Source organism: Rhodococcus sp. 14-2470-1b (assembly GCF_002259415.1).
Taxonomy (GTDB): Bacteria; Actinomycetota; Actinomycetes; order Mycobacteriales; family Mycobacteriaceae; genus Rhodococcoides.
This window is the reverse complement of sequence record NZ_NPFY01000001.1, coordinates 57,672-173,014: the sequence shown is the minus strand read 5'-3', so window position 1 is coordinate 173,014 and position 115,343 is coordinate 57,672. Positions and strand designations below refer to the sequence as shown.

Annotated in this window: 104 protein-coding genes (2 of these 104 cut by a window edge); 59 read left to right on the top strand and 45 right to left on the bottom strand. The window is 65.4% G+C overall.

Annotated elements, in window-relative coordinates; all coding sequences use genetic code 11:
* Positions 1-860: the 5' portion of an acyl-CoA dehydrogenase family protein gene (locus CH293_RS00820; RefSeq protein ID WP_094719078.1), read on the bottom strand. Its footprint begins 172 nt before the window's first position; the window shows 860 of its 1,032 coding nt (coding positions 1-860); the start codon lies at positions 858-860; the stop codon falls past the left edge of the window.
* A 76-nt stretch (positions 861-936) separates the two neighbouring features.
* Between CH293_RS00820 and CH293_RS00815 the strand changes: the two genes are divergently transcribed.
* The gene (locus CH293_RS00815) at positions 937-1,374 is read left to right on the top strand and encodes an Lrp/AsnC family transcriptional regulator (protein WP_037111212.1); all 438 of its coding nucleotides are present in this window, start codon (positions 937-939) and stop codon (positions 1,372-1,374) included.
* Positions 1,371-2,459, top strand: a complete 1,089-nt coding sequence (locus CH293_RS00810) for a lysylphosphatidylglycerol synthase domain-containing protein (protein ID WP_037111211.1) — start codon at positions 1,371-1,373, stop codon at positions 2,457-2,459. Before CH293_RS00815 ends, CH293_RS00810 begins: the two co-directional genes overlap by 4 nt.
* Here the strand turns inward: CH293_RS00810 and CH293_RS00805 are convergent.
* Both CH293_RS00805 and CH293_RS00800 read right to left on the bottom strand, forming a co-directional pair.
* Positions 2,408-5,113: a molybdopterin cofactor-binding domain-containing protein gene (locus CH293_RS00805; protein WP_094719077.1), complete on the bottom strand. Its 2,706-nt coding sequence runs from the start codon at positions 5,111-5,113 to the stop codon at positions 2,408-2,410. The genes CH293_RS00810 and CH293_RS00805 overlap by 52 nt on opposite strands.
* Positions 5,107-5,922 (bottom strand): FAD binding domain-containing protein, encoded by an 816-nt coding sequence (locus tag CH293_RS00800; protein WP_094719076.1) that lies wholly within the window; start codon positions 5,920-5,922, stop codon positions 5,107-5,109. Before CH293_RS00800 ends, CH293_RS00805 begins: the two co-directional genes overlap by 7 nt.
* A gap of 169 nt (positions 5,923-6,091) precedes the next feature.
* Between CH293_RS00800 and CH293_RS00795 the strand changes: the two genes are divergently transcribed.
* Both CH293_RS00795 and CH293_RS00790 read left to right on the top strand, forming a co-directional pair.
* A complete protein-coding gene (locus CH293_RS00795) occupies positions 6,092-7,642 on the top strand; it encodes a PucR family transcriptional regulator (RefSeq protein WP_255122640.1) in 1,551 nt (516 codons plus the stop codon).
* 10 nt (positions 7,643-7,652) lie between these two features.
* The gene (locus CH293_RS00790; RefSeq protein ID WP_094719075.1) at positions 7,653-8,282 is read left to right on the top strand and encodes a DUF2461 domain-containing protein; all 630 of its coding nucleotides are present in this window, start codon (positions 7,653-7,655) and stop codon (positions 8,280-8,282) included.
* A gap of 10 nt (positions 8,283-8,292) precedes the next feature.
* Here CH293_RS00790 and pucL read toward each other — a convergent pair whose 3' ends face one another.
* From pucL to CH293_RS00770, 4 genes are read right to left on the bottom strand one after another with little or no spacing between them, the layout of a single operon-like run.
* Positions 8,293-9,213: a factor-independent urate hydroxylase gene (gene pucL, locus CH293_RS00785; RefSeq protein ID WP_037111204.1), complete on the bottom strand. Its 921-nt coding sequence runs from the start codon at positions 9,211-9,213 to the stop codon at positions 8,293-8,295.
* Position 9,214: 1 nt separating this feature from the next.
* On the bottom strand, positions 9,215-9,541 hold the full coding sequence (gene uraH / locus CH293_RS00780) for a hydroxyisourate hydrolase (protein ID WP_037111203.1): 327 nt from the start codon (positions 9,539-9,541) through the stop codon (positions 9,215-9,217).
* Positions 9,538-10,041: a 2-oxo-4-hydroxy-4-carboxy-5-ureidoimidazoline decarboxylase gene (gene uraD / locus CH293_RS00775; RefSeq protein ID WP_019666165.1), complete on the bottom strand. Its 504-nt coding sequence runs from the start codon at positions 10,039-10,041 to the stop codon at positions 9,538-9,540. Before uraD ends, uraH begins: the two co-directional genes overlap by 4 nt.
* Positions 10,042-10,050: 9 nt before the next feature.
* Positions 10,051-11,955: a solute carrier family 23 protein gene (locus tag CH293_RS00770; protein ID WP_094719074.1), complete on the bottom strand. Its 1,905-nt coding sequence runs from the start codon at positions 11,953-11,955 to the stop codon at positions 10,051-10,053.
* Between the two features lie 164 nt (positions 11,956-12,119).
* Between CH293_RS00770 and CH293_RS00765 the strand changes: the two genes are divergently transcribed.
* Positions 12,120-12,653, top strand: coding sequence for an NTP transferase domain-containing protein (locus CH293_RS00765; protein ID WP_037111201.1), 534 nt, complete (start codon positions 12,120-12,122; stop codon positions 12,651-12,653).
* Positions 12,654-12,725: 72 nt separating this feature from the next.
* On the opposite strand, the gene nhaA is transcribed toward CH293_RS00765, so the two are convergent.
* The 10 genes from nhaA to CH293_RS00715 form a co-directional block, all read right to left on the bottom strand.
* A complete protein-coding gene (nhaA, locus tag CH293_RS00760) occupies positions 12,726-14,036 on the bottom strand; it encodes a Na+/H+ antiporter NhaA (protein WP_094719106.1) in 1,311 nt (436 codons plus the stop codon).
* Between the two features lie 148 nt (positions 14,037-14,184).
* Entirely contained in the window at positions 14,185-14,877 is a 693-nt protein-coding gene (locus CH293_RS00755; protein WP_094719073.1) for a haloacid dehalogenase type II, read from the bottom strand.
* Positions 14,874-15,305, bottom strand: a complete 432-nt coding sequence (locus CH293_RS00750) for a DUF1707 domain-containing protein (RefSeq protein WP_037111197.1) — start codon at positions 15,303-15,305, stop codon at positions 14,874-14,876. Before CH293_RS00750 ends, CH293_RS00755 begins: the two co-directional genes overlap by 4 nt.
* A gap of 37 nt (positions 15,306-15,342) precedes the next feature.
* On the bottom strand, positions 15,343-17,136 hold the full coding sequence (locus CH293_RS00745) for an acetyl/propionyl/methylcrotonyl-CoA carboxylase subunit alpha (RefSeq protein WP_094719072.1): 1,794 nt from the start codon (positions 17,134-17,136) through the stop codon (positions 15,343-15,345).
* Positions 17,137-17,282: 146 nt separating this feature from the next.
* Positions 17,283-18,758, bottom strand: a complete 1,476-nt coding sequence (locus CH293_RS00740) for a condensation domain-containing protein (protein WP_094719071.1) — start codon at positions 18,756-18,758, stop codon at positions 17,283-17,285.
* Between the two features lie 90 nt (positions 18,759-18,848).
* Positions 18,849-19,253, bottom strand: a complete 405-nt coding sequence (locus CH293_RS00735) for a SufE family protein (RefSeq protein ID WP_037111193.1) — start codon at positions 19,251-19,253, stop codon at positions 18,849-18,851.
* 22 nt (positions 19,254-19,275) lie between these two features.
* Positions 19,276-20,172 (bottom strand): sulfurtransferase, encoded by an 897-nt coding sequence (locus CH293_RS00730; protein ID WP_094719070.1) that lies wholly within the window; start codon positions 20,170-20,172, stop codon positions 19,276-19,278.
* A 74-nt stretch (positions 20,173-20,246) separates the two neighbouring features.
* Positions 20,247-21,635 carry a condensation domain-containing protein gene (locus tag CH293_RS00725; protein ID WP_094719069.1) on the bottom strand — a complete coding sequence of 463 codons (1,389 nt, stop codon included), beginning with the start codon at positions 21,633-21,635 and terminating at the stop codon, positions 20,247-20,249.
* A gap of 9 nt (positions 21,636-21,644) precedes the next feature.
* The gene (locus tag CH293_RS00720; RefSeq protein WP_094719068.1) at positions 21,645-23,075 is read right to left on the bottom strand and encodes a condensation domain-containing protein; all 1,431 of its coding nucleotides are present in this window, start codon (positions 23,073-23,075) and stop codon (positions 21,645-21,647) included.
* Positions 23,076-23,092: 17 nt separating this feature from the next.
* Positions 23,093-24,532 (bottom strand): condensation domain-containing protein, encoded by a 1,440-nt coding sequence (locus CH293_RS00715; protein ID WP_037111185.1) that lies wholly within the window; start codon positions 24,530-24,532, stop codon positions 23,093-23,095.
* Between the two features lie 769 nt (positions 24,533-25,301).
* Here CH293_RS00715 and CH293_RS00710 point away from each other — a divergent pair.
* The gene (locus CH293_RS00710) at positions 25,302-26,468 is read left to right on the top strand and encodes a hypothetical protein (protein ID WP_255122639.1); all 1,167 of its coding nucleotides are present in this window, start codon (positions 25,302-25,304) and stop codon (positions 26,466-26,468) included.
* Here the strand turns inward: CH293_RS00710 and CH293_RS00705 are convergent.
* Complete coding sequence (locus CH293_RS00705; protein WP_094719067.1) at positions 26,453-27,751, bottom strand: glycosyltransferase; 1,299 nt, start codon at positions 27,749-27,751, stop codon at positions 26,453-26,455. The genes CH293_RS00710 and CH293_RS00705 overlap by 16 nt on opposite strands.
* 143 nt (positions 27,752-27,894) lie before the next feature.
* Here CH293_RS00705 and CH293_RS00700 point away from each other — a divergent pair, with 143 nt between their 5' ends.
* On the top strand, positions 27,895-29,271 hold the full coding sequence (locus CH293_RS00700) for a hypothetical protein (RefSeq protein WP_094719066.1): 1,377 nt from the start codon (positions 27,895-27,897) through the stop codon (positions 29,269-29,271).
* Positions 29,272-29,336: 65 nt separating this feature from the next.
* On the top strand, positions 29,337-29,783 hold the full coding sequence (locus CH293_RS00695) for a flavodoxin domain-containing protein (protein WP_020112133.1): 447 nt from the start codon (positions 29,337-29,339) through the stop codon (positions 29,781-29,783).
* Here CH293_RS00695 and CH293_RS00690 read toward each other — a convergent pair.
* From CH293_RS00690 to CH293_RS00680, 3 genes are read right to left on the bottom strand one after another with little or no spacing between them, the layout of a single operon-like run.
* Positions 29,769-30,461, bottom strand: coding sequence for a nucleoside triphosphate pyrophosphatase (locus tag CH293_RS00690; RefSeq protein ID WP_094719065.1), 693 nt, complete (start codon positions 30,459-30,461; stop codon positions 29,769-29,771). The two genes, CH293_RS00695 and CH293_RS00690, sit on opposite strands and share 15 nt — an antisense overlap.
* Positions 30,462-30,489: 28 nt before the next feature.
* The gene (locus CH293_RS00685; protein WP_037111176.1) at positions 30,490-30,780 is read right to left on the bottom strand and encodes an acyl-CoA carboxylase subunit epsilon; all 291 of its coding nucleotides are present in this window, start codon (positions 30,778-30,780) and stop codon (positions 30,490-30,492) included.
* 38 nt (positions 30,781-30,818) lie between these two features.
* Entirely contained in the window at positions 30,819-32,459 is a 1,641-nt protein-coding gene (locus CH293_RS00680) for an acyl-CoA carboxylase subunit beta (protein ID WP_037111174.1), read from the bottom strand.
* A 116-nt stretch (positions 32,460-32,575) separates the two neighbouring features.
* On the opposite strand from CH293_RS00680, the gene CH293_RS00675 reads away from it, so the two are divergent.
* The 4 genes from CH293_RS00675 (at position 32,576) to CH293_RS00660 (ending at position 36,265) form a co-directional block, all read left to right on the top strand.
* The gene (locus tag CH293_RS00675; RefSeq protein WP_094719064.1) at positions 32,576-33,409 is read left to right on the top strand and encodes a biotin--[acetyl-CoA-carboxylase] ligase; all 834 of its coding nucleotides are present in this window, start codon (positions 32,576-32,578) and stop codon (positions 33,407-33,409) included.
* A gap of 86 nt (positions 33,410-33,495) precedes the next feature.
* On the top strand, positions 33,496-34,146 hold the full coding sequence (locus CH293_RS00670) for a PH domain-containing protein (protein WP_094719063.1): 651 nt from the start codon (positions 33,496-33,498) through the stop codon (positions 34,144-34,146).
* Between the two features lie 91 nt (positions 34,147-34,237).
* Positions 34,238-34,918, top strand: a complete 681-nt coding sequence (locus CH293_RS00665; RefSeq protein WP_019666142.1) for a response regulator transcription factor — start codon at positions 34,238-34,240, stop codon at positions 34,916-34,918.
* A 24-nt stretch (positions 34,919-34,942) separates the two neighbouring features.
* Entirely contained in the window at positions 34,943-36,265 is a 1,323-nt protein-coding gene (locus CH293_RS00660; RefSeq protein WP_037111167.1) for a HAMP domain-containing sensor histidine kinase, read from the top strand.
* Positions 36,266-36,276: 11 nt separating this feature from the next.
* Here CH293_RS00660 and CH293_RS00655 read toward each other — a convergent pair whose 3' ends face one another.
* The gene (locus CH293_RS00655) at positions 36,277-36,840 is read right to left on the bottom strand and encodes a GtrA family protein (protein ID WP_037111164.1); all 564 of its coding nucleotides are present in this window, start codon (positions 36,838-36,840) and stop codon (positions 36,277-36,279) included.
* 185 nt (positions 36,841-37,025) lie between these two features.
* Here CH293_RS00655 and CH293_RS00650 point away from each other — a divergent pair, with 185 nt between their 5' ends.
* The 3 genes from CH293_RS00650 (at position 37,026) to CH293_RS00640 (ending at position 39,123) form a co-directional block, all read left to right on the top strand.
* Positions 37,026-38,225 carry a 5-(carboxyamino)imidazole ribonucleotide synthase gene (locus CH293_RS00650; RefSeq protein ID WP_255122643.1) on the top strand — a complete coding sequence of 400 codons (1,200 nt, stop codon included), beginning with the start codon at positions 37,026-37,028 and terminating at the stop codon, positions 38,223-38,225.
* Positions 38,222-38,734: a 5-(carboxyamino)imidazole ribonucleotide mutase gene (purE, locus tag CH293_RS00645; RefSeq protein ID WP_026347956.1), complete on the top strand. Its 513-nt coding sequence runs from the start codon at positions 38,222-38,224 to the stop codon at positions 38,732-38,734. Before CH293_RS00650 ends, purE begins: the two co-directional genes overlap by 4 nt.
* A 62-nt stretch (positions 38,735-38,796) precedes the next feature.
* The gene (locus CH293_RS00640) at positions 38,797-39,123 is read left to right on the top strand and encodes a hypothetical protein (protein ID WP_037111160.1); all 327 of its coding nucleotides are present in this window, start codon (positions 38,797-38,799) and stop codon (positions 39,121-39,123) included.
* Between the two features lie 13 nt (positions 39,124-39,136).
* On the opposite strand, the gene CH293_RS00635 is transcribed toward CH293_RS00640, so the two are convergent.
* Both CH293_RS00635 and CH293_RS00630 read right to left on the bottom strand, forming a co-directional pair.
* Positions 39,137-39,841, bottom strand: a complete 705-nt coding sequence (locus CH293_RS00635; RefSeq protein ID WP_037111158.1) for a TIGR03089 family protein — start codon at positions 39,839-39,841, stop codon at positions 39,137-39,139.
* An 18-nt stretch (positions 39,842-39,859) separates the two neighbouring features.
* Positions 39,860-41,320: an LCP family protein gene (locus CH293_RS00630; RefSeq protein ID WP_037111156.1), complete on the bottom strand. Its 1,461-nt coding sequence runs from the start codon at positions 41,318-41,320 to the stop codon at positions 39,860-39,862.
* Positions 41,321-41,717: 397 nt separating this feature from the next.
* On the opposite strand from CH293_RS00630, the gene rfbD reads away from it, so the two are divergent.
* From rfbD to CH293_RS00615, 3 genes are read left to right on the top strand one after another with little or no spacing between them, the layout of a single operon-like run.
* Complete coding sequence (gene rfbD / locus CH293_RS00625; protein WP_094719061.1) at positions 41,718-42,578, top strand: dTDP-4-dehydrorhamnose reductase; 861 nt, start codon at positions 41,718-41,720, stop codon at positions 42,576-42,578.
* A 10-nt stretch (positions 42,579-42,588) separates the two neighbouring features.
* Positions 42,589-43,500: a glycosyltransferase family 2 protein gene (locus CH293_RS00620; RefSeq protein WP_037111153.1), complete on the top strand. Its 912-nt coding sequence runs from the start codon at positions 42,589-42,591 to the stop codon at positions 43,498-43,500.
* A complete protein-coding gene (locus CH293_RS00615) occupies positions 43,490-44,575 on the top strand; it encodes a sugar phosphate nucleotidyltransferase (RefSeq protein ID WP_094719060.1) in 1,086 nt (361 codons plus the stop codon). The genes CH293_RS00620 and CH293_RS00615 overlap by 11 nt, the downstream gene beginning before the upstream one ends.
* 44 nt (positions 44,576-44,619) lie before the next feature.
* On the opposite strand, the gene CH293_RS00610 is transcribed toward CH293_RS00615, so the two are convergent.
* Genes CH293_RS00610 through cofD form a run of 3 tightly spaced genes read right to left on the bottom strand, consistent with a single transcriptional unit; the run spans position 44,620 to position 47,502 of the window.
* Positions 44,620-45,168, bottom strand: a complete 549-nt coding sequence (locus CH293_RS00610) for an NUDIX hydrolase (RefSeq protein WP_176459859.1) — start codon at positions 45,166-45,168, stop codon at positions 44,620-44,622.
* A 1-nt stretch (position 45,169) separates the two neighbouring features.
* Positions 45,170-46,537, bottom strand: a complete 1,368-nt coding sequence (locus CH293_RS00605) for a coenzyme F420-0:L-glutamate ligase (RefSeq protein ID WP_094719059.1) — start codon at positions 46,535-46,537, stop codon at positions 45,170-45,172.
* Positions 46,534-47,502 carry a 2-phospho-L-lactate transferase gene (cofD, locus tag CH293_RS00600; RefSeq protein ID WP_094719058.1) on the bottom strand — a complete coding sequence of 323 codons (969 nt, stop codon included), beginning with the start codon at positions 47,500-47,502 and terminating at the stop codon, positions 46,534-46,536. The genes CH293_RS00605 and cofD overlap by 4 nt, the downstream gene beginning before the upstream one ends.
* A 751-nt stretch (positions 47,503-48,253) precedes the next feature.
* Between cofD and CH293_RS00595 the strand changes: the two genes are divergently transcribed.
* Positions 48,254-48,487: a WhiB family transcriptional regulator gene (locus CH293_RS00595; RefSeq protein ID WP_027498876.1), complete on the top strand. Its 234-nt coding sequence runs from the start codon at positions 48,254-48,256 to the stop codon at positions 48,485-48,487.
* A 69-nt stretch (positions 48,488-48,556) separates the two neighbouring features.
* Here CH293_RS00595 and CH293_RS00590 read toward each other — a convergent pair whose 3' ends face one another.
* Entirely contained in the window at positions 48,557-49,042 is a 486-nt protein-coding gene (locus CH293_RS00590; protein ID WP_019666127.1) for a metallopeptidase family protein, read from the bottom strand.
* Between the two features lie 75 nt (positions 49,043-49,117).
* Between CH293_RS00590 and CH293_RS00585 the strand changes: the two genes are divergently transcribed.
* The 14 genes from CH293_RS00585 to secA all read left to right on the top strand — a co-directional run bounded on the left by CH293_RS00585 (position 49,118) and on the right by secA (position 67,976).
* Positions 49,118-49,531, top strand: a complete 414-nt coding sequence (locus tag CH293_RS00585; protein ID WP_206539368.1) for a DUF3499 domain-containing protein — start codon at positions 49,118-49,120, stop codon at positions 49,529-49,531.
* A gap of 186 nt (positions 49,532-49,717) precedes the next feature.
* A complete protein-coding gene (locus tag CH293_RS00580; RefSeq protein ID WP_037111142.1) occupies positions 49,718-51,085 on the top strand; it encodes a phosphomannomutase/phosphoglucomutase in 1,368 nt (455 codons plus the stop codon).
* A gap of 111 nt (positions 51,086-51,196) precedes the next feature.
* Positions 51,197-52,345, top strand: a complete 1,149-nt coding sequence (locus CH293_RS00575; RefSeq protein WP_094719103.1) for a tobH protein — start codon at positions 51,197-51,199, stop codon at positions 52,343-52,345.
* On the top strand, positions 52,345-53,580 hold the full coding sequence (manA, locus tag CH293_RS00570; protein WP_094653288.1) for a mannose-6-phosphate isomerase, class I: 1,236 nt from the start codon (positions 52,345-52,347) through the stop codon (positions 53,578-53,580). Before CH293_RS00575 ends, manA begins: the two co-directional genes overlap by 1 nt.
* A 111-nt stretch (positions 53,581-53,691) precedes the next feature.
* A complete protein-coding gene (locus tag CH293_RS00565) occupies positions 53,692-55,197 on the top strand; it encodes an amino acid permease (protein ID WP_176459864.1) in 1,506 nt (501 codons plus the stop codon).
* 89 nt (positions 55,198-55,286) lie between these two features.
* Positions 55,287-56,630, top strand: coding sequence for an alkane 1-monooxygenase (locus tag CH293_RS00560; RefSeq protein WP_094719056.1), 1,344 nt, complete (start codon positions 55,287-55,289; stop codon positions 56,628-56,630).
* Positions 56,631-56,723: 93 nt separating this feature from the next.
* Positions 56,724-58,226 carry an adenosylhomocysteinase gene (ahcY, locus tag CH293_RS00555; protein ID WP_037111137.1) on the top strand — a complete coding sequence of 501 codons (1,503 nt, stop codon included), beginning with the start codon at positions 56,724-56,726 and terminating at the stop codon, positions 58,224-58,226.
* 8 nt (positions 58,227-58,234) lie between these two features.
* Positions 58,235-58,900, top strand: coding sequence for a dTMP kinase (locus CH293_RS00550; protein WP_037111136.1), 666 nt, complete (start codon positions 58,235-58,237; stop codon positions 58,898-58,900).
* Between the two features lie 4 nt (positions 58,901-58,904).
* Entirely contained in the window at positions 58,905-59,582 is a 678-nt protein-coding gene (gene mtrA, locus CH293_RS00545; RefSeq protein WP_008717777.1) for an MtrAB system response regulator MtrA, read from the top strand.
* On the top strand, positions 59,579-61,321 hold the full coding sequence (gene mtrB, locus CH293_RS00540) for an MtrAB system histidine kinase MtrB (RefSeq protein ID WP_037111134.1): 1,743 nt from the start codon (positions 59,579-59,581) through the stop codon (positions 61,319-61,321). Before mtrA ends, mtrB begins: the two co-directional genes overlap by 4 nt.
* Positions 61,318-63,117 carry an MtrAB system accessory lipoprotein LpqB gene (lpqB, locus tag CH293_RS00535; RefSeq protein WP_094719055.1) on the top strand — a complete coding sequence of 600 codons (1,800 nt, stop codon included), beginning with the start codon at positions 61,318-61,320 and terminating at the stop codon, positions 63,115-63,117. Before mtrB ends, lpqB begins: the two co-directional genes overlap by 4 nt.
* A gap of 41 nt (positions 63,118-63,158) precedes the next feature.
* Positions 63,159-63,851 carry a ComF family protein gene (locus CH293_RS00530; protein ID WP_094719054.1) on the top strand — a complete coding sequence of 231 codons (693 nt, stop codon included), beginning with the start codon at positions 63,159-63,161 and terminating at the stop codon, positions 63,849-63,851.
* Between the two features lie 282 nt (positions 63,852-64,133).
* On the top strand, positions 64,134-64,802 hold the full coding sequence (raiA, locus tag CH293_RS00525; RefSeq protein WP_019666115.1) for a ribosome-associated translation inhibitor RaiA: 669 nt from the start codon (positions 64,134-64,136) through the stop codon (positions 64,800-64,802).
* Between the two features lie 234 nt (positions 64,803-65,036).
* Positions 65,037-67,976: a preprotein translocase subunit SecA gene (gene secA / locus CH293_RS00520; protein ID WP_094719053.1), complete on the top strand. Its 2,940-nt coding sequence runs from the start codon at positions 65,037-65,039 to the stop codon at positions 67,974-67,976.
* Positions 67,977-68,018: 42 nt separating this feature from the next.
* On the opposite strand, the gene CH293_RS00515 is transcribed toward secA, so the two are convergent.
* The gene (locus tag CH293_RS00515; protein WP_241483817.1) at positions 68,019-68,609 is read right to left on the bottom strand and encodes an Rv3235 family protein; all 591 of its coding nucleotides are present in this window, start codon (positions 68,607-68,609) and stop codon (positions 68,019-68,021) included.
* A gap of 188 nt (positions 68,610-68,797) precedes the next feature.
* On the opposite strand from CH293_RS00515, the gene CH293_RS00510 reads away from it, so the two are divergent.
* The 5 genes from CH293_RS00510 (at position 68,798) to CH293_RS00490 (ending at position 74,798) form a co-directional block, all read left to right on the top strand.
* On the top strand, positions 68,798-70,249 hold the full coding sequence (locus CH293_RS00510) for a wax ester/triacylglycerol synthase family O-acyltransferase (protein WP_037111520.1): 1,452 nt from the start codon (positions 68,798-68,800) through the stop codon (positions 70,247-70,249).
* A 7-nt stretch (positions 70,250-70,256) separates the two neighbouring features.
* A complete protein-coding gene (locus CH293_RS00505; RefSeq protein ID WP_037111128.1) occupies positions 70,257-70,778 on the top strand; it encodes a hypothetical protein in 522 nt (173 codons plus the stop codon).
* A 115-nt stretch (positions 70,779-70,893) separates the two neighbouring features.
* Positions 70,894-72,009, top strand: coding sequence for a ferredoxin reductase (locus CH293_RS00500; RefSeq protein WP_037111519.1), 1,116 nt, complete (start codon positions 70,894-70,896; stop codon positions 72,007-72,009).
* Positions 72,010-72,138: 129 nt separating this feature from the next.
* Positions 72,139-73,461, top strand: a complete 1,323-nt coding sequence (locus tag CH293_RS00495) for a fatty acid desaturase (protein ID WP_037111127.1) — start codon at positions 72,139-72,141, stop codon at positions 73,459-73,461.
* A gap of 83 nt (positions 73,462-73,544) precedes the next feature.
* Positions 73,545-74,798, top strand: coding sequence for a fatty acid desaturase (locus tag CH293_RS00490; protein ID WP_094719052.1), 1,254 nt, complete (start codon positions 73,545-73,547; stop codon positions 74,796-74,798).
* 52 nt (positions 74,799-74,850) lie between these two features.
* On the opposite strand, the gene rsgA is transcribed toward CH293_RS00490, so the two are convergent.
* From rsgA to ybaK, 3 genes are read right to left on the bottom strand one after another with little or no spacing between them, the layout of a single operon-like run.
* Positions 74,851-75,837, bottom strand: coding sequence for a ribosome small subunit-dependent GTPase A (gene rsgA / locus CH293_RS00485; RefSeq protein WP_170945125.1), 987 nt, complete (start codon positions 75,835-75,837; stop codon positions 74,851-74,853).
* Complete coding sequence (gene aroA / locus CH293_RS00480; protein WP_176459858.1) at positions 75,834-77,177, bottom strand: 3-phosphoshikimate 1-carboxyvinyltransferase; 1,344 nt, start codon at positions 77,175-77,177, stop codon at positions 75,834-75,836. The genes rsgA and aroA overlap by 4 nt, the downstream gene beginning before the upstream one ends.
* A 6-nt stretch (positions 77,178-77,183) precedes the next feature.
* Complete coding sequence (ybaK, locus tag CH293_RS00475) at positions 77,184-77,693, bottom strand: Cys-tRNA(Pro) deacylase (RefSeq protein WP_094719050.1); 510 nt, start codon at positions 77,691-77,693, stop codon at positions 77,184-77,186.
* A 194-nt stretch (positions 77,694-77,887) separates the two neighbouring features.
* Here ybaK and CH293_RS00470 point away from each other — a divergent pair, with 194 nt between their 5' ends.
* From CH293_RS00470 to CH293_RS00455, 4 genes are all read left to right on the top strand, one after another.
* A complete protein-coding gene (locus tag CH293_RS00470; protein WP_019666103.1) occupies positions 77,888-78,559 on the top strand; it encodes a sigma-70 family RNA polymerase sigma factor in 672 nt (223 codons plus the stop codon).
* Complete coding sequence (gene rsrA, locus CH293_RS00465; protein ID WP_020112110.1) at positions 78,556-78,858, top strand: mycothiol system anti-sigma-R factor; 303 nt, start codon at positions 78,556-78,558, stop codon at positions 78,856-78,858. The genes CH293_RS00470 and rsrA overlap by 4 nt, the downstream gene beginning before the upstream one ends.
* A 269-nt stretch (positions 78,859-79,127) precedes the next feature.
* Positions 79,128-79,343, top strand: a complete 216-nt coding sequence (locus CH293_RS00460) for a biotin/lipoyl-binding carrier protein (RefSeq protein ID WP_019666101.1) — start codon at positions 79,128-79,130, stop codon at positions 79,341-79,343.
* Between the two features lie 47 nt (positions 79,344-79,390).
* On the top strand, positions 79,391-80,866 hold the full coding sequence (locus CH293_RS00455; RefSeq protein ID WP_037111121.1) for a sensor histidine kinase: 1,476 nt from the start codon (positions 79,391-79,393) through the stop codon (positions 80,864-80,866).
* 157 nt (positions 80,867-81,023) lie between these two features.
* Here the strand turns inward: CH293_RS00455 and CH293_RS00450 are convergent, their stop codons facing one another.
* Complete coding sequence (locus tag CH293_RS00450; RefSeq protein ID WP_026347946.1) at positions 81,024-81,278, bottom strand: WhiB family transcriptional regulator; 255 nt, start codon at positions 81,276-81,278, stop codon at positions 81,024-81,026.
* Between the two features lie 332 nt (positions 81,279-81,610).
* A complete protein-coding gene (locus CH293_RS00445) occupies positions 81,611-82,567 on the bottom strand; it encodes a diacylglycerol kinase family protein (protein ID WP_037111120.1) in 957 nt (318 codons plus the stop codon).
* 120 nt (positions 82,568-82,687) lie between these two features.
* Between CH293_RS00445 and CH293_RS00440 the strand changes: the two genes are divergently transcribed.
* Complete coding sequence (locus CH293_RS00440; RefSeq protein ID WP_037111119.1) at positions 82,688-83,113, top strand: hypothetical protein; 426 nt, start codon at positions 82,688-82,690, stop codon at positions 83,111-83,113.
* On the opposite strand, the gene CH293_RS00435 is transcribed toward CH293_RS00440, so the two are convergent.
* Both CH293_RS00435 and CH293_RS00430 read right to left on the bottom strand, forming a co-directional pair.
* On the bottom strand, positions 83,110-83,595 hold the full coding sequence (locus CH293_RS00435) for a GNAT family N-acetyltransferase (RefSeq protein ID WP_094719049.1): 486 nt from the start codon (positions 83,593-83,595) through the stop codon (positions 83,110-83,112). The two genes, CH293_RS00440 and CH293_RS00435, sit on opposite strands and share 4 nt — an antisense overlap.
* Entirely contained in the window at positions 83,592-84,266 is a 675-nt protein-coding gene (locus CH293_RS00430) for an acid phosphatase (protein WP_255122638.1), read from the bottom strand. Before CH293_RS00430 ends, CH293_RS00435 begins: the two co-directional genes overlap by 4 nt.
* 267 nt (positions 84,267-84,533) lie before the next feature.
* Here CH293_RS00430 and CH293_RS00425 point away from each other — a divergent pair, with 267 nt between their 5' ends.
* Entirely contained in the window at positions 84,534-86,012 is a 1,479-nt protein-coding gene (locus CH293_RS00425) for a DHA2 family efflux MFS transporter permease subunit (protein WP_037111118.1), read from the top strand.
* A 107-nt stretch (positions 86,013-86,119) separates the two neighbouring features.
* On the top strand, positions 86,120-86,914 hold the full coding sequence (locus tag CH293_RS00420) for a ParA family protein (protein ID WP_094719047.1): 795 nt from the start codon (positions 86,120-86,122) through the stop codon (positions 86,912-86,914).
* Here the strand turns inward: CH293_RS00420 and CH293_RS00415 are convergent.
* Complete coding sequence (locus tag CH293_RS00415) at positions 86,896-88,164, bottom strand: PQQ-binding-like beta-propeller repeat protein (RefSeq protein ID WP_094719046.1); 1,269 nt, start codon at positions 88,162-88,164, stop codon at positions 86,896-86,898. The two genes, CH293_RS00420 and CH293_RS00415, sit on opposite strands and share 19 nt — an antisense overlap.
* Before the next feature lie 9 nt (positions 88,165-88,173).
* The gene (locus CH293_RS00410; RefSeq protein WP_217900732.1) at positions 88,174-89,877 is read right to left on the bottom strand and encodes a DEAD/DEAH box helicase; all 1,704 of its coding nucleotides are present in this window, start codon (positions 89,875-89,877) and stop codon (positions 88,174-88,176) included.
* Positions 89,878-90,217: 340 nt separating this feature from the next.
* Between CH293_RS00410 and CH293_RS00405 the strand changes: the two genes are divergently transcribed.
* On the top strand, positions 90,218-90,961 hold the full coding sequence (locus CH293_RS00405; protein ID WP_255122637.1) for a ferritin-like fold-containing protein: 744 nt from the start codon (positions 90,218-90,220) through the stop codon (positions 90,959-90,961).
* A gap of 109 nt (positions 90,962-91,070) precedes the next feature.
* Entirely contained in the window at positions 91,071-91,298 is a 228-nt protein-coding gene (locus CH293_RS00400; RefSeq protein ID WP_170945117.1) for a DUF3107 domain-containing protein, read from the top strand.
* Positions 91,299-91,360: 62 nt separating this feature from the next.
* On the opposite strand, the gene CH293_RS00395 is transcribed toward CH293_RS00400, so the two are convergent.
* The gene (locus tag CH293_RS00395; protein ID WP_037111517.1) at positions 91,361-92,014 is read right to left on the bottom strand and encodes a TetR/AcrR family transcriptional regulator; all 654 of its coding nucleotides are present in this window, start codon (positions 92,012-92,014) and stop codon (positions 91,361-91,363) included.
* A 244-nt stretch (positions 92,015-92,258) separates the two neighbouring features.
* On the opposite strand from CH293_RS00395, the gene CH293_RS00390 reads away from it, so the two are divergent.
* The 3 genes from CH293_RS00390 to CH293_RS00380 all read left to right on the top strand — a co-directional run bounded on the left by CH293_RS00390 (position 92,259) and on the right by CH293_RS00380 (position 95,554).
* A complete protein-coding gene (locus tag CH293_RS00390; protein WP_094719044.1) occupies positions 92,259-93,395 on the top strand; it encodes a DUF3152 domain-containing protein in 1,137 nt (378 codons plus the stop codon).
* Between the two features lie 82 nt (positions 93,396-93,477).
* Positions 93,478-94,653, top strand: a complete 1,176-nt coding sequence (gene moeZ / locus CH293_RS00385; RefSeq protein ID WP_037111112.1) for an adenylyltransferase/sulfurtransferase MoeZ — start codon at positions 93,478-93,480, stop codon at positions 94,651-94,653.
* A gap of 46 nt (positions 94,654-94,699) precedes the next feature.
* Entirely contained in the window at positions 94,700-95,554 is an 855-nt protein-coding gene (locus CH293_RS00380) for a TIGR02569 family protein (protein WP_037111516.1), read from the top strand.
* A gap of 18 nt (positions 95,555-95,572) precedes the next feature.
* Here the strand turns inward: CH293_RS00380 and CH293_RS00375 are convergent, their stop codons facing one another.
* Positions 95,573-96,238, bottom strand: a complete 666-nt coding sequence (locus tag CH293_RS00375) for a FadR/GntR family transcriptional regulator (protein ID WP_037160916.1) — start codon at positions 96,236-96,238, stop codon at positions 95,573-95,575.
* Between the two features lie 100 nt (positions 96,239-96,338).
* Between CH293_RS00375 and CH293_RS00370 the strand changes: the two genes are divergently transcribed.
* The 6 genes from CH293_RS00370 to CH293_RS00345 all read left to right on the top strand — a co-directional run bounded on the left by CH293_RS00370 (position 96,339) and on the right by CH293_RS00345 (position 104,288).
* Positions 96,339-97,586 carry an MFS transporter gene (locus CH293_RS00370; protein WP_037111515.1) on the top strand — a complete coding sequence of 416 codons (1,248 nt, stop codon included), beginning with the start codon at positions 96,339-96,341 and terminating at the stop codon, positions 97,584-97,586.
* A gap of 224 nt (positions 97,587-97,810) precedes the next feature.
* The gene (locus CH293_RS00365) at positions 97,811-99,235 is read left to right on the top strand and encodes a NarK/NasA family nitrate transporter (protein WP_094719043.1); all 1,425 of its coding nucleotides are present in this window, start codon (positions 97,811-97,813) and stop codon (positions 99,233-99,235) included.
* A gap of 50 nt (positions 99,236-99,285) precedes the next feature.
* Entirely contained in the window at positions 99,286-101,793 is a 2,508-nt protein-coding gene (gene nirB / locus CH293_RS00360; protein WP_094719042.1) for a nitrite reductase large subunit NirB, read from the top strand.
* Between the two features lie 113 nt (positions 101,794-101,906).
* Positions 101,907-102,299: a nitrite reductase small subunit NirD gene (nirD, locus tag CH293_RS00355; protein WP_037111104.1), complete on the top strand. Its 393-nt coding sequence runs from the start codon at positions 101,907-101,909 to the stop codon at positions 102,297-102,299.
* Positions 102,296-103,549: a uroporphyrinogen-III synthase gene (locus CH293_RS00350; RefSeq protein ID WP_094719041.1), complete on the top strand. Its 1,254-nt coding sequence runs from the start codon at positions 102,296-102,298 to the stop codon at positions 103,547-103,549. Before nirD ends, CH293_RS00350 begins: the two co-directional genes overlap by 4 nt.
* Position 103,550: 1 nt before the next feature.
* Positions 103,551-104,288, top strand: a complete 738-nt coding sequence (locus tag CH293_RS00345; RefSeq protein ID WP_094719040.1) for a sirohydrochlorin chelatase — start codon at positions 103,551-103,553, stop codon at positions 104,286-104,288.
* A 1-nt stretch (position 104,289) separates the two neighbouring features.
* On the opposite strand, the gene CH293_RS00340 is transcribed toward CH293_RS00345, so the two are convergent.
* Genes CH293_RS00340 through CH293_RS00325 form a run of 4 tightly spaced genes read right to left on the bottom strand, consistent with a single transcriptional unit; the run spans position 104,290 to position 107,569 of the window.
* Positions 104,290-106,044 (bottom strand): NTP transferase domain-containing protein, encoded by a 1,755-nt coding sequence (locus CH293_RS00340; RefSeq protein ID WP_094719039.1) that lies wholly within the window; start codon positions 106,042-106,044, stop codon positions 104,290-104,292.
* Positions 106,041-106,475, bottom strand: coding sequence for a PaaI family thioesterase (locus tag CH293_RS00335; RefSeq protein WP_094719038.1), 435 nt, complete (start codon positions 106,473-106,475; stop codon positions 106,041-106,043). The genes CH293_RS00340 and CH293_RS00335 overlap by 4 nt, the downstream gene beginning before the upstream one ends.
* 11 nt (positions 106,476-106,486) lie before the next feature.
* Positions 106,487-106,792 (bottom strand): MGMT family protein, encoded by a 306-nt coding sequence (locus CH293_RS00330; RefSeq protein WP_037111096.1) that lies wholly within the window; start codon positions 106,790-106,792, stop codon positions 106,487-106,489.
* On the bottom strand, positions 106,793-107,569 hold the full coding sequence (locus CH293_RS00325; protein ID WP_094719037.1) for an alpha/beta fold hydrolase: 777 nt from the start codon (positions 107,567-107,569) through the stop codon (positions 106,793-106,795).
* A gap of 90 nt (positions 107,570-107,659) precedes the next feature.
* Between CH293_RS00325 and CH293_RS00320 the strand changes: the two genes are divergently transcribed.
* Both CH293_RS00320 and CH293_RS00315 read left to right on the top strand, forming a co-directional pair.
* A complete protein-coding gene (locus tag CH293_RS00320) occupies positions 107,660-111,022 on the top strand; it encodes an ATP-dependent DNA helicase (RefSeq protein WP_094719036.1) in 3,363 nt (1,120 codons plus the stop codon).
* A complete protein-coding gene (locus CH293_RS00315) occupies positions 111,019-114,573 on the top strand; it encodes an ATP-dependent DNA helicase (RefSeq protein WP_094719102.1) in 3,555 nt (1,184 codons plus the stop codon). Before CH293_RS00320 ends, CH293_RS00315 begins: the two co-directional genes overlap by 4 nt.
* 3 nt (positions 114,574-114,576) lie before the next feature.
* On the opposite strand, the gene CH293_RS00310 is transcribed toward CH293_RS00315, so the two are convergent.
* Positions 114,577-114,960: a membrane protein gene (locus tag CH293_RS00310; RefSeq protein ID WP_037111091.1), complete on the bottom strand. Its 384-nt coding sequence runs from the start codon at positions 114,958-114,960 to the stop codon at positions 114,577-114,579.
* A gap of 148 nt (positions 114,961-115,108) precedes the next feature.
* On the opposite strand from CH293_RS00310, the gene CH293_RS00305 reads away from it, so the two are divergent.
* A protein-coding gene (locus CH293_RS00305) for a TrkA family potassium uptake protein (RefSeq protein WP_026347941.1) crosses the window boundary here: on the top strand, positions 115,109-115,343 show its 5' portion. The gene runs 833 nt beyond the window's last position; only the first 235 of its 1,068 coding nucleotides appear in the window; the start codon lies at positions 115,109-115,111; the stop codon falls past the right edge of the window.

The window sequence follows — 115,343 nt, the reverse complement described above, 5'->3', positions numbered from 1 at the left end:
GCCCGCATCGCCAGTTCCGACGCTTCCGCCCGCGCCGCGAACATGTCGTACCTGCCGGCGAGGGCGTCGTCGAACGCAGCGCGGCGCCGGGAATGGGACAGACGAAACGACGAGGTATCGGTTCCGATGTCGTCCATCTGAGTGATGGCGCGCCGAGCAACACCCATTGCCATGCACCCGTTGAGGTACGACCCGTAAATCTGTCCGGACTGAAATTCCTCGTCCGTCACGACGGACACGACCTGAGAATCGTGCACCTCGACGCCGTCGAACAGCAACCGGACCGTGTTGCTCGCGTCGACGGCGATCAGCGTCAGGCGTTCGACCTCGATACCGGCCGCATCCGTGGCGGGGATGACGAGGTGCACGATGGAATCGTCGAACTCGTCGCGCGCGGAGACCTGAAGGATGTCGACTATGCCCCATCCCGTGACGAACGGCGCGTGTCCGTCCAGCACGTAGCCGGTGTCGGTTCGGCGCGCATACAGCTTGGGCGGCCGAGGTGTCGCGCCTGCGAAGGCAACACCCGCCTTGATGGATCCATCGATCACGCCGTCGAGATACCGCGTGCGCAACGACGTGTTGCTCGTGTGCGAGAGCGACATGACGACGCCGTTGTGCTGCATCCAGGTGAAGGTGGTTGCCAGGCAACCGGCGCAGAGGGTTTCGACGACGAGCGGCAATTCGTCCGGCCCCAGCGGTTCACCGCGGTCGGATGCGAGCCCGTAGAAGCCCTCCGCCGCCAAGATGTCGAAATGGCTGGAGGGGATCTCACCGTCGACGTCGACGGAGTCGGCGGCAGGGAACAGTACCGAATCGGCGAGTTCTCGAGCACGTTCCGGCCAGGACGACACGGACACATCCTAGCTCGCTCCCGGTGCGGATTTCCTGTAGTCCACTCCGCCGAAACCGGGCGTTCTGGGCTACATTGCGCAGGTGAGTGAAAACCTCGACCGGATCGACCGGTTGATCATCGACGAACTCGTCGCAGACGGCCGCGCGACCCTTGCGACTCTGGCCGAGAAGGCAAGCCTGTCGGTGTCGGCGGTGCAATCGCGTGTGCGCCGTCTGGAATCGAGACGAGTCATTCGTGGCTACACCGCACAGGTCGACTCGGAAGCGTTGGGGCGACCGCTGTCTGCGTTCGTTGCGATCACCCCCATCGATCCGGCGCAGCCCGACGACGCGCCTGCCCGCCTCCGGCACATCACCGCCATCGAGTCGTGTCACTCGGTCGCCGGTGAGGAAAGCTACGTCCTGTTGGTGCGAACCTCGTCACCGCGTGCACTCGAACATCTGCTTCAGGACATTCGAGCGACCGCGAACGTTCGTACCCGCAGCACCATAATTCTGCAGACGTTCTACGACCGATGACGCGGTCGGGAGTGCGCAAGGTTGTCTCCGCCGTCCTGTCGTACGGAGTGGTCGGACTGGTGATGTGGCTCCTCTACCGGACCGTCGGTAACTCCGGTGCAGTGTCCGACGCCATCGGATCCATCTCCCTCACCCACGTTCTCGTCGTCTCCGGTCTCGGTCTCGTCTACCTCGCATCGATGTTCAAGCCCATGACCTACACTCTCCCGGGGCTCGACCTGCCGCGTGCCGGGGTAGCGCGAACCGCGTCGTCGGCGCTCGCCAACACTGTCCCCGAAGGTGGCACCGTCGCAACGGGATTGACGTTTGCGATGTATCGATCGTGGGGGTTCACGCTCGCCGCGAGCACTACCTCGATTCTCGCCGTGGGGTTGTGGACCAACCTTTCGCGCTACGGAGTCATGGCGATCGCGCTCGTCGTACTCGTCGTGTTCGGCTCGGTGTCCGGGTCGGTGGTGTGGATTGCCGTCGGCGCGTGCGTGGTCGTGACGGCCATCTGCGCATCGATCGGATGCATCCTGACGAGCGATCGATTTGCTCGTGCCCTCGGCCGGCTGCTCACACGGATGCGCGGTGCCATAGCCAAGCGCATCACCAGAATCCAGGCTCGGGACATGGAGGAGCAGATCGCGCACTTCCGCGCCGACCTACTCGCCGAAGTTCGGACGTCCTGGAGGTCGCTGACGGCCACGATGGTACTGACGCAGGTGCTCGGCGCGACAGTGCTCGGTGTGTCGGTTCGGATGGCCGGTCTAGAGCACGACGACATCGGGTGGGACAGAATCTTCGTGGCGTTCGGGGCGATGTCGCTCGCAGCGTTCGTTGCCCCGACGCCGGGTGGCCTCGGCGTCGCCGAGGCCGCGTTGATCGCCGTGCTCGGGGTCGGGTTGTCCACCGGTCAGCAGGCGGAACTCGTTGCGGCCGTGTTGGTGTTCCGATTCGCGACGTGGTTCCTTCCCATTCCCATCGGCCTTGTCTCCTACCTCTACTGGCGGCTGACGACGAACTGGAAGGTCTTCCAGACGCCCCGTTCTCAGCCGTCGAGTGAGCGCCAGACCCGATCCGAGGAGAGCGGAAGGGCATGAAGCCGTGATCCGATCGCATCCTTGATTGCATTCGCCAGCGCCGGGGCGACCGGGTTGTACGGTGATTCGCTCATCGACTTGGCGCCGAACGGGCCGAGCTGGTCGTACGTGTCGGCGAAGTACACCTCGGTCGGAGGGATGTCGGCGAATTGCGGGACGTGGTAGCTGCGAATGGAATCGGTGACGACCGTGCCCGCCCCGTCGGTCTGGATCTCCTCGTACAACGCCGAACCGATGCCCTGAGCCACGCCGCCTTCGACCTGGCCACGGCACTGTTGGGGATTCATGACGGTGCCTGCGTCGGCGCTCTGGATCGATTGCAGGATGCGGACGGTGCCGGTGCTCTCCTCGACTGCGACGCGGAAGGCGTGGACGTTGAACGCCAACGAGCGGGGGACGCCGCCACTGTCACCCGACGCCGTCAGTGTCCCGCCCGCTGCGGCGAGGACACCGGACAAGGACATGAAGCGATCCGCGCAGTGCACACCCTCCGGCCCGAGGATGCATGTCTTCGGCGCGACGCCGAACGCCGACGCAGCAACGTCGCTGATGCGTTCGGAGAGGAGCCTGACCGCTGCCAGGAGCGCTTTGCCCGCCACGACGGTCCCGGCCGATCCGAAGGCACCCGTGTCGTATGTCGCGGAATCGGTGTCGGACTGCCGGACGACGATCCGGTCGGGAGACGTGGCGAGTTCCGTCGCGGCGATCTGCGTGTGCACCGTAGTCGTCCCATTGCCGAACTCTGCTGTGCCGATGCCGATCTCGTAAGTTCCGTCGTGACCGAGCGATACGGTGACCTCCGCGAAGTGTCCACGCGGCGGGATTGTTGCGATCATCGCGATCGCCATTCCCTCGCCGACCTTCCATCCCGGTGGAGCTCCGACACCGTTGCCCTCCCTCAACGCGCGCTCGGCGAGGTCGAGACACTGGTCCAGGCCGTAGCTTCCGAACATCAGATCGTCTCCCTCGACATGCGCGGCCACGAGGGGATCACCCGGCACCACGACGTTGCGGCGTCGGAACTCGAAGGGATCGATGTCCAGCTCGCGTGCCAGATCGTCGATGGCGGACTCGACCGCGAAGATCACCTGGCCCAGCCCGTACCCACGAAACGCGCCGGACGGAATGTTGTTGGTGTACACGGACTTCGCGTCGACACGCTTGTTGGCGCATCGATAGACGGCGACCGATTCTCCGCACCCGTGGAACATGACGCCGGGGGAGTGGTTTCCGTAGGCCCCTGCGTCGGTCATCACGTCGACCGCCAGCGCGGTCAGGACGCCGTCGGCCGTGCCTGCCACCGTGACGTCGACCTGGAACGGGTGACGGCACGGTGAGACGGTGAACTCGTCGCCGCGGGTGAACTCGAACTGGACGGGCGAGCCCGTTCTCAACACTGCGAGTGCAACGATGTCCTCGGTCAGCAATTCCTGCTTCCCGCCGAATCCACCGCCGACGCGGGCGGTGAACACCCGGACGCGGTCGGGGCGAAGACCGAAGATCTCGCAGATTTCGTTGCGCACCAGGAACGGGACCTGCGTGCTCGTCCGCAATGTCAGGCGCCCGGCGTCGTCGATCCATCCGATCGTGCCGTGCGTCTCGAGATGAACGTGCTGGATTCGTTGTGTGGTGAATCGGCCGGTGACGACGGCATCGGCATCGGCGACGGCAGCGTCGACGTCGCCGATTCCACCGTGCAGTTCGGCAACGAGATTGCGCGACGGGTCCGCGATCCTCGACTCCTGCCCCTTGTCCGCATGCACGAGCGGCGCCCCGGGTAGCGAGGCTTCCTCAGGATCGAACACCGCTGGCAGGACCTCGTACTCCACCTCGAGCGCTCGGCACCCTGCCTCGGCATCGGCCAGGGTCTCTCCGACGACCACGGCGACGCGTTGCCCCTTGAAACGCATCACCGTGTCGATCACACGAGTGTCGTCCGGGTCGTCCGTCCGCTGCTCGTGACGGGCGGTGGAGAACAGCCGGTCCGGGCTGTCCGCGGAGGTCAAAACCAGTCTGACTCCGGGTAGCGCCTCGGCCGCCGACGTGTCGATCGATACCACTCGGGCGTGCGGATGTGGGCTGCCCAGAACACTGGCGTGCAGAAGCCCGGTCGGCGTGATGTCGAGTGTGTATTCCTCGGTTCCGGTGACGATTCGCGTCGCTGCAGGAGCAGACAGTGACCGACCCGACGACGGACCGTCGGTGACCTTCTCGGTGTTCACGACGCCGTGCACCGCGTCGGCGATGCTGCGATACCCGGTGCAGCGGCACAGGTTGCCCTTGAGCTTCTGCGCGAGATCGTCGCGGGGCAGATCCACTCCTTCGTCGAGCGTCGACGCCGTGACCACCATGCCCGCTGTGCAGAAACCGCATTGGAAGCCGCCCGCATCGACGAATCGTCGCTGGACAGGATGCAGGTCCTCGGGAGTGCCCAGCCCCGCGACGGTGGTCACTTGTCGATCGGCGGCACGAAACGCCGGGAAGATACAGGAATGCACCGGCACTCCGTCGACAAGCACCGAACAGGCGCCGCAATCCCCGGCGTCGCACCCCTTCTTGACCTCGAAATGCGCGTGATCACGCAACATGGTGCGCAGGCATTGTCCTGGGCGAGGGGAACATTCGGTGGGTGTTCCGTTGATGCCGACTAGCACGTCAGTTCCTCCAGAATCTCCGCAGCCGAGCCGATCGTGATGTGTCGACGCCAATCCGGCGCTCCGTGGGGGTCGTCGTACCAGGCAGTGTCGGGAATACTCGCGGCGAGAGTTCCTCTCAACTCGTCCTGGCTCGGCAGCCCGGGAAAGCGAAGTACGTACGGGCGTCTCGTCGCGGCCGTCACGCTGATGACGAACTGTTCGTCGGCATCGCGACGCCCGATGACCACCGTCGCGGAGCGTCCGAGCGGGGAGAGGGCGACTTTCCGGAAAGCGGTTGTCGCGGAAAGCGACTCGGCGGTGAAGCGAACGCTGCGCAGCACGTCGCCCACCCGCAGGGCGTTCTCGTGGGGCCCGGTCACCATGTCGACCACCGGGACGGTGTACTCGGAACCGTCGTCCGCCCAGACCGTCGCGACGCCGTCCAGAGCCGTCGCGAGTGAGATCATCGCACCCGCGGGCAGAGAGAGACAGATGTTGCCTCCGACGGTGGCGACCTTCCAGATCTTGAACGACGCCAGCAATGCTGTCGCACACTGGGCGAACAACCCGGTCGCCGGCCAGTCCCGCTCGACGCTCGCCGACGCAAGTGTCTCGATCGTGCAGGTCGCCGCGACGGTCAATCCGGCGTCGTTCACCACGAGCGGCGGCCAACCCAGACCGGTGATGTCGACCAGACGCGTCAGATGGTCCTGTTTCTCCGACATCAACCAGGTTCCACCGGCAATGACCGCAGTGTCGTCGCGGCCGGGAGGAACATCGGACCGCATGCGTGGAATCACCACGTCGGCAATCGTTCCCAGGTCCATCCGTCACCGCCTTCCTGTGCCGCAGGAGCGGAGCCTGCGTGACCTGATGCGAACTCTAGTGAACATCTGTTACGACGGCGGCGTACTGATGCGATACGACCGAAACGCGACCGAAACACTCCGCGGATATTGTCCGTTCCTACAAAGCCGGGGAACATCGGAGGTGAACATGCAGGTCAAAGACCTGCTCGCGGTTCCGGAGTTCGGCATCCGCATGCTGACCACGGACACGGCGGCGTACGAGCGAACCGTCAAATGGACGTTCACGACCGATCTACCGGACCCGTCTCGCTACATCGCGGGCGGCGAGTTGGTCATCACCGGACTCGTGTGGCGCCGAGCGCCCGAGGATTCGGACGCGTTCGTTCGGGCAGTGTTCGACTCGGGCGCTGTGGCATTGGCCGCCGGCGAGGGGTTGCTCGGCCACGTTCCGGTCGACCTCGTCGACGCGTGCGAGCGGCACGGACTTCCACTGCTCGCCGTACCGGCATCGGTGTCGTTCGGCGATCTGACGGAGTTCCTCGTCGACCGGGTGTCGGGCGACAGGATTGCCGCGTTGAACACCTCGCTCATGCGACAACGGCAGCTCCTGACGGCTGTCGCCGACGGCCGTGCCCTCGACGAGCTGGCCGTCCACACCACACGCGAGACCGGAATGCAGTGCTCGATCTTCACCGCGACCGGGCGTCGACTCGTCGTCGAAGCGACCCCCTTCTCCGACGAGGACGTCGATGCGCTGACCCGCTGCGCCCTGTCCGCCGACAGCCTGCCCGCGACGGTCACCCTCGCAGGAGGCCGCGTCCACAGCATCTTCGGTGTCGGTGCGGCGCTGTCCACCAGAGCAATGCGCTGGTTTCTCGCCGTCTCCGGTGACTACCGGACCTTCGGGCCGGCGATCTCCGACGCCTTCGGCCAGCTCGCGTCGATCGCCGCTCTCGATCGCGCTCGCAGGGAGGAAGGCCGCCTCGTGCGACGCGAAATCGCCGACCAGGCCGTGCGATTGCTGGAAGAGGACTGGTCCACATCCGAGACGCTCGTACGGCTTCGCCAAGCCGGCGTCGATCCCGAACAACCACTCGTCGTGATCAGTGCGGTCTTCGTCGGTCGAGGTGACATGCACGAACTGCTCAGGACCGTTCTGTCGGACACTCTGACGTCCTTCGGCGGTGGATGCGTCGGTGGCGGCAGCCGCGGTGACATCGTCGGGATCGTGACAACCAAAGCCGTCGACATCGTGCCCGTTCTGCGGACGAGACTGCGCAGGCTGGCTGCGGGGATCGGGAGGAGCAGGCTCGTGGTCGGCGTCAGTTCCGAGGTGACGGGCTCGGCACTCGAAGGAGCGATTCATTCCGCTCGTCACGCGTCGGACGTGGCGAGGGCGAGTGAGAAACAGGTCGCTGTCGTCGCCGCGGGCGATCTGGACTCGGCGGTGTCGCTGGTGTCGATTCTTCCCGACCGTGTCCGACGCGAGTACGCCGAGCGTGTCCTCGGTCCGGTGCTGCGCTACGACGGCGACTCGGGACTTCTCGACACCCTGCGCGAATTCCTGGCCCAGGGCGGGTCGTGGAACAAGACAGCCGATGTGCTTCACGTCCATCTCAACACCGTCCGCTACCGGATCAAGCGTGTAGAAGAACTGCTCGGCCGCGATATGGGGTCCACGGTGGACCGCGTCGACGTCTACCTGGCACTGCAATCGGTGGCACCGCCGCACACCTAGAATCGTCCCCATGGCTTTCACGGGGATTCCTTTCGCCGCTCTCGACTTCTACGAGGACCTGGAAGCGGACAACAGCAAAGTGTGGTGGAACGCCCACAAGGACGTCTACCAGCGCTCGGTGAAAGAACCGATGACGGCGCTACTTGCCGAACTCGAGTCCGAGTTCGGTCCTGCGAAGATGTTCAGGCCGTACCGCGACGTCCGATTCTCGAAGGACAAGACTCCCTACAAAGCGCACCAGGGTGCGTTCGTCGCGCGGGGCTCGGCCCTGGGGTATTACGTCCAGATCGACCCGGCCGGGCTCTTCGTCGCGGGCGGCTTCTACCACGCGGACGCCGACGGAATCGCCCGGTTCCGCGGCGCCGTCGACACCGAGGTGCGCGGGACCGAACTCGAGAGCATCGTCGCCGCGATGCAGAAAGCAGGCTTCGAGATCGGCGGCGATCAGCTCAAGACCAAACCCAGAGGGTACGACGCCGACCACCCGCGGATCGATCTGCTCCGCCACAAGACCCTGACCGTCAGCAGGCATTTCGGTTCGCCGGCCTGGCTCGAAACACCGAAAGCCGCTGCACGGGTCCGTGAGTCGTGGCGGAAGATGGCCCCTCTCGTCGAGTGGGCCGAGCAGGTTCTGCAGTAGCTACCGGTGCTCAGCCGACCACCGAATAGGTGCGCCACGCACTGCCGGCGTCCGGGGCGTCCTCGCGCTCGACGGTCGCCTGGATCAAACCGTAGGGTCGATCGTCGGCGTTGAACACCTCGTTGTCGTTGGGGACACCGAAACGTGCTGTGTCGTACAGGAAATGATGCTTGTTCGGTGCCGACATCCGAATCTCTGCGATGAACGGATACTTCTGCAGTACCGCCTCACCCATCGCGTACAACGTCTGCTGCAGTGCAAGCGACTGCAGATTGGCGAAACGCTCGATCATCGCAGCCTTCACGCCCGCGTGGACTCCGTCCCAGTCCACGTCGGTGCGAGTGTAGCGCCACTGTGCGGTGAGAGACGTCGCCATCACCCGGTCGTGGGTCGGTTCGAGCACGGTCAGCTCGTCCTCCAGGAAGCCCGCGAACTCCGACCCGGTGGACTTGAGGATGATCAGTTCCTTGAAACCGCTGACGACCCAGGTCTTCTGGTGTTCGCCCTTGCCTTCGACGGTCACCGCGGACGTGCGGATCTCCTCACCCTTGCGTGTCCACGTGTGGTTGTGCTCGGCTCCGTCGACGACCACCCGCTGCCAGGCGTACTCCTCGAGCTCGATGCGGGCGCCCTCTACCGGCTCGACATCGTCGACGTAATGCCGGGCGAGGTCGAGCCCGTAACTTTCGATGTGCAACAGGCCCTTGGCCTTGGCGTACGTGTACGCCGTCTGCTTCTGCGTGTCCGTCGGTAGAACGTTCGACTGATCGCCGACGAGGTGAGCGGGTGAGAAGTCGCCGCGCAGCGCACTCGAAACGTTGATGTCGTGGATCTCGTGTCGCGGAGTGTCGCGGTAGATCCGTACGACTCGGTTCTCGGCTTTACCGTATTGGTTGGCCCCGAGGACGATCTTGCCGTTCAGGTCGGTCATCTCAGCTCCCGCGATAGGTGGAATAGGCGAACGGGGACAACAACAATGGAACGTGGTGGTGCGCATCCGGGTCGGTCACAGCGAACGAGATCGACACCTCCGGATAGAACGTCGCCGTGCCGTGGACGTCGAAGTAGCTGCCGGTGTCGAAAGACAGACGGTAGGTGCCGGCATCGAGCGGTCCGGGCACCAGTTCCGGCACCCGTCCGTCGGCGTCGGTGGCGGCTGTCGCGATCTGTCCGTCCACCGGATGGAACAGCGCGACTCGTATCCCGACTGCGGGAGTCCCGGCGACCGCGTCGAGAACGTGCGTGCTGATCCCGCTCACTGCTGCGGCCCCAGTACACGATTGAGCCGAATTCTGTTGATCTTGGCCAGTTCCACGCGCAGCACCCGTCGCTCGGTTTCGGGGTCGTTCCCCAATCTCTCTTCGAGGATAGCGAGCAACTCCGTCGCCGACCGTCCGGTGGCGCACACCAGGTACACGTGCCCGAACTGCGCCTCGTACTTGCGATTGGCCTCGGCGAGCTCGGCCAGTACATCCGATCCTGCACTCTGCACAGCCGCCTGTTCGCGCTGAGAGGAGCTGTTGTCCGCCCGCCCGCCGATCCTGGGGTGGCCGTCGAGCGCCTGGTCGATCTCCGCTTCCGGGAGCTCGGCGAGCACTCGATCGGCACGGTCCAGCAGTTGATCTCGGGACGAGAACGGCCGAGACCCGGCGACCCGTCGAGCCCAGATCGACGACGAGCAGCACTCGAACAGAGCGTGCATCGCCTGTCGGTCCGACAGTTCGTTGAACCCGTCCAGACCTATCCATTCGTGTAACAACGCATCTCGCTATCTGTGCTCGGTCAGCCGACCGAAGCGGGCGGCGGCGATGGGGTTGGCGTCGGCGACCAGGTCGTCGAAGCGATAGTTCGCGATCTTGGCGATCTCGATCATCGCGAACGATCGCTCGGCCGCGACTGCATTCTCCATGCGCGACCACCCGTTGGCGAGAACTCTGTCGTAGCGTTCGGTCTCCCTGGCGCAGATCACGAGCGGAAATCCGAAGTGTTGCCGGTACTCCGCCGCAAGTTGGACGATGCTGTCGTGCTCGTCTTCCTCCAGATTGGACAGTCCGACGTGATCTGCCGCGTGCAGCGTTCCCGTCGCATCCTCGCTGCCGAGGTCGGGGTAACTGTTGATCAGCTCCACCTGCTCCTCCGTCGTCCCGGCCAGCAAGGATTCCTGGAACGCCTCCCGCAGGCTGTGCGCGTCGGCGAACGGTGCCTGCTGGTACGCGCGCTCGACCACCCACGGGGTGCCCTGGACCAAACCGCCGAACGTCGAGGCGAATTCGTCGGGAGTCATCGCGTTGACCTTGTCCAGGGTGATTCCCTTGCCCGGTCCACCTGCCACGGCCTGGCCGCGACTGCCGAGATGGAAGAACAACACGTTCAACACGATCGCCGTGACGGCTCCGAGGACGATACCGCTGCCGAAGAGCATCTCGAGCCATGCAGGCACGCCCTGGGACACCGTCGGTTGGATCGTCACCAACATCGCGAGGCCCAGGCTGGTTGCCACGATGATCAAATTGCGATGGTCGGTGAAATCGACCTTGGACAGCGTCTGGATTCCCACGACGGCAACCGTCGCGAACAGAGCCAGCGCCGCACCGCCGAGCACGGGCGGCGGGATCGACGCGACGACCGCGGCGGTTTTCGGCAGTAGCCCCAGCAGAATCATGATTGCGCCCGCCGCCGCCACGACCCACCGGCTCCGAACTCCGGTGAGACGCACCAGTCCGACGTTCTCCGAGAACGCGGTGTAGGGGAACGAGTTGAACGTCCCGCCGATCACCGTCGCCACGCCGTCCGCGCGCAGGGTTGCCGCTATGTCGTCCTTTTTGATCCGCTTCCCGACGATTTCGCCGGTGGCATAGACACTTCCGGTGGTTTTGACGGCAATGATCAGCATGACGACGATCATCGAGATGATCGCGATGACGCTGAACTTCGGAGCGCCGAACAGGAACGGCTGCGTGAAGCCCACCCACGATGCGTCACCGGTGCCGTCGAAGCTCATGTCTCCCAGAACGAACGCGACGGCGCTTCCGATCACCAAACCGAGCAACACCGCGATGGTCGCCATGAATCCTTTGAAGAAGCGCTGGATCAGCACGATGATCAACAGGGTGCCGATGGCGTACGCCATCCATCGTCCGTTCGTCGGATCCTGCTCGTGCGTGGCGGGATTGGTCACCGCGTCGTTGACGGCGACGGGGAGCAGTGCGACGCCGATGATGGTGATCACCGTCCCGGTCACGACGGGCGGGAAGAACCTCAGAAGCTTGCTGAAGTACGGCGCCATGAAGAACGTGACGAGCCCCGCGACGATGACGGCTCCGTAGACGTACAGCAACCCCTCGGTGCCGCCGCCGTTCGCCATCGCTATCGCGATCACCGGTGACACTCCGGCGAACGTCACGCCCTGCAGAAGTGGGAGGCGCACGCCGATCTTCCAGAACCCCACGGACTGGATGATCGACGCGATTCCGCACGTGAACAGGTCGGCGTTGATCAGGTGAATCAACTGTTCGTTGGTCAGTCCGATCGCGCTGCCGATGATGATCGGCACCAGCACGGCGCCCGCATAGAACGCGACCACATGCTGGAAGCCGTACGCGGCGAGTTTGGGGACGGGCAACACTTCGTCGACAGGATGAACACGGCGACGCTTGATCGGTAGAACGGACATGTGGGCACCTCGCGGTAGCGAACAGATATCGAAGTCCTGCCACGCTGCAGGAGAAGTGATAACAGAATCCGCCATCGCAGGAGATGCCGCGAGTCGAGCGGGCACAATAATGATCGGCCGTCCGGCCGCAGTCGTTGTGCGAATGTCCAAACGGAGGGTGCGCGGTGGTTCCAGATGCAGTCGGGGTGCTGCTGGCCGCAGGTGCAGGACACCGATACGGCTCGCCCAAGGTCCTCGCCCACGACGGCGACTGGCTGGCCGCGGCCGTACAGGCATTGATGGACGGAGGTTGTGCCGACGTGGTGGTCGTTCTCGGTGCCGCCGACGCCGACGTCCCCGCACCCGCTCGCGCCGTGTTCGCAGCCGACTGGCAGGAAGGCATGAGCGCGTCACTGAAGGCCGGTCTCGCCGCCGCAGGCGACGCAGAATTCGCCGTCGTCCACGTGGTGGACACCCCCGACGTCGGCGCGGAGGTGGTGCGCGCCGTCCTGGCAGCAGCAGACGCCACCGGACTCGCACGGGCAGTGTTCGACGGATCTCCCGGTCACCCGGTGGTGTTCGGACGCGAGCACTGGGCCGCAGTCGCCGCCGGCGCAACGGGGGACAAGGGAGCCCGAGAATTTCTCCGCAACCGCGACGACGTCATCGCCGTCGAATGCTCGCGCTGGGCAACCGGTGTGGATCACGACTATCGATGACTTCGTACCGGGTTGTCAACGAGAACACGAGGTCCGCGTGTGGACGTCGGGACGACTGAAGGAAGTCGCTTCTCAGGGGTTTCGCTGCTGATAAACGTCAGGAATCCCGTCCTGGTCGTCATCTCGCGTCTCGTCCTCGTGAATCTTCCGGTACACCGTGTTGCGCGCTCGAAGGAGGGCCGAGGCCAGCAGGGCCGCCATGATCGATCCTGCGAGCACACCGATCTTGACGTGGTCGTCGCGTTCGGTGCCTGGTCCGAAGGCGAGGTCGCCGATCAGCAGCGACACGGTGAATCCGATGCCGGCAAGCATGGAGATTCCCACGACGTCCACCCACCTGACGGTGCTGTCCAGCGATGCTCTGGTGAGTTTCGAGAGCAGGAAGGTGACGCCGAAAATCCCGACGGTCTTGCCGATCACCAGGCCTGCAATGATTCCGAGTGCGACGGGGTCGGTGATCGCGCTGGTCAGTCCGCTGAAACCGCCGACAGTCACGCCTGCCGCGCAGAAAGCGAACACAGGAACAGCGACGCCGGCGGAGAGAGGGCGAATGCGGTGTTCGAAGTGTTCGGCCAGTCCGGGGCCGGCATCGGGTCCGCCTGCCGCACGGCTTCGAACCACGGGGACCGCGAACCCCAGTAGTACTCCTGCGACGGTGGCGTGGATGCCCGACTCGTGTACCAACACCCACGTGACGACTGCGAGCGGGATGAGGATCCACCACGATCGTATTCGTTTCTGAACGGCGATCGTGAACAGACCGAGAGGGATCACAGCGAGAGCGAGCGCTACGAAGTTCACCTCGTCCGTGTAGAAGATCGCGATGACGGTGATCGCGAGTAAGTCGTCGACAACGGCGAGAGTAAGAAGGAACGTCCTCAGTGCAGTGGGTAGATGGGTCCCGATCACGGCGAGAATGGCCACAGCAAATGCGATGTCGGTCGCTGTGGGAATGGCCCATCCCTGCAGCGCGCCGTCACCGGTGTTGCGGTTGACGAGCACGAAAATCAGTGCGGGAACTATCATTCCGCCGACCGCGGCCGCGATGGGAAGCGCTGCGCGCTTCGGATCGCGGAGGTCGCCCGCGACGAACTCGCGTTTGAGTTCGAGGCCGACGACGAAGAAGAAGATCGCGAGCAGTCCGTCGGCTGCCCACGTCGAGACGGTGAGATTCAGATGAACCGAGGACGGCCCGATCGTGAAGTTCATCAAGGTTCGGTAACTGTCGGACAACGGCGAGTTCGCCCAGACGAGTGCCGCGACGGCAGCGACGAGTAGTAGAACTCCGCCTACCGTTTCTTTGCGGAGTACTGCGGCGATACGACTGGCTTCGGACCACGAACCGCGGGAGAACAGTGTTCGCGGTGTCGGAGATGTCGGCATGATGGCCTTTCGCAACGTCGTCACCCACAGCAGCGGGGCAACGACTTTCGGGCATGGTCAATTCATGCCGACCAGACTTCCCGGCGCACCGAGGGACAACTCTAGCGGGGTTGGTTGCAGACGTGTAATCGAGCGATTCTCGATCTGTTCAGCATCCCAGCGCCGAAGCCAGTTCGACGATCGACGAAACGCTATGAGTCCAGTCCGACTCCGCCGTCAGATCCGTCGACTGAGAAGGTCCGTGCTCGGTGGGGCGGGCGATGAAGGCGGTCTGGAATCCGCATGCACGCGCCGCGTCGAGGTCACTGTTGTGCGCGGCGACCATCATGCAGTGCTCCGGTGGGACACCGAGGAGGTCGGCTGTGCGGAGGTATGCCTCGGGGCTCGGCTTGTAGGCGCGCACCGGCTCGGCGCCGAGAATCGCGTCCCACGGCAATCCGGCGTTCTTCGCCATGTCCAACAGCAGCGAGATGTTGCCGTTGGAGAGGGGAGCGATGACGAACTGCGACTTCAACCGCTCGAGTCCGGAGACCGAGTCCGGCCACGGTGTCAGTCGATGCCATGCACTGTTCAACTCCGCAACGGCCTCGGCGGGCAAACGCACGCCGAACTCGTCGAGCACCGTCCGCAGGCTTTCGAGGTGAAGCACGTCGAGACGGACGAACTCCCGTGCACCGGACCGGACTTCCTCCATCGACGGTTGGTAGAGACTGCGCCAACGGTCGGCGAACGCGTAGGAGTCGACGCCCTTGGGCACTGCGTGCGCACACTGAGCCGCAACGCTGGTTCTCCAATCGACGACCGTGCCGAAGACGTCGAAGAGAAGTACTTTCGCCGTCACCGATCGCGCCGCCTGGAGCGATCGCCACCGAACAGCAGGGCACCGGTCAGAGGAATGAGTAGGAAGAACAACCAGCTGTTGGACACCGGCACCACGAAGAACAGGATCAGCGCGACTATCGGTGCGGCTGCCAGGGTGGCTTTGCGCCAGTCCCAACCATCCACCACCGCCGGGGCTGCCGGTTCTACGGCGGGTTCCGCCGACTTCGAGATATCCAGTGGCCGAGACGCCGTCGGTGCCAGCGAGGGGGTGGGGAGATCGGTGAAAACAGAATCCAACTCGCCACGCGTTGTCGCCGCCGTCACCACTGCGCTGCGCTCGTCGAACTCGGGGAGAGTGAGGCGCCCGTCGCTCAGGTGCTGACTCAGGTTGGAGAGCGCCTGCTCGCGTTCGGCGGTACCAATGCGAACGTCCGGGTTGTCGGCCATGACAGACAGACTAACCCGGACGTCGCTTTCTTTCGTACTACTTCAGTTCCGCGAGGACGGTGCCCTGGGTGATGGCCGATCCTGGTTGGACGGCGAGCCCGGTCACTGTGCCTGCTTTGTGGGCGTTGACGGGGTTTTCCATTTTCATGGCTTCGAGGACGGCGATGAGGTCGCCTTCGGCGACTTCCTGGCCTTCTTCGACGGCGACCTTGACGACGGTGCCCTGCATGGGTGCGGTAACAGCGTCACCGGATGCAGCTCCGGCTCCTGCTCCGCCGCGCTTGCGGGCCTTGGGCTTCCGACGGATCGCGCCGTCACCGGCGTTGCCACCGCCACCGAGGGAGAATTGGCCGGGCAGGGAGACCTCGACGCGTCGGCCACCGACCTCGACGACGACAGCCTGACGCGGCAGAACCTCGTCCTCGTCCAGCGCTTCGCCGGCGGTGAACGGGGGAACCTGGTTATCCCATTCGGTTTCGATCCAGCGGGTGTGGACGTCGAAGGATTCCCCGTTACCGATGAACGCGGGATCGGAGACCACGGCAGCGTGGAACGGGATGACCGTGGCGAGGCCTTCGACGGTGAATTCGGCCAACGCGCGACGGGAGCGTGCGAGGGCTTCCTCGCGGGTGGCGCCGGTGACGATCAGCTTGGCGAGCATGGAGTCGAACTGGCCACCGATGACGGAGCCGGATTCGACACCGGAATCGACGCGCACACCGGGGCCGGACGGCGCGACGAACGTGGTGACCGGGCCGGGGGCGGGCAGGAAGCCGCGGCCTGCGTCTTCACCGTTGATGCGGAATTCGAAGGAGTGTCCGCGCGGGGTGGGGTCCTCGGTGATGGACAGTTCTTCGCCGTTGGCGATGCGGAACTGCTGCAGCACCAGGTCGATGCCGGAGGTTTCTTCGGTGACCGGGTGTTCGACCTGCAGGCGGGTGTTGACCTCGAGGAAGGAGACCAGGCCGTCCTGTCCGACGAGGTACTCCACGGTCCCGGCGCCGTAGTAGCCGGCCTCTTTGCAGATGGCCTTGGCGGAGGAATGGATCTCGGCGCGCTGGGCGTCGGTGAGGAACGGTGCGGGTGCTTCCTCGACGAGCTTCTGGAAGCGGCGCTGCAGCGAGCAGTCGCGGGTGCCAGCGACGACGACGTTGCCGTGTTGGTCGGCGATGACCTGTGCTTCGACGTGGCGGGGCTTGTCGAGGTAGCGCTCGACGAAGCACTCGCCGCGACCGAACGCTGCGACGGCTTCGCGGGTAGCCGAGTCGAACAGTTCGGGGATTTCTTCGCGGGTGCGGGCGACTTTCATGCCGCGGCCGCCGCCGCCGAAGGCGGCTTTGATGGCGATGGGGAGGCCGTGTTCGTCGGCGAAGGCGAGGATTTCGTCGGCGTCCTTCACCGGTTCCGCTGTGCCGGGAACGCTCGGTGCTTTGGCGCGGGCGGCGATGTGGCGGGCGGTGACCTTGTCGCCGAGGTCTCGGATGGATTGGGGGGAGGGTCCGATCCAGATCAGGCCTGCGTCGATGACGGCCTGGGCGAAGTCGGCGTTCTCGGAGAGGAAGCCGTAGCCGGGGTGGATGGCGTCGGCGCCGGACTTGGCTGCGGCATCGAGGAGTTTGTCGATGACCAGATACGATTCCGCCGACGTCTGGCCGCCGAGGGCGAAGGCTTCGTCGGCGAGGCGGACGTGGGGGGCGTCGGCGTCGGGTTCGGCATAGACCGCGACACTTCTCAGGCCTGCATCTGCTGCTGCTCTGATCACCCGAACTGCAATCTCGCCGCGGTTGGCGACGAGAACTTTGGTGATATGCGCACTGGCATGGCTGGGCACTGAGCCTCCTGTGGTGTCGAGTGTTCCGTGCTGGCCGTTTCGTGCCGCACTGGTACGAGCGTCTCTTCGGAGTTTAAGCACAGGCCCGAACACAACCGAAACTGGATGGTGATTATGGGGAACCTCCCCAAAAATCGAGTCACTACCTACTGATTGGTAGCAATCGGGCCGGTACCGGACGCGTCCAGGCTGTACGAGCGCCCTGCTCGACCGAGGAGTGCGTAACTGCCGGTGTCGACCACCTCGTCGACGATCCGGCGAAGTGCGCCGACGTACTGATGGACGTTCGACGTCGCCTCCTCGGTGTTGGGGTAGCGCGCCGAGATGTTGATCCCGCGCGGTGTCCGGTTGATCCAGATGTAGACATCGTGGTCGTACTGCCTGCTACGTAGCGCGCGTGCATTCCAGTCGTGCCAGTTCTCGGCCATGGGGGCGAACCGCACGTCCATGAAGGAGACGACGAAACGCGGTTTCGCCGACGTGTCCAAAGCCCGGAAGACTCGATCGAGGGGAACCCGGGCAACAGGTTTGGTCGCCGTGACCTGCTCGGTTGCCTGAGCCACGATGGAACCGAACGACTCCGCGTCGGCGATGTCGAACGACAACGGGCACAGTCCGACGAACCATCCGAGAGAGGACACCCAGTGCGGCTGGTCGCGGGTGTGGACCGGAGTGATGGTGCGAAACCGAGTGTCGCCGGAGAGTTCTGCGCCCGCGACAGCCAACGCGGCGAGCAGGCCGGAGAACAGGCTGTTTCCGGTCTTCCGACACGCCACCGAGAAGGCGTCCGCCCGCTCCGCGTCGAGGATCCACGCCGACAGGCCGCTCTGCGGAGCGTGCATCCCGCCCGGTCGACCGATGTCCAGCGGGAACGCAGGCAGCTCACCGTTGCCCTCGTCCAAGAAGTGCTTCCACGCCAGAACGGCATCGTGCGTGTTTTCCAGTTCCTCGTGCACACGTCTCTCGGACACACCGAAGTTGAGGTACGAACCTGCCTCGAACAACCCGGCAGGCACCTGATCCTTGGCCTCCGCATACAGCGCCGAGATCTCGTGAGCGACGAGAACGGTGGACAGTCCGTCGATGATCGAGTGGTCCGCGGCGAAGAAGACAGTGACGCGATTCGGGGCTTCCTCGGCCAGCGGCTCGAGCGTCACGAACGCGTAGGCGGGCCACGCCAGTGGTGACGTGAACTCGTCGAACAGGTATTGAAGGTGCTCGTAGACCTCACTGGACCGAACGCAGCGTTCCTGCTCCACCTGCCAGATGTCGATGGCACCCTCGGCTGCGGTAACACGAGACAGTGCGCCGGAGTTCTCGTCGATCGACGCGTGCGAGCGCATCGACTCGTGACGGTCGATCCACGCGAGGACGGCGCGCCGGAACGCAGGCTTGTCCAGCGGGGCGTCGATCTCGAACGCTGCGCCTAGCCAGCTCTCCCGCCCTCGCCTCGGGCTGGCGAGGCTGGAGCGTAGATGCGCCTCGTGGACGTACGACGTGGGTCGGCTGTCCGGCTGCCACCCGGCCAGAACCGGAGTGGTGGCGTGCGGCCCGACGCTGGGAATCCACTCGGTGATGGTTCCAGCGGGGATGGCGTAGTCAGCCAGCTCGGTGAACTCCATGCGGCACTGACCATCTTTCCCGGTGACTTGAACAGACAACTACTGCAGCCGAGTGTACCGAGCCCGAAGTGTATCGATCAAGACGACCGGTCACCTCAGGTGTCGTTTGATGCGCGCCAGCATCGCGGACATGCCGCGCAGCCGGAGCGGACTCACCGCGTCACCCAACCCGAGTGCCAGATAGAAGTCGTCCGGTACGTCCAGAATGTCCTGCGCAGAGTGACCGTCGAGGCCCTGGTGCAGGATCGACGCGAAGCCCCGCGTCGTCGGTGCCTCCGGTGGCGCACTGAAGTACAGCTGCACACGGTCGCGGTCGTCGGCGTCGACGGAGAGAAACAGCGGGGACTGGCACTCCGGGACGGGCTCCATCGCTGCCTGCTCGAGATGGGCAGGCAGCTCGGGAAGCTCACGACTGAACTCGAGCAGCAACTGAAGCTTGTCCTGGCCACCGACCGCAGCGAAGTCGTCGACGATCTCGGCCAGGGTGTCGGGCATGCCCTGAGATTCGGCCACAGTGCTACTTCTTCGTCGGTGCGTCGCCGGGCTCCTCGCCACGGACGATCGGAACACGAACCGCGTTGCCCCACTCGGTCCACGAGCCGTCGTAGTTGCGGACCGATTCGTGCCCGAGCAGATGCGTCAGAACGAACCAGGTGTGGCTGGACCGCTCACCGATACGGCAGTACGCGATGACTTCGTCGTTCGCAACGACGTCTCCGTAGATCTCGTCCAGTTCCGCGCGTGAACGGAAACGGCCGTCCGCTGCCGCTGCCTTGGCCCACGGAATGCTCGTGGCGGTCGGGATGTGTCCGCCGCGCAATGCGCCCTCTTCCGGGTAATCCGGCATGTGTGTGCGTTCGCCGGTGTATTCGGCTGGTGAACGGACGTCCACGAGCGGAACGGACCCGAGCGCAGACAGAACATCCGACGCGTACGCCCGGATGGGGGCGTCGTTCCGCTCGACGACCGGGTAATCCGTGGCCGGGTACTCGGGAACATCGAGCGTCGTCTCACGGATCTCCGCAAGCCACGCGTCGCGCCCACCGTCGAGCAGACGCACGTCCTCGTGGCCGAAGAGCGTGAAGACCCAGAGTGCGTACGCAGCCCACCAGTTGCTCTTGTCTCCGTAGATCACGACGGTGTCGTCGCGGGAGATCCCCTTCCGGCGCATCAGTGCCGCGAACTGCTCGCCGTCGATGTAGTCCCGCGTCACGGGATCGTTCAGGTCCAGATGCCAGTCGATCTTGACTGCGCCGGGAATATGTCCCACGTCGTACAACAAGACGTCCTCGTCGGATTCGACGACCTTGAGGCCGGGAGTTCCGATATGGGCGGACAGCCACTGCGTGGACACCAGGCGATCCGGGTGCGCATAGTCGGCGAAGGCGGGGGTGGGATCTGCTGCTATGGGCACTTCTTCTTCGCTCCTACTGAGAATTCGAGAGGGAGATGAGCAGTTCGCCGGGTGACGAGCTGACTGCATCGATCCTATGCGCTCGGGCCCAGAAGCAAGAGGTCACTGGTGTCCACCGGGTCCGATGCCGCGGCACGGACGACCGACACCAGTGCTCGAACGAAACGTTCGATCACGATGTGCGCCTGCGTCGTGTCCGGAAAACGCGAACGAAGCGCAAGCCCGTCCCCGGTCCGCGACACCCAGAACTGAGCGTCGTCGGCAGTGGTGACGTTGCTGATGTGATGCGCGTTGCGGCCGGTGGCGTCGGCTCCGGGCAGACGCCGGTAGTCGACGTAGGAGATCATGAAGACGTCGTCGCGGCCGCGTGTGAGCGTGTCGCCCACTGCTTCGAGGACGCGGGGTATCGGAACGGTCCCGAGCTCGAGCGCGTCACGAAAGGACGACTGTGCCGAGGCGAGTGTGTCCGCGAACGTCTCGAACACCTCGATGCTCATCGGTGCGTTGGTGGTGAACCACCCGATCGCGTGTTCGTACCGGGCTTCGCGACGGGTGTGCAATGGAAAGAGAAGCGGAAGAGTGCCAGGGCCACCGATGTCCGAAGACGCCTGCGCCATCGCGGCGGCGATCGAGGCGAAACTGCCGGCGCCCAGAGTTCGACAGGTCTGTTCGAACGCCGAGGCCTCGGCGGCGTCGGCCAGGTGGTGCACGGTCGTGGCCTGAGGGGCCCGAGAACCGGACGGCACGCCGAGGGCGAACGGAAATTCGGGTGTCCGGTTCCCACAGCTCGCAAAGAAATTCGACCACGCCTGCAGACGAGGATCCGTGAGATCGACCACGGGCGCGGCGATTTCGGCCGCGCAGAAGTCGACGAAACTCCCTACCTCGGGAAGGGCCGCCGCGTCCTGTAGGCGGTGTGCCGCGTACAGACGCGAGATCTCCTCGGCCGCCACCGTCATCGAGACTGCATCGACGTGAGCGTGATCGAAACCGCACACCACCGTCGAGCGGCTCGTGCGGCTCACTGCTGCGAACGAATACGACGGAATGCGGGTGGGGTGGCACAGGACGTTCAGCTGGGCGCGGAGGTGCTCGGTGAGGGCCTCGGAGTTGTCGATGGTCACCGACGTCGGTGCCGCGACGTCGACCTCGTGTGGCTCGTACACGCGTCGGCCGACGACGCCGTCTCGGGCGGCGAAGGAGGTCCGAAGAGCCGGGTGGCGGCGTACGAAGGCGCTGAAAGCGGACGTGAGAGCTTCGATGTCGATCGGTCCGTCGACGTCGAAAGCGACCGCGATCCACACCGATGCCGTGTCACTGTCGACCGCAGGTTCGAGTGCGGACGACAGATGGAAGCTCTGATTGAACGACGGCGGAACGGTCGACGCAGCACCTGCGCCCATCACGATCGGCCACTCCAGGTACAGCCCCGGCGCGGTGTGGAAGTCGGCTATCGAGGTCACTTGCACCGGTCAACCACCGACGACTTCGGCCACCCGTATCGCATAGTCGCCGTCACGGGCAACCGATTCCAGGATGCTCTGCAGGTGCGAGTGATAGCGCTCGACCGACTCGGCGGCGACGGGATTGTCGGGTACCTGCGCGCACAAGTACAGATGGTCCGCGTCGCGGTTGATCCACATCGACGCGTTGGACGTCCTGCCTTCACCGGTGAAGTGCTCACCCCGCGTGTCAGCCGGACGGCCGACACCGGGGAACCATCGAAAATCGATGTAGGACAGCATGTTCGGACTCACCGCCAGTTCACTGCCCAACGTTCCGTCGGCAGCCAGCGCGCCGAGGACGGCGTGAACGGGCACCGCTGCGATCTTCTTCGAAGCCTCGAATCCGGCGTGGGCTCCGACGGCGACCTCGGAGAAGGCACCGGCATCACCGACGGTGAACGCGACCGGCGCGAAGTTCACGAACCAGCCCTGCGATTGCGCGTAGTCACCGAGATGGCGCGTGCTGAGCACCGTGATACCGAAGTAGTCGGTGCGGCCGGCCAGTTCGAAATCGGCGATGCCGACGGCAGCGAACACGCCGCTGCTGATGCGTGCACCCGCAGCCTTGCACGCTCGGTCGAGCGCAGCCGTCGCGTCGGCGTCGAGTAGATGGCGTTCCACGATCCGTACCGGTCCGCGTTCACCTTCCCCCAGCCCGAGTGGCAGAGGGAATCGCGGCATCTTGCCGTCGTTGTTCTGGAAAATGCTTCTCCACGCGGCGATCTCGGGGGCATCGGGGCCGTACGTCGCCGCGAGCGCACGCTCTGCGGTCGCGTACTCGAGGTGGCTGCCCGCCGCTGCAGGTGTGGGAGCGTCCTCACCGATCTCCACTGCGTACAGATCAGCGAGTTCGCTGATGACCAGCGCCTGCGAACCACCGTCGGTGAACGCGTGATCCGCACCGTAGTAGAGGGTGAAACCGTCGGAGCGATCGACGGCACCGACGACGAAACCCGGATACTCGAACGCGGTGGCTTCGGCGGAGAAACGGGCACGGACGTAACTCTGGAACTGCTCGTCGGTGTCGAAGCTGCCTGCATCCCTCGGTTCGAACTCGGCGACCGCGTTCGAGGCGAGGTGCCGCACGACCTGCGTGCCGTTCACCTCGAACCAGCACCGCAATCCTTCGTGCCGAAGCACGTAGGCAGCGATCGCCCGGGAGAGGGCATCCCGATCGAGAGCCCCGTCGATCTCGGTGGCGACTCCGGTATAGGCGTGGTGGACGTCACCGCGAGTGGCCGCTGCTGCGGCCGCGACCAGATGGTCTTCCTGCAGAAACGACGGCGGGGCCGGGTGAATCGGGGCTGCCAGCGCAGCGTCCGACGCCGCCCGACTGGGGTGCCACTCCACGAGAGTGCCCGGTCGAGGCGTCCAGTTGCTCAGCGCGGTGATGATCATCGATGTACCTCCCGGATCTATTCTCGCCCGGCTCCGACGGCGGCAACTGCAGAATCGAGGGTTTCCGTTGGTTCTTCGATCACAGCGGTCACCACGGAGACGAATTCGGTGATGAACCGGTGCACGTTGGTCGTCGACACGTCCGAGCTGGGGAATCGGGCCGAGATGTTCAGGCCTTGCAGGGTGCGGTTGATCCAGAAGTAGACCTCGTCCTCTGCGTGGCACTCGCTGCGCAGTGCGCGGCCCTTTCGTTCCTGCCATTCCTCGCCGTCCGGAAGGAACCTCAGGTCGATGTAGGAGACGACGAAGCGCGGGATCTCGGTGGAGGACATCAGGGATGCGATCTTGGAGTACGGCATCGCGGCGAGCCCCTTGTACTCGGTTGCCCCGACGTTGGCCCGTTCTATCGCCTCGGCGAAGGTCGCTGCATCGTCCAGTCGGATTTCCATCGGGAGAATCCCGACGTACCAGCCGACGCTCGCAGCCCATTTCTCCGCGTAGCGGGTGTGCATGGGCATGATCGTCCGGAACGTGCCGTTGCCCGTCAATCGTGAGTTGACCAGCGCGAGTGCCGCCAGAATCCCCGCCTGCATGTTCTGGCCGGCTGCACGGCATTTGGCATTGAACACCTCGACCTGCTCGGTGGTGAGCAACCAGGAAGACACGCTGCTCTGACGAGTGGCGAGATCGGTCGGCGCCGACGAGTTCTCTGCGCGCAACGGGAGCGGGAACGCCGGGAATCGGCCGTCCTCGGCAGCCAGGAAGCGATCCCAGGCCAGTACCGCGTCGTGGTCGGCGGTCAACGATTCACCCAGCTCACGTTCGGCTGCGGAGAAGTCCACGTAACTGCCCACCTCGGGGAGTCCGTGCTCGGCGCCGTCCAGAACATGTGCGTACAGGCGGTCGAACTCGTTGATCGCGTAGATCTGGCTGTACGCGTCCATCACCGAGTGGTCGGCGGCGAACGCGACGAGGAACTTGTCCTGCTGCGGGACGGAGGCGGCCACGTGCGGCTCGGGGACGACGGTCGCCAGAACGAAGTGCGGCCACGTCGTCGGCGAGACGACGTCGGCGAACCAGGATTCGAGATGCTCGAAGACCTGCGACTCGCTCCACGACGACGACTCGGCCCGATCATCGACCGTGACGGCGTCGGCCTCGACGCTGTAGCGCCTCCAGGCGCCGGTTCGGTCGTCGCGCTCGACGCGTGTACGGAACGCCTCGTGCCGTGCGATGTAGGCACCGATGGTCCGGCGCATGACCTCGACGTCGTAACGACGGTGGATCTCGAAGACGGTACCGATCCACGAACCGTCGTTGCCCCGGCTGCAGTGGTCCTCGTGAGTGAAGGAGATCCCCCGCGGATCCTCGCGCCACGCCTCGGAGGCGACGGCGGGGACCCACTCGGTCAGCTTGCCTGCGGGCAGCGGGTAGTCCGCCAATTCGGTGTATTCCATCGAAAGCATCCAATTCCGAGCTCGGCCAGCAGCTACTGGCAACATGGGTGACGATTCGTGAAGCCGGACTCGACAGGCACAGCGCACGCGCATGACGTGACACCGTGCTAGCCGTTTGTAACGCGCATTCCGTGGTTCTCGCGGATTGTGCATTCGGTATTGGTTTCGCTGACGACACTAAGGCGAATCGTTCGGTAATTCGCTACGCAAAAAAGTGTTGTTCATCACCTGGTCTCGAGTTGACGACAGTGTCGTTTTCTGTCGTCCGAGAACGTCACGTCCGGGTATTTTCTACTACCCGTTCGTAACCTGCTGGTCGGCAGCGCAGTTCGTCCGATTGCCCTGGCGAATGCGCTGATCACTGCTGCATGGTGCGACGACGTCGCTCTCTCGGTTTTCGGACTTTCGGGTCGGTATCCTTATGGCTTGCGCCACATCCTCGAAACCAACCAATCCGTACGAAGTCCTGTCTCGAATTCTTGAAATTCGATTTCCGACGCTGTTTCCCGGTGATTTCGACACTCTGTCGAACCTGCTCGGTCAATGGCTTTGTAGTAGATTTTCGCAGATGACCCGAATTGGATTTGCGGATCACCTATTCCTCCGAATGCATCATGGAATCGGTAATCCGGTGTTCAATCAGTTCGTGTGGCGGTTCGACAGCCCAGTAGAAGTCGCGGAGCTCGCAAAACTGCACGCGAACCTGTCTGCGGGATTGCTCTCGCGACGGGTACTTCCGCCTACCGTTCCCACGGCAAGGCACCGATGGGTGACCTCGAACACGTCGTTACCGCTGGACTACTCCACCAATTCGGTCCCGACGGATGCGGTTCGATGCTGGGCGGAACAGCGTATCTCCGCCGACATCGACCCGGAAGCGGGGATCGGATGGCAGCTGTCCGCAGCTCCGGTTGCAGACGGCGGCACGGTCGTGTCTCTGGTCTGCTCGCACATGGTTGCCGACGGCGCGGCTATGGTCGCCGCCGTCGAACGCGCATCCACTGGCGTCTCGGTGGGGGACTCGGCTCGTCTGGGTGACAAGCCGTCGCTGATCGACTCGATCGCGTCCGACATCACGGACACCGTGGGCCAGCTCCGGCCGATCGCGACGTGGCTCGCGGGAAAATCCGCCCAGGCTGTCACTTCCGTCGTCCGACGTACGGCTGACGAAGAACCGTCATCAGCGGAAGCGCCGATCGCGCCCGACGCACCTAGCCGAACCGATGTGCCCGAGACGTCGGAGCCGTGGAGTCCGCCCTACGTCGTGGTCAGCTGCTCGGCGTCCGAGTGGACGGCGGCGGCCGCACAGTGGGGTGGTACGTCCAATTCGTTGTTCATCGCCGTCATGACGTCGGTGTCCGCTGCGCTGGGCCGCGCACGGCCCGGAGAAGAACTGCGGTGGTCGCTTCCCTTCAACGATCGGCGCTCGTCGGACGTCGATTCGAACTCCACGAAAATAATCGCCGTGCGAGTGCCCGTGCCGGATCCTGCCGACCGTGATCTCACTGGCATCCGGAAAGCGAGCAAAACTGCATTCCAGGAATTCTCCGCACGACAGGCTGTGGGCGCGGCCACCGGGCCGGTTCCGTTGGCCCTCGTCCAGATGTTGCCCGACGCGGTGGCGAGACGGTTGCCCGTCCCCGCGGACGGCGCCGAGGGACTGTGTTCCAACCTCGGTCGGCTCTCCGACGACTTTGTCTCCATCGGCGGAGTGCGAGCAACGAGAGTGTCTGCCAGAGCGACGTTCTCGGGAGCGGACGCCGAATTCGCACGACAGCTCGGCGGTGGTTCCACGGCCTGGGCGACCGAGACCGACGCTGCGATCACGATCAGCATGCACGGGATGGATCCGGACCGAATGGCGAGCGACGAGGACGTCCGAGAAGTGGTGTCAGAGGTTCTCGGACGCTGGGGGATCGGTCACGAATTCTGGTGAACGGCACCTTCTATCAACCGCACGGCGGTGCGACGCGTGTCGGCCGGAGTTGTCATGGCCGCGGCCAATTGTCGTGCATGTGACGCGGTGTCGGGGCGCATCAACGTCTCGATGCCTGCGGCGAGAGTGTCCCGGTCGAGTTCGACGAACTTCGCCGAGCACCCAGCGCCGGTTCTCGTCAGAGCGGCACCCCAGAACGGTTGATCCGCGCTGAACCAGCACACCATGGTCGGTAACCCCGCCCGAACGCTCGCGGCAGTCGTGCCCGCGCCGCCGTGGTGAACTGCAGCCCGACACAACGGAAACAAGGCGCCGTGGTCGACGGAGCCGGCGATGGCAACGCTGTTGTCGGCATCGACGCGTTCGTCGAGTGCGCTCCAACCCGAACTGACGATCGCCCGGTATCCACCGCGCGCGCAGACGTCCTCGATCATTCTCACCAACCCCGTCGGATCCCTGACCGGCATGCTGCCGAATCCGAAGTACACCGGCGCAGTCCCGGATTCGATCCAGGATCGAAGCGATGCGGGGATCGGATCGGCACCGAGAACTCCGGTGCTGTGCGACGATTCGCTTCCGCCCGGTTCGAGAAACCCGATGAACGGTCTCCTGTCCTCCCATTCCTGCCGGAGACCGGGGAAGAACGCAGAGTCGTATGCCTGGATCTCGATCCCGCCGTACGACTCGATCCGTTCGGGGAGGGGGCGCGACGCATTCCCCAGTCCGAGGGCGCGGCGCTGAGTGTTCTCTCGCTTCTTCATCGAGTTCCACCGCATGGACTCGAGGATCCGCCACGTCGTTCGATTGACAACACCGGGCATCGTGCGCGACGGCACGACCGACATCGACCGGTTCGATCGGATGGGGCAATAATGCAATGCTGCGAAAGGAATGGATTGTGACTCAGCATAATTGAAGACCAATTCCTGGCCGAGGGTGCCGGCTATCGCCATGTCTGCGTGCGCACCCATCAGCAGCACGCTCTCGGCCATGTCGTCCCATCCGAAATTGGCCAGTTCCGCCAACGCGGCCCACCGCGTTCGAAGATTCTTCGACTTGATTCGGGTGCGCACCAGATCCGACTCCAGAAGCGCTCGGGTATCCGGACCGAACGGCACCACGGACACGGACGCATGGTCCGCCGTTGCTGCCTCGGCGAACGCGACGAGGTTGGGAGGTGCGCCGAAGGTGACATCGTGCCCACGAGCGGACAGCTCGGACGCCACGACCAGGCCTGGTTGGACGTCCCCACGGCTGCCTGTGAACGGCATCACGAACTTCATTTCCGCCCTCCTCGGCCGCGTCCTCGCACGCAGAACTGAAACCTACCGCACGAGTGGTGAACGTCGCGTAACACGCACGGGCGCAATGGTGTTTCGAACCACGCGGGTGTTTCCAACCACGCGTTCTCCGATACCCTTTCTCGGTGACCAGATTGACGTACGACGACGACCTGTTCCTCCGGATGGAGTGCGTCCTCGACGTTCCCGTCGTCAATCAGATCGTCTGGCGCTTCACAGGTCCGATCGACTCCGAGGTACTGGACTCGACGTGGCGGAACCTCGCAGGCGGACCGATCGATCGAGCCGTACACCGAGTGTCGGTTCCGGGTGCACGAGACCGATGGGTGCGGGCCGAGTCGACACTGCCCCTACTCCGAGGCGCGCGAGCCATTCCCGCGCACGCGCTCGCCGAGTGGATGGAAGAGCGCGCGACGGTCGCTCTCGACCCCACGAGCGGACCGGTGTGGCAACTCGCGTACACGGACCTCGAGAACGGAGGGTCCGCGCTGTCTCTCGTCGCCTCCCACGTGGTCGGTGACGGTGGCGCCCTGACGTCTGCAGCCATCGCAGCGCTGAGAGGACCCTCTGATCCCGACGACTTCGCCTCGGCATTCGACACCGCACCCACCTCCGACCTCCGCGATGCTGCCGGGCAACTCCGGGCCGCGGCGTCCGGCACCGCCAGAGCACTCGGCCGAACCGTGCGCGGCGTGCTTCCGGGTGCGAGCACCCCGTCCGCCTCGAAGGCGGGTACGCAGGCTGTGGTGGACAAGCCGGCTGTGGTGGACAAGCAGCGAGCAGGCAAGCTACCTGTGGCAGCACGGACAACGGGGGAGTTCTCTCCCAGCACCGTCGTCGTGGATTGCCCGACGGACGAATGGGTGGCCGCAGCGTCGAGGGCCGGGGGTAGCGCCAACAGTCTGTTGGTGGCCGTCGCCCTGGGCATTCTGACGGCCGGTGGCCGCGTGAAGGAGTCGGATGCAGTCAAGGTGTCTCTTCCGGTGAGCACGCGCATTCCGGGCGACACCCGTGCCAACGCGACGTCCGGGGTGTCGATCGTCGTGGACGGAGGCAGGGGCTACCTCGACGATCTCCGGCCCATTCGCCGGGACAGCAAGGCGGCGTTCCAAGCGCTCGCCGACGCCACCCGGTCCACCACGTTCGAGCTCACGAAGCCGCTGATGCAGATGTTGCCCGACGCCGTCGTCGCGCGCGCAGCCAAGTCGGCAACCGCACCGCTGTGCCTCTGCTCCAACCTGGGTGCACGCGGAGGCGCTCTGCGTTCGGTGGGCGGAGCCGTGGCGGAGTCGGTCGCGATGCGCTCGATCACGCAGAACACCACGGCGGAGTTGCTGCGGCGTACCAAGGGCGGCGTCAGTGTCTGGTGGAACACGTGCGGCGAGACGGCGACGCTCTGTGTGACCGGTCTGGACCCGGACCTGTACCCCGGCCGGGAACATCTGAAGAAACTGATCGCCGACGAGTACACCAGGTGGCAGCTGACGCCCACTTTCTGGTGAGGCTATGCTTATCCACCGATTCCGCACCTTTTCGGTGCAGCGCTACGGACGAAGGGGAAGTGAACATGGCAGTAGTCGTGTTGTTCGGTTCGGAGACCGGTACCGCCGAGGAAGTGGCAGACAAGATCGCCGACATCCTGGTGGACCACGACGCCGAGGTGCGCGACATGCTCGAGTACGAGGTCTCGGAGATCGACACCGACGCCTTCCACGTCATCATCTGCTCCACCTACGGTGACGGCGAGCTGCCCACGGGAGCCGAGCCCTTCTACGACGCACTCGTCGAGGACGCACCGGACCTGTCCGGGCTCAAGTTCGCGCTGTTCGGCCTCGGCGACCGAATCTACGAGGACACGTTCAACCGTGGCGGCGAGATCATCGCAGAGAAGCTCGTGGAACTGGGTGCTGTGCAGGTCCACGAGCATGCACGCCACGACAGCTCGTCCAACATCAAGCCGAAAGCTCTGGCCGAGGAGTGGGCTCGCGAACTCACCGGACTACTGCCGGGCTGACCACACATCGGACATCGATACGCCGACCTCGTTCAGCAATCGCCGAACGAGGGGCAGGCCGATGCCGATGACGCTGGACGGGTCACCCTCGATGCGGTCGACGAACCACCCACCGAGACCGTCCAGCGTGAAGGACCCCGCGACCTCCAGAGGTTCCCCCGACGCCAGATACGTCTCCAGGTCGGCCTCCGACGGTGTCGCGAAGTGAACAGTCGTCGAATGGCACGCACCGACCACCGCCGTCGTTTGGCCGTGGCGGACGCGAACGACCGAGTGGCCGGTCAGGAGCTCGCCGGACGTCCCGGCCATGGTCTGCCAGCGTCGACGGGCGACGTCGACCGTGTGCGGTTTGCCCTGGAGGTCCCCGCCGATCGACAGCATCGAATCACAACCGACAACCACAGCGTCGATCAGAGCAGCGTCGATCAGAGCAGCGTCGTTCAGAGCAGTGTCAATCGGGGCAGGGTCAGGGCCTGAAGTGCTCAGGCCGTTCACGACTGCCTCTGCCTTGGCGCGAGCCAGCGCCACGACGACGTCCTCGGGGGACGCCGATTCACCGAGTGAGGCCGTCAAAGCATCCTCGTCGACGCCGGACACCCGAACGACGGGGTCGACGCCCGCGGCTCGGAGGACTCCCAACCGAGCCGGCGACGCCGAAGCAAGAACGAACGTTGTCATTGTGTGTCCACGCCCCGAGGCACGTGCCTCAGTAGCGGCGCGACGCAGCGAACGAGTACGGCGAGAACGGCGCGAACGTGCGGTGCATGGTGACGGGAGATCCCCACAACTCGGCCGGACGCGTATCCGCGGGTGCCGACGCCGAGCCCTGCGCCGCAGTCAGAACCGCGACCAACGCAGCGATCTCCTCGTCGGAAGGATCGCCCTTGACGATACGGATCGCCGACGCCGCGGCAGCTGCTCCGTCGGCGCCGAGGTCGGCGGACTCGATCAGCTCGTCGGCGACGGTCAGATCTGTTTCGCGTGCGGGTGCACTCATCTATGCAAGCTCACTTCCGGTGGTCGTAGTAAGACGTGTCAGAGAGGAATGTTGCCGTGCTTCTTCGGGGGCAGGGTGACTTGTTTGCGTTCGAGGAGGCGTAGTGCGGAGACGATCTGTCCGCGGGTGTGGCTCGGCGGGATGACGGCGTCGAGGTATCCACGTTCGGCGGCGACGTACGGGTTGACGAGGGTGTCTTCGTATTCCTGCTGCAACTTCAAGCGCAGTGCGTCGACGTCTTCACCGTTCTTGGCGGCTTCGAGGAGTTGCTTGCGGTAGACGAATCCGACGGCTCCGGAGGCGCCCATGACGGCGATCTGCGCGGTCGGCCAGGCGAGGTTGACGTCGGCGCCCATGTGCTTGGAGCCCATGACGTCGTACGCGCCGCCGTAGGCTTTGCGGGTGATGACGGTGATCTTCCCGACGGTCGCTTCACCGTAGGCGTAGAGCAGTTTCGCGCCGCGGCGGATGATGCCGTTGAACTCCTGACCCGTGCCGGGCAGGAAGCCGGGGACGTCGACGAGGGTGATGATGGGGACGTTGAACGCATCGCACGTGCGGACGAAGCGTGCGGCTTTTTCGGAGGCGTCGATGTCCAACGTGCCGGCGAACTGGGTGGGCTGGTTGGCGACGATGCCCACCGAGCGGCCGTCGACGCGTCCGTAGCCGACGATGATGTTGCGGGCGCGGCCTTCCTGGACTTCGAGGAATTCGTCGTCGTCGAGGATGCGGCGGATGACCTCGTGCATGTCGTACGGAGTGTTCGGTGAATCCGGGATGAGGGTGTCGAGTTCGAGGTCCTCGGCGGTGAGGTTGTCCTCGATGGCGCCGTCGATCGGATCCGACGGGATCGTGCGTGGTGCATCCGCGCGGTTGTTGGACGGCAGGTAGCCGAGGAGGTCGCGGACGTAGTCGAGGGCGTCCTGCTCGCCGGAGGCGACGTAGTGCGCGACGCCGGATTTCTCCATGTGGGTGTGGGCGCCGCCGAGTTCTTCCATGGTGACGTTTTCGCCGGTGACGGTTTTGATGACGTCGGGTCCGGTGACGAACATCTGGGAGGTGCCGTCGACCATGACGACGAAGTCGGTCAGGGCTGGGGAGTACACGTGTCCGCCTGCGGCGGGTCCCATGATCAGGGAGATCTGGGGGATGACGCCGGAGGCTTGGACGTTGCGGTGGAAGATTTCGCCGTAGAGGCCGAGGGAGACGACGCCTTCCTGGATGCGAGCGCCTGCGCCTTCGTTGATGCCGATGAGGGGGCGTCCGGTCTTGAGGGCGAGGTCCATGACCTTGACGATTTTCTCGCCGTAGATTTCGCCGAGGGAGCCGCCGAAGACGGTGGCGTCCTGGGAGAAGATGCAGACGTCGCGTCCGTCGATGGTGCCGTAGCCGGTGACGACGCCGTCGCCGTAGGGGCGGTTGTCGGCGAGGCCGAAGTTCTGGGAGCGGTGGCGGGCGAGGGCGTCCATCTCGACGAAGGAACCTTCGTCGAGCAGTGCGGTGATGCGTTCGCGGGCGGTGAGCTTGCCTTTGGCGTGCACCTTCTCGATTGCGGCGGCGCCTGACGGTGCCATCGCGGCCTCGCGGCGGCTACGGAGTTCGGCGAGCTTGCCTGCCGTCGTGTGAATGTCGGGCTTGGCGTCCGTACCCTGCGCAGTCGAATCCTGAACACTGGTCATGGGGAAACACTTTAACCACGGGTGTGACGGGAGCCCTACCGAGGGCCACGTACCGGTTGGTAGCAGGAGTCGGCGCCACCGGCCATCGAACCGGTGAGCCCATATGCTCTTGAGTCATGTGGACCAACCTCGATCGCCCCCCGCTCGACACTGCCGCTCTCCGACGGGCACTCGTCGACGGACCACAAGCCTCCTGGTCCAGGCTCGATGTGGTCGAGCAAACCGGTTCGACCAACGCCGACCTCATTGCTCGGGTACACGGCCTCGCCGACCGGACTGCCCTCGTCGCCGAGCAACAGGACAGCGGGCGCGGACGACACTCACGGCCTTTCGTGGGTCCACCGAGATCACAACTTCTGTTCTCGGTTCTCGTCAAGTTTCCAGGCATCGATCCGGCGGTTCTCGGATGGCTTCCGCTGCTAGCCGGTGTGGCCGTGGTCGATTCGCTCCGCACTGTTGCCGCCGTGGACGCGGCACTGAAGTGGCCGAACGACGTACTCATCGAGGGCCGTAAGGTCGCGGGCATCCTCGCCGAGGTGGCCGAGCACGGCCCCAACCCCTCTGTCGTCGTCGGAATCGGCCTCAACGTCACCATGACCGAAAGTGAACTGCCGGTCCCGACGGCAACGTCGCTCGCGTTGGAAAACGCCGCCGTCATCGACCGCAGCACGCTGCTGCGGTCGATACTCCGAGCGATCGGCGCGGAGATCGACTCCTGGCGCAACTCCAACTGGAACACCGAACACCTGGCCCACCGCTACCGCGAGCGGTGCGACACAATCGGCCGCCGCGTGCGCGTCGAGCTGCCGGGAGACCGCCAGATGGTCGGCGAGGCGACCGACGTCGACGATCAGGGCCGGATCGTCGTTCGCACCGACGACGCCGACACCGGAACCGTCGCGGTCGCTGCCGGCGACGTCACTCATCTACGAGCTGTCGACACCGACTGACCCCTCGAACGGCTTCCGATCGGCCACCGATCGGCAGCGCGGTCGTGGCAGGATCACGGCGGAACCGGAGAAGGAGAGCGATCCGCATGGGCTATCCGCAGGATGCGTTGGCAGACGAAGAAGAGCTGCTACTGCACCACCACCCTCACTGGAAGATGCTCGTCCTTCCGGCGGCTACCTTCATCGTCGTCACCGCCCTGGCCGGATTCGGGATCGGAGTGGCCTCCGCTCGAGTGGACGGCACAGCGTCGACGACGGCGGTCATCGTCGTCGCCGTGGTATGGGCAGCTCTGGTCGCGTGGCGCTGCGTCGCTCCGTTGATCAGCTGGAAGTGCACGCACTTCATCGTCACCGACCGTCGCGTGCTCATTCGACAGGGTGTCATCACACACTCGGGCATCGACATCCCGATGAGCCGCATCAGCAATGTCCAGTTCCGGCACGGACTGGTCGACCGGATGCTCGGCACGGGCACGCTCATCATCGCGTCGGCGTCCGACGATCCGCTCGAGTTCGACGACATTCCACGGGTGCAGCGGGTGCACTCGCTGCTCTACCAACAGGTGTTCGACTCCCTGGAATTTCGGCGGTCCGGGGAATTTCGGCGGTCCGGGGAGTATCGATCGGGGGAATACCGCAGTTCCGGCGATATCGACGGAGACGAGCTCGGCCACGAGGTGGACGGGCCGTCGCCGGACGGTGCCAGGCCCGGTTGGCGGGCCGGTCGGCGTCGATGACGGTGTCCGCTTGCCGGCAGCGGTTCCGCGGAACCCGGGTGCGGGCGGGTAAATACATCATTCTCACAGTTTCCGGCCGTACGCTCACCGAGTGACCGATGTGCTCCTTGCCGAAGACGACGAAGCTATTGCCGCGCCACTGTCCCGCGCCCTCGGCCGCGAGGGGTACACGGTGACGGTCGAACAGACGGGCCCCGCTGCTCTTCAGCGTGCTCTCGACGGCAACTACGACCTCCTGATTCTGGACCTCGGCCTTCCCGGGATGGACGGTCTCGAGGTCTGCCGGCAGGTACGCGCCAACAGCTCGGATCTGGCGGTGTTGATGCTCACCGCACGCACCGACGAGGTGGATTTCGTCGTCGGGCTCGACGCGGGCGCCGACGACTACGTCGGCAAGCCGTTCCGGTTGGCAGAGCTCATGGCGCGGGTACGTGCGCTGCTGCGCCGACGAGGAACCGGCGAAGACGGGCCGATCGAGGTAGGCGACATCAGGCTCGAGCCCGCTGCTCGACGCGTGCTCGTCGGCGGCAACGAGATCTCGCTCGCCAACAAGGAATACGAGCTGCTCAAGGTGCTCCTCGAACATGCGGGGCAGGTCGTTCCCCGCGAGACCATTCTGCGTGAGGTGTGGGGTGACGCCGAACTGCGCGGTTCGAAGACACTCGACATGCACATGTCGTGGCTTCGCCGAAAGATCGGTGACGAAGGTTCGGTCGCCGAGCGCCGCATCGCGACGGTGCGTGGAGTCGGGTTCCGGATCAACAGCGACTAGTAGAAAAGCAGAGCAGCCGACACGATGCGTCGTCGCATTCTCCAATCCATTCTCGCCGTGGTCATTCTCACGGCGCTCCTGCTCGGCCTTCCGCTCATGTACACCGCGTGGCTGTGGGTCGAGGATTTCACTCGCGACGACCTGCAGCGTCGACTCGATCGAATGGCGTCGGAGATCCTCTCCCAGGAGGGTGAAGCGGGAATGGTGATCGGCGACCTGGACATCGGGTCGCTACGGCTGGCCATTCCGCAGTCCGGGCGCCTCGTCGTGGTGTTCCCGACCCCGCAGGATGCCGCGTCGCGTGTCGACATCGGCGAACCTTTCGTATCACGTCCGCTGGTCGAGTCCTTGTCGATGGGGACGTCGGGCTCACTACGGCTCGAGGTGCCGTCCGACGACATGCGGACATTGCAGCGGCAGGCGGTAGGAGCCGTCGGGCTGGTGGTGCTGGCCTCGATCCTCGCGGGCACGGCCATCGCGGTCCTCACCGCGAAACGGCTCGCCGACCCACTGCAGGACGTGGCGCGCCGAGCCGCCCGACTCGCGGAGGGCGATTTCAGACCGGATCCCACCCGGCACGGAATCGCCGAACTCGACCGAGTGTCCGAGGTGCTCGACTCCGCGACGGTGGAGATCTCCGGACGCTTGCAGCGTGAGCACTCCCTCGTGGCCGACGTGTCGCATCAGCTGCGAAGTCGGCTCACCGCCGTCCGCCTGCGCCTCGACGAATTGTCGGTCCACCCGGACCCGGACGTCGTTCAGGAGGCGGACGAGGCGATGGCCCAGGTGGACCGACTGACACTGGCGATCGACGAATTGGTCCGGTCGTCGCGTAGCGACGGTTCGGCCGGAGCCGAGGAAGTTCCCGTGATCGCCGAGCTGACCGGTCTCGTCGCGGAATGGCAGCGCAATTTCGAGGACGCCGGGCGTGAGCTGGTTCTGCGAGGTGACGTGGGTGTGACGGCGTCGGTGACCGGATCGCGGCTGCGAGAAGCGGTGTCCGTGCTGGTCGACAACGCGCTGTCGCACGGCGGCGGTACGTGCACGGTGGCCGTTCGGCTCGTGCCCGCGGTGGACACCGCGGAGCGACGACGGGAAGCTCTCGCTTGTGTGGAGGTGTCCGACGAGGGGGACGGCGTCAGCAACGACATGGCGCCGCACATCTTCGACCGCGGATTCTCCGGTGCGGGATCCACCGGCGTCGGGCTCGCGCTCGCTCGGGCGTTGGTGGAGGCCGACGGTGGTCGATTGGAACTGCAGCGTCGACGCCCCGCGATGTTCTCGGTGTTCCTGCCGGCTTCGCGGGATCAGAGCATGGGAGCGCCCCGCACTCGCGAGCCGCGGTAGCCGGCGGGAAGTCAGCTGTGGCCGAGTTGTTCCTCGGCGGCTTCTTCCTCGGTGGGGTCGAAATCGGTGGATCCAGCGGCTGCTCCGCGCGCGTTCTCTTCCGGGAAGGCGAACTTGCGCAGGGCCCAGAATCGGAACGCCATCTGCATCAGGTTGCCGATGATGTAGTTCAGCACGAAGTCGACGATCACCAGCATGGTGAGGCTCGTGTGGCCTTCACGGATGTCGAACAGGTTGTTGGCGATGAACAGAGGCGCCGCGGCAAGAATCACGCCGATGCCACTGATCGTGAAGAACAGGAGTGCCTCGTGGTGCCGTTCGCGTCCGCCTCGGTTCTTGAACGCCCACTCACGGTTGAGGATGTAGCTCAGGATCGTCGCCATCACACCGGAGATGACCTTGGCCACCACCGGCTTGGGTTCGAGCACCGTGAGGCTGAGCGAGTAGAAGATGGCGAGGTCGAACACCATCGTCGTGCCGCCGACGATGGCAAATTTGATCAGTTCGCTGTGACGAATCGCCAGCTCCCGAATTGGACCGGGGAGGCGGTGAATCACACTGTCGATCGAGGGCACAACGGAGAAGTCTACGAAACGACACCTCGATTTCACGAACCGGCGCGCAGATCATCAGACTTCTCTCAGGCCAACGACGGTCGAATCCGCCTCACATGACACGATAGGAAGCCGTGACCGGTCCACATTTCCCCTCCGACGCGGCGAACCCGCGTCCCAGTACTCCGCGTCCGTCCACCAACGGAATGCCTGTCGTGGCGATGATCGGTGGCGGCCAGCTCGCGAGGATGACCCACCAGGCAGCCGTTGCGCTCGGACAGACGCTTCGAGTGCTGTCCGCCGGTGCCGACGAGCCCGCTGCACAGGTCAGTGCGGACGTGGTGCTCGGACACCACGACGACCTCGACGCGCTCAGGGCCGCTGCAACGGGATCGAACGCGGTGACGTTCGATCACGAGCATGTGCCCACCGAGCACTTGGAGACTCTCGTCGCCGAGGGTGTCAACGTGCAGCCACCGCCGTCGGCGTTGATCTACGCGCAGGACAAGCTGAAGATGCGCCGCAAGCTCGCTGATCTCGGCATCCCGAGCCCCGAGTTCGCGGAGGTGACCTGGGCCGGCGACGTGACCGAGTTCGGCGAAGAACACGGCTGGCCCGTCGTGGTCAAGGCAATTCGGGGTGGATACGACGGCCGAGGCGTGTGGATGCCAGCCGACGCCGAGGAAGCCGAGGAGATCGTCGGTCGACAGCTCGATCTCGGCGTGCCCCTGATGGTCGAGACCAAGGTCGATCTGCGCCGCGAGCTGTCCGCGATGGTCGGGCGCTCGCCGTTCGGCCAGGGTGCGTCGTGGCCCGTCGTCGAGACGGTTCAGCGACACGGACAGTGCGCCGTGGTGATCGCGCCCGCGCCAGGTCTCGACGAGGACACTGCCATCGACGCCGAGCGCATGGCTCTGGGCCTTGCCGCAGAACTTGGTGTAGTCGGATCCATGGCGGTGGAACTCTTCGAGACGACGGACGGGCGCATCCTCGTCAACGAGCTCGCGATGCGTCCGCACAACTCGGGGCACTGGACCATGGACGGCTGCCGGACCTCGCAGTTCGAGCAGCACCTGCGAGCCGTTCTCGACTATCCGCTCGGCGACACGTCGCCCGTGGCGCCGGTGACGGTGATGGCGAACATCCTCGGCGCACCCGAGGCGCCCACGATGAGCATGGACGAGCGGCTGCATCACCTGTTCGCCCGGATGCCCGACGCCAAGGTGCACCTCTACGGCAAAGGCGAACGCAAGGATCGCAAGATCGGCCACGTCAACGTGCTCGGCGCGGCAGGCGGACGCGCCGACGACGCAGCCTATGTGGCCGCGATCAGAGAAAAGGCAGAGCGTGCCGCGCATTGGATGTCGCACGCGGAATGGACCGACGGATGGGATCCGCACGCATGAGCGACAATTCGACGGGCCCTCAGGTCGGCCTGATCATGGGAAGCGACTCGGATTGGCCGACCATGGAGGCCGCGGCGGAAGCCCTCGCAGAATTCGGTGTCCGCTTCGAGGTCGGCGTCATCTCCGCGCATCGCACTCCGCAACGCATGATCGACTACGCGAACACTGCCGCCGAACGCGGACTGAAGGTGATCATCGCGGGAGCCGGGGGAGCTGCTCACCTTCCCGGCATGGTGGCGTCGGCGACGCCGTTGCCGGTCGTGGGCGTTCCGGTGCCGTTGAAGTATCTCGACGGCATGGATTCGTTGCTGTCCATCGTGCAGATGCCGGCAGGTGTTCCGGTGGCGACGGTGTCCATCGGCGGTGCGCGTAACGCCGGCCTGCTCGCTGTACGCATCCTCGGTGCATCCGACGCTGCTCTCCGTGAGCGGATGGCCTCGTTCCAGGCCGGGCTCGAGCGGATGGTCGAGGACAAGGACGCCGCACTGCGCGCCAAGCTGCTGGGATAGTGCCGCTTTCGCTCCGGGCGCGCGTACGCCGTGCCTCACGCGGTCGGCGCCAGGTCGTCGTCGTGACCTGGCTGGCGCTTGCCTACGCGGGCCTGTGGCGAGCGAGAGTCGAGTTCGACGAGCCGAGTGCACTGTTCGTCGCGTCCGGGATGCGGTACGGCTTCGGGCGCGGTGGGACGACGATCGGCGGTGTCTACCTGACGAACTCCAACGTGTCCCGTCGGGTATTGCGCCACGAGGCCGTCCACGCCGATCAGTGGGCGCGATACGGCATCGCCTTCGCGCCGCGCTATCTCGTCGAAGAGATCCGTCGACCGGGCGCGAGAAACAGATACGAGATCGAGGCAGGCCTGGCCGACGGCGGCTATCGCATCCGACGACCGGAGTGACGAGTGAAGCGGGCTAGAGGGTCTTGGTGACCTTCTCCGTCGCGACGCGGCGTTCGGTCTTCGAGTCGTCGGGCGAGCTGACCTGAACCAAAGATGCGCCGGCGGCGAGCACCGAGAGCAGCCCGTCTATCAATTCGTCGGCCGTGGTCCACGGCAACGAGGACAGCACGCGGTCTCCCACCGCGATCGAATGCGCCTCGGCGCGGGCACGTGCGGCGCCGAGAACCTCTTCGACCGACCGACCGTCCAGAGCGCCCGATTGTCCCGACGGCCGAAACTGATCCCCGTGCACACGGACCGACGTCGCGTAATCGGTCACACCCACCGGTAGATCCGGGACCGGTCTACCGAAGGCGTCGAGCGACAGCGCCACGACCTCGGGCACGTCGCCTGCGTCGTCGATGCGCCCGCCGTGCACCAACGCGACCTCCACGTCGGGGTCCGCGCTCAGGGTGACGTCGGCGCCTGCCCACCACGCCCCGAGGAGCACTGCCGCTGTCTGCCAGTGCGCGGGAAGCAGTACCGAGACTCGTGTCCCCGGTTCCACACCCAGCTCGTCGCGGAGAAAGTTCGCGGTCTTCGCAGCCCAGTTGGCCAGCGTCACACCGGAGACCTCGACCCGCTCGCCGGTGGCGTCGTCGTAATACGTCACGCGCGGGCCGGCTGGGTCGGTTGTCAGGATGGGGTCCAGAAGTTCCTGCGTCAGAGTCGAAGCCACGCAGGGAACACTACCGCCTCAGTTGACGCACGCGGGGCCGGTGGAACCGGCGTCGATGGGGGGAGCGGGCGACTCGCCTGCCGAGCTGCCCGCAGTTTCGGAGGCAGCGGATGCGCTCGTTGCGGCAGGGGCGCCTGCCGTCCCCGGTCCGGAGTAGTCGGACGCGAGGACCACGCGCACGGTGCCACTCGTCAACGAATCGTCGCCGGCCACGCTGACACCGCCGAGCGCGGCAGCGACGGCTCTCGCTTCGTCGCTCTCGGGATCGGCGGCCTGAACCGTGGTGGTGGACACCGTCGTTCCCTCGTAGTTGCCGACGGTACCGCCGATGTACCCGAGCTCGCTCAACGTGGAGGCAACCCCGCCGGCCAGTCCGTCGATGCCGCTGTCGTTCGCGACGTCGACCGTCACCGAAGACGGATCGACCTGCGGCGCATCGGTTGTCGGGGCATCGCTGTCGTCCTCCGACGAGCCGTCCAGAAGGCCCTCGACGTACTTCTTGACTGCGGCGGGATCCACCTCGACGATGGACTCGCCGTAATCGGTCACCCCGTTGATGTCGACCGCGGGAATCGTCTCGAACTTCACCTGGCCGCCTGCAAGATCCTGCAGTCGAGTGGCGAATTGCAGTATGTCCCAATCGGAGTCGAGCACCACCGACCGTTGTACCGCCGCGCTCAACTGGTTCAGTTTGCCGGGATTGCTCAGTGTCTGTGCACTCAGCACACTGCGGACGAGCGACGCCATGAACACTTGCTGTCGCACGATGCGATCCAGATCACCGCGCGGCAGATCGTGGCGCTGCCGCACGAAGCTGAGTGCGTCGGCACCGGACAAGGTCTGCTCGCCGGCAGGAAAATTTGCACCGGACAGGGGCTCGTCGACCGGAGCGTTGAGGCACACACCGACCCCGCCGACCGCGTCGGTGAGGAGAACGAACCCGAGCAAACCGACCTCGGCGTAGTGGTCGACGGTGATGCCTGTCAGATCGGCCACCGACGTGATGAGCGCCTCGCGGCCCGCCTCGGTGGACTGGGACTCGGCGTCGGCGTCGGACACGCCGCTCTCGACGAGTTCGAGGCGCTTGTTCTCCTTGGTGGCGCCGTACGCGGCGTTGATCTTCGACATCCCGATGCCGGGCACCTGAACATAGGAGTCGCGGGGAATCGAGATCGCCGTCGCCGACGACCCGTCGTTGGGAACGCGAATCAACACGATGGTGTCGGTGTTCGACGCCACCTCCTCGCCCGCGCGCAGTGAATCGAGTTCCGCCTGCGACAGTGCGTTTCCGTGCGCATCGGTGCGGCTGTCGGTGCCCACCATCAGGATGTCCACGGCGCCGTCGGCTCCGCCGCCGAGGCCGAGCGCGCCTGCCGTCGCGATGTTGGAACGAAGGCCGTCGATGCTTCGCCACGCGAAACCGGTGACCACCAACACCATCACGGCCAGTGCCGCGACGAAGATCTGTGGTGCTCGCATCGTTCTCGCGGATCGCGCGGCAGGGGCCGACGGGTCCCGATGTGCCGGGCCGGGTCGACGGCGGTCCGTACGCTCCGTCGCGGGCCGGCCGGTCCGGCGCGGTTCGTCCTCACGGCGACGACGAGGAATCTCGCTCCTGCTCCGGTCGGCTCGTGACCTGCGGGACCCGGCCCGAGAATCGCTCCGGGGCTCCCGGCGGGCACGGGACTCGTCGGAGCGACGGCGATACTCGTCGCGGCCGGGGCGTGGGAAGTCCCCTGGCTCGTCCGACTGACCTGGCACCTGAGCGGTTCCTTCCGTTGTACGACGTTGTTCGACGATCCTGGTTCGGATCCAGGCTACTTGTGAAATCTCACTGCCTCGCTCAAGCACGGACGGCGTGCCACACTTTCCGACTGTGACGAACATTCTTGTGACCGGCGCCGGGGGGCAACTCGGACGACAGATTCTGAAACGAGCCGAGCGGGCAGGGGTACAGGTGACGGGCGTCACCAGTGCCGAACTCGACATCACCGACCGAGACTCGGTCGGGGCTGCGGTGACACCAGGGTCCGTCGTGATCAATTGCGCCGCGTACACGGCCGTCGACGCGGCCGAGACGGACGAGGACCGCGCATTCTCGGTCAACGCCGTCGGGCCCGCGAACCTGGCGCAGGCGTGTGCCGAGGCCGGGGCGCGTCTGGTGCACGTGTCGACCGACTACGTATTCGACGGCACGTCCGACGTCCCTTACCGGCCGGGTGACCCCACTGCACCGCGCAGTGCGTACGGCCGCACGAAACTCGCGGGCGAGCACGCCGTTCTCGACGCGCTTCCGACGGCGACCGTCGTCAGGACCGCGTGGGTGTACACGGGCGTCGGCTCGGACTTCGTGTCCACGATGCGCAGGTTCGAACGCGAACGAGACACCGTGCGTGTCGTCGACGACCAGGTGGGATCGCCCACCTACTCGTGGGATCTGGCGGGTGGACTGCTCGAACTCGCCGCCGCGAACTCGCCGATGCCCCCGATCCTCAACCTGACGAACGCAGGCACCGCCAGCTGGTTCCAGCTCGCCCGCGCGGTGTTCGCCGGAGTCGGTGCCGATCCGGAGCGGGTGGAGCCGTGCTCGAGTGCGGAGTTCGTCCGGCCCGCACCTCGGCCCTCGTACTCGGTACTCTCGCCCGACGCGTGGAGCGAGTCCGGCCTGACGCCGCTTCGGGACTGGCGTAACGCACTCGCCGATGCCTTGGACGCCCCGGTGCACGTGGACCGATAGGGTTGCCCGCGTGAGTTCCAAGCTGGCCGTCGTGACGGTGACCTATTCGCCCGGTGAACACCTTGACCAGTTCCTGACGTCGTTGGCGACGGCCACGTCCGAGGATCCACAGGTCATCATGGCGGACAACGGCTCGACCGACGGGGCACCGGAGGCCGCCGAGGCGAAGTACCCGAACGTGCGACTGTTCCGGACCGGCGCCAACCTCGGCTACGGAGGCGCGGTCAACCGGGCTGTCGCCGAGATCGACGACAGCGTCGAGTTCGTCGTCGTGGTCAACCCCGACGTCCGGTGGCACCCGGGATCGCTCGACGGACTTCTCGACGCAGCCGAGCGATGGCCGCGCGCAGGCGCGCTCGGACCTCTGATTCGTGAGCCGGACGGTAGCCGTTACCCGTCGGCGCGGTCGGTTCCGGATCTCACGTCCGGCGCGGGCCATGCGCTCCTCGGGAAGGTGTGGCCGAACAACCCGTGGACACTGCGATACCGGCAGGACAACGAAGCAGCCACCGAACGGGCAGTCGGATGGCTGTCGGGGTCGTGCCTGTTGCTGCGCCGTGCCGCGTTCGACTCGGTGAACGGGTTCGATTCGCGGTATTTCATGTACATGGAGGACGTGGATCTGGGTGACCGCCTCGGAACCGGCGGATGGCTCAATGTGTACGTGCCGAGTGTGGAAGTAACCCATTCCAAAGGGCATGCGGCAGGTAGGCATCCGGAACTCATGCTTCCGGCCCACCACGCGAGCGCGTATCGCTTTCAAGCGGATCGCCACCCTCATCTATGGCAAGCTCCCATACGATGGGCGTTACGCGCAGGTTTGGCGACGCGCTCGAAGGTTGTTGTGGCTTCGGCACTTCGACAGCGACAGACAGACGACACTCGACCGGACCACGACAGAGAGGCCGACAATGCCAGCTGACACGGGCAAGACCACCGATGCCGTAATCCTGGTGGGAGGCAAAGGGACTCGGCTCAGGCCGCTGACACTGTCGGCCCCGAAGCCGATGCTTCCGACTGCGGGATTGCCGTTCCTCCATCACTTGCTCGCGCGCATCAAGGCCGCCGGGATCACCCACGTGGTGCTCGGCACGTCCTTCAAAGCCGAAGTCTTCGAAGAGCATTTCGGCGACGGCTCCGAGCTGGGCATCGAGCTCGAGTACGTCACCGAGACCGAACCGCTGGGCACCGGTGGCGGAATCCGTAACGTGCTGCCGAAACTGCGTGCCGACAACGTCGTGGTGTTCAACGGTGACGTGCTCGGTGGAACCGACCTGACCGCGGTGCTCGATACCCACGCCGGTACCGAGGCGGACGTGACGCTGCACCTGGTTCGCGTCGGTGATCCCCGTGCATTCGGTTGCGTTCCCACCGACGAGGACGGACGGGTCACGGCATTCCTCGAGAAGGCTCAGGACCCACCGACCGATCAGATCAACGCAGGTTGCTACGTCTTCAAACGCGAGATCATCGAAACCATCCCCGCCGACAGGCCCGTGTCCGTCGAGCGCGAGGTGTTCCCCGCGCTGCTCGCCGAGAACAAGCGCGTCTACGGCCACGTCGACAGCGCGTACTGGCGAGACATGGGAACACCCGAGGATTTCGTTAAGGGCTCGTCGGACCTGGTGCGCGGTATCGCCCCGTCACCTGCCCTGAGTGGACCCCGCGGTGAGTTCCTCGTGCACCCGAGCGCCGGTGTGGCTCCGGGCGCACTGCTGATCGGCGGCACGGTCGTCGGCCGCGGCGCCGAGGTGGGTGCAGGTGCCCGTCTCGACGGAGCGGTCGTGTTCGACGGAGCTGTCATCGAGGCAGGCGCCGTGGTGGAGCGCTCGATCATCGGCTTCGGCGCTCGCATCGGACCTCGCGCGTTGGTCCGCGACGGCGTGATCGGAGACGGGGCGGACATCGGCGCACGGTGCGAACTTCTGCGAGGCGCCCGCGTGTGGCCGGGCGTCAAACTCCCCGACGGCGGAGTGCGTTTCTCCACCGACGTCTGACCGGGTACGTCTGACCGGGTACGTCTGACCGGGTGCGTCCCCGATCAGCGGGCAGCCGCGAGGCCGACCAGGTGGGTGATGGTGTCCACCTCGGCGGACTTCGGCAACTCGTCGATCGGCCACCACCTCAGGTCCGTCGATTCCTCGCTGCGCACTGCTGTTGCACCCGCGGGAGCGCGCACGAGGAATCTGAGGTCCAGATGGCGCGTCGGCTTGCCGAGTGAACAGGTGATCGGATGCGTGTCCGCGGACAGCAGCACAGGATCGATCGTCAGATCGTCGATGCCGGACTCCTCGCGCGCTTCCCGGAGCGCGGCATCGACGACGGTGCTGTCGGACGGTTCGCAGTGACCACCGAGTTGGATCCATCGTCCGACGCGTGGATGAAGCGTCAGCAGTACCTGCTGTCCCGAGGAATCGAGTACCAGCGACGACGCCGTGATGTGGCCGGCTTCGTTGGAGCGAAGGCAGCCGTCGGGGCACGCCGCGAGAAACGCGAGCATGGTGTGCCGCAGGGCATCGTCGCGGGCGTCGCCGACAGGCCAGTCCTCGAGCACACGTCGAGCGGAGACGTGCAGCGAGCGAGCGCTCACCTCACATCTCCAGCAGCTCGGAGCCCGGTGCAGTGCGCACACGAGGTTCCGACGGTTCGGCCGGGTGCCCGATTGCAATGGCCCCCATGGCTTTCCAATCGGCCCGTAGGCCGAGCTCGGACCGAACGAGGTCGGAGACGAAGATCGTCGACCCTACCCAGCAGCTACCGAGACCCCGTACTGCCAACGAGACCAGCAGTCCCTGCACGGCGGCGCCGACCGCGACGGTGAACATCGTCTCCTCGGCTGCTGTCCGGCGGGCGTCGGGATAGGTGTGCGCCCCGTCTGGAACGCAGAACGGAATCACTATCTCCGGTGCGTCGACCAGAATGTTGCCGCGAGCGACTCGTGCATCGATCGCACTCGGGGCGAGGCCGTCCGACTCGAGATCCATCCGCCATGCCTTCTGCATCTCGCTGAGCAGTCGGGTGCGCAGCGCGGGAGTTCTCACCCACACGAATCTGACGGGGTGGGTGTGGTGCGGTGCCGGTGCGGTCAGAGCGTCGGCCACGGCGTCGCGAACGATGTCGGGGTCGACCGAGTCCGGAGCGAACGACCGAACCGAACGACGCGACGGGACGGCCTCGCGCCTGCCGCGTGCGATCGATTCTTGCGTCCCGAGCCAGAACAGATCGTCTTCGCCGGGACGCACGAGATCGCGTGCGCGCGAACCGTTGTCGACCGGGGTCAACCCGCGAACGACCGCCACCGGAACCGAACCGAGCTTGCCCTTGACGAGATCACCGGCCGCAGCGATCTCGTCCGCGACGGCGACCTCGGTGACCACGAGTTCGTTCCCCTGACTGTCCTCGGCACCGGCGTACGCGTGCACCACGGCGAGGCCTGCACTTCCGATGGCCGCGTCCGTCTGCCCGACCCGCCACGCACGCCCCATCGTGTCGGTAACCACGACACCGACCGTGACACCGAGCGACTCCGCCAGCGCAGCCCGAAGACCGGCCGCGCTCGCATCGGGATCCTCGGGGAGCAGCGCGAGTTCTGCCCGGTCCACGTTGGACCCGTCGATACCCGACGCGGCCTGGACGATGCCGAGACGGTTCTCGGTGATGAGTGTGCGGCCCTTACGCGCGACGACACGAACAGCCTCCTGATCGACGAGCACACGCCGCGCGGCATCGCGTTCCTCCGGGTCCAGCGGAGCGGCGACCAGTCGACCTTCCACCTTCGAGAACGCCTTGCTCGTCACCACGAGGACGTCGTCGTCGCGAATCCACGGCGCGGCCGTCGCGATGGCCGCAGCGAGGTCGTCGCCCGGGCGGAACTCGGGAAGCCCTGTGACCGGTAGGATCTCGATACCGCCGCCCGGCGCGTGATCGCCGGGCACAGGGGAGCCTGCCTGTTCGGTCACAGCGCCAGCCCTGCCGAACGTAGAGCAACGGCTGCCATCTCGGCCGTGGTGGCCGGATCGGTCATCAACAGCGGCACACTGAGGACGTCGACGCCGGGAATCTCTGCCGTGTCGGTGGAATGGATCATCCACGAGTCGAGGATGCCCGTGTCGGTGCGAGCGCCGTAGTACTTTCCGACCGCCTCGGCAGTGGTCTCGACGCCGATGACCGACAGGCATTCGTCGGCCATCCCTCGCAGGGGCCTGCCGTCGACGACAGGGGACAGGCCGACGACCTTGGCCTTCGTGGTGCGCAAGGCGCTGCGGATCCCGGGGACGGCAAGGATCGCCCCGACACTCACGACTGGATTCGACGGAGCCAGGATGACGGCGTCGGCGTCGGCAATGGCGTCGAGCACACCGGAGGCTGGACTGGCCTGTTCCGCGCCGATGTGGGCGAAGCTGTGCGTCGGGATTCGAGCCCGGTAGCGAACCCACCACTCCTGGAAGTGAATCGCGCGCTGACTCTCACCCGACTCGTCGTCGGGGTCGGTGACGACGACGTGCGTCTCGCTCCGATCGTCGGAAACGGGAAGGAGGCGAACTCCGGGCTGCCACCGGTTGCACAGCGCTTCGGTGACAGCGGAGAGCGGGTACCCGGTCCGCAGCATCCGGCTACGGATCAAGTGTGTGGCGATGTCGCGGTCGCCGAGACCGAACCAGTCCGGATCCGCTCCGTACGCGGCGAGCTCGTCGCGCGCGTGCCACGTTTCGGCGATGCGGCCCCATCCTCGGTCGGTGTCGATGCCCCCGCCGAGTGTGTACATACAGGTGTCCAGATCCGGACAGATCCGAAGCCCGTGCATCCACACGTCGTCCCCGACGTTGACGATCGCGGTGATGTCACCGCCACCGCCGAGCAGTTCCTTGAGGCCCTGAAGAAATCGCGCTCCACCGACCCCGCCCACCAAGACAGTCACTTTCACAGCTGAGGAGCCTATGCCTTGCCGGACGCCTGTGTGTGGGCGCCTCGTGTCCGGCCGTGCTCGAGGCATGTTTAGCTGCCTGTTCACGGGGACGACACGCGCGGAACGGCCGTTGATTCGGGGTGTCGGCCGATTTCGGGCCGTAGATGGTATTGGAAATGTGCCCATCAGCTTGACCGCACCACTGTGCGGCGTGTCTAATCACATGTATGTCATTCCAGGGTTGCCGAGCGAGTGTGCTTGGTGCCGACCTTGATTCGAACACGCGTTCCCATGTGGCGCCATTTCGTGGATACGTGTAGTAAAGGTCGAGAGTTCAGAGTGATTACGAATACCGGCGTGGGGCAAGGTGTTCGGACCGACCGGATGTATCTGCGCTAGAAGAAATGGTGAGGAGGCGGAAGCGATGTATGACCAGCACGTGACACGTGAACAACAGGGCGAGGCTCTTGCTCACCTCAGCGCAGTCGACGGCGCGCCGCAGACCGATTCTCGAGCAGGCGCAGCACGAAGCGACTGCGACAACGCAATTCAGAACGGTGCCCGAGGAGTCGAGGTCGTTCCGGTGGACGCGGGCGCCGCGTACGTCGATGCGACGCCGGCCGACGACGTCGAGCCCGACGACACCGAACACGTCGCCGCGCTTTCCGACGAAACCGATTCCGACGAAACCGATTCCGACGAGACCGATCTCGATGTCGTTCGGGACTCGGTGAAGCCTGTGCTCAGCTTGATCGCGGGATTCGATCAGATGTTCGAGGAGATCGAGGATCAGTGGCAGGAGCGCGCACTGTGCGCTCAGACCGATCCGGAGGCCTTCTTCCCGGAGAAGGGCGGATCCACGCGTGAGGCGAAGCGTATCTGCCTCGGCTGCGAGGTGAAGGACGAGTGCCTCGAGTACGCGCTCGCCAACGACGAGCGTTTCGGAATCTGGGGCGGACTGTCCGAGCGTGAGCGCCGGCGCCTCAAGCGCGGCATCGTCTGACCCTGCCGCGATTCCGAAGCGGCTGTGTGCACCGACGTCCGGTTCTTCCGGGTCGTTGCCGGTTGTCCGTCAGTCCTCGTCGGGCAGCGGGTCCACTACATCCGGGTCGACGCCCAGGTAAGTGGCGACCTGCTCCACCAGAATGTCGAACAGTAGATCTTCCAGGTCCTCGGGATGTTTCGCACGTCGCTCCAGCGGACGGCGGAACAGCACGATCCGAGCGCGTGTGGTTTCTCCGCGCTTGTCGATTCCCGCCGGTACCAGCCGAGAGAGCGGCACCGGGCCTTCTGCCACTACTTCGGGTGGCCAGTTCACCGATTCCGGGTCCTTCGCGCGAATCTTCGGGACCTCGTCCACTGCGATGTCGAGACGTTCGAGCTTGTCGTGCCACCGGTGGTCGATGCGCGCGAATGCTTCGAGGACTGCGCGGTCGAATTTGTCGGCCCGCGATCGATGACCGGGAAGCGACGCGGGGAGGATCGGACCGCGAATACCGCGGCCTCGCCGTGATGCGGATCGGGAGGTCGTTCTGCGTCCGGAGCCGGTTCGAGCCATGCCGAGAGGCTATCGGTGCCGTTGCGCGGTGTGTCGAGCGGCTCGGCGTCGGAGTGGGGGACTACTCTCTTCCGTGTGAGATCTATGCGTGGATGCTGCCGCCCTGGGTGCAACCGATCGGCCGTTGCGACGCTCACGTATGTCTACTCCGATTCCACCGCTGTCGTCGGGCCGCTGGCCACCGTCGACGAGCCGCATTCCTGGGATCTGTGCGAGGTGCATGCCTCGACCACCACAGCACCCAAGGGATGGGAGATGGTTCGGTACGAAGGTGGGTTCACCACCTCGACTCCGGACGAGGACGATCTGACGGCGCTGGCGGAAGCCGTCCGCGAAGCCGGCCGCGGAGACCGCGTTCGCGACGACGCCCCCCGACCCAGTGCCGGTGTCCGGTCCGCTACGGAGTCCACGCAGGACCGCCGCGCGGCTTCGCCCGTCAGAACCGGGCGACGCGGCCATTTGAGGGTGCTTCCCGATCCGACGGCTTGATCGGTAGCCCGAAACTGCAATTGCGGTCCGCTGCTTTGTCGTTCGGATGATCGACCCAGGCATCATTTCTGTCACATCTGGTGTGAGTCATCGCGACGTCCACCTCCATCTGTGACACATTCGTAGGTGAGTGCGCCCTCGATTCGCGCTCGCAGTTGAACCATTCGAAACCCCGAGGAGTCGTTCGTGGCACGCACTGCCGAAGCCGTCAATGCAGTCATCAAGGCCTACGACGTGCGGGGGGTGGTCGGCGAGCAGATCGATGCCGAGTTCGTTCGCGACGTCGGTGCTTCCTTCGCTCGTCTGGTGCGCGAACCCGGCGTCACGCGCATCGTGATCGGCCACGACATGCGGGCATCGTCACCCGAGTTGTCGCGTGCGTTCGCCGACGGCGTCACCTCGCAGGGCCTCGACGTGGTGTTGATCGGTCTCGCGTCGACGGATCAGCTGTACTTCGCTTCGGGATCGTTCGACTGCCCCGGCGCAATGTTCACCGCGAGTCACAATCCGGCGAAGTACAACGGCATCAAACTCTGCCGTGCCGGTGCCAAGCCGGTCGGTCAGGACACGGGTCTTGCGACCATCAAGTCCGAGCTCGTCGACGGCGTCCCGGCGTACGACGGAAAGCCGGGCTCGGTCACCGAACAGGATGTCCTCGTCGATTACGCGACATTCGTCAGGGGCCTTGTCGACCTGTCACGGGTGTCCGGAGTCAAGATCGCCGTCGACGCCGGTAACGGGATGGGCGGCCACACGGTTCCGGCCGTGTTCGACGGGTTGCCCGTCACCGTCGAACCGCTGTACTTCGAGCTGGACGGCACGTTCCCCAACCACGAGGCCAACCCTCTCGATCCAGCGAACCTGGTGGACCTGCAGAAGTTCGTGCGAGAGACCGGTGCGGACATCGGGCTCGCTTTCGACGGAGACGCCGACCGATGCTTCGTCGTCGACGAGAACGGCGACCCGGTGTCTCCCTCCGCGGTGACCGGCCTCGTCGCCGAGCGTGAACTGCGCGGCGAACCCGGAGCGACGATCATTCACAACCTGATCACATCGAGGGCGGTGCCGGAGCTGGTGACCGCGCTCGGCGGTACCCCGGTGCGTACTCGCGTCGGCCACTCGTTCATCAAGCAGCAGATGGCGGAGACCGGAGCGATCTTCGGCGGAGAACACTCCGCGCACTACTACTTCAAGAACTTCTGGGGCGCCGACTCAGGCATGTTGGCGGCATTGCACGTTCTCGCGGCACTCGGTTCGCAGGACCGTCCGCTCAGCGAGCTCATGCGTGGGTACGAGACGTACTCGGCGTCGGGCGAGATCAACTCCACCGTCGACGATGCCGCAGCGCGGACGTCGGCAGTGCTCGACGCGTTCGCCGACCGCACTGCCGGAGTCGATCGGCTCGACGGAGTGACAGTGGATCTGAACGGAGGCGCCTGGTTCAACCTGCGTGCGTCCAACACCGAACCGCTTCTCCGGCTCAACGTCGAGGCCCGTACCTCGGACGAAGTGGACGCCTTGACGACCGAGATTCTCGGCATCGTCCGAGGCTGATCGGCGGCGCACTACTCCGTCCGAACTGTATTAATGGACGCGGCGGTGGGTATGCGGGCACCATCGGTGGCAGAAACGGCGAGTCGAATCGGGAAGGACGGTGGCACTGCGATGACTACTCTGACGCCTGCACTGGATCTGGACGATTCGGACGCTCTCGCCAAGGCCGATGTCGAAGGCTGGTTGCGCAGCGCGGCGCTGGCCGGGGCACAGGCCCGTGCGACGATGTCCTCCTACGAGGACGTCGTCGGTGACCGATTGTCGGACCTCCGTCCCCGCAGCGTGGTATTCGTTGCCGGTGGCGGTCGCGCCCGGCGCGCCACCGCGATGGTCGTCGCTGCCGTGGGAGCCCGGATCGGCGTCCCGTTGGTCGTATCGGACGGCACACCGCCGTGGGTCGGCCCCCTCGATGTCGTGGTGATCTGTGGAGACGACGCAGGGGATCCCCGGTTGTCGGAGGCCACTGCTGCTGCCGTGCGACGCGGCGCCGAAACCGTACTCGTCACTCCGGACGAGGGGCCGCTCCGTTCGGCGGCGGCCGGACGCGCGCTGTTCCTGGCGCCGCGGGTGTCGGTGCGTGAACCGAACGCACTGATGCGCTACGTCGCTGCTGCGGTGTGCGTTCTGGGTGCATTGTCGTCCGGCGCCTACCGAGCGTTGCTCCCCGATCTCGCTCGCCTCGCCGACGCGCTGGACGAGGAAGCGTCGCGAAATCATCCTCGGCACGAGATCTTTCACAATCCGGCCAAGTCCATCGCGTCACGCATCTCAGGGCGCCGAGCGGTGTTCACCGGAGTGAGCGCACTCGCGGTGGAGACGGCACGGCACGGCGGCGAAGTGCTGTTCCGCGTCGCGGGAGTAGTGGCGGCGTCCGGCGATCTACCGGACGTGGTGGCAGCCGGAGTGCAGGCTGCCGGTGCCTCGTCCGAGATGCCGGCCGACTACGACCCGTTCTTCCACGACGACCAACTCGACGGTCCGAGACCGCAACCCGGCGTCCGGGTGTTCGTCGCCGCCGCGCCGACCGGCGCACTGGATGCCGACCGTCGTACTGCGGCTCTCGACGACGTGGAGATTCTCGTCGCGGGCGGCGACGATGCCGCGTCAGAGCCGGTTCCTGCCGTCGGCCCCGTCTCCGACCGGAGCAGTGCGCGGGATCCACTCCTGTCCGAGATGGTCGGGGAATTCGAATCGATGACACTGTTGGCCACGCGGCTGGAGATGGCTGCCGCGTACTTACATCTGATGGGCGGTGACTAGTGCAACCACTGCACGGTGCGGTTCGGTCGTACGCGTGGGGATCGAGAACCTCGCTTGCGCAGTTGCAAGGACGGCAAGTGCCGTCGGAACATCCAGAGGCAGAGATCTGGCTGGGCGCCCATCCCGCCGACCCTGCTCGGATCGGGCCAGGGGATTCCACTCGATCGCTGCTCGAGGTAATCGACGATGATCCCGATCGTGAGCTCGGAGCCACCACCTCGCACGAGTACGGGGGCCGGTTGCCGTTCCTGCTCAAGCTGCTCGCCGCCGACGAACCCCTGTCCCTCCAAGCGCACCCGAGTTCCGTTCAAGCGAAGGAGGGCTTTGCGCGCGAGGAGGCACGTCGAGTTCCGATCGACTCGCCGGTCCGCAATTATCGAGACGCGTCACACAAGCCGGAACTGATCGTCGCGCTCACCGAATTCCATGCGCTGGCAGGCTTTCGGTCCCCGAGGCGCACCGTCGAATTCATCGATGCGCTCGGTGTGGATGCGCTCTCCGGGTACCGGTCGCTGCTCGCCGACCAACCTGACCAAGCCGGACTGCGCACGGTGTTCACGTCATGGATCACGTTGCCGGGTCCTGCACTCGATGCTCTCCTCCCGTTGGTGGCCGAGGGATGCATCCGCTACTTGTCGACGGGTGCGCACGCCGATGACGGCAAATTCGTCGACGAGGCACGGACATTGTTGGAACTGGGGGAGTCCTACCCAGGCGATGCAGGCGTTCTGGCCGCGCTTCTCCTCAACCGGGTGACGTTGTCACCCGGGCAAGGGCTCTACCTGGATGCCGGCAACCTGCACGCGTACCTGTCCGGTACCGGCGTGGAGATCATGGCCAACTCCGACAACGTTCTTCGCGGAGGACTGACGCCGAAGCACGTCGACGTACCGGAGTTGCTGAGAGTGCTCGATTTCGAGCCCGCCGAGGTGAACATCCTCGATCCCGAGGTATCCGGCGATTCCTCGACGATCGTCTACGACACGCCTGCACCGGAGTTCGCGCTGTCCCGGACGGCGCTCACGGACGGCGCGTCGGCCACTCTCGCCAGTGTCGGCCCGCAGATCGTGCTGTGCACCGAGGGCCGGGTGGCCGTGCAGGACGGTGAGAGCGAGCAGATCGTCGAACGCGGCTCGGCAGTATGGGTCTCGGCGTCGGAGGCAGCCCCGACCGTGACCGCCCGGTGGGGCGACGCCGAAGTGTTCCGCGGAACGGTGGGCAACTTCCGCGTCTGAGGCACGCGTTCGCTCGAGTTGCATCGAGCCGGCGTGCCGACGCCTTAGGGTGTTACCGAAGGTGTTCGAGTGACACACACCAGACGGTATCGACAGGTGGAAGCAGAGAAGATGGAACAAGAGCGTTCGAGCGGACCGGCTCGCAGGACTGGAATATTCCGAACGAAGTCGGTCGAGGATTCCATCCGCGACACGGACGAACCGGATACCAAGCTCCGCAAGGATCTGAACTCGTGGGACCTGACCGTCTTCGGCGTCGCCGTCGTCATCGGTGCCGGAATCTTCACGTTGACTGCGCGTACCGCTGGCAACGTCGCCGGGCCGTCCGTGTCGCTGGCCTTCGTGCTCGCTGCGGTCGCCTGTGGTCTCGCGGCGCTGTGCTACGCCGAGTTCGCATCGACGGTGCCGGTGGCCGGCAGCGCGTACACGTTCTCCTACGCCACGTTCGGTGAGTTCATCGCCTGGATCATCGGATGGGACCTGATACTCGAGTTCGCGCTCGCCTCGTCCGTCGTGGCCAAAGGCTGGTCGTTGTATCTGGGGGAGGTGCTCGGTTCCTCGTCGCCGATCGTGACCATCGGCCCGTTGGACGTGGACTGGGGCGCGTTCCTGATCGTTGTCGTCATCACCGTCCTGCTGGCGAGCGGAACCAAACTCTCCTCACGGGTGTCGTTGGTGATCACCGCGATCAAGGTCGCAGTGGTACTGCTGGTCGTGGTCGTCGGAGCCTTCTACATCAAGGCCGAGAACTACTCGCCCTACATTCCGCCCGCCGAGCAAGGATCGACCGGCGAGGGAATCCATCAGTCCCTGTTCTCGTTCGTCACCGGAGCCGGTGGCAGCACCTTCGGCTGGTACGGGCTTCTGGCCGCCGCGAGCCTTGTGTTCTTCGCGTTCATCGGGTTCGACGTCGTCGCGACGACTGCCGAGGAAACGAAGGAACCGCAGAAGGCATTGCCGCGTGGCATCCTCGGATCACTGGCCATCGTCACCGTGCTGTATGTCGCCGTGACGCTCGTCCTGACCGGGATGGTCAAGTACACCGAACTGGCAGGTGACAGTTCGACTCTGGCGACAGCCTTCGACCTGAACGGTCTGACGTGGGCCAAGAACATCATCTCGTTCGGTGCTCTTGCCGGTCTGACAACCGTGGTGATGGTGCTGATGCTCGGTCAGACCCGCGTGCTGTTCGCGATGTCGCGCGACGGGCTGGTGCCGACCTCGCTGGCGCATACCGGCAAGCGCGGCACTCCGGTTCGCATCACAATCCTCGTCGGTGTGGTGGTCGCGGTTCTCGCCGCGTTCTTCCCGATCGGCGTCCTCGAAGAGATGGTCAACATCGGCACCCTCTTCGCATTCGTACTGGTGTCCATCGGCGTCGTGGTGTTGCGACGCACCAGACCGGACTTGCCGCGTGGGTTCAAGGTCCCCCTCATGCCGATAGTCCCCATCCTGGCCGTGGTTGCCTGCCTGTGGTTGATGGTCAACCTCTCGGTCGAGACATGGCTTCGATTCATCGGCTGGATGGTCATCGGCGTGGTGATCTACTTCGTCTACAGCAAGCGCAACGTGGAGAAGACTCTGCGCGCGCGTGAGCAGGCTCGTTCGTCCAAGTAAGAAGTTGTTCGACCAACCCCTGTATCGGAACTTCTGCCTGTTATACGCTAGCCGAACAGACCCGAAGTTTTCTTTCAAGGGGGATCGAAATGGAACGCGCCGGTCACTCGGCCACAGCCGTGGACGAGTCATCCGGGGGTGGCGTGTCGGGGGACGCGACCGTCGAGCCAGTAGGAACCGTCGAGCCAGTAGGAACCGTCGAGCCAGTAGAAAATGTCGAGCCGGTAGAAAATACAGACGTCACTCGCCAGCGGCGGACCGGGAAGCGCGCGTTGTGGCTTCTCGGCCTGCTGGCGCCGGCGTCGGCGCTGCTGCCGTCGCAGCTGGTCCTCTGGACCGGAATGCCCATCTTCTGGTGGAGCGGTGTGATGGTGTTCTTCGTCGTCATCCCTGTCATCGACATGCTGGCGGGCGAGGACGGGGACAACCCGTCCGACAGTGACGTGGAGCATATGCAGGAGGACCGGTTCTACCGGTGGTGCACATACCTCTTCCTGCCCGTTCAGTTCGTGACGTTGCTGATCGCGTGCTGGATGTGGGCGTTCGGTTCACTCGCCGTCATCGACAAGATCGGTCTCGCTGTGACGGTGGGACTGGTAGCGGGTACCGGAATCAACGCGGCTCACGAGCTCGGTCACCGGATCGAGGAGCACGAGCGGTGGCTCGCGAAGGTCGCGCTGATGCAGACCCTCTACGGTCACTTCTTCGTCGAGCACAATCGCGGTCATCACGTCCGCGTCGCCACCCCCGAGGACCCGGCAAGTGCTCGGCTCGGCGAGAACTTGTACGTGTTTCTGCCTCGAAGCGTTATCGGGGGACTCCGGTCCGCGTGGCGGCTCGAGAACCAGCGTCTGCATCGGCGTGGGATCCGCCGATGGAGTCCGCGAAACGCTCTGCTGCACACGTGGGCGATGAGCGTCGCTTTGTTCGGCACGCTCGTGCTCGTGTTCGGGCTGTCGATCCTGCCGTACCTTCTGCTGCAGGCAGTCGTCGGTTTCCTGCTGCTGGAGACTGTCAACTACGTGGAGCACTACGGTCTGCTGCGGGAGAAGAACGAACGGGGCCGCTACGAGCGGTGCTCGCCGCGGCACAGCTGGAACAGCGATCGCTTGTGCACCAACATTTTTCTGTACCACCTCCAGCGGCACAGCGATCATCACGCCAATCCGGGCAAGCGGTACCAGACGCTACGTAGCTGCGACGAGGCCCCACAGCTGCCGGCCGGCTACGCATCCATGGTGCTGGTCGCCGCCGTGCCTCCGCTGTGGCGTCGAGTGATGGATCGCCGGGTGCTCGCTCACTACGACGGTGACATCACCCGCGCCAACATCCTGCCCCGACGTCGAAGCAAAGTTCTCGCTCGGCACGCTCGACGAGACGCACCACTCGCGGGGCCCGAATCGCAGAACCGGACATCTCGTACGGCCGCCTGATTCCGAACGACGGCGGCGACACCTGGGCCGAACCCACCGCGAGTCGACCCGATAGCCTGGTGCGGAAACGCAACGCACAACAGGAGAGGCACGATGACGACCTCAGCACATGCCGGCGGCAGTTCGGCCGCCGGATCGGCACTCACCGCGGACCACCGGGGTGGAATCGACTTCAAGGTCGCAGATCTTTCGCTCGCAGAGTTCGGCCGCAAGGAAATCCGGCTCGCCGAGCACGAGATGCCGGGTCTGATCGCACTCCGACGTGAATACGCAGAGGTGCTCCCGCTCAAGGGTGCCCGCGTCTCCGGGTCGCTGCACATGACCGTCCAGACGGCCGTTCTCATCGAGACGCTCGTTGCGCTCGGCGCCGAGGTGCGGTGGGCGTCGTGCAACATCTTCTCCACCCAGGACCACGCAGCAGCAGCTGTCGTCGTCGGCCCCCACGGAACCGAGGAGGAGCCCAAGGGCGTCCCGGTGTTCGCGTGGAAGGGCGAGACGCTCGAGGAGTACTGGTGGGCTGCCGAGCAGATGCTCACGTGGCCGAGCGAACCCGCGAACATGATTCTCGACGACGGTGGCGACGCGACGATGCTCGTGCTGCGTGGCGCCCAGTTCGAGAAGGCAGGCGTCGTACCGCCGACCGACGACGATCACGATTCCGACGAGTACAAGGTGTTCCTCGGATTGCTGCGTCGCTCGCTCGAAGAGTCGAAGACCAAGTGGACGGCCATCGCGGAGTCGGTCAAGGGTGTCACCGAGGAGACCACCACCGGCGTCCTGCGTCTGTACCAGTTCGCAGCGGCAGGCGAGCTCACGTTCCCGGCGATCAACGTCAACGACTCGGTCACCAAGAGCAAGTTCGACAACAAGTACGGCACCCGCCACTCGTTGATCGACGGCATCAACCGCGGCACCGACGTCCTCATCGGCGGCAAGGCCGTCCTGGTCTGTGGTTACGGCGACGTCGGCAAGGGCTGCGCCGAGGCACTGAAGGGCCAGGGCGCTCGCGTCACGGTCACCGAGGCCGACCCGATCAACGCGCTGCAGGCTCTGATGGACGGATTCGACGTCCGCACCGTCGAGGAGTACATCGACAAGGCCGACATCGTCATCACCTCCACCGGCAACCTGGGAATCATCACCTTCGACCACATGAAGCGGATGAAGCATCAGGCAATCCTCGGCAACATCGGTCACTTCGACAACGAGATCGACATGGCCGGGCTCGAGAAGGCCGCGGATGTCACGCGCATCAACATCAAGCCGCAGGTCGACGAGTTCCAGTTCAAGGACGGCCATTCGATCATCGTGCTGTCCGAGGGCCGGTTGCTCAACCTCGGCAACGCGACGGGCCACCCGTCGTTCGTGATGAGCAACAGCTTCTCCAACCAGGTCATCGCACAGATCGAGCTGTGGACGAAGCCGAGCGAATACGACAACGAGGTGTACCGCCTGCCGAAGCACCTCGACGAGAAGGTCGCTCGCATTCACGTCGAAGCACTCGGTGGCACCATCACCAAGCTGACCAAGGAGCAGGCCGAATACATCGGCGTCGACGTCGAGGGCCCGTACAAGCCCGAGCACTACCGCTACTAGGTCCTGCTGTGGGCCGACTGATCGTCATCGAGGGAGTCGACGGCGCGGGTAAGAACACGCTCGCCCGTCGACTCGTCTCGGCGTGGGAACGTGAACATCTCGACGTGGTTCGCATCGGCTTTCCGAGGTACGACGCCTCGGTGCACGCCGATCTCGCCGCGGAAGCGTTACGAGGTGAACACGGCGACACCGCGCAGAGCGTCCACGCAATGGCGTTGCTGTTCGCGCTCGACCGCAGATCGGCCGCGGGGGAGCTACGAAACGCGCTCTCTCACAACGACATAGTGCTGTTGGATCGTTACGTCGCGTCCAACGCGGCATACACCGCCGCGAGGCTCGACCAGTCCGCGGACGGCGAGGCGGTCGAATGGATCCGCGCCCTCGAATTCGATCGATTCCAGGTACCGATCCCGGACACTCAGATCTTCCTCGACGTGTCGGTGGAACTGGCCGCCTCGCGCGCGGAGTCACGCGAGACCGCGGACGCCTCGCGTACACGGGATGCCTACGAGCGCGACGGATCGCTGCAATCGCGAACCGCTGCGGTGTACGGCGAACTGGCGGCGTCGAACTGGATGTCGCCGTGGCAGGTCGTCGGCGCCGACGTCGATCCCGATCGACTCGCCGCCGACGTGTTCAATCAGCCAACTGACGCCGGGAAAGTGACAACATAGGTCCATGAAGCCTCGGATTCTTGTAGTCGACGACGATTCGGCACTCGCCGAAATGCTGACCATCGTCCTTCGCGGCGAGGGTTTCGAACCGTTCGTGGTCGGCGACGGCACACAGGCGTTGTCCGCGGTGCGAGAGAACCGTCCGGATCTCGTGCTGCTCGACCTGATGCTGCCCGGCATGAACGGCATCGACGTGTGCCGTGTTCTTCGGGCCGATTCCGGGGTTCCCATCGTGATGCTCACCGCGAAGACGGACACCGTCGACGTCGTGCTGGGACTCGAGTCCGGTGCGGACGACTACATCATGAAGCCGTTCAAGCCGAAAGAACTGGTCGCTCGGGTGCGAGCGCGTCTGCGTCGCACCGAAGACGAGCCGGCCGAGTTGCTCTCCATCGCGGACATCGTCATCGACGTCCCGGCGCACAAGGTCAGTCGAGGGGACGAGTTGGTGTCCCTGACGCCGCTCGAGTTCGACCTGTTGGTGGCCCTCGCACGAAAGCCACGTCAGGTGTTCACTCGCGAGGTGCTGCTCGAGCAGGTGTGGGGGTACCGCCACGCCGCCGACACCCGCCTGGTGAACGTGCATGTGCAGCGGTTGCGTGCCAAGGTCGAGAAGGATCCGGAGAATCCTGAGGTGGTGTTGACGGTGAGGGGAGTCGGCTACAAAGCCGGACCGCCGTGATCTGGTCCAACCGTTCGCGGCGTCGAATCAACGGAACGTTCACGCCGCTTCTGCGCTGGTTCAGAGCGCTCACCACATCGATCGGCCATGCGTGGCGCCGGTCGCTGCAACTGCGTGTGGTCGTCTCCACACTTACGTTGTCCCTTGTCGTCATCATCATTCTCGGTGCGGTGCTGACGAGCCAGATCACCGACCGGCTCCTGGAAGCGAAAATCACGGCTGCCACGGAGGAACTCGAACGATCCCGCATGACCGTGGAGGGAGCGTTGGCGGGGGCCGAGGAAACGACGGGGCTCTCCTCGCGTCTGGAGCGCGCTCGCGCTCAACTGACGAGCGGCGGCGTCGACTCCGGGCAGAGCACCGGATCCGCCGGTACGTTCGATCCCGTGCTCATCGTCGACGGAGACGGCATCCGGACGGGCTCGTCCATCGGCCCGTCGTCGCAGATTCCGGAGAGTCTTCGAAATTTCGTCCAGGAAGGCCTGATCAGCTGGCAGTACGCCACGGTCAGTGACGCCGAGCAGGGCGATTACACCGGTCCGGCCATCATCTTCGGCACGCCGACCGCGTCGGACATCGCGGATCTGGAGCTGTACCTGGTGTTTCCGCTCGGAAGCGAGGAGCGCACCCTCTCGCTCATGCGGGGGACGCTGCTCATCGGTGCCGCGGTTCTCCTGGTGCTGCTCGCCGCGATCTCCATGTTGGTGGCGAGGCAGGTCGTGCTACCGATTCGCTCGGCATCGCGCATCGCCGTTCGCTTCGCCGACGGCAGACTGAAGGAACGGATGCCGGTGCGCGGCGAGGACGACATGGCGCGGTTGGCGATGTCGTTCAACGAGATGGCCGAGAGTCTGTCGAAACAGATCACTCAGTTGGAGGAGTTCGGAAGCCTGCAGCGCAGGTTCACCTCCGACGTCAGCCACGAGCTACGGACACCGCTGACGACCGTCCGCATGGCTGCCGATCTGATTCACGACGGCTCCGCCGAGCTCGACCCCGCGCTGAAGCGATCGTCGGAACTGCTGGTGAACGAGCTCGATCGATTCGAGACCCTCCTCGGTGATCTCCTCGAGATCAGTCGCCACGACGCGGGCGTCGCCGAATTGGCGTCCGAGCAACTCGACCTGCGCATGTGCGCCAGGGCTGCGGTCTCCACGGTCAGGCATCTGGCACGCGAAAGCGCGACCGAAGTGATCGTCGACATGCCAGATCACGCTGTCGTCGCGGAGGTCGATCCCCGTCGCGTCGAGCGCATCCTCCGCAACCTGTTGGCCAATGCTCTCGATCACGGAGAAGGCCGTCCGGTTCTGATCCGGCTCAGGGCCAACAACGACGCCGCAGCATTCGTCGTGAGAGATCAAGGCATCGGCCTGCGCCCTGGCGAAGAGAAGCTGGTGTTCAACCGCTTCTGGCGCTCGGATCCGTCGAGGGTCCGCAGATCTGGCGGCACTGGCCTCGGCCTGGCTATCAGCGTCGAAGACGCACGCCTGCACGACGGCAAACTCGAAGCATGGGGAGCCGTCGGCGAGGGTGCATGTTTCCGGCTGACCTTGCCTCTGGTGCGGGGGCACAAGGTGATCGGGAGCCCGCTTCCACTGAAGCCGAGCACTCGCCGATACACGCAGGGGCAACCCCTTCCGTCCGCGACGGATCGAGCGGACGAATCGAAGGGACCCGGCGCGCCGGTCGATTCCGCCGGTTCGATCGGCGCGGACACCGGTGGAGGGCGGTCCACATGACGACTGCACACCGACACAGTCGCTTCTCGCGCGTCGGCACACTGGTCGCGGCCCTGACGAGTCTCGTTCTGATAGTGGGCGGATGCGCGAGCCTCCCCGAATCTTCCAGCCCGCAGGCGATCGGGTCGCTCACTGCGGGCGCGGCGTCGACAACCCCGCCCCCACCCGCATCGGGCCGCGAGCCGGACCTGCTGCTGCGTGATTTCGTGACCGCCAGTGCGGCGTCCGCGAACCGGCATCAGGCAGCTCGGCAGTTCCTGACCGCCTCGGCCTCGAACAGTTGGGACGACAGCGCCAAGACCGTCGTCGCCGACAAGATCGACCTTCTCACCGGCATGCGCACCGACACCGAGGCACAGTTCACGCTTCGGTCCAACACCGTCGGTCTCGTCGCTCCCGGCGGTGACTACCAAGCCGGCGCGGGCACGGTCGATTCGAACATCAGGATGATCAAGGTCGACGGGGAGTGGCGCATCGACGAACTACCTCCCGGCGTCGTCATCGATCGTTCGCAGTTCTTCGGTGCATATCAACGCAAGTCGCTGTTCTTCGTCGACCCGCTCGGCGCGGCCCTCGTACCCGACGTGCGGTGGGTGAGCGGCGCGGCCGATCAGATGGCCGATCAATTGGTCCAATTGCTGATCGACGGACCGAAGCCGAGCCTGGCTCCCGCCGTGTCCAACGAGCTGGGTAACGGCGTCGGGATTCGAGGGCCGATCACCAAGGCCGACGGGCGGACCTCACAGGAGGCCATCGGATCCGGCGGCGGCGTTCGGATCGACTTCGGTGGCCTGCAGGCCGTCGACGCCAAGAACCGCGAACTGCTCGCGGCCCAGGTGGTGTGGACGTTGGCGTCGGCGGACATCGCGGGCCCGTACGTGCTGCTCGCGGACGGGCAACCCCTCGACAACTCCAAACCCGACGGATGGACGACGGCGGACGTCGGTACCCTCGACCCGCTGGCCTCGCCGGAGAACGACGTCGGGTTGCACGCATTGGTGTCCGGTCGCTTGGTGTCCGTCGACGACAGTGGCACGACGCCGGTGCCGGGCTACTTCGGCACCGTCGAGAATCTGCGCAGCGCAGCGCTGTCGACGGACGGCACTCTCGTGGCAGGTGTCGCCGACACCGGCCGTCCCGCACCCGAACCGTCGTCGGCGTTGATGATCGGCGGCTACGACAGCGGAGCGTTCCCGGTGGCCGAGGGACAATCGATCACCCGTCCGACGTGGGGAGTGGACAACAACGCGGCGTGGGCGGTCATCGATGGCACCAATGTCATTCGCGCAGCGAGGGATCCGGCCAACGGGCAGGTGTCGGTGCTTCCCGTCGACGCAGGTGCGGTGACGGCTCTCGGATCGAGAATCACCGATCTTCGTCTCTCTCGCGACGGCGTCCGGGCGGCCATGATCGTCGACGGGCTGGTGTACGTCGCGACAGTCGTGCGCCAACCCAACGGAACGTACTCGCTCGTGTCGCCGAAAGCAGTTGCCAACGGGCTCGGTAGCGACGCGCTCGCGTTGGACTGGAGCACCGGCGACGCGGTGGTCGTGGTGCGTATCGCGACAGACGTTCCGGTGGTTCAGGTGACCACGGACGGCTCGCGGCTCGACGCGTTGCCGAGTCGGAACCTGACCGCGCCGGTGTTGTCGGTCGACGCGTCGACAACGGCCGAGTACGTCGCGGATTCGCGTGCGGTGTTCCAGTTGAACAACAACGATCCGGCGGGGGATCGGTACTGGCGTGAAGTCGCCGGCCTGGCCGGGGTGAAGGCGACTCCGGTACTGCCGGGCTGAGCGCATCGTTCGTGTCGGACCGGTCGGCCATACTCCCGCGTATGAGCGGTGTATTGGCGGCGATGCTGGACCTGGCCCTTCCACGTGAATGCGGTGGCTGCGGCGGCTCTGGCACCCAATGGTGCGCGCGGTGCGAGGAGGAGTTGGCGAGCCCACCGATCGCGCTGAGTCCACGCGTGGACCCGTCCGTGCCGTGTTGGGCGCTCGGCACGTACGCCGGGGCTCGCCGTGCGGCGGTGCTCGCCCTCAAGGAGCGCAATCGACACGACCTGGCGGCGCCGATAGGCCGAGCCGTCGCAGCAGCGGTACGCCACCTGAGGCTGTTCGGGCATCTGGATCCACCGGAACTTGCGCGCCTCGTTCTGATACCGGCCCCGACGCGGGCGCGAGCCGCGCGCAGTCGTGGCGGTGATCCGGTGCTCCGGTTCGCGGCAGATGCCGCTGCTGCGCTTGCGCCGGAACCGGTGTCGATGGTGCCTGCACTCGCGATGGCACGCGGCGTGCGGGATTCCGTCGGTCTCGGTGCCGCGCAGCGGGCGGCCAACATCTCCGGCAGGATTCGAGTGCGTCGTGGTGCGCCTGCGATCGAACTCGGCTGCGGCGCATACTCGGCCACCTCGGTGTTGTTGATCGACGACGTCATGACCACGGGTGCAACTGCGGCCGAATCGGTAAGAGTGCTAAAGGAATTGGGGGTCCCGGTCGACGGAGTCCTGGTGGTGGCGGCGGTGTGAGACTTCTGTGGACCGCTCTATCCGTGATGGGACCGCGACGTGACTGAACAAGTACTGAGAATGTCGGTGAATTCCGCGTGAACGGTGGCACGCCGGCGGATGACCGACTAACGTCGCAGTCACGTACTTGCAGAGCAAGAACCGGCGGTTCTGCTGTGTGAGGCGATGCGACTTCTCGTTACGTGGAGGTGATGCGGCTGAATCTGATGCCGGTTGGTTCCCCACTCGGCATGAGCACTTGCCGCGTCGCACCGGCGGCGTGGCCGATATCGGGAGGTACGCGTGACGACCCCTTCACAAGCTTCGGTTTTCTTCGACGAGAAGCCTTCGGACGAGTCCACCAAGACCCATGCCGACGTTGTGGTCAAAGGCCGCAACGTCGAGATCCCAGACCACTTCCGGATCTACGTATCCGAAAAACTCGCCAGGCTCGAACGATTCGATCCCTCCATCTACCTGTTCGACGTCGAACTCCAACACGAGCGAAACCGCCGACAGGCCAAGGCATGTCAGCGCGTGGAAATCACCGCGAAGGGCAAGGGGCCCGTGGTTCGTGCCGAGGCATGTGCCGACAGTTTCTACGCCGCCCTGGAGTCGGTGACCTCGAAACTGGAAAGCAGGTTGCGTCGCACGAAGGACCGGCGCAAGGTCCACTACGGAGAAAAGCGTCCCGTCTCGGTGGCCGAGGCCACCGCCGAACTCGCCGAGGACGACGATCTGGCGATCGACCCGGACATCAAACTCGACACGTTCGAAGACGAGCCGTCGGGCCCCGGTCAGATCGTGCGCACCAAGGTCCACTCCGCAGCCCCGATGAGTGTGGACGACGCTCTGTACGAGATGGAACTCGTCGGCCACGACTTCTTTCTGTTCCACGATTCCGCGACCGACAGACCGTCGGTGGTGTACCGCCGTCACGCGTTCGACTACGGATTGATCAGGCTCACGTGAGCTGAGAATTTCGTAGGAATACCTCGAGACGAAGCAGGCCCGACCTGGAAAACACCAGGTCGGGCCTGCTTTGGTACGTGGGTCTGTGGGCCATGACGGTCCAACGCCTACCATGGTTGCGTCAGGCCTCATCGGCAGGTCGCATCGCCAGAGCTAGTCGCGACGTCGGAGAGGCCTGCACCGCCAACCTGTCGACCGAATACAAGTAACCGAGGATCGAGGACGAGAAAGCCCGTGCCTTCGCTGTCGTTTTCCAAGCTGCTCCGTGTCGGTGAGGGTCGCATGGTCAAGCGACTCAAGAACATCGCCGACCACGTGTCCACCCTGTCACCGGACGTCGAGGGCTTGTCCGACGACGAGCTCAGGGCAAAGACCGTCGAATTCAAGGAGCGCTACGCCAAGGGCGAAACGCTCGACGAGCTCCTTCCCGAGGCCTTCGCCGTTGCGCGCGAAGCATCGTGGCGCGTGTTGAGCCAGCGGCATTTCGACGTTCAGGTGATGGGCGGAGCGGCCCTGCACTTCGGCAACGTCGCGGAGATGAAGACCGGTGAAGGCAAGACCCTGACCTGCGTCCTGCCGGCCTACCTCAACGCGCTGTCCGGTGACGGAGTACACGTCGTCACCGTCAACGACTACCTCGCCAAGCGCGACTCCGAGTGGATGGGACGAGTTCACCGTTTCCTCGGCCTCGAGACCGACGTGATCCTGTCCGGAATGACCCCGGCCGAGCGTCGTACCGCGTATGCCGCCGACATCACGTATGGAACCAACAACGAGTTCGGCTTCGACTACCTGCGCGACAACATGACGCACTCGCTCGACGATCTGGTCCAGCGGGGGCACAACTTCGCCGTGGTCGACGAGGTCGACTCGATCCTGATCGACGAGGCCCGCACGCCACTGATCATCTCGGGCCCGGCCGACGCGTCGTCCAAGTGGTACGGCGAGTTCGCCCGTATCGCACCGTTGCTGAAGAACGACGTCCACTACGAGGTGGACATCAAGAAGCGCACGGTCGGTGTGCACGAGGCAGGCGTGGAGCTGGTCGAGGATCAGCTCGGCATCGACAACCTGTACGAGGCCGCCAACTCACCGTTGGTGAACTACCTCAACAACTCGATCAAGGCCAAGGAGCTCTACACCAAGGACAAGGACTACATCGTCCGCGACGGTGAGGTCATCATCGTCGACGAGTTCACCGGTCGCATCCTGGTCGGTCGTCGGTACAACGAAGGCATGCACCAGGCCATCGAGGCCAAGGAGAAGGTGGAGATCAAGGCCGAGAACCAGACTCTCGCCACGATCACGCTGCAGAACTACTTCCGGCTCTACGACAAGTTGTCCGGCATGACCGGTACCGCGCAGACCGAGGCCGCGGAGCTTCACCAGACCTACGGACTCGGTGTTATCCCGATCCCGACCAACCGCCCCATGGTTCGCGTGGACAACGGCGACCTCATCTACAAGACAGAGGAAGCCAAGTTCGACGCCGTCGTCGACGACGTCGTCGAGCGACACGGCAAGGGCCAGCCTGTGTTGATCGGTACGACGAGCGTCGAGCGTTCGGAATATCTGTCCAAGCAGTTCACCAAGCGCGGCGTCGTCCACAGCGTGCTGAACGCCAAGTTCCACGAGCAGGAAGCGACGATCGTCGCCGAGGCCGGTCGCCACGGCGCCGTCACGGTCGCCACCAACATGGCAGGCCGCGGTACCGACGTCGTGCTCGGTGGTAACCCGGACATCATCACCGACCTGCAGCTCCGCAAACAGGGCCTCGACCCCGTCGAGACTCCCGAGGAGTACCAGGCCGCGTGGGATTCCGCCCTCGAAACGGTGAAGGCCCAGGTCAAGGCCGACGCAGACACCGTCCGCGCCGCAGGCGGCCTGTATGTCCTCGGCACGGAGCGTCACGACTCCCGCCGCATCGACAACCAGCTCCGTGGTCGATCCGGTCGTCAGGGTGACCCGGGTGAATCGCGCTTCTATCTGTCGCTCGGTGACGAGTTGATGCGTCGATTCAACGGGGGTGCGCTCGAGTCGATCATGACCAGGCTCAACCTTCCGGACGACGTTCCCATCGAAGCCAAGATGGTGTCGAAGGCGATCAAGAGTGCCCAGACCCAGGTCGAGCAGCAGAACTTCGAGATCCGCAAGAACGTCTTGAAGTACGACGAGGTGATGAACCAGCAGCGCACGGTCATCTACGAGGAGCGACGTCGCATCCTCGAGGGCGCTGACATGGAGGGCCAGGTCGAAAGCATGATCACCGACGTGATCACTGCCTACGTCAACGGCGCGACCGCCGAGGGCTACGTCGAGGACTGGGATCTCGAGCAGCTGTGGACTGCGCTGAAGACGCTGTACCCGGTCGGTCTCGACCACAAGGAGCTCTCGCACGAGGACGAGTTCGGCGAGAAGAGCGACCTGAGCCGCGAAGAACTTCTCGAAGCGTTGCTGACCGATGCGCGCGCCGCGTACGCCACCAGGGAGAAAAGCGTCGAAGAGGTGGCGGGCGAGAACGGTATGCGTGAGCTCGAACGCCGTGTGCTGCTGTCCGTCCTCGACCGCAAGTGGCGCGAACACCTGTACGAGATGGACTACTTGAAGGAAGGCATCGGCCTGCGGGCGATGGCGCAGCGTGACCCGCTGGTCGAGTACCAGCGAGAAGGCTACGACATGTTCCAGGGCATGCTCGAGGGACTGAAGGAGGAGTCCGTCGGATTCCTGTTCAACCTTCAGGTAGAGGCCACACCGGCTCCTGCCGGTCCCGCAGCCGGTGCAGGCCTTGCGGTTGCACCCGGACTCGCCTCACCGGTCGGAACGCGGCCAGCGAACACCGGCACGGCTCCGACGGCCTCGGCTCCGACGGGGTCGGCCCCGGCTTCAGCGGGTCAGCCAGCACCGGCACGTCCAAGAGCGACCGAAAAGGCGCCTGCCGCTCCCGTTCCGTCGGCTTTGCGTGCGAAGGGTCTGGACGAACGCACCGAGGAGCGTCTGACGTTCTCCGGTCCGGACGAGGACGGTGGCACCGCTGTTCGACGGTCCGGTGTCGCGACGGCATCCAACTCGTCGGACGGAGACGCCGCGGCGCAAGGTACTCGTCGGGAACGCCGCGAAGCCGCTCGGGCACAGTCGAAGACGTCCAAGCCGGCACGGTCCAAGAAGAAGCGTTAGGGGCTCGGTCACGTCGCGCGCGGCGAACCGATGCGCACGGCATCAGACGACGCGCAGCGACGTGACTGTCCACCCGGTGTACTTGAGGCTGCGCCGGTACTCGAGGCGGGCCGCGACCGCGAACACCCGCGTCCCGCGGGTGTAGGTTCCGAACACTTCCGTCGCGTTGCGTGCGGCGTGCGTGACGTGAATGCGACGCAGGCTCGCCGCCCCCAACCGTCGCCCCGGTGGTTCGGTTCGTGCGATCGTCCGCACCGATTCCACGACGTTCGGGGCGAACAGCAGTCCCATCTTCTCCGGCGGCCGTCGTCGATCCAGGACCTCCAGCAGTAACCGAACTGCCTGCTCGGCACCGCGGCGAGCGTCGTCGGACACCGAGTTCTCGCTTACCGCCGTCAGTGGGCCGATGCGCGATCCGTTCGAGTTGGCAAGATCGGCGACTCCCGGGTGGTCGTGGTGTCCGACGCTGCGCGGGAACGGGCGTCGGCGCCGGATCGGCCTGCTGCACGCAGCAGGCGCGGACCGGCTGTCCGTCACTCGCCCGTCGCTCGCACGTGCGCTGTCCGTCGGTGGTTCGAACGTGGCGGCACGGGCGATGTACGCGAACCGGCGCGCATCCGACATTGCGTTCATCCTGAGTCCCTCCGGCGGATCCCTCTTCTTGGTAATTCAGACGGAACCGAGCCGCGGTCGGTTCCATCGAACCGCGGCCGAATGGCTGTAACCTGTGGGTTCGTCTAGGTTCGAGTACGACGAATCACCTCGCTCGACCAGTGGTGATCGGCACGGTGTGGCTAAGGATTGGGGAACCGGTACCCGCGATGGCGAACAGACTGACAACTCAGGATGCGTCGTTCTACTTCCTCGAGGCCAGCAGTACACCGATGCATCTCGGTTCCCTCGCGGTGTTTCGCACGCCTCGCAACGGTTTCCGCTACGAGGACCTCCTGTCGCTGGTGGAGCAGCGCCTCGCTCTGGTGCCGCGGTATCGACAGAAGGTCCGGGAAGTCGCATTCGGCCTGGCACGGCCGGTCTGGGTGGACGACGGCGAGTTCGACATCACCTATCACATTCGCCGGTCGGCCCTACCGAAGCCGGGATCGGACGAGCAACTTCACGATCTGGTGGCGCGGCTGACTTCGCGGCCACTGGACCGCACTCGGCCTCTGTGGGAGATGTACCTGGTCGAGGGTCTGAGCAAGAACCGGTTCGCGATCTTCACGAAGTCGCACTCGGCGCTCGTCGACGGTGAGAAGGCGCTCGAAATCGGCCAGGTCATTCTGGATGCGACCAAGAGCCCGCCTGCGATGGCTGAGGAACTGTGGATGCCTGCGCGCGAGCCCAAGGAATCCGCGCTGGTGATCGATGCCATCACGGAACTGATCGCCTCACCGAGCGAGGGGGTCGAGATCTTGCGTGGTGCGGCGGCCGGGGTGGCCGGAATTGCCGGTGGTGCGCTCGGCGCAGCGGGGAAGGTGCTGTCCGTCGTGCGCACCGCCGCACAGAGCGCGCCGACGAGCCCCCTGAATGCCCCCATTTCGAGGAACCGGCGTTTCGCGGTCGCGAAGACCGAACTGACCGACTACCGCAAGATTCACACACGCTTCGACTGCTCCATCAACGACGTCGTGTTGGCCGTTGTCACCGGGGCTCTTCGCAACTGGCTGCTGTCACGGGGTGAGCCCGTCACGGCATCGTCGACCGTGCGCGCGATGGTTCCGATGTCGGTCTACGTCACCGAGGATCCGTCGGGCTACGAGCACGCCGACCGGCTGACCGGAGACCACGACCCGGAGGTGCCGCCCCGCAGCGAGGTGTCGTCGTTCCTGATCGATCTGCCGGTCGGTGAACTGAATGCCGTGGTGCGGTTGTCGCACATCGCGCACGCCACCGAAGCGCACGCCAAGCAGTCTCCCGGGGTCACCGCGGACACGCTGATGCGGATCTCGGGATTCGCGCCCGCCAGTCTGCACGCGATGGGTGCACGGGCGGGCAGCAGGCTGTCGAGGCGACTGTTCAATCTGATCGTCACCAATGCCCCGGGCCCGCAGTTCCCTCTGTACGTCGGAGGTGCCCGTATGTTGGAGATGTTCCCCGTGTCGCCGCTGTTCGAGAACCAGGCTCTCAGTATCGGTTTGACGTCGTACGACGGATTCGTGTGCTTCGGCCTGAACGCCGATCGTGGCGCGATGCCCGACGTCGACGTCATCACCGTCCTGTTGCGCGAGGCGCTCGAAGAGCTCGTCGACGCCAGCAACGAATCGAGAGTGTGAGGTACGCGTGAGGGTCTATGTTCCGGCGACGGTCGCCATGTTGCGGACGCTGGTGGCCGACGGTGAGTTCCATCCGGTCAGTCGTACCGCGTTCGCGGTGACCCCCACCCTCCGTGAGGCCTACTCGTCGGGAGACGACGAGGAGCTGGCCGAGGTCGCGATGAACGAAGCGGCCAGGGCGTCGCTGCGTCTGGTCGGTGCTGCGCTGGAAGACGAGGGCGACGGTGTCGTCGACGGCTCGGTCGTGTTCCGGCGCGCGGTGATCGCCGCGGACGTGGAGGACCCGACGCTTCGGCCGGACCTGGACGACGCCGTCGTTCGGTTGAAGGAGCCGCTTCGGATGAGCGAGGTCGCGTCGGTCCACGTCGACCTCGAAGGCGCCGAGTCCGTTGTCGAGAAGGCGGTCGGTGTCGTGGACGCGGCGGATATGGGCGATCCGGACGCCGAGTTCGTTCTCGGTGATGCCGAGGATCACGCCCTTGCGTGGTACGCGACGCAGGAGCTGCCGTTCCTGTTGGAGTTCCTGTAGAAGTCGAACGCCCCAGTAACCTACGGTAGCGTAACCTTGATGCGGGCCTATTCGCGCCAGCTGGTCCAGCACGTCAGCGTTGTCTCTGTCTCGAACGAGGGGTATGTACTTTCCGATGGATCTCAAGAAGTGGCTGGAAGCTCCCGCCGCGGGTGTATCTGCTCCCAAGCGTCCGAAGCTGAACATGTTGCGTGGTGCGATCACGCGCATCACCACACCGTTGCTTCCCGACGACTACCTGCACCTCGCCAACCCGTTGTGGTCGGCGCGTGAGCTGCGCGGCCGCATCGTTCGGGTGGAGCAGGAGACCGCAACGGCAGTCACTCTGGTCATCCAGCCCGGATGGGGATTCAACTTCGACTACCAGCCCGGGCAGTACATCGGGATCGGTTTGCACCTCGGCGGGCGCTGGCACTGGCGCTCGTATTCGCTCACGTCCGCACCGAACTGGGACGAGAAACTGATCTCGATCACGGTGAAGGCGATGCCGGAGGGCTTCCTCTCCAGCCACCTCGTCGGCGGCGTGCCCCAGGGCACCATCGTTCGGCTGGCCGCTCCGAAGGGCAATTTCGCGCTCCCGACGCCGCCGCCGGAGAAAATTCTGTTCATCACGGCCGGCAGTGGCATCACACCGATCATCTCCATGCTTCGCGCCCTGGACAGACACGGAGACATGCCGGACACGGTGCACATTCATTCGGCACCCACCGAGGACGAGGTGATGTTCTCCGACGAGCTCGCATCGCTGGCGACCGGTCATCCGCAGTTCACCTCGCACGTGCAGCTGACCAGATCGGACGGCAAGTTCGCGTTGGCGTCGCTCGACGAGCTCTACCCGGACTGGCGCGAGCGTCAGACGTGGGCGTGTGGCCCGTCCGGCTTGCTCGAGGAGATCGAGCGAGTGTGGAAGTCGGAGGGAATCGAGGACAGACTGCACCTCGAACGCTTCGAGATCGCCCGGGCCGACACGTCCGGCAAGGGGGGCAAGGTGACCTTCTCCAAGTCGGACCGGTCCGTCGAGGTCGACGGTGCCACGAGCTTGCTGGAGGCAGGGGAGGGTCTGGGTGTTCAGATGCCCTTCGGGTGCAGGATGGGTATTTGTCAGACGTGCGTCGTGCCGTTGACGGCCGGGCACGTCATCGACCTACGCTCGGGCAAGGAACACGGCGAAGGTGACCGTATCCAGACCTGTATTTCCGCGGCTGCAGGCGACTGCACACTCGAGCTCTGACCGGCCGCGACGCGGTGTGAGCGTGCTCCAACCCACACGGACTTCTCAGTAAGTTCGGCTACCCTTGCATTGGCGCACAGAGGCGAAAACGCATTTCGGGCCCGCGCCCACGACTTTCGGAGGACCACGATGGCCATCACGGACATCAAAGAGTTCGCACACCTGACCGAAGAGGACATGGAAGCCTTCGGCAGAGAACTGGACGCTGTTCGCCGCGACATCGAGGATTCGCGCGGCGAGAAGGATGCCGCGTACATCCGTCGGACCATCAAGCTGCAGCGCTGTCTGGAGTTCGGCAGTCGAATCGTGCTGTTGGGCAGCAAATATCGTCCAGCGTGGCTTGTGGGTACCGCGATGCTGAGCGTCGCGAAGATCATCGAGAACATGGAGCTCGGGCACAATGTGATGCACGGGCAGTGGGATTGGATGAACGACCCGGAGATCCATTCGGTGTCGTGGGAATGGGACCAGACGGGTCCGTCGGAGCAGTGGAAGCGCGCGCACAACTACTCCCATCACACCTACACCAACATCGTCGGCATGGATGACGACATCGGCTTCGGCATCCTCCGTATGACCCGCGACGAAGCGTGGAAACCGATCAACCTCTTGCAGCCGGTTGCCAATGTCCTCCTGGCGGCGACGTTCGAATGGGGTATCGCTCTGCACGACTTGGACGCGCAGAAGGAACTGGACGGCGAGCACGAGAAGCAATTCTGGAAGTCTCCGTCCAACAGGGCGTTCGCTCGTAAGATCGCCCGTCAGGTCGGCAAGGATTTCGTTCTGTTCCCGGCGTTGACCGGCCCTGCGTGGAAAAGCACTCTGACCGCCAACGCGACCGCAAATCTCGTCCGCAACCTGTGGGCCTACGCGGTCATCTTCTGCGGCCATTTTCCCGACGGTGCAGAGAAGTTCACGATCGGTCAGTTCGAGACGGAGACGCGCGCGGAGTGGTACCTGCGTCAGATGCTCGGCAGCGCCAACTTCGACGCAGGCAAGGTCATGGCGTTCATGAGCGGCAACCTCTGCTACCAGATCGAACATCACATGTTCCCGGACCTGCCCAGCAACCGGTACGAGGAGATATCCGAGAAGGTGCACGCGTTGTGCGAGAAGTACGACCTTCCGTACACCACCGGATCTCTCGGTAAGCAGTACCTGCTGGCGCTGCGCACCATTCACAAGCTGTCGCTCCCTGATCGGTGGTTGCGTGCCACGTCGGACAATGCACCCGAGACCAGTTCCGAGCGCCGGTTCAGGACGGGTGAGGAGCCCACGGTGCATGCGCTTCGAATCGATCCGCTGACCGGCAAGCGTCGCGGTCTCCGCTCGGCCATTGCAGAAGCGCGGGTCACACTGCGGAACGCGAAGAAGGAAGCCAAGCGCCAGGCCAAGGCTCTGCGCCAGGCACAGAAGTCACGCGTGAAGTCCCTCACACCTACGGGGTCGTAACCTACGCTGCCGTAAGTTACGGTACGGTAGTAGTGATCGTGCACCACGTGCATCACCGACGACTGCCAGGAGGGCCGTAACCCGTGGCGATATCGGACATCAAGGAATACGCGCATTTGACCGATGCGGACGTCGAGGCGCTCGGCGTCGAGCTGGATGCAATCCGCCGTGACATCGAGGCGTCACGCGGAGAACGCGACGCACGGTACATCCGCAACACCATTCGGTTGCAGCGGACGCTGGAGATCGGCGGTCGTGCCGTCCTGTTCGCAAGCCGCAAGCGACCGGCCTGGTTCCTCGGGGCCGGCATGCTCGGCGCCGCCAAGATCATCGAGAACATGGAACTCGGGCACAACGTGATGCACGGGCAGTGGGACTGGATGAACGATCCGGAGATCCACTCCACGTCGTGGGAGTGGGACAACACCGGGCCGTCGGCGCACTGGAAGCAGACGCACAACTACATCCATCACAAGTACACCAACGTGCTCGGAATGGACGACGACGTCGGCTACGGACTTCTCCGTGTCACGCGCGACCAGCGGTGGAAGCCCTTCAATCTCGGCAACCCTGTCTACAACCTGCTTCTGCAGCTCTTCTTCGAATACGGCGTCGCCGCACAGCATCTCGAACTCGGCAAGGTCGCCAAGGGCCGCGTCGAGCGCGAGGAGTTCGAGCGCAAGCGTCGAGAGGTCCTCGAGAAGATCGGCAAGCAGATCGCCAAGGACTACGTGGTCTACCCGGCCCTGACCGGTCCGGCGTGGAAGAGCACGCTGACGGCCAACATCGTCGCCAACATGATCCGCAACGTCTGGACCAACACGGTCATCTTCTGCGGGCACTTCCCGGACGGTGCGGAGAAGTTCACGAAGTCGGACATGGAGGGCGAGACGCAGGGGCAGTGGTACCTGCGGCAGATGCTCGGCAGCGCGAACTTCGAGGCAGGCCCCGTCATGGAGTTCATGAGCGGCAACCTCTGCTACCAGATCGAGCATCACCTGTTCCCGGATCTGCCCAGCAATCGCCTGCGCGAGATCAAGTTCCGAGTTCTGGAACTCGCCGAGAAGTACGACCTGCCGTACACCACCGGCTCGATCGGCAAGCAGTACTTGCTGTCCTGGCGGACCATCGCCAAGCTCTCGTTGCCCAACAAGTACCTCAAGGCAACTGCGGACGACGCGCCGGAGACGGCGTCGGAGCGCAAGTTCGCCGACGAGTCTCGCGGGTTGCTCACCGTCGATCCAGTCACCGGCAAACGCCGCGGATTGCGTACGGCCATCGCGGAATCGAAGAAGAAGAAAGGCCTTCGCGGCCTCGTCGCGAAGTTGTCCGCTTAGGACTGTACGAGCACGGACTGGTGACCTCGAGAGTGGAACTGCACTCGCGGGGTCACCAGTTTTCGTTGGTACGTACGGCTTCCAGCAGTAGACGGACGGCAGCGACGCGTCTCGCAGCATCGCCGGTCAATGTATCGAGCGCGCACTCCGGGTCCGCCGGAGGGCCCAGGTGAGTACACCCACGCGGGCAGTTTTCGATGGCGTCCGCCAGGTCGGAGAACGCGGCCACCACGTTCTCCGGCGAAATGTGCGCGAGCCCGAACGACCGAATGCCAGGTGTGTCCACCACCCACCCGCCGCCGGGCAACGGAAGTGCAATCGACTGCGTCGACGTGTGACGGCCCTTGCCGACACCGGACACCGTGCCGGTTGCGCGCTTCGCGTCGGGCACCAGCCTGTTCACCAACGTCGATTTCCCGACGCCGGAGTGGCCGATGAGTGCCGTGACGCTGTCGGTCAGCCGTGCGGTGAGATCGGTCAGATCTTCGCTCTGCCCGGCCAGCACCACCGGAACGTCGAGGTCGGCGAACGCCGAGGCGAACTCGTGTGGGTCGGCCAGATCGCTCTTGGTCAGGCACAGAACAGGTTTCAGACCGCCGACGTACGCGGCGACGAGCGCACGCTCGACGAATCCGGTGCGCGGCGGAGGGTCGGCCAGTGCGGCGACGATCAACAGTTGTTCGGCGTTGGCGACCACGACACGTTCGTACGGATCGGTGTCGTCGGCAGTACGGCGAAGCACGGTGCGGCGCTCGGACACCCGAACGATGCGAGCCAACGTGTCCACCTTGCCGGACAGGTCTCCCACGATGTCGACATCGTCGCCGACGACGATGGGTGTGCGACCCAGTTCGCGTGCGCGCATGGTGACGACCGGCCGGGACGGGTCCCCTCCGAGAACGCATCCCCAACGGCCGCGGTCCACGGACACGACCATTCCCGACTGGGCATCGGCATGGTCGGGCCGCGTCTTCGTCCGGGGGCGTGAGCTCTTGCCCGGGCGGATGCGGACGTCCGACTCGTCGTAGCGGCGACTCAGGACGAAACACCTTCGTCGGTGGGCCGAATCCGTGTCCCCTCGTGCGGCGAGTCTTCCAGCATCGATGCCCACAGATTCTCGAAACCTGGGAGGGTTTTCGCGGTGGTTCCGATGTCGTCGACTTCCACTCCAGGGATCACCAGGCCGAGAATTGCTCCTGCCGTTGCCATTCGGTGGTCGGCGTACGCTCGCCACACCCCGCCGTGCAGGGCCGCGGGTGCGATGTCCAGACCGTCGTCGGTCTCGGTCGCGTTCCCGCCCAGTCGTCGGATCTCTGCGACAAGTGCTGCGAGACGGTCGGTTTCGTGTCCACGCAGGTGAGCGATTCCGCGTAGATGCGATGGACCGTCCGCAAGTGCGGCGAGAGCCGCCACCGTGGGTGTGAGCTCGCCGACGTCGTGCAGGTCGATGTCGATTCCGGTCAATGTTGCACCGCCTCGCACCTCGAGGGTTCCGTTCTCGAGGGTCACCGTGGCGCCCATGGATTCGAGAATTCCTCGTATGGCGTCTCCCGGTTGCGTCGTCGACGACGGCCAGTTCGGGACCCGTACGACACCTCCGGTCACCGCCGCTGCGGCCAGGAACGGCGTCGCGTTCGACAGGTCGGGTTCGACCACCCACGACACGGCGTCGACCGGGCCGGGATGCACGCGCCAGGTGTCCGCGTCGCCGCTGTCGGCCGGAGTACTCACCTGCACACCTACGCGCCGGAGCATCTCGACCGTCATGTCGATGTGCGGCATCGACGGTACGGGCTTTCCGGTGTGGTGAACGGTGATGCCGTCGTCGAACGCGGCTGCGCTGAGCATCAGCCCGGACACGAACTGCGAGGACCCCGAGGCGTCGATGTCGACGGCCCCGCCCCGCAGAGTGCCGGACCCGGTGACGCTGAACGGCAGTGAATTCCCGGCCACGTCGGCTCCCAGGTGGCGTAGCGCGCCCAGAATGGTGTCCAGCGGCCGGGTCCGTGCCTGCTCGTCACCGTCGAAACGCACCACACCGTCCGCCATGGCGGCTAGAGGTGGAACGAACCGCATCACCGTTCCGGCGAGCCCGCAATCGATCGATCCGCCGCGCAGGGAGCCGGGAGTGACCGTCAGAGACGTCGGATCGGCAGGGTCGATCGTGATACCGACTCCGAGTTGCTGCAACGCGGCGATCATCAGGTCGGTGTCGCGGCTGCGCAGGGCTGCGGTGACCGTCGACTGTCCGCCTGCCAGTGCGGAGATGATCAACGCGCGATTGGTGATGGACTTGGAACCGGGCAGCGTGACGGTCGCGTCGACGGGGGCTGTGGAGAGCGGTGCGGTCCAGTTGGTCACCACACCATCTTTGCGCATCGGCGCTCAGCTGGCGGCGACGGGCGCCGTCACGGCCCGCGCGAGTCGGACGAGGTCCTTCGGGTCGAGCTCGATCTCGAACCCTCGTCTGCCTCCGCTGCAGAGAATTCGGTCCCAGGCGAGGGCAGATTCGTCGACCACGGTCGCGAGCGCTCGTTTCTGGCCGAGCGGGGAGATCCCGCCGAAGACGTACCCGGTCGATTTCTCGGCCTCCGCTCGGTCTGCCAGCACGATCTTTCTCGTACCGAGGGCCGAGGCTGCGGCTTTGAGGGAAAGTGTCGCCGTGACGGGCAGAACCGCCACCGCGAGTGTGTTGTCGGAACGCTTGATGACCAACGTCTTGAAGATCTGATCGGCGACGACACCGAGTCGTTCGGTGAGGACGTCCGCCGCTTCCGTGCCGAACGATTCCGACCTCGGATCGTGGTCGTAGGTGTGCACCGAGTGCTCGACCTTCTGCGCGATCAACAGGGCGACGGCAGGTGTGGAGGCGGCGGACCGGTGCGCTGAGGGCATCGGATCACTGTAGCGAGACCGGCGCCTGGAATGACCGGGGCGAAGCCGGTGTTGAAGAGCCCAGAGGTACGCAAGGCAAGAGGAAGGGATCTGCTGTGGCAGTGACGACGACCGAGCGCCCGCTCCGGTCCGCTCCGAGTTCGAGTGCGATCTACGTGAAGGCGCTGCCTTCTCCCGCTGTAACCTGGTCGGATATGGCTACCGAAGGGATCAGCGTGGAGGAAGTCGAGCGCCCAGCTCAGGCGGAGGCCGAGGCACCGGTGGAGTCGGCGGCGGACCTGACCGAGCGGTTCGAGCGCGACGCACTGCCGATGCTGGATCAGCTCTACGGCGCGGCACTGCGGATGACGCGGAACCCGGCCGACGCCGAGGACCTGGTCCAGGAGACGTACATCAAGGCGTACTCCGCATTCCGCTCGTTTCGTGAGGGAACGAACCTCAAGGCGTGGCTGTACCGCATCCTGACCAACACGTACATCAACTCGTACCGAAAGAAGCAGCGCCAACCCGCGCAGTACCCGACGGACGAGATCACGGATTGGCAGCTGGCCGCGACGGCCGAGCACACCTCGACGGGACTGCGTTCCGCCGAGGTCGAAGCTCTCGATGCGCTGCCCGACGACGACATCAAGGCCGCGCTTCAGTCGCTGCCCGAGGAATTTCGTATGGCGGTGTACTACGCCGACGTCGAAGGTTTTCCATACAAGGAGATCGCCGACATCATGGGCACGCCCATCGGCACCGTCATGTCCCGGCTGCACCGGGGGCGTAAACAGCTCCGGGGCCTGCTGTCGGACGTGGCACGTGAACGTGGTTTCAATCGCAACGGTGCGGTCGACGCGCACGAGCAGGAGGTCTCGAAGTGACATCGGACGCGAACGACGAAGCCGAACAGAATCGGCAGTTCGAGGCGTTGGACTGCTCCGCGGTCATCGCCGACGTGTGGCTGATGCTCGACAACGAGTGCGACGAAGGCAGCCGGGCTCGGCTTCAACGTCACATCGACGAGTGCGGATCATGCTTCGCCGCGTACGGCATCGAAGAGAAGGTCAAGAGTCTGATCAGCCGCAAGTGCGGTGGTGACCAGGCGCCTGCCGGCCTGCGGGAGCGCCTGAGTATCGAGATAAGGCGAACCGTGCTGATCAAGCACACCGAGCAGGAGTGACGACGCCGGGTTAGATCCGGCCGAGGTACGACGAAGGCCGGGAAGCATCGCGCTTCCCGGCCTTCGTCGTGTGATGAGGCAGATCGTCAGCTGTTCGGACGTTTGCCGTGGTTTGCCTTGTTGTTCTTGCGACTGCGCTTCTTGCGCCCACGCTTACCCATGATGAGCTCCTCTCTACTGGTTCACTACAGTCTTTCACGAGTGGTCGGCCGCCCTGTCACGGGTGCCGGAACCACAGGCGAAACCGCCCGTGAACGAGAGGATGCCCAATGGCCGAGGACGTGCGCGCGGAAATGGTGTCGACCGTGTTCCAGATCGTGGTCACCGAGGGCGACGAGGTGGCGGTCGGGGACACACTCGTCGTTCTCGAATCGATGAAGATGGAAATTCCCGTGCTCGCCGAGTCGGCCGGCGTGGTCAGCACCATTGCCGTCACCGTGGGCGACGTCATCAAGCAGGGCGACCTGATCGCAGTGGTCTCCTAGATTTTCGCCGCCGTGCACCCGCCCACAATCGCGACGGAGCCGTCACTGTGTCGACACTGAGCGACCTGCTCGCCGAACACACCGATCTGACCGGAGAAGCTGTCGATCACCTGCAACGGGTGGTCGGGGAATGGCAGCTCCTCGCGGATCTGTCGTTCGCGGACCTTCTTCTCTGGGTCGGGACCGACGACGTGGATGCGAGCCCGGATGCCAAGATCCTGTGTGTCGCGCAGTGCCGACCGACGACCGCACCGACGGTGTTCACCGAGGACATGGTCGGCGCCGTCGTCTCGGAGTCTCAGCACCCGACGGTCATGGATTCGCTGGTCACCCGCGACATCGTCAGCAGTGGTTCCAACACCGACAGCGTGCCGGTGCGGTGCGGCGACCACGTCATCGCGATCCTCACTCGCGACGCCAACCCGACGCGGCAGCGGACGGCAGGCGCGCTCGAGGTCGCGTATCGGGGCTGCGCTGACGATCTGTGCCGGATGATCAGTGAGGGGACGTTTCCCAGTCCTGTGGAACGCACCGACGTCAACTCCTCACCGCGTGCGGGCGACGGCTTCATCAGGGTCGATACCGACGGCCGCGTCGTCTATGCGAGTCCGAACGCACTGTCCGCTTATCACCGGATGGGTTTGGCGACCGACCTGTCCGGGACGGATCTGGCGTCGGTGACGCGGTCGCTGATCACCGATCCGTTCGATTCCCAGGAGATTGCGGACCACATTCGTGCGTCGCTGTCGGGAAGCGAGGGATACCGGATGGAAGCCGACGCGCGCGGCGCGACGGTGTTGATCAGAACTCTCTCGCTTCGGCCGCGCGGTGAGTCGGTGGGGGCGATCGTGCTGGTGCGAGACGTGACCGAGGTCAAGCGCCGAGACCGTGCGCTGCTCAGCAAGGACGCGACCATCCGCGAGATCCATCACCGGGTGAAGAACAATCTGCAGACCGTCGCCGCTCTGCTTCGTCTGCAGTCACGACGGCTGGAGAACGAGGAAGCACGCGTGGCGTTGTCGGAATCGGTCCGACGGGTGACGTCGATCGCGCTGGTGCACGAGATGTTGTCGATGTCGGTGGACGAAGAAATCGACCTCGACGAGATCGTCGACCGGCTGGTCCCGATCATGCTCGACGTCGCGACGGTCAACCCTCGCGTTCGCGTCGCGCGGGAAGGCAAGCTGGGTGTCTTCTCCGCCGAGCGGGCCACACCGCTGGTGATGGTGTTGACCGAACTGGTGCAGAACGCGATGGAACACGGATTCGACGCCGGAACCGCGGGTGTCGTCCGCATCCAGGCCGACCGATCCGCGCGATGGCTCGACGTCGTCATCCACGACGACGGGCGTGGTTTGCCCACAGGGTTCTCTTTGGAGAAGTCCGAGGGTCTCGGCCTGCAGATCGTCCGAACGTTGGTGTCCGTCGAACTGGGTGGCTCCCTGGGGCTCCATCCATCGCCTCGGGGAGGTACCGACGCGTCCCTCCGCGTCCCCCTCGGGCGTCGATCGCCCCGAACCTGAAACAGCTGACCGTCGGACCTCTGGGCGCCGGACTCCTGGGTGCCGGACTTCTGGGTGCCGGACAGCAAAAAACCCGGGCTCCGACGTGGAGTCACCGGGTTCTGCTGTGCCCGAGCGAACCTGGGTGAGGGACTGGCCCTCACCGGTTCACCGAGAGTTATACGGAGCTACGAGCCCGCGTACGTGCATTGCGACGCTTCAGCGCGCGACGCTCGTCTTCGCTCATACCGCCCCACACGCCGGCATCCTGGCCGGACTCGAGTGCCCAGGACAGGCACTCAGCGGTGACAGGGCACCGCGTGCAGACGACCTTGGCATCGGCGATCTGCGCGAGTGCCGGGCCACTGTTTCCCACGGGGAAAAATAGTTCCGGATCTTCGTCGCGACAGATTGCCTTGTGGCGCCAGTCCATCCTCTGCTCCTTACCGGGCGCCGCAGCGCCGTGTTGATTGTTGTTACCGCGATCTGTGTCGTTGCGTTTTCGACTGATGTTCACTCGTGCGTATCCAATGTTTCCGCACTGTTGCTTGTGAATGCTTTCACGAACTTAGGGGAAGTCAAGAGATAGCCGCACGTCCGTGGTCAAGCTCACTCTGTTAGGCTGCCTTAAGCCTCCTGCGCTCCTTTGTACCCGCTCGAATGGCAATGTGCAGAGGTTTTCCCAGCAAAGACGCTATGACGCTGCCCACGGGGCCCGGTCTCCGCGCGGCGAAAACTGGTTGAAAACTACCCATTCGGGCAGTGTCAGGACCTGTTCTCCGCGATGACCTCGAGGGCCGACGGTGTCGAATGAAATTCGGCCTCGGTGCGGAGTCCGAGGAAGTCTCCGTCCATCTGCAACCCGATGGGTTCGCTGGACGTGATCTTGATGCGTGGAACGTCGTCGACTCGAAAGAGCTTGCGTGACTTGGGTTCCGCGCCCGCCGACAGGAGTTGGCGCGATACGTTCAGGCTCGGCAGGACGCGCGTCGTCCGCATCGCGAAGAGTCCGAGTCCGGTGTCGAACGAGGTGCCCGGATTGGTGTGCACCGGACGCTCGTTCAGATAGGTCCACGGACTCGAGTTGGAAACGAAAGCGTAATGCACGCCTGTTACCGGATCGTGATCTGGAATTTCGACAGTGAGTTTCGGATCACGTCGTTTGTTGCGAAAGAAGGCGCTGACGGCGGCGCGAACGTACCGAGTCGCGGAGACGGGTCCGCCGTCCTTTCTGCCCGCGTCGATCGCCTGGCACACGTCGGCGTCGAGACCCAGACCGGCGTTGAACGTGAACCACCTGTTGTCGCAGTGGCCGAGACCGATGGTGCGTCGCGACCGCGCGGCAAGAAGGTCGATCAGTTGGTTGGTTGCGGCAACCGGGTCGGCGTGGATTCCGAGTGAGCGTGCGAAGACGTTGGCGCTTCCGCCGGGAACCACGGCCAGAGCCGGGATGGGACCGATCGTGACGGCGCGCATCGATGTGGGCAGCGGAACCCCGAGCAGCCCGTTGATCACTTCGTTCACGGTGCCGTCTCCACCGTGGACGATGACCAGACCGACACCGTCCTCGCGGGCGTGGCGTGCCAGCTCCGCAGCATGATCACGGTGGGTCGTGTGTGCTGTGGTGACGCGCACCCGGCTCGACAGCGCGTGGGCCAGAAGGTCGCGGGCCGCCGGCGTGGTCGACGTTGCATTCGGGTTCACGATCAGCAGCGCACGCACGGGGCGTCAGCCTATCCGGTTCTCGGCGTCGGTCCGGTATCGGTGTCGCGCCGGTATCGGTCACGGGGTGCCGTCGGGACAGAACCCTGTCGGGCAGGATCGGTGTTCTAGGCTTTACCGGTGTCCACGCCATCCCTGCCCTCGGTGCCTCCACCTGCGTTCAGGGCCGCAGGAGTTCTCGTCGCGGTGGAAGGAGCGGTTGCCCTCGTCGCAGCGGTGGTCCTTCTCGTTCGCGCGATGAACGGCGTGGAGGACCAGGTCGCGAACGGGTACGGGACAGCTGGTTGGTTCGCCGTGATCGGGGTTGCCGTCGGCACGGCGGGTGTCGCTCTCGTTCTCGGCCAGCGGTGGGGGCGGGCAATTGCCCTCGTCGTTCAACTGTTGCTGTTGCCCGTCGTGTGGTCGTTGCTGACCGATTCTCACCAGCCTCTGTACGGAGTTCTGCTCGGTGTGGGCGCACTGGCGATACTCGTGCTGCTGTTCAGCCCGCCGTCGTCGAGGTGGATGGCAGCGCAGTACGTCGATGCCGACGACGAGACGCTCTAGCTGCGGGCGGATGCGCGCGCTGCGAGTGCCCTGAGTGGTTCGCCTCCTAGGCGGAACGCTGTCCATTCGCTCTGTGCCACCGCTCCGAGAGATTCGTAGAAGCCGATCGACGGCGTGTTCCAATTGAGCACCGACCAGCCGAGTCTGGTGTACCCGTGCGTCACGCACTCGGCTGCGAGTGCAGCGAGCAGGTCGGATCCGATTCCCGACCCCCTGAGCTCCGGCTGCACGTACAGGTCTTCGAGGTAGATGCCGTTCACGCCGTCCCACGTCGAGAAACTGAGGAACCACATCGCGAACCCGACGACCTGACCGTCGACGTCCGCGACGTGTGCGAACACCGACGGATCGGCACCGAACAGGGCCGAGCGGATCTGATCCGGACGCACGGTGCACTGCTCCCGCAGCTTCTCGTACTCGGCCAGTTCGTGGATCAGGCCGGTGATGGCGTCGACGTCTCGGTCGGTGGCCCGCCGAATCACGATGCAACTCCGGTCCGAACCGACGGATGGATGTTGTGCACCACGACCTGCCGGAACGAGTGCTCGAACCCGAGGACCGAATACGCGGCAGGGGCGAGGGCGAACCTCTTGCCCTCGGAGACCGGCAGTTCCAGCCAGCGAGTCAGCAGAGCCCTCGAGAAATGTCCGTGTCCGACGAGGACCACGTCGCGTTCGCCCAGGGCCGGAAGAATCACCGACAGCACCAGGTCCGCGCGTGCGCCGACCTGCTCGACGGACTCGCCACCCGGACACGGATGGGTCCACACGGTCCAGTGCGGCACCGTCCGTTGGATCTCGGCGGAGGTCTTTCCCTCGTAGTCTCCGTAGTCCCACTCGGACAGTGCGTCCCACTCCCGTTCGACAGTCAGCCCCGCGAGCTGCGCGGTCCGCAGCGCCCGCGTTCGTGGACTGCTGACGATCAACGGGTCACGCAGGCCGAGCTCGCCGACGAGTTCGCCTGCCGCGGCCGCTTGGCGTTCTCCGACGTCGGTCAGTGGAACGTCCGTCGTGCCGGTGTGCCGTCCCGAGGTGGCCCATTCGGTCTGGCCGTGGCGCAACAGAACTACACGTCCGGAAGCAGTAGTCCCGGAATCAGTGGACCCGGAAGCAGTGGACCCGGAATCAGGGGTCGAGGTGGGGGTGGCGCTCATGGAAGCAATGATGCCGTGTCGGGTGTCACAGGCCTGCAGGTGGTTACCCGTACAAAACGGATTGAGTCGGACGGGCCGTCGGTGGATACTGTTCCGGTCGCGCGACGCACTCGGTTGCTCGCGCATGGGGGCTGCCCGGGGATGCATCGAACTTCTCGGGGACGGATGGTCCACCGACGGAACGGACACACCGCGCACGTTGCCGTGCGTGTTCAGGCAGATGGTGGGCAGTGTTTCTGCTCACCGAGACACGAAGGACGATCGACCATGACGCAGCCAGGGGCAAGTCCGAATCCGGTGAAGCCGGACAAGCTCGACTCCGCCGTCCTCAAGATCGCGGGTGTCGTCGTTCTCGGCGCCATCATGTCCATTCTCGACGTCACCGTGGTGAGCGTCGCGCTTCCCACGTTCATGGACGTGTTCGACGCGACGTACGCGACTGTCGCCTGGACGATGACGGGATACACGCTGGCGCTGGCGACGGTGATTCCGCTGACCGGTTGGGCGGCGGACAGGTTCGGTACCAAGCGCCTGTACATCACCGCTCTCGTGCTGTTCGTGCTCGGCTCGGTGCTCTGCAGCTTCGCGTGGGACATCACCACGCTCATCGCTTTCCGTGTGCTTCAGGGACTGGGCGGCGGCATGCTGATGCCGCTCGGTATGACGATCATGACCAGGGCAGCAGGTCCGGAGCGGATCGGTCGCGTCATGGCCGTGCTGGGCGTGCCGATGCTTCTCGGACCGATCAGCGGCCCGATCCTCGGCGGATGGCTGCTGGAGGCTGCGAGCTGGCACTGGATCTTCCTGATCAACGTGCCGATCGGCGCGATCGCGCTGATCGCAGCAATCGTCATCTTCCCGAAGGACGACCCGACGCCGTCGGAATCGTTCGACTTCGTCGGCATGTTGATGCTCTCTCCCGGCCTCGCACTGTTCCTGTTCGGAGTGTCCTCGATTCCCGAGACCGAGACGGTGTTGGCTGTTCGCGTGCTGGTGCCCGCGATCGTCGGTTTCGTGTTGATCGTCCTGTTCGTCTTCCATGCGCTTCGCACCGAGCATCCGTTGATCGACCTCAGGTTGTTCGCCAACCGGGCGCTCACCGTGGCGGTCCTGACGACCGTCCTGTTCATGGTTGCGTTCATGGGCGCGGGTCTGCTGTTCCCGAGCTACTTCCTGCAGATCCGCGGGGAGACGACTCTGGCTGCAGGTCTGTTGCTGGCGCCTCAGGGAATCGGGGCGATGTTGACGATGCCCATCGCGGGCACCCTCGCGGACCGCATGGGCCCCGGCAAGATCGTGCTCGCGGGCATGGTGTTCATCACCGCGGGCATGGCTGTCTTCACACAGGTCGGTGCCGACACCTCGTACGTGATTCTGCTCGGTGCGCTGTTCGTCATGGGCATGGGTCTCGGTGCGACGATGATGCCGATCATGACCGCTGCTCTGCAGACGCTCACCGATCACAACGTCGCGCGAGGATCGACGTTGATGAACATCGTGCAGCAGACGGCGGGCTCGATCGGTACGGCGGTCATGTCGGTGGTGCTGACCAATCAGTTGAAGGACGTCGCGAAGGCGACGTCGCCGGTCGAGGCTCTCGACATCTCGGCGGGAGCGTTCGGCTCCACGTTCATGGTCGCGCTCGTGCTCATCGTGCTGACCTTCGTGCCGGCGTTCTTCCTGCCCCGGAAGAAGATCACTCCGGCAGAGGGTGCGGACAGCGCCAAACCGGTTATGCTGCACTGATTCCGGTGACGGGCGCGTCGGACCGGGACTGTTCCTGGCCCCTTCCCGACGCGCCCACGACCCGCTCGCTCTGGCCGATCGCCCCGATGTAGGCAAGGATCGGGGGCGTGACGACAGTACTGGCGGTAGCGAATCAAAAGGGCGGCGTCGCGAAAACCACCACGGTGGCTTCACTTGCGGCGGCGCTTCATGCACTGGACCGGCGGGTTCTGGTGGTCGATCTCGACCCGCAGGGGTGCCTGACGTTCTCCCTCGGGCACAACCCCGACAAACTCGAGACGTCCGTGCACGACGTCCTGACGGGGGATACCCCGGCGGCCGAAGCGCTGCTCGAGACCGACGAGGGTATCGACCTGCTTCCGGCAACGATCGATCTCGCGGGCGCCGAGGCACTGTTGCTCATGCGTGCGGGCCGTGAATACGCGCTGAAGCGAGCGCTGGCGCCGATTCTCGACGACTACGACGTCGTGATCATCGACTGCCCGCCGTCGTTGGGTGTGTTGACACTCAACGGGTTGACGGCCGCCCGGTCGGTACTGGTGCCGCTGCAATGCGAAACACTTGCGCACCGCGGCGTCGGCCAGCTGCTGCGTACGGTCTCGGAAGTTCAGCAGATCACCAATTCCGAACTGTCGCTTCTCGGCGCGCTCCCCACGTTGTTCGACGCACGCACCACGCACAGCCGCGACGTTCTCGGTGATGTCTCCGACCGCTACTCCCTTCCGGTTCTCGATCCGCCCATTCCTCGGACGGTGCGTTTCGCGGAGGCGTCGGCTTCGGGGGCGACAGTGTTGTCGGGTCGAAAGAGCAAGGGTGCGCAGGCGTATCGAGACCTGGCGGGGAACCTGTTGGAGCACTGGGAGAACGGATCCCCGCTCCGCACCTATTCGCCCGAGGACTGACCCTCCGTGCCGGAGAGTGCAACCAGGTCGGTACCGCGTTGTTCGATGAGTACGTCGCCGACGACGGCGAGTCCGACCGGGCCGGAGTAGTCACCGCGGTCGACCGGGATCGTTCGTTCGGCGGTACCCGTCGACGGATCGATGACCGCTGTGCCGTCCTGGACCGGTAACAGCAGGCGTCCGGCCATCAGTGTGCCGGGGCCGAGCGCGCCGGGCACGGTCCACTGCGGTGACAGATCGCTCAGATCCAGTGCGACAGTGCTGGATCCGGTCCACCAGCTGAAGACGTTCGCGGCCTTGACGACCGTCGGATACAGATCGGCCGGTACCTCGGGCACCGTCCCGTCCGGAAGATCGAATTCGGTGAGAGGCTGAGCATTGCCGTCGAACAAGGCGACCTTCGCTGGTTCACCGGAATGCGGAGGGATCGACAACGCCACCCGATCCCCCGAGGCAATGAGGACACGCGCCCCCTCCACTGGGCCGTCGGCGCTGGTCAACGACGCGACGACGCTGGAGCCGTACTCCTGAGGTTCGGTGGCGTCCTTCGGCGCTGGGTTCATGGTGGTCAACCGTGCACCCGACTCCTCGGGGCACTGTTCGAGTACCGCGACGCGGGAACTGTTCGATGCGGTGGACAGCAGGGTGCAGCCGGTGCGAGGTTGGGTGCCGGGGTTCTGCGGGGCGTCGACCCGTCCGTACTCGAGGGTCCGTACGAGGTCCGAACGCCAGAGTTCCATGCGCGTGTCACCCTGGGACGTGACGTAGGTTCCGTCGTCGCTGAGACGGACTTCGGAATCTGCATCGCTGGATCGCTGAGCTTTGCGTGATCCCGTCGCCCCGTCCAGTTCGGTGACCTGTGCGCATCCACGGTCGTCCGCGAACACGGCGACGGCGGTGTTCCATGCACTTGTCACCGCGCAGAGCGGAACGTCCCTGCGGTAGCTCCAGGCTGTCTCACCGGTGGACGGATCCAGACCGTTCACTCCGCCGTCGTCACCGCTCACCACGGCGCTGCCGGTGACCACCGGTGTCGACGTGAGCGGGCTCTGCGCTCGCCACACTTCGGTCAACGACGCAGGCACCGCGAGTGCGGTGGTGGCCTGCGGCAGTGGGGTGGGTGCGGTCTCGGACGTCGTGCCGTGTGCGTCGCTTCGGAACCAGATCACCCCGGCAGCGAGCACCGCGACAACCAGAATGGTTGCCGCGGCGACGAGATCCGAGCGTCGACGACGTTCGGGTGCAAGCACAGAAGAAGGCTACTCGGCTGCCGGTGCTGACGCGGGCGACGACTCGGGGGTGGAGCTCGCCTGTCCGGACGAGGCGGGCGAGCGGCGGCGGCGACGCCGACGCTTGGGTGCCGCGCCGTCACCGGACGGGGCGTCACCGCTGGTGCCCGACTCGGTCGGGGCGCTGTCCGTGGACGTATCCCCGCCTGCGGCTGTGCCGTTGGTTGCAGCTGCATCGGCCTTGCCGCCGCGGGTGCGACGGCGGGCGCGGGTTCGGCGTGGCCGAGAAGGTTCGGCTGCTGCATCCGAATCGACGGCACTGTCGACGCTGTCGGCGACTTCGCCGTTGTCGCCCGTGTGCGCGCGTTCGGTCCGCTCCGGCGCCTTCTTGATCGAGCCGGTCACGCCGTCGGGGATGCCCAGTTCCTCGAAGAGGTGCGGTGAGCTCGAGTAGGTCTCGACCGGATCCGGGATTCCGAGATTCAGCGCTTTGTCGATCAGCTGCCAGCGAGGGATGTCGTCCCAGTCGACGAGGGTCACGGCGATGCCGGTGCGGCCCGCGCGGCCGGTGCGGCCGATGCGGTGGACGTAGGTCTTCTCGTCCTCCGGGCACTGGTAGTTGATGACGTGAGTGACGTCGTCGATGTCGATGCCTCGCGCTGCCACATCGGTCGCGACCAGGACGTCGATGCCGCCGGTCCGGAACTTCTTCAGTGCCTTCTCGCGCTGGATCTGTCCGAGGTCACCGTGCACGGCACCCACGGCGAACCCGCGTTCGAGGAGTTCCTCGGAGACCTTCTGCGCGGTGCGCTTGGTGCGGGTGAAGATCATGGTCGCTCCGCGGCCTTCTGCCTGGAGGACCTTGGACACCATCTCGACCTTGTCGAGAGCGTGCGCGCGGTAGATGTGCTGCGCGGTGCGATCGTGCACGGCGGAGGACTCTGCTTCCTCGGCGCGGATGTGCGTGGGCTGCGTCAGGAACGTGCGTGCGAGCGTGATGATCGGTCCGGGCATGGTGGCCGAGAACAGCATCGTCTGGCGACGACCACGCGTGGAGCCTCCGGCCGAGGGACCGCTGGGCACCATGCCGAGGATGCGCTCGATGTCGGGGAGGAATCCGAGGTCGAGCATCTCGTCGGCCTCGTCGAGAACGAGGACGCCGATCTTGCCGAGGATGAGGTGGCCCTGTTTGGCGAGATCGAGGAGACGACCGGGGGTGCCGACGACGACGTCGACGCCCTTCTGCAGCTGTGCGATCTGGGCCTCGTAGGGACGCCCGCCGTAGATGGACAGGATCTCGACGGACTTGCCGCCGGACTTCAGGAACTTGGACGCATTGGTCAGATCCGAGGTCACCTGAACACACAGTTCGCGGGTGGGGACGATGACGAGCGCGCGGGGTGTTCCGTCGAGTGCCGCGGTGCCGGAGTCGGTCGTGGCTATGCGGTGCAGAAGCGGTACGCCGAAGCCGTACGTCTTGCCCATTCCGGTCCTGGCCTGACCGATGAGGTCGTCGCCGGCGAGGGCGAGGGGGAGGGTCAGCTCCTGGATGGCGAAGGTCCGCTCGATGCCGATGGCAGTCAAAGACTTGACGATGTCCTCGCGAACGCCGAGTTCCGCGAAGGTCGGGGGTACGTGTGTGTCGTCGAGCTGGGCGGACAGGGTGGTGTCGCCGGTGTCGGATTCTTGGTCGATAACGATCTTGCTCAGGGGTCTGGCCTTCCTCGTGTTCACACGTACGCACAAGGAAGGGCACAGGCCTATTGCCGGCCGAAGTCGATGCCCTCGATCCTGGTCTGTGATTTCGCCTCGAGCCTCAGCCGTGTCGGTGGAACGTAGTGGTACTCGACAGGCGGCGAAGCAGTCGTAGCGACCCGGATCAGGTGCGCACACATTGTCGGTGTGGTTCGACGCGTGGAAAATCGGTCCGTGTCATCGGTCCGGGCGTCGATCCGTGCACCATGGTAGCTTGCCGACCGTCCAAAACCCGTATTCCGAGCTTTGCGGGACGTGAGAGGCTCCGCGTTTCGGTGACAGCGCGCACGTGCGTCGGGCGCGACTACGATCGATTCTCATGGGAGCCCACTCGCCTGAATCGTTCGCCGCCGACGCTCTACCGACCACCACGGGAGCCCTTCCCGACGCCACGGAAACCTCCGATGCGCAGCCGCGTATTCCGTTCGATCATCCGGGAGTGTCCGAGCTGTACGCGGTGCTCGCGTACGGGGAGATCTCGGCGTTCTACCGCCTGGCCGAGGACGCGCGATCGGCGCCGTCGATGCAGGGGCGGGTGGCGTTGGCGAGTATGGCGGCGGCCGAGATGAACCACTTCGAGACCCTCGTGTCCGCGTTGTCGGATCGCGGTCTCGACGTGTACTCCGCGATGGATCCTTTCGTGCGCGCATTGGACGATTACCACGCGTCGACCAACCCGTCGACGTGGCTCGAAGTGCTGGTCAAGGCTTATGTGGGTGACGGGTTGGCCGCTGATTTCTACCGCGAGATCGCGCACACTCTCGATCCGGCCGTCGCGGCGACGGTACGAGAGGTGCTTGCCGAGACGGGTCACTCGGAGTTCGTCGTGCACGAGGTGTCCACCCGGGTGTCCGCCAGTTCTCAGGACAAGGCGCGGTTGATGTTGTGGGGGCGCAGGCTGCTCGGCGAGGCGATCACGCAGGCGCAGTACGTCCTTGCTCAACGCGAGAGTCTGACCGATCTGGTGATCACGGCATCGGGTGATCTCAACGGTGTCGCCGCTCTGTTCGATCGGATGCAGGAGCAGCACGCGGAGCGCATGCGGGTGCTCGGGCTGGTCTGAGACCAGGATGTTCGCTGACAGCACACCGTCGGACGTCACCGTCGCCGCGTGGCTGCACTAGCCTGGTCGAAGCAGCTGAAGTTTTCTCTACTGAGTTCGGAGGTTGGCCGTGGAGGTCAAGATCGGTGTGTCGGAAAGCTCTCGCGAGCTCGTCGTGAACAGCGCCCAGTCGCCCGAGGAGGTCGAGGCGCTCGTCGCCGAGGCACTCGCCGGCAAGAAGGACGTGCTGTCCCTGGTGGACGAGAAGGGACGTAAGTACCTCGTCCAGTCGGCACGAGTCGCGTACGTGGAGATCGGTCCGGCCGACGCCCGCAAGGTCGGCTTCGCCACGGCCTGAGCCAGTCCTACGACGAAGGGCCGCGCACATGTGCGCGGCCCTTCGTCGTTCGATCGTGTGGACTACGGAGCTTGCAGCGGCACGTGAGACAGGCCGCCCCAGGCGAGCGACACGGTGGTGTCGACGGCGTCTTCCTTGGAGATCGGGCGGTCCGCTTCCAGCCAGTAGCGTGCCGTGAACTGACTTGCTCCGACGAGTCCGACGGCGAGCACGCGGGCGCGGTAAGGGTCGAGGCCGGAATCGTGTGCAACGAGATCGAACACCGCGTCGACGCACGCTTCGGTCGCCTGCTCCACTCGGGCGTTGACCTGCGGGTCGCCCATCAGATCGGACTCGAACACGAGCCTGAATCCCTGGGTGTCGGTGTCGACGAAGTCATAGAACGCAAGTACGGCAGCTCGGACGCGCTTGCGGTTGTCGGTCGTCGATCGCAGGGCCTGGCGCACGCCGGCTATCAGGGTGTCGACGTAGCTCTGCAGTACGGCGAGGTAGAGCTCGAGCTTGCCGGGGAAGTGCTGGTAGAGCACCGGCTTGCTGACGCCGGCACACTCGGCGATCTCGTCCATTCCCGACGCGTGATATCCGCGACTGACGAACACTTCGCTTGCAGCCGCGAGAAGTTGCGCACGGCGCGCGTCGCGAGGCAACCGCGCACTGCGTCGGTTCGCCGGTGAGGTGGAACGGTCCGAGGACATTCGATCCGCCAGTTCTGTCATGTAAGAAGTTCCCATCCGCATCGTCACCGCGCCGAAGGGGTGTCCGTAGCGCAGGTCGTTCAGCAACGATACTCGCAGCACGCCGCATCGTCGGGACGGTGGTGCGCCAGTCGCAGTGATGGATACCAGCGAAACGGCGCTCCCACCTCGTTTCGCGTGCATATCAGCGGTGTGAAGATTGTTCTCAAGTACAAACATCGGCGCGGCGAACGGCGGATGCCGGTGACTGTGAGATTCTGGCGAGGTGAGTGACCGAGGTGGGCCGCGACGCAGCGGGAGGGCGTGGGCCGACGACGAGTACGACGATCAGCGCCCGGACTCTGCGTCTCGGCGCGTCGAGCGGCGTCACCCCGTCGAGGATCGGGGCCGGGACGGGGACTTCTCCCGCGGTGTCGGCGGCCGGGGTTCTCACCAACCGCTGCGGGCTCAATGGGATCCGACGGCGCGCGACGACTCGGCTCGCACCCGTGCGCCGCGGCCGCCTCGGAAGGCGAAGAAGCAGTCCAAGCTCGGCAAGTTCACGTCGGTGTACGGGTGGCGCGCCTATGCGGTTCCGATTCTGCTCGTGGTGACCTCGTTGGTGGTGTTCGATGCGGTTCGTACCGGCGAGCCGACGACGACGGCGTCGTCGGGCATCGATGAGCCGGCGGACCCGGGTTTCGGTGCCCTCAGTCCGAGTGGAGATTCGACGGGTGTGATCGGTGTTCCGCCTGCTGCGGACGGCAACTTCGCGGATTCGATTCCCTCCGGTGAGCTGCCCGACGGTGGTTCGTTCACGGTCCAGGGTGCGGGGACGTGGCATGTCGTGCAGGGCGCGACCGGTCAGGTGGGCCAGGGGAGCGAACGGGTGTTCACCTACACGGTCGAGGTCGAGGACGGTGTCGACACGGCCGGTTTCGGCGGCGAGGAGTCGTTCGGCCGACTCGTCGATCAGACGCTGGGCAATCCGAAGAGCTGGACCAACGATCAACGCTTCGCGTTCCGACGGATCGACCAAGGTGAACCGGACTTTCGGATCTCGCTGACGTCTCAGATGAGCATTCGGCAGGCGTGCGGGTACGACATTCAGCTGGAAGTGTCGTGCTACAACCCCGGTATCGGCCGGGTCGTCCTCAACGAGCCGCGCTGGGTTCGAGGGGCCATCGCGTTCCAGGGTGACATCGGTTCCTACCGGCAGTATCAGATCAATCACGAGGTCGGGCACGCCATCGGGTACCAGCAGCATCAGCCGTGCGAAACCGACGGTGGTCTGGCGCCGGTGATGATGCAGCAGACGTTCGGAACCGCCAACGACGACATCGCGCGGCTCGATCCGGAGGGCGTGGTTCCGATGGACGGAAAGACGTGTCGATTCAATCCGTGGCCGTATCCGCGAGGCTGATTTCGGCGAGTAGCGTGGCCTGAAGTCCGCTGCCGTGGCACCAGGTCACGGTCGGCGGTGCCCGCGAGGAGAAAGCAAGTCGATGAGCGTGTTGCCGCCCCTGGTGGAACCGTCGGGCCCGTTGTCCTACGACGAGGTCGCCCGCTACAGCCGCCACCTGATCATTCCCGACGTCGGAACTGTCGGTCAGCGACGTCTTCGCGCCGCACGTGTGCTCGTCATCGGCGCCGGAGGCCTCGGCTCGCCCGCACTGCTGTACCTGGCCGCAGCCGGGGTGGGCACGCTGGGCATCGTGGAGTTCGACGACGTCGAACTGTCCAACCTTCAGCGTCAGGTCATTCACGGGGCGTCCGACGTGGGGCGGCCCAAGGCCGTCAGCGCGCGTGAGTCCGTCCTCGAGCTGAACGACGGCGTCGACGTGCGGCTGCATCGGATGCGGCTGGACAACAGCAACGCGGTCGACTTGTTCCGGCAGTACGACCTGATTCTGGACGGCACCGACAATTTCGCGACGCGATATCTGGTCAACGACGCTGCGATCCTGGCGGGCAAGCCGTACGTGTGGGGGTCGATCTACCGGTTCCAGGGCCAGGTCTCGGTGTTCTGGGAGGACGCCCCCGGTGGTCTCGGGCTGAACTACCGCGACCTCTACCCGGAGGCGCCGCCACCGGGACTGGTGCCGTCGTGCGCCGAAGGCGGTGTGCTCGGTGTGCTGTGCGCGTCCGTCGGTTCCATCATGGTCACCGAGGCGATCAAACTGATCACGGGGATAGGTGAGACCTTGCTGGGGCGGCTCATGATCTACGACGCGTTGTCGATGAGCTACCGAACCCTGAACGTCCAGCGGGACCCGGATCGGCGTCCGGTCACCGAGCTGATCGACTACGACGAATTCTGCGGTGTGGTTACCGACGAGGCAGCCGATGCCGCCGAATCGTCGTCGATCACCCCCGCGGAACTCGCGGCATTGTTGAAGGGGCCCGACGAGATCGCATTGATCGACGTGCGTGAGCCGGTGGAGTGGGACATCGTCAGGATCGACGGCGCGACGCTCGTTCCGAAGGGGCGATTCCTGTCCGGTGAGGCGATGGCGGAGCTTCCGCAGAATCGCCGAATCGTTCTGCACTGCAAAACCGGAATTCGGTCGGCGGAGGTGTTGGCGGTTCTGAAGAAGGCCGGTTTCGCCGACGCTGTTCACCTGCACGGTGGCATCGTCGCGTGGGCTCGTCAGGTGGATCCGTCTCTTCCGGTGTACTAGCGCGCCTTCCTCACCGTCGGAGGTGGCCCACGGTAGCGTGACGGACGTGAGCTCACTGGAACCCCCTCAGCACGTGATCTCCACATTCGGGCTGCGTGACGTACCTCCCGTGCCGCTCGGTGCGGATTGGGACGGTGGCTGGAGGCTCGGCGACGTCGTGCTCTCGCCGGTCGCCGACCACGCGCGAGCCGCGTGGTCCGCGAAGGTGCGCGAGACCTTGGCCGTGGACGGTCTCCGTCTGGCGCGTCCGGTGCGGTCGACGGACGGCCGCTACGTCGTCAGTAGTTGGCGCGCGGACACGTTCATCGTCGGCTCGCCGGAACCGCGGCACGACGAGGTCGTCTCCCTGTCGGTGCGGTTGCATGCCGCGACTGCCGGTCTGGAACGTCCGCGCTTTCTGGTGCAGCCGCCCGTGGCGCCGTGGTCCGACGCGGACGTGTTCACCGCCGCGGACCGTGCGGCGTGGGAGGCGACGCCGTTGCGTGTGGCGCGTGCGGCCGGGGCGCCTGAGGTCACCTCGGCCGACGGCAAGCAGAGCCTGGAATTGATCAAGCAGCTTGCGAGCCTCCGCAAGCCGGTGGGTGTCGGTGATCAGTTGGTGCACGGTGACCTGTTCGGGACCGTGTTGTTCGACGGAAGCGAGGCGCCGGGCATCACCGACATCGCGCCGTATTGGAGGCCGGCCTCCTGGGCGGCCGCGGTGACGGTCGTCGACGCGATCTCGTGGGGCGGAGCCGACGACGCGTTGATCGGGCGGTGGGAAGATCTTCCCGAGTGGCCGCAGATGTTGTTGCGCGCGTTGATCTTTCGCTTTTCCGTTCATGCGCTCCACCCGCGTTCGACCCCGGAGGCATTCCCCGGTCTCGCGCGCACCGCGGACCTGGTCAGGCTGCTGCTCTGAGCGCCGAGGACTCGGGAGTCAGTGTTCCGGCGCCTCGAGTTCGTCGAAGAACCTCAGTGATGCCGTGCGAGCGCCTTCGGCGTCGCCGCGGACGATGGCGTCGACCAGTGCCGAGTGCTCGTCGTCGTATCCGTTGTCGTGGTCCGCGACGTGATGGTGCATCGTCTGGACGATGATCGGCATCAGCGAGTCGTAGAACTCGAGGTAGATGGCATTGTGGCTGGCCGCGACGATGGCGCGGTGGAATCTGGCATCGACCGCGATCGCGGTGTCGGTGCCGTCGTGCGCCCACGCCGAGTGCCTGTCGGCGAGTGCCGCGGTCAACGCGGCGACGTCGGCAGCGTCGCGGCGTTCGGCCGCCAGCATCGCCGCAGTCACTTCCAGGGTGCGTCGCAGCTCGGTGACGTCGCGATCCTGCGCGTCGGCGAAGTACTTACCGAGCGTTCCGCCCAGGTCCGAGGTCGCCAGCACGAATGTGCCCGACCCTTGACGGCGTTCGACCATTCCTGCGTGCACGAGGGCCTGCACTGCCTCGCGGACGGTGTTACGGCCGGTGCCGGTCAGTTCACAGAGCTCGGCCTCGGTGGGGATTCGGGTGCCGACGGGCCAGCGTTCGGCCACGATCTCGGCCCGCAGTTGCGCTGTCACCTGCGAGATCAGGCTGGACCGTTGAACCTGCTGCACCCGTGCTCTCCCCGTCGTCGTTCGATGTTGTCGGCTTGTCGTTCGGCGGTCAGTTTAACTTCTTTGCGTCTGGTGATCCGGTCATCCTATGATTTCTGCCGTGAGTACTACCGCAACGACAGAGACCGGGGCAGGCGCCGAGGCGCAGAACCTTCTGCGCGGACGCGTCCTGGTATTCGCCGCGATCATCGTCTCCGCGTTGACGCTCCGCGCGGCAGTGACGTCCATCAGCCCGTTGTTCGGCCGTATCGGAACCGACCTGCAGTTCGGGTCGTCCGTCGTGGGACTCATCGGCATGCTTCCCCCGGCGATGTTCGCCGTCTTCGGACTGCTGACGCCCGTCCTGGTCAAGCGAACCGGTATGGAACGCGCCGCTCTTCTCGCGATGGCGTTGACGACGGTCGGCATGGCCACCCGGGCCTTCGCTCCGGGTACCGCGTCGCTCATTCTTCTGTCCGCAGTGGCTCTCGCCGGAATGGGAATCGGCAACGTCGTCATCCCGCCTCTGGTGAAGCGGTACTTCTCCGACCGACTCGCCATCGTCAGCACCATGTATATCTGCGCACTGCAGGTCAGCACCATGGTCCCGCCGTTGCTGGCGGTGCCGGTCGCCGACGCGCACGGGTGGCGACTGTCCATCGGAATCTGGGCGCTCGTCGGCCTGGCCGCTGCTGTGCCCTGGCTGGGCGTGGTGATGTCGCGTCGCGGCCACGATGTCGCGGACACGACCGGCGAGGGCGGCACGTCCGCTGTGCACGAGAAACCGCAGGGTCGTATCTGGCGGTCGTCGCTGGCCTGGGGGATGGTCGGCATGTTCGCGATGACGTCGTTCATCACCTACGCGATGCTGACGTGGCTGCCGACCGTGCTCACCGACGCAGGCATCGGGGAGGCCGCAGCAGGGGCGTCGGTGGCCGCGTTCGGTGGAATGGGGCTGATCGCGTCACTCGCCGCGCCGTCGCTCTGCGCTCGGCTGCGCAACCCGTACGGCCTCGTCGTCGCCGCCGCCGTCTTCTACCTGGTGGGGTTCGCCGGCCTGCATTTCACCCCGACCAGTGGAACAGTGGTGTGGGTCTGCCTCGTCGGGCTCGGCACGATGACGTTCCCGATGTCGTTGACACTCATCAACCTTCGGACACGCACTCCGGCGGGATCATCCGGCCTGTCCGGGTTCACGCAGGGATTGGGCTACGTGGTCTCGGCGACGGGTCCGCTGTCCTTCGGCTTCCTGCACACGCTCTCCGGGGGCTGGGGCATCCCGATCCTGGTTCTCACCGGATGCGTCGCGATTCAGCTGGTCGCGGGATATCTGTGCTGTAAGCCCCGCATGCTCGAAGACACGTGGTGAGACGCGGGCTAGACGACACTCGGTGATCTCACGGCGGGCTTTGCGTGTTCGTGAGACCAAGTTAATCAAGGGGTCACCGCGCGCAGCGCCCGCGCAACATGGCTTTTCTATCTTTGGGTCTCCCACGCGATCAGGAGGCCCACGTGACCAGCATTCCCGAGGCACCACAAGCCGATGCGGCGCCCGATTCGACACCCACACCGTCGACACCCCCTCCGGGGACGGTGCCGGTGTCGATCAAGCACCGCATCAGCCACTGGAACTCCGAGGACGTCGCGGCCTGGGAGGCCGGTGGAAAGGCGATCGCGAAGCGGAATCTGATCTGGTCCGTTGTCGCCGAGCACGTCGGCTTCTCCATCTGGTCGATCTGGTCGGTCATGGTGCTGTTCATGCCTGTGTCGGTGTACGGAATCGACGCCGCAGGAAAATTCTTCCTCGTCGCCGTCCCCACGCTCGTCGGCGCTGTGCTTCGTATCCCGTACACCTTCGCGACAGCGAAGTTCGGCGGTCGGAACTGGACGATCTTCAGCGCTCTCGTTCTTCTGGTCCCGACGGTTCTGACCATGTACTTCATGCTGAACCCGGCGTCGTACACGACCTACATCGTCGTCGCGGCGTTCGCGGGCCTCGGCGGCGGCAACTTCGCGTCGTCGATGACCAACATCAATGCGTTCTACCCGCAGCGTGAGAAGGGCTGGGCGCTCGGCCTGAACGCAGGCGGCGGCAACATCGGCGTTCCCGTGATTCAGCTGATCGGTCTGCTCGTGATCGCGACGATCGGCAACACGGCACCGGAGATCGTCTGCGCCGTCTACCTCGTCTTCATCGCGATCGCAGCCGTCGGCGCCGCACTGTTCATGGACAACCTCGACAACCAGAAGACCAACGGACGCTCCATGATCGATGTCCTCAGGTTCTCGGACTCGTGGTGGATCGCGTTCCTCTACATCGGCACCTTCGGTTCGTTCATCGGTTTCAGCTTCGCGTTCGGCCAGGTGTTGCAGATCAACTTTCTCGCGGGATTGACCGACGGTGCACCGGCGACGGCCGCCCAGCAGGCGCAGGCGTCGCTCCACGCAGCTCAGATCGCTTTCCTCGGACCACTTCTCGGATCCGTCTCCCGCCCGTTCGGCGGCAAGCTCGCAGACAAGATCGGTGGCGGCAAGATCACGCTGTACACCTTCGTGTCGATGGTGTTCGCCACCGGCATTCTGGTGGCCGCAAGCACCTGGGACGACAACACCGCGGGGGCCGCCAGCGGCACGATGATGGCGCTGTTCGTCGTCGGATTCATTCTGCTGTTCCTGCTGTCCGGTCTCGGCAACGGCTCGGTCTACAAGATGATTCCGGCGATTTTCGCCGCCAAATCAACCGAGCTGCAGGGCATGTCGACCGAGGAACAGCAGCACTGGTCCCGCCGGATGTCCGGAGCGCTCATCGGAATCGCAGGCGCCATCGGCGCATTGGGCGGCGTCGGCATCAACCTGGTTCTGCGTGCGTCGTACTCCGGGGAGGCGAAGTCCGCGACCACGGCCTTCTGGGTGTTCCTTGCCTTCTACGTACTGTGCTGCGCGGTGACGTACGCCGTCTACCTGCGCAAACCGCGCGTGATTGCCGACGAGGCAACTCAGTCCTCGGTGGAAGTCTGACGCCCCAAAGTCTTTCAATGCTCTGCAGTAATTCTCGGAAGGAACCCCTGATGAAGAACGCGACGAAGAACGCGGTGGTCATCGGTCACGGCATGGTCGGACATCGCTTCGTCGAGGCATTGCGGTCTCGCGACGAGGCAGCGGAATGGAAAGTCACCGTTCTCTGCGAGGAGGCACTGCCTGCCTACGACCGCGTCGGCCTGTCGTCGTACGTCGGGGCCTGGGATCACAAGGAGCTCGCGCTCGCCGGCAACGACTACCCGGGTGACGCCGCGGTGGACATGCGGCTCGGTGTCCGCGCGGACAGCGTCGACCGCGAAGGTAGGACGGTTGCGACGTCGACCGGTGAGGTGATCGGTTACGACGCACTGGTGTTCGCGACGGGCTCCTACCCGTTCGTGCCCCCCATCACCGGACACGACCTGGACAAGTGCTTCGTCTACCGCACCCTGGACGATCTGGATCGCATCCGCGCCCGCGCCGAGGCTGCGGGACCGGGCGCGGTCGGCGTGGTCGTCGGCGGTGGCCTCCTGGGGCTGGAGGCAGCCAACGCGCTGAAGAAGCTCGGAATGACTCCACACGTCATCGAGTTCGCGCCGCGGTTGATGCCGCTGCAGGTCGACGAAGGCGGCGGCGCGCTCCTGGCGCGGCTGGTGACCGACCTGGGGCTGAACGTGCACACCGGCGTCGGAACGTCGTCCATCACCGAGAACGACAGCGCCGGGCTGACGGTCGAACTGTCCGACGGCAACACCATCGACGCGGCCCTGCTGGTCTTCTCCGCGGGTGTGCGGCCGCAGGATCGGCTGGCACGGGAGAGCGGTCTCGACGTCGGAGAACGCGGCGGCATTCTTGTCGACGCCGGGTGCCGCACATCCGATTCGGCAGTGTTCGCCATCGGAGAGTGTGCGGCCGTCGACGGTCGTTGCTACGGACTGGTCGCCCCGGGATACTCGACGGCGGAGGTCGTCGCGGACAGGTTGCTCGGCGGCGCTGCCGAGTTCCCGGGTGCGGACATGTCCACCAAACTCAAATTGATGGGCGTGGACGTCGCCAGTTTCGGCGACGCCATGGCCGCAACACCGGGTGCACTCGAGGTCGTCTTCAGCGACGCACCGAAGGGGACGTACGCCAAACTGGTCGTCTCCGACGATGCGAATACGTTGCTCGGTGGAATTCTCGTCGGCGATGCCACCGCCTACTCGTTGCTGCGTCCGCTCGTCGGTCGCGAATTGCCGGGCGATCCAGGCTCGTTGATCTCACCAGTAGCGGAGAAAGTGGGCATCGGCGCACTTCCCGACGAGGCCGAGATCTGCTCGTGCAACGGTGTCACCAAAGGTGCGATCTGCGGTGCGATCGCGGACGGCGCGTGCGATGTCGCCTCGGTCAAGAGCTGCACCACCGCCGGTACCACGTGCGGAGGCTGCCTGCCGTCCATCAAGCAGCTGTTGGCGGCGTCCGGTGTCGTGATGTCGAAGGCACTGTGTGAGCACTTCGGCCAGTCCCGCGCGGAACTGTTCGAGATCGTCCGTGCGACGAACACGCGCACGTTCTCGTCGCTGATCGCCAAGTACGGAACGGGAAGTGGATGCGATATCTGCAAACCTGTCGTCGCGTCGATTCTGGCGTCCACCTCCTCGGATCACATTCTCGACGGCGAACAGGCATCCCTGCAGGACACCAACGATCACTTCCTGGCGAACATCCAAAAGAACGGAACCTACTCGGTCGTACCGCGAATGCCGGGCGGCGAGTGCACCCCGGAGCAACTCATCGTCATCGGTGAGGTCGCCCGGGACTTCGGGCTCTACACCAAGGTCACCGGTGGCCAGCGCATCGATCTGTTCGGTGCACGCGTCGAGCAGTTGCCCGCCATCTGGAAGCGCCTGGTCGACGCAGGCATGGAATCCGGCCAGGCGTACGGCAAATCGCTGCGGACGGTGAAGAGCTGCGTCGGGTCGAGCTGGTGCCGATACGGTGTCCAGGATTCGGTGGGAATGGCCGTCGATCTCGAAAACCGTTATCGCGGACTGCGGTCCCCGCACAAGATCAAGTTCGGAGTGTCCGGTTGCGCACGCGAGTGCGCCGAGGCCCGCGGGAAGGACGTCGGCGTCATCGCGACCGAACACGGCTGGAACCTGTACGTCGGCGGCAACGGTGGACAGTCCCCGAAGCACGCTCAGCTGCTGGCGTCGAACCTCGACGATGCGACTCTGGTCAGCTACATCGACAGATACCTCATGTTCTACGTGCGGACCGCAGACCGACTCCAGCGCACTGCGCCGTGGCTCGATTCTCTCGACGGTGGTCTCGATCATCTGAAGGCCGTCGTGTGCGAGGACAGCCTGGGCATCGGGGCCGAGTTGGAGGCCGACATGGAGCGCCACGTCGCGGGCTACAAGGACGAATGGGCAGGCGTACTCGAAGACGAGGAGAAGCTCGGCCGGTTCGTGTCGTTCGTCAACGCTCCCGCGGAGTCGGACCCGACCATCTCGTTCGACGACACCGGCCGGCGCAAGGTGCCGGTGTTGATGGGCATGCCGAAGATCGGCGCCTGAGCACCTCACGCGGGCCGGTTCCTGGGTCTGCACGCATGTGCACACCCGGGTAATCGGCCCTTAACGACGAAGAAACATCGGCACAGTGCAATTGCATCAGGAGGTCCGACACCATGACTGTCATCGATTCGCTCAACACCACCACACCGGCCGCGAGCAGCATTCCAGCGACCCGTGAGTGGACACCGGCGTGCACCGTCGATTCCCTGGTGCCAGGCAGGGGAGTAGCCGTGCTGTTGCGTGGAGGCACACAGGTGGCCCTGTTCCTGCTCGAGACGGGCGAGACCTTCGCCGTCGGCAACGTCGACCCGTTCGGTCGGGCGGCCGTCATGTCCAGAGGACTCGTCGGCGATCGGGCTGGGGAGGCGACCGTCGCGTCGCCGCTGCTCAAGCAGGTTTTCTCGCTGGTCGACGGACGGTGCCTCGACGATGAGAGCGTCGGCCTCGGTTCCTTCGAGACCAGGACGGACGGCGGCGTCATCTACGTTCGGGGCGAATCGACGTGACGAGTGCAGCCGAGGCGGGAACGGAGTCGTGCGCTGCGACACCGATCTCGGGGGAGCCTCTGGCCGGATTCGCCGTCGGGATCACCGCGTCACGCCGGGCCGACGAGTTCGAGACATTGCTGCAACGACGAGGTGCAACGGTCATGCATGCACCCGCGATCCGAATCATTCCGCTGGCCGACGACGCCGAGCTGGAACGCGTGACCGAAGAGATCATCGCCGACCCTCCGGAGATAACCGTCGCCACCACGGGTATCGGTTTTCGAGGATGGATCGAGGCCGCGGAGGGGTGGGGCCGAGCAGAAGCGTTGAACGAGGCCCTCGCGGCGTCGAGAGTTCTTGCTCGCGGGCCCAAGGCGAAGGGCGCCATTCGAGCCGCCGACTTGCGAGAAGAGTGGAGCCCGGCGTCCGAATCCTCGGCGGAGGTGCTCGAACACCTGCTCGCCGAGGGCGTCGACGGCACACGGATCGCGGTTCAGCTGCACGGTGCCACGACCGAATGGGAGCCGGTGCCGGATTTCTGCGAAGCGTTGCGCAATGCCGGCGCCGAGGTCGTGCCGGTTCCGGTGTACCGGTGGACGGCTCCGGACGACAGCTCACCGATGGACCGGATGATCGAGGCCGTCGTCCTCGGGGATCTCGACGCGATCAGTTTCACGAGCGCCCCGGCGGTGGTGTCGCTGTTGATGCGGGCGGACGAAAACGGTGTTCTGGACGCGTTGTTGCATTCTTTGCGGACGCGCGTTCTCGCCGTGTGCGTCGGACCGGTCACCGCGGCGCCGTTGGAACAATCGGACGTGCCGACGACGCAACCGACGCGGGCCCGGCTGGGATCGCTCGCGCGGCACATCGCCGAGGAACTACCGAGACGTGCCGCTCCGATGAACGCAGGCGGTCACTCGCTGAGTGTGCGGAGCCGATGCGTCGTCGTGGACGGTGTGGTTCGGGCGGTGTCTCCGGCGGGCATGGCGATCCTGAAGACGTTGGCTGCCAAGCCGGGTCGCGTCGTCTCCAGGGACGATCTGCTCGGCGCACTCCCCGGAGGAGGCGACGACACCCATGCCGTCGAGACGGCCATGACGAGATTGAGATCCTCTCTCGGTGCCCCGAAAGTGATTCAGACAGTGGTCAAGCGGGGCTATCGCCTCGCGATCGATCCGGTCGACACACTCCCCGATGCACCATCCGACACCGGCGTCGCGGCCGAGGGTGTCGGTGCAGCTGCATACCAGGAAGGAAGCAAGTACTGACATGAACGACATTCGCTCTGCCGCAACACCTTCGCTGGTGTTGGTGGCACATGGAACTCGCAATCCACGCGGCGTCGAGATGATCGCGACACTGGCCGAGGCCGTCGGCGTCGAGGTCGGACCGACCCGGGTGGCGTTCGTCGACGTGCTCGGGCCGTCGCCGGCCGAGGTACTGCGCGAGCTGGAGGGTCCCGCTGTGGTGGTCCCGGCGTTTCTGGCGTCCGGGTATCACGTGCACACCGACGTTCCGCGTGAGGTCGCCGCGAGCGAGCATCCGTGCACGACGGTGACGCCGGCACTCGGACCGGACCGGGTGTTCGCCCGAGTGATGGTGGACCGACTGCTCGCGGCGGGCTGGCGACCGGGTGATGCCATCGTGTTCGCTGCGGCCGGGTCGTCGGATCGGCGCGCCCTCGCCGAACATCGCCGCGCTGCACTGATGGTGGCTGAACTGACCGAAGTGCCGGTCCGAATCGGCTATGTCGCAACCGCCGCCCCCACCGTTCCCGACGCCGTGGCGACACTACGGTCGCACGGCCACCAGCGGGTGTTCGTGGCGTCGTATCTGTTGGCAAGGGGGCTTTTTCACGACCGGTTGTCCGACGCCGGGAGCGACGGCGTGGCCGACCCTCTCGGGCTGCATCAGGGCATCGTGGACCTCGTCGTCGACCGATTCCGTAGCGGCTCCGCCGAGCTTGCGGCGCGGTCGAACGACTACTCGCGCGGGTCCGTGCGGTAATTCACCGAGGCAGGAGCACCAGTTCGACGGGTACGTCGGGTTCGTGCTGCGGCGGGATCAACGCTACGGCGTCGCTGTCGATCAGAGTGCGCAGATGGGCGGTCCTGATGCCGGGGGAGACGCGCCAGCGAGCGCCGTCCCGCACAACGGGCACGATGCGCGTCGTCGACGCCTTGTCGGTCCCGCTCACGTATCCCAGCAGCGGAGGCCGGGGAGTTCGCGCGGTGAGAGCGTCGACGACGGCGGGTCCAGTCACCATGACCGTCGCGACGGCCGCGAACGGATTACCGGGCAGTCCGAGCACCACCGTGCCGTCCGGTAGCACCGCTGTGATCTGCGAACCGCCCGGACGGACGCGCGTGCGGTGCACCACGATGTCCGCATCCGCGTCGACGAGCGCGCTGCGCAGAGAATCGGCGGCTCCGCCTCCGGTCGCACCGACGACGACGACGAGATCGGCGTCGGTGGGGTCGGCGAGGAGATCGTCGAACGCCGTGGGCGAATCGTCGAGGTGTTCAGAGTCGGTCGTGGAGATCCCGCACGCAGCCAGATAGTTCGGCAAGACCGGCCCGATGGTGTCGCGGGTCTGCCCTGGTTGCAGCACGCCGGATCCCTGAATCTCGTTCCCGCTGAGAATTATTCGTGCTCGGACCGGTCCGCGTACTGCGAAGTCCTCGATCTCGGCGCCGAGGGCGACGGACACGAGGGCGGCCCCGACTTCGGTCCCCGCCGGGGCCAGTACCGTTCCGGCGATCCAATCCTCGCCCGCACGCCGAGTGTCGTCGCGCACGGGTGCACCCTCGGCTCGATCCAAGTCGTCACCGGACACTCGCACGTCTTCGTCTCGTACCACCGAGTCCGCTCCCGCGGGAACGTGGGCGCCGGTGGCGATGCGCATGGCTTCCCCGCGCCCCAGCGGCCGGTGGCCCGATGTGCCTGCGAACGCGATCTCGCTGCGAATCATCCACGGCCCCGTCCCGCACACCGCGTATCCGTCCATCGCCGAGATGTCGACCGGCGGCAGAGGGGCCGCCGCGATCACGGGCTCGCTCGAGGTCGCACCGAGAGCGTCACGGGTGGCCGTACGTCGGGTCGGAATGGGGCGCAGCCGGTTTCGGATCGTGTCGCGTGCCTCGTCGACGGTCGGTACGGGTTGAGCCGGCAAGTACTCGGCGAGGTGTCGCCGCGCCAGACTCAGATGCTCGGGAGTGTCGCAGTCGTCGACTCCGTCGATGTGGATCACGCGGTGATCCTGCGGAATCAACGCACGCATCGGCGCATCCCGCGTGTACGGGAGATCGTCGATGCTGCGCCTGAGCGCTGCGGTGTTCCAGACACCGAAGAGGTACTGCGTGCGTCCGTCGCCGTCCGCCGCGAACGTGGCGGCCGCGGCGGACGACTCCGCCACGAGGCGATCGATCGCCGCGGCGTCGACGAACGGGAGGTCCGCGGCCAGTACCAGAAGTGCTTTCGAGTCACCGGTACCGGCGCTGCGATCGCGGAGGGCGTCCAACCCCGCTGCGATCGCCGCGACCGGCCCGGACCCGGCGGGATTCTCGCGGGTTTGCACAATGTGTGGCGCCAACTCCGGTCGATGCGGTCCGACGACAACGATGGTGCCTGCCACCACGACCGCGTCGATCATCCTCTGCACCATACTGATTCGGCCGACAGTCAGGCCTGGTTTGTCGACGCCGTGCATCCTGCGTGCGGCGCCTCCCGCAAGGATGACCGCATCGACACCGGTGATTCTCATGTCGGGAGCGGCACGTTCTGCAGCCGAACCTGCCCCCGGGCGATGGCCTTTCCGCTGTCCGTGGCGGTGATCGTGACCAGCCACAGTTGCTGAATTCGGCCTTGCTGCAGCGGTTCTGCGACGACGTCCACCCTGCCGCCCTTGCTGGCGCGAAGGAAATCGGTACCGTTGTGCACACCGACGGCGAACTCGCCTCGATCCTTCACCGCTTCGCTCGCGCCGATGCTCGCAGCGGATTCGACTGCCGCGGTGTAGACCCCACCGTGCACGACGCCCCACGGAGTGTGATGGTCCTCCGACAGCTCGATGTGGCCGACCACCCGAGTTCCGGAGATCTCGTCGATGACCAGTCCGGCTGCCGCGACGAAGGGGCTCGCCTTACCGAGTGCGTACTTGGCAGTCGGGCGAGGATCGAACGGTCCGAGGTTCATGCTCTCCGAGGTTAGTCGGCGCCGAACACGAACCGAATTTCCCCCAGGCGCACGCGCCCGTCGACGGCGAGGACGCCTTCGCTCCGCAGGTTCTCCAACTGGCGAGTCGCGAGGTGAGGTGCCGGTCTGCCGCTCACCGGCAGCACCCGATGCCACGGCAGGTCCGCGGAGTCGGTGCGCATGATCCACGCCACGATGCGCGGACTCGACAGGCCCGCCGCGGCAGCGATGTCCCCGTAGGTACTGACGCGTCCAGCGGGAATCGACGCGACGAGTTCGCGGACCCGTTCGACCTGCTCGTCGGTGATCGCTGCCATCTACAGGAGCCGACGCACCAGCTCGGCGACCTCTGCGGGCTTGGCCTGAGCCACCATGTGGTCGCAGTCGAACTCGAGGACGGTCAGGTTGTCCCCGAGTCGATCGGACAACGCGGCCTTGAACTTGTCTCCGACGTACGGAGGTTGCACGCGCATCGCCTGCACCAGAATCGTCGGCAGATCGGCAGGAGGAACCACGAGCGGCCGGGCGAGTTCACCCCACGACGAGACGATCGCCGGGGTCGAGATCCGCCAGGCGACACGCCCCTCGTCGGCGTCGACGAGGTGGTCCTCCACCTCCTGATCGAGCAAAGCCGGATCGACATCGGCCCACGCGCCGTTCAGTTTCTCCGACTTGGCTTCCTCGGCGTCGGTGTAATCGGGGAACTTCGCCGTGAGCCCAGCCACCTCGAGCAGATCCGACGGGTCCAGCTCGATCGCCGGATCGAGCAGCAGCAACCCGCGTACCTTCTCGGGGTGGGACTTCGCGAGGTGTACGGCCAGCGCACCGCCGTACGAGTGACCGACGACGACCACGGGGCCGCGCGCATGCGCGTCGATCAGCTCGCTCAAGCCGTCGACCTGAGCGTCGATGTCCCACGGCGGCGTCCACGGCGACCGGCCGTGGCCGACGAGATCGGGGGCCAGGACGCGGACGTCGGCCAGATGCCGTTCGGCCAGATGCGCCCATCGAGCGCCGTGGCCCGTCATTCCGTGAACAGCGAGAACCTCCGGGCCGTCGGCGGGACCGTACGTGTAAGAGTTCAACTTCGGCACGGGTCAACTATGCCGTACCCGGTGTTCTGCTGCTCGTTTCGCAGTCGGAGGCTGAGACGACATGTCGGTGGCGCATGATCCAATCGGTGCATGAGTACGGACAGTCGAAGCGGTACCCAGCACGGGGGTAGGCACGCTGGTGCGGCCACCCTCGTGCGGGCACCGAAGGTCGCCGTACCGCGCCGGACCTGGACGGGTTCAGCGGCGCACATGCTCACCGGGCGGACCGACGCCGTGTCCGCTGCGGTGGACGGCGCACCCGCGTGGCAACCGTGGCAGGTGATCGGTGGCCCGGGTACCGGTAAGTCCTCCCTGGTTGCGGACTATGCGGTGTCGCGGATCGTCGCCGGTGATCCGGAAGCGGTCCTCGTGCTGACTCAGTCGAAGCGCGCGGCCACCGCGATGCGTCAGCAGATCACCGGGGGATTGTTCGCCGGTGAGCACGCCGTGCGCGCAACACGGGAGCCTCTGGTACGGACGGTACATTCCTACGCTTTCGCTGTGCTGCGCCTGCAGGCGGCCATTCACGGCAACCCGCCCCCTCGGCTGCTCACCGGCGCCGAGCAGGACGCCGTCGTCCGCGAGATGCTGCGCGGTGACCTCGAAGACGGAGCCCAGGACTGGCCGGACCGATTGCGTCCCGCGCTCGGCATGGCGGGGTTCGTCACCGCGGTACGCGACCTCATGCTGCGTTCGGCAGAACGCGGGATCGGTCCGGAGGATCTGGTGAAACTGGGTCGTAAGCAAGCGCGTCCGGAGTGGGTGGCCGTCGGAAAGTTCGCCGCGCGGTACGAGCAAGCGATGCTGCTGCGCGGAGCCGTCGGAGTCGAGGCGGCAGGCGCGTCGGCCCCCGGGCTGGACGCTGCCGAACTGATCGGCAGTGCACTGATGGCGTTCGCCACCGACCCGGATCTTCTGCATTCCGAGCGCGCCCGCATCAGACACCTTGTCGTCGACGATGCGCAGCATCTGGATCCACAAGCCGCACAGTTGGTTCGGCTGATCGGTAGCCGCACGGAATCGACGGTGATCGCCGGAGACCCGGATCAATCGGTGTTCACCTTCCGCGGCGCCGATCCGTCCTTTCTGGCCGACCTCGCCGACGCCGGGTCCGAGCGACAGGTGATGCTCGACCGAAATTTCCGCAGCGCACCCGCAGTCGCTGCTCTCACCGCGAGGATCAGCGGCCGTCTACCCGGCCTGGGTCGGCACCGCGCCCCGGAGGCAGTGGCGTCCGCGCAGTACGGCGACGCCCGAGCGCTCGTGCAGGTGTTGCCGTCGGCCGCGAAGGAAGCGGCGCTGATCGCGGACACGATGCGGCGCGCGCACCTCGTCGACGGCATGCCGTGGTCTGCGATGGCTGTGGTCGTACGGTCCGTTCCCCGCGTCATCGCGCCGCTGCGCCGAGCCTTGCAGGCGGCGGGGGTCCCGATCCTGACGCCGGCGTCGGAACTTCCGCTGCATCGTCAGCACGGCGCCGTCGGTTTGCTGCTCGTGGTGCGCGCCCTGGTGGACCCGAGCTTCGACGGTGAGGATGCGCTCGCTCTGCTGTCGGGTCCGGTCGGCGGCGCGGATCCGGTGGCACTTCGACGCCTCCGACGCGGTGTCCGGCGTGTGGAGCTGGCCTCGGGCGGGGAGCGGGATTCGGCAGAGTTGCTGCGGCAGGCCATCACCGGAGTTCGATGGCACTCCGGTAGCGACGCCGACCCCGAGACGGAGCGTTCTCGGTGGATGGCCCAGTTGTCCGACGTGGAGGCGGCTCCGCTGCGCCGCGTGCTCGGTGTGGTGCGCAAGGCCAACGCCGTCGCACGTCGCGGACGCGGAGTCGAGGACGTGCTGTGGGCTGCGTGGCAGGCCTCCGGGCTCGAACGGCGGTGGTCGGCGGCGTCGGCTCGTGGAGGATCGGCCGGTGCTCAGGCGGACCGTGATCTCGATGCCGTCGTCGCCCTGTTCGACAGCGCAGCCGCTTACGTCGATCGTCTGCCGCAGGCGCGGCTCGCCGGGTTCGTCGAATACATTTCGCAACAACAGATTCCGACATCGAATAGCATGGCCGGTGCTGTCCTCAAGGATGCCGTGACCGTACTGAGCGCACACTCGGCAGCGGGCCGGGAGTGGGATCTCGTGGCTGTGGCCGGTGTGCAGGAGGGCTTGTGGCCAGGTCTTCGGGCTCGCGGCAGCCTGTTGGGAACGGAATCCCTCGTCGATCTCGCGTCCGGAATCGCCGACGACGTGACGTCGGACGGAACGTTGTCCAAGACGGCGCCTCTGCTCGCGGACGAGAGACGGTTGTTTCTGGTCGCATGCAGTCGAGCGCGGTCGACTCTGCTGGTCACTGCAGTGGACTCCTCGACGGGTGACACCGATCTGGTTCGGTCGCGCTTTCTCGACGAACTTCGAGGAAACGAGGATGCGGACGAGCTGGAGCAGGTCCCCGAGGTTCCGCAGCCTGCGGCACGAGTACTCGCACTGCCCATGTTGGTCGCCGAGCTCCGCAGAGTCGTGTGCGACGCCGATGTCGCCGAACACGACCCGCAGAAGCACGCCCGCGCGGCGCGGCAACTGGCCAGGCTGGCCGACGCCGGGGTGAAGGGTGCACACCCACGCGAGTGGTTCGGAGTTGCGGGTACCAGTACCGACGCTCCGCTGTGGACACTCGGTGACGGCCCGGTACCGCTGTCGCCGTCCACCGTGGAGCAGCTCACCACGTGCCCGCTGCGGTGGATGCTGGACCGACACGGCGGCAACGACGGCGCCAACACCCACGCGGTGACGGGAACTCTCGTGCACACTCTCGTTCAGGCGGTTGCCGGAAAAATGCCTCCGGAGCAGGTCCGACGTGCTCTCGAAACGGCCTGGGATGCGGTGGATCTCGGCTCGCAGTGGTTCTCGCGTCACGAGTTGGATCGCACCGGAGCGATGCTGGACACCTTCGAGAAATGGCTCAGTGGAACCCGAGGTGAGCTCACCGAAGCAGGTGTGGAGGTAGCAGTCGATGGTGTCCTCCCAGCGCGGACCGACGACGAACCGTCCGTAGCGCTCCGTGGACGAATCGACAGGCTCGAGCGCGACCCGGACGGTCGGCCGGTGATCATCGACGTCAAGACGGCCAAGACGGTCATGTCCAAGGAGGACGCTCGCTCCCACAATCAATTGGCCACCTACCAGGTGGCGGCCGCGGCCGGCGCCATCGAGGGAGAGCCTGCGGGCGAGCCGGGCGGAGCACGGTTGGTCTTCGTCGCCAAGGCCCACAAACAGGACGGTGCGACGCAGCGTATCCAGGAAGCTCCGACGCCGGAGAAGTTGGCCGAGTGGCGCGATACGGTTCACGCCGCGGCGTCGGCGACGCAAGGGCCGAATTTCGAGGCATTCGTGAACGACGGGTGCAGGCACTGCCCGGTGAAGTCCAGTTGCCCGGCGCAGGAAACCGGAAGGCAGGTCACCGAAAGTTGAGTACGGTCACCAAAACCGGCGCACGACTCGCACGTACCGTTCGCGACGCGCGGATCGATCCGATCGAGTTGTCTCGGGCGCTGGGGCAGAAGCATCCGCCGACAGCAGAACAGGCGGCAGTGATCTCGGCCCCGCTCGGGCCGACGCTCGTCGTCGCGGGAGCGGGAGCGGGCAAGACCGAGACCATGGCTGCGCGCGTCGTCTGGATGGTCGCCAACGAATTCGTCGACCCCGACGCCGTGCTCGGCCTCACGTTCACACGAAAGGCCGCGCAGCAGCTCACGTCGCGAATCCGGGCCCGCCTCGCGCGGCTGGCCGGATCCGACATCGTTCGAGAACTCGATCCCAGTCTCGCTCTGCGAGAACGAATTCTGAGCGGTGAGCCGGAAGTGAGTACGTACCACTCGTACGCGGGGCGGCTGTTGACCGAGCACGGACTGTTGCTCCCGATCGAGCCGTCGGCCACACTCCTGTCGGAGACCGAGCTGTGGCAGTTGGCGCATCGGGTGGTGAGCACGTGGGACGGCGACCTGGACACCGAACGCAACCCCACGTCGATCACCGAGGCGGTACTTGCGCTGTCGGGTCAGCTCGCCGAGCATCTGGTCGCGCCCGACGCCCTCCGCGGCGCGCACCTGGAGCTCGATCGACTCGTCCACACCCTCGGCCCCGGTCCCAAACAACGGGGCGGTCCGGCGAAGGCCCTGCTGGACATCGTCGATGCGCAGCACGCACGTGTTGCTTTGTTGCCACTGGTCGAACGGCTCGCCGAGACACTGCGTCGCGAGGGTGCGCTCGACTTCGGCAGTCAGATGTCGCTCGCGGCACGGGTCGCGGCTGAACACCAGGACGTGGGCAGGTCCGAACGGAGCAGGTTCCGGCTGGTACTACTCGACGAGTATCAGGACACAGGCCATGCACAGCGAGTCCTGTTGTCCTCGTTGTTCGGTCGAGGATCCGATGCGACTCTCGCCTTGACCGCGGTCGGTGATCCGATGCAGTCGATCTACGGATGGCGAGGTGCCTCGGCGGCCAATCTCCCGCGGTTCGCGACCGATTTCCCGCAGTCGAGCGGCGCACCTGCGCCCAGGCTCGAACTGCTGACCAGCTGGCGCAATCCTGCCGAAGCGCTCGAACTCGCTAATCGGATCACGACGCCGCTCCGTGAGGGGGCTGGGAGCGGAGCCGGCAGGAGCGACCGGGGGGCTGGGAGCGGAGCCGGCGGGAGCGACCCGGGGGCTGGGAGCGGAGCCGGCAGGAGCGACCCTGAGACTGGTGTGTCGGTGCCGACGCTTCGGCCGCGGCCGGGGGTGGAGCCCGGTGACGTGAGGATCGCTCTGTCGGCGACGGTGCTCGACGAGCGCGAGTGGGTCGCGGACAGCATCGCCGGGGAGTATCGAGCGGCGCTCGCCGAGGATCGGTTACCTCCGACGGCGGCGGTGTTGGTGCGTAGGAACGCCGACGCCGAACCGATTGCCGATGCGCTTCGCGCCCGGGGTCTTCCGGTCGAGGTGGTCGGACTGGGCGGCTTGCTGCACGTCCCAGAGGTCGCCGACGTCATCGCGATGCTGCGACTGGTCGCGGACCCGATGGCGGGAAGTGCAGCCATGCGTGTCCTCACCGGTTCGCGCTGGCAGATCGGTGCCGCCGACCTTCGCGCTCTGTCGCGGCGTATGCGGGAACTGGGAATTCGCTCCGGCCACGGAACATCGGGCCGAGTCGACGATGTGGCGGCGCTCGATGCCGCGCTCGAAAGTTCGTTACCGGGTGAGCATTCGGAGGACGCCGGACTGGCGGACGCCATCGCCGATCCCGGCCCGGAGGAGCGCTACTCGGAGAGCGGATTCGCGAGGATCTCCGCGCTTGCCGCCGAGGTGCATGCACTACGGGATCGAATCGGTCAGCCTCTGACGGAGCTCGTGGCCGACATCGAGCGGTCGATGGGCATCGGAATCGAAGCCCAGGCTCGTACGCCGATGTCCGCCGTCGGAGTGGTCGGCCGCGAGCACCTCGACGAATTCGCGGTTGTCGTAGCCGATTACGCGGACAATCCCAGCTCGACGGTCACCGGTTTCCTCGCCTTCCTCGCCGCGGCGGAGACCGTCGAGGACGGACTTGCACCAGGAGAGATCGAGGTGGCGCCGCACCGAGTGCAGGTACTCACCGTGCATTCGGCGAAGGGCCTCGAATGGGAGGTCGTCGCTGTCCCTCACGTGTCCAAGGGTGTTTTTCCGTCGTCGACGGCTGCATCGACCTGGCTCGGCGCGATGGCGGAGCTTCCGCCGACACTGCGCGGAGACAGATCGGTCGCCGACGACAGCGGCCAGATGTCCGAGGGCGTCCCCGTTCTGGAACTCGACGACGTGCACAATCGTAAGGACCTCTCCGACGCCATCGACCGGCACAAGGATGCGCTGGCACGTCGCAGGTTGGCCGAGGACCGCCGCCTGTTCTACGTAGCGCTCACCAGGACGGAACGGGTCCTGTTCGTCTCGGGTCACCACTGGGACGAGACGAGCAGCAAACCGCGCGGACCGTCCGACTTCCTCAGCGAGGTGCGCGCAGTCCTCGACGACGGCTCCGATCGCGGCCGCCCTGTCGGCGTCGTCGATCATTGGGACCTCGCGCCCGAGGACGGATCGGAGAATCCGCTTGCGGCCCAGCCGCATTCTGCCCTGTGGCCACGGGATCCGCTGGGAAGGCGCCGCGACGCCGTGGAGCGGGGTGCGAGGGCGGTCCTGAGCGTGGACACGTCGCAGCCTTCCTACCACGACGACGTTTCCGATCCGGCGAACAGTGCAGATCTGGAGAACAGTGCAGATCTGGAGAACAGTGCAGATCCGGAGAACTGGGCTGCCGACGTCGATGCTCTGCTCGCCGAACGGGAGGAGCGCATGCACACCAGGGTGGATGTGGAGTTGCCGCACAACCTCTCGGTGAGTCAGCTCGTCGATCTGGCCGCGGATCCGGACGCGTTGGCGTCGAGACTTCGTCGACCGTTGCCGTTTCCTCCCAACCCTCTGGCTCGTCGGGGAACGGCGTTCCACGCCTGGATCGAACGGCGCTTCGGGGCGACGAGGTTGTTGGATCTCGACGAGCTGCCGGGTTCGGCGGACACCGGCGCCTCCGCCGATGTCGATCTCGAGACGTTGCAGCAGGCGTTCCTGGAATCCGATTGGTCTCTTCGTAGCCCGATCGAAGTCGAGGTCCCGTTCGAGACGTCCGTTGCCGGGACGGTACTGCGAGGCCGGATCGATGCGGTGTTCGCAGACTCGGACGGTGGATGGACCGTCATCGACTGGAAGACGGGTAAGGAGCCGACCGCAAGCGAGGAGAAGTCGGTGGTCATGCAGCTCGCTGCGTATCGCATCGCGTGGGCCGAACTGATGTCCGCGTCGACTGCGGAGGCCGTTCCTCTGGATCGTGTGCGTGCAGCGTTCCATTACGTGCGCAGTGGCCGGACCATCGCACCGACCGATCTGCCCGACGCCCGGCAACTCGCGACCCTCATCGACGGGACCCAGGACATCGAGTTCAGCGGGGGATCGTGAGGGTCACCCCAGTCGTCGCACCTTCAAGGCTTCGGTCACCAACGGAATCTGCAACGGAAGACGCGCCAGCACAGCAGCTTTGACCATGGGGGAGGTCTTGGGGTTGCTCACGAACCTGCGCGCCAGGTCGATGTTGGCGGGAAACACCGCGACGAAGAGCGCTGCGGCAAGCCCGCCGCCGAGGCGCCGTGTCGCCGGAACGGCCAATGCACCGGCCACGGCGAGCTCGGCGATCCCCGACACCTGCGTGTACGTGCGAGCCTTGCCCGGAAGAGCGCGAGGCACCTGCATGTCGAAGAACTGGGGGGTGGCGAAGTGGAGGATTCCCGCGCCGCCCAGAAGTACGGCGAGTCGTGCGGCCGGGGCGTGACTCGTGCGCTGTGTCATGGCTACACCGTGCCATAACCGGCAGGAAAGAAGGTCGACGCGTCGACACCGGCGGAACCCGGGTTTGGGGTTAGGCTGCGAGCCGGACCGTTGAGGCGAACGAACGGACTGCGACGAGTGCAGGTGCGACGAGAGCAGAGAAGGAAACGTGGCTGGTAGATTGCGTGCCCGCTTGAGTGCGGGCGACACGCTGACCGACAAGCCGGACTTCGCGTTGGTGGGTGTTCTGCGGGTTCCCGAGTTGCAGAGCAGCCCGTGGCGCGCGATCTATCGGCGCATCCTCATCGCACTCGCGGCTCTGCTGTTGGCCGCGGTGATCGTGTACCTGGACCGCGACGGGTATCGGGACGCTCAAGACAACGAATTGTCCTTCCTCGACGCGC

Coding starts and splice junctions, on each gene's coding strand:
- CH293_RS00810 (WP_037111211.1), top strand. CDS start 1,371: ATGACGCGGTCGGGAGTGCGCAAGGTTGTCTCCGCCGTCCTGTCGTAC.
- CH293_RS00800 (WP_094719076.1), bottom strand. CDS start 5,922: ATGGACCTGGGAACGATTGCCGACGTGGTGATTCCACGCATGCGGTCC.
- CH293_RS00795 (WP_255122640.1), top strand. CDS start 6,092: ATGCAGGTCAAAGACCTGCTCGCGGTTCCGGAGTTCGGCATCCGCATG.
- CH293_RS00790 (WP_094719075.1), top strand. CDS start 7,653: ATGGCTTTCACGGGGATTCCTTTCGCCGCTCTCGACTTCTACGAGGAC.
- pucL (WP_037111204.1), bottom strand. CDS start 9,213: ATGACCGACCTGAACGGCAAGATCGTCCTCGGGGCCAACCAATACGGT.
- CH293_RS00770 (WP_094719074.1), bottom strand. CDS start 11,955: ATGTCCGTTCTACCGATCAAGCGTCGCCGTGTTCATCCTGTCGACGAA.
- nhaA (WP_094719106.1), bottom strand. CDS start 14,036: ATGCCGACATCTCCGACACCGCGAACACTGTTCTCCCGCGGTTCGTGG.
- CH293_RS00750 (WP_037111197.1), bottom strand. CDS start 15,305: ATGGCCGACAACCCGGACGTTCGCATTGGTACCGCCGAACGCGAGCAG.
- CH293_RS00740 (WP_094719071.1), bottom strand. CDS start 18,758: ATGGAGTTCACCGAGCTGGCTGACTACGCCATCCCCGCTGGAACCATC.
- CH293_RS00735 (WP_037111193.1), bottom strand. CDS start 19,253: ATGCCCGACACCCTGGCCGAGATCGTCGACGACTTCGCTGCGGTCGGT.
- CH293_RS00720 (WP_094719068.1), bottom strand. CDS start 23,075: ATGATCATCACCGCGCTGAGCAACTGGACGCCTCGACCGGGCACTCTC.
- CH293_RS00715 (WP_037111185.1), bottom strand. CDS start 24,532: ATGGAATACACCGAATTGGCGGACTACCCGCTGCCCGCAGGCAAGCTG.
- CH293_RS00705 (WP_094719067.1), bottom strand. CDS start 27,751: ATGAAGTTCGTGATGCCGTTCACAGGCAGCCGTGGGGACGTCCAACCA.
- CH293_RS00695 (WP_020112133.1), top strand. CDS start 29,337: ATGGCAGTAGTCGTGTTGTTCGGTTCGGAGACCGGTACCGCCGAGGAA.
- CH293_RS00690 (WP_094719065.1), bottom strand. CDS start 30,461: ATGACAACGTTCGTTCTTGCTTCGGCGTCGCCGGCTCGGTTGGGAGTC.
- CH293_RS00685 (WP_037111176.1), bottom strand. CDS start 30,780: ATGAGTGCACCCGCACGCGAAACAGATCTGACCGTCGCCGACGAGCTG.
- CH293_RS00680 (WP_037111174.1), bottom strand. CDS start 32,459: ATGACCAGTGTTCAGGATTCGACTGCGCAGGGTACGGACGCCAAGCCC.
- CH293_RS00675 (WP_094719064.1), top strand. CDS start 32,576: ATGTGGACCAACCTCGATCGCCCCCCGCTCGACACTGCCGCTCTCCGA.
- CH293_RS00670 (WP_094719063.1), top strand. CDS start 33,496: ATGGGCTATCCGCAGGATGCGTTGGCAGACGAAGAAGAGCTGCTACTG.
- CH293_RS00660 (WP_037111167.1), top strand. CDS start 34,943: ATGCGTCGTCGCATTCTCCAATCCATTCTCGCCGTGGTCATTCTCACG.
- CH293_RS00650 (WP_255122643.1), top strand. CDS start 37,026: ATGCCTGTCGTGGCGATGATCGGTGGCGGCCAGCTCGCGAGGATGACC.
- purE (WP_026347956.1), top strand. CDS start 38,222: ATGAGCGACAATTCGACGGGCCCTCAGGTCGGCCTGATCATGGGAAGC.
- CH293_RS00630 (WP_037111156.1), bottom strand. CDS start 41,320: ATGCGAGCACCACAGATCTTCGTCGCGGCACTGGCCGTGATGGTGTTG.
- CH293_RS00615 (WP_094719060.1), top strand. CDS start 43,490: ATGCCAGCTGACACGGGCAAGACCACCGATGCCGTAATCCTGGTGGGA.
- CH293_RS00595 (WP_027498876.1), top strand. CDS start 48,254: ATGTTCGAGGAGATCGAGGATCAGTGGCAGGAGCGCGCACTGTGCGCT.
- CH293_RS00590 (WP_019666127.1), bottom strand. CDS start 49,042: ATGGCTCGAACCGGCTCCGGACGCAGAACGACCTCCCGATCCGCATCA.
- CH293_RS00575 (WP_094719103.1), top strand. CDS start 51,197: ATGACTACTCTGACGCCTGCACTGGATCTGGACGATTCGGACGCTCTC.
- CH293_RS00565 (WP_176459864.1), top strand. CDS start 53,692: ATGGAACAAGAGCGTTCGAGCGGACCGGCTCGCAGGACTGGAATATTC.
- CH293_RS00560 (WP_094719056.1), top strand. CDS start 55,287: ATGGAACGCGCCGGTCACTCGGCCACAGCCGTGGACGAGTCATCCGGG.
- ahcY (WP_037111137.1), top strand. CDS start 56,724: ATGACGACCTCAGCACATGCCGGCGGCAGTTCGGCCGCCGGATCGGCA.
- mtrA (WP_008717777.1), top strand. CDS start 58,905: ATGAAGCCTCGGATTCTTGTAGTCGACGACGATTCGGCACTCGCCGAA.
- lpqB (WP_094719055.1), top strand. CDS start 61,318: ATGACGACTGCACACCGACACAGTCGCTTCTCGCGCGTCGGCACACTG.
- CH293_RS00530 (WP_094719054.1), top strand. CDS start 63,159: ATGAGCGGTGTATTGGCGGCGATGCTGGACCTGGCCCTTCCACGTGAA.
- CH293_RS00515 (WP_241483817.1), bottom strand. CDS start 68,609: ATGAACGCAATGTCGGATGCGCGCCGGTTCGCGTACATCGCCCGTGCC.
- CH293_RS00510 (WP_037111520.1), top strand. CDS start 68,798: ATGGCGAACAGACTGACAACTCAGGATGCGTCGTTCTACTTCCTCGAG.
- CH293_RS00500 (WP_037111519.1), top strand. CDS start 70,894: ATGGATCTCAAGAAGTGGCTGGAAGCTCCCGCCGCGGGTGTATCTGCT.
- CH293_RS00495 (WP_037111127.1), top strand. CDS start 72,139: ATGGCCATCACGGACATCAAAGAGTTCGCACACCTGACCGAAGAGGAC.
- aroA (WP_176459858.1), bottom strand. CDS start 77,177: ATGCGCAAAGATGGTGTGGTGACCAACTGGACCGCACCGCTCTCCACA.
- ybaK (WP_094719050.1), bottom strand. CDS start 77,693: ATGCCCTCAGCGCACCGGTCCGCCGCCTCCACACCTGCCGTCGCCCTG.
- CH293_RS00470 (WP_019666103.1), top strand. CDS start 77,888: ATGGCTACCGAAGGGATCAGCGTGGAGGAAGTCGAGCGCCCAGCTCAG.
- CH293_RS00460 (WP_019666101.1), top strand. CDS start 79,128: ATGGCCGAGGACGTGCGCGCGGAAATGGTGTCGACCGTGTTCCAGATC.
- CH293_RS00450 (WP_026347946.1), bottom strand. CDS start 81,278: ATGGACTGGCGCCACAAGGCAATCTGTCGCGACGAAGATCCGGAACTA.
- CH293_RS00430 (WP_255122638.1), bottom strand. CDS start 84,266: ATGAGCGCCACCCCCACCTCGACCCCTGATTCCGGGTCCACTGCTTCC.
- CH293_RS00425 (WP_037111118.1), top strand. CDS start 84,534: ATGACGCAGCCAGGGGCAAGTCCGAATCCGGTGAAGCCGGACAAGCTC.
- CH293_RS00405 (WP_255122637.1), top strand. CDS start 90,218: ATGGGAGCCCACTCGCCTGAATCGTTCGCCGCCGACGCTCTACCGACC.
- CH293_RS00395 (WP_037111517.1), bottom strand. CDS start 92,014: ATGACAGAACTGGCGGATCGAATGTCCTCGGACCGTTCCACCTCACCG.
- moeZ (WP_037111112.1), top strand. CDS start 93,478: ATGAGCGTGTTGCCGCCCCTGGTGGAACCGTCGGGCCCGTTGTCCTAC.
- nirB (WP_094719042.1), top strand. CDS start 99,286: ATGAAGAACGCGACGAAGAACGCGGTGGTCATCGGTCACGGCATGGTC.
- nirD (WP_037111104.1), top strand. CDS start 101,907: ATGACTGTCATCGATTCGCTCAACACCACCACACCGGCCGCGAGCAGC.
- CH293_RS00345 (WP_094719040.1), top strand. CDS start 103,551: ATGAACGACATTCGCTCTGCCGCAACACCTTCGCTGGTGTTGGTGGCA.
- CH293_RS00340 (WP_094719039.1), bottom strand. CDS start 106,044: ATGAGAATCACCGGTGTCGATGCGGTCATCCTTGCGGGAGGCGCCGCA.
- CH293_RS00335 (WP_094719038.1), bottom strand. CDS start 106,475: ATGAACCTCGGACCGTTCGATCCTCGCCCGACTGCCAAGTACGCACTC.
- CH293_RS00330 (WP_037111096.1), bottom strand. CDS start 106,792: ATGGCAGCGATCACCGACGAGCAGGTCGAACGGGTCCGCGAACTCGTC.
- CH293_RS00320 (WP_094719036.1), top strand. CDS start 107,660: ATGAGTACGGACAGTCGAAGCGGTACCCAGCACGGGGGTAGGCACGCT.
- CH293_RS00310 (WP_037111091.1), bottom strand. CDS start 114,960: ATGACACAGCGCACGAGTCACGCCCCGGCCGCACGACTCGCCGTACTT.